General features: G+C 36.6%; 76 protein-coding genes, 2 tRNA genes and 1 other RNA gene (2 of these 79 only partly in view). 59 read left to right on the forward strand and 20 right to left on the reverse strand.

The features are described from left to right. The 4 genes from DLD54_RS03450 to DLD54_RS03465 all read right to left on the reverse strand — a co-directional run. Window positions 1-453 carry the start of an FtsX-like permease family protein gene (locus DLD54_RS03450; protein ID WP_109918234.1) on the reverse strand. It extends 2,340 nt beyond the left edge of the window, so the window shows 453 of its 2,793 coding nt (coding positions 1-453); the start codon lies at window positions 451-453; the stop codon falls past the left edge of the window. A 12-nt stretch (window positions 454-465) separates the two neighbouring features. Further along, window positions 466-1,167 (reverse strand): ABC transporter ATP-binding protein, encoded by a 702-nt coding sequence (locus tag DLD54_RS03455; protein WP_038522059.1) that lies wholly within the window; start codon window positions 1,165-1,167, stop codon window positions 466-468. A gap of 43 nt (window positions 1,168-1,210) precedes the next feature. After that, on the reverse strand, window positions 1,211-2,023 hold the full coding sequence (locus DLD54_RS03460; RefSeq protein WP_038522062.1) for a Cof-type HAD-IIB family hydrolase: 813 nt from the start codon (window positions 2,021-2,023) through the stop codon (window positions 1,211-1,213). A gap of 158 nt (window positions 2,024-2,181) precedes the next feature. Continuing rightward, window positions 2,182-3,789: an APC family permease gene (locus tag DLD54_RS03465; RefSeq protein ID WP_370448311.1), complete on the reverse strand. Its 1,608-nt coding sequence runs from the start codon at window positions 3,787-3,789 to the stop codon at window positions 2,182-2,184. Between the two features lie 263 nt (window positions 3,790-4,052). Here DLD54_RS03465 and DLD54_RS03470 point away from each other — a divergent pair, with 263 nt between their 5' ends. Further along, the gene (locus DLD54_RS03470; protein WP_109918236.1) at window positions 4,053-4,781 is read left to right on the forward strand and encodes a YebC/PmpR family DNA-binding transcriptional regulator; all 729 of its coding nucleotides are present in this window, start codon (window positions 4,053-4,055) and stop codon (window positions 4,779-4,781) included. A gap of 61 nt (window positions 4,782-4,842) precedes the next feature. Here DLD54_RS03470 and DLD54_RS03475 read toward each other — a convergent pair whose 3' ends face one another. After that, on the reverse strand, window positions 4,843-5,184 hold the full coding sequence (locus DLD54_RS03475) for a helix-turn-helix domain-containing protein (RefSeq protein WP_109918237.1): 342 nt from the start codon (window positions 5,182-5,184) through the stop codon (window positions 4,843-4,845). A gap of 1,282 nt (window positions 5,185-6,466) precedes the next feature. Between DLD54_RS03475 and comGA the strand changes: the two genes are divergently transcribed. The 10 genes from comGA (at window position 6,467) to DLD54_RS03525 (ending at window position 14,573) form a co-directional block, all read left to right on the forward strand. Next, the gene (comGA, locus tag DLD54_RS03480; protein ID WP_109918238.1) at window positions 6,467-7,441 is read left to right on the forward strand and encodes a competence type IV pilus ATPase ComGA; all 975 of its coding nucleotides are present in this window, start codon (window positions 6,467-6,469) and stop codon (window positions 7,439-7,441) included. Then, window positions 7,407-8,411 carry a type II secretion system F family protein gene (locus DLD54_RS03485; RefSeq protein WP_109918239.1) on the forward strand — a complete coding sequence of 335 codons (1,005 nt, stop codon included), beginning with the start codon at window positions 7,407-7,409 and terminating at the stop codon, window positions 8,409-8,411. The genes comGA and DLD54_RS03485 overlap by 35 nt, the downstream gene beginning before the upstream one ends. Window positions 8,412-8,433: 22 nt before the next feature. After that, a complete protein-coding gene (gene comGC / locus DLD54_RS03490; RefSeq protein WP_109918240.1) occupies window positions 8,434-8,781 on the forward strand; it encodes a competence type IV pilus major pilin ComGC in 348 nt (115 codons plus the stop codon). Then, window positions 8,774-9,190 (forward strand): pilus assembly FimT family protein, encoded by a 417-nt coding sequence (locus DLD54_RS03495; RefSeq protein WP_158593314.1) that lies wholly within the window; start codon window positions 8,774-8,776, stop codon window positions 9,188-9,190. Before comGC ends, DLD54_RS03495 begins: the two co-directional genes overlap by 8 nt. Beyond that, the gene (locus DLD54_RS03500) at window positions 9,180-9,458 is read left to right on the forward strand and encodes a hypothetical protein (RefSeq protein WP_109918242.1); all 279 of its coding nucleotides are present in this window, start codon (window positions 9,180-9,182) and stop codon (window positions 9,456-9,458) included. Before DLD54_RS03495 ends, DLD54_RS03500 begins: the two co-directional genes overlap by 11 nt. Beyond that, window positions 9,430-9,939 carry a ComGF family competence protein gene (locus DLD54_RS03505; RefSeq protein ID WP_158593315.1) on the forward strand — a complete coding sequence of 170 codons (510 nt, stop codon included), beginning with the start codon at window positions 9,430-9,432 and terminating at the stop codon, window positions 9,937-9,939. The genes DLD54_RS03500 and DLD54_RS03505 overlap by 29 nt, the downstream gene beginning before the upstream one ends. A gap of 183 nt (window positions 9,940-10,122) precedes the next feature. Then, window positions 10,123-11,124 carry a class I SAM-dependent methyltransferase gene (locus tag DLD54_RS03510; RefSeq protein WP_109918244.1) on the forward strand — a complete coding sequence of 334 codons (1,002 nt, stop codon included), beginning with the start codon at window positions 10,123-10,125 and terminating at the stop codon, window positions 11,122-11,124. 45 nt (window positions 11,125-11,169) lie between these two features. After that, on the forward strand, window positions 11,170-12,354 hold the full coding sequence (locus DLD54_RS03515; protein ID WP_109918245.1) for an acetate/propionate family kinase: 1,185 nt from the start codon (window positions 11,170-11,172) through the stop codon (window positions 12,352-12,354). A gap of 273 nt (window positions 12,355-12,627) precedes the next feature. Then, window positions 12,628-12,993, forward strand: a transfer-messenger RNA (tmRNA) gene (gene ssrA, locus DLD54_RS03520). Between the two features lie 386 nt (window positions 12,994-13,379). Beyond that, a complete protein-coding gene (locus DLD54_RS03525; protein ID WP_109918246.1) occupies window positions 13,380-14,573 on the forward strand; it encodes an MFS transporter in 1,194 nt (397 codons plus the stop codon). Between the two features lie 62 nt (window positions 14,574-14,635). Here the strand turns inward: DLD54_RS03525 and DLD54_RS03530 are convergent, their stop codons facing one another. After that, window positions 14,636-15,511 (reverse strand): LysR family transcriptional regulator, encoded by an 876-nt coding sequence (locus DLD54_RS03530; protein ID WP_109918247.1) that lies wholly within the window; start codon window positions 15,509-15,511, stop codon window positions 14,636-14,638. 139 nt (window positions 15,512-15,650) lie between these two features. On the opposite strand from DLD54_RS03530, the gene glpK reads away from it, so the two are divergent. The 6 genes from glpK (at window position 15,651) to DLD54_RS03560 (ending at window position 22,736) form a co-directional block, all read left to right on the forward strand. After that, window positions 15,651-17,162, forward strand: a complete 1,512-nt coding sequence (gene glpK / locus DLD54_RS03535; RefSeq protein WP_046326981.1) for a glycerol kinase GlpK — start codon at window positions 15,651-15,653, stop codon at window positions 17,160-17,162. Between the two features lie 31 nt (window positions 17,163-17,193). Continuing rightward, window positions 17,194-18,939 carry an FAD-dependent oxidoreductase gene (locus tag DLD54_RS03540; RefSeq protein ID WP_109918248.1) on the forward strand — a complete coding sequence of 582 codons (1,746 nt, stop codon included), beginning with the start codon at window positions 17,194-17,196 and terminating at the stop codon, window positions 18,937-18,939. Between the two features lie 232 nt (window positions 18,940-19,171). After that, on the forward strand, window positions 19,172-20,140 hold the full coding sequence (gene manA / locus DLD54_RS03545; RefSeq protein ID WP_109918249.1) for a mannose-6-phosphate isomerase, class I: 969 nt from the start codon (window positions 19,172-19,174) through the stop codon (window positions 20,138-20,140). 23 nt (window positions 20,141-20,163) lie between these two features. Beyond that, window positions 20,164-20,559 (forward strand): SdpI family protein, encoded by a 396-nt coding sequence (locus tag DLD54_RS03550; RefSeq protein WP_109918250.1) that lies wholly within the window; start codon window positions 20,164-20,166, stop codon window positions 20,557-20,559. Beyond that, window positions 20,556-21,275, forward strand: a complete 720-nt coding sequence (locus DLD54_RS03555; RefSeq protein ID WP_109918251.1) for a response regulator transcription factor — start codon at window positions 20,556-20,558, stop codon at window positions 21,273-21,275. Before DLD54_RS03550 ends, DLD54_RS03555 begins: the two co-directional genes overlap by 4 nt. 9 nt (window positions 21,276-21,284) lie before the next feature. Further along, window positions 21,285-22,736, forward strand: a complete 1,452-nt coding sequence (locus DLD54_RS03560; protein WP_109918252.1) for a sensor histidine kinase — start codon at window positions 21,285-21,287, stop codon at window positions 22,734-22,736. A gap of 88 nt (window positions 22,737-22,824) precedes the next feature. Here DLD54_RS03560 and DLD54_RS03565 read toward each other — a convergent pair whose 3' ends face one another. Together DLD54_RS03565 and DLD54_RS03570 are read right to left on the reverse strand one after the other, a co-directional pair. Further along, window positions 22,825-23,700, reverse strand: coding sequence for an SPFH domain-containing protein (locus DLD54_RS03565; RefSeq protein WP_109918253.1), 876 nt, complete (start codon window positions 23,698-23,700; stop codon window positions 22,825-22,827). 39 nt (window positions 23,701-23,739) lie between these two features. Then, entirely contained in the window at window positions 23,740-25,932 is a 2,193-nt protein-coding gene (locus tag DLD54_RS03570) for an LTA synthase family protein (RefSeq protein ID WP_109918254.1), read from the reverse strand. 144 nt (window positions 25,933-26,076) lie between these two features. On the opposite strand from DLD54_RS03570, the gene DLD54_RS03575 reads away from it, so the two are divergent. The 6 genes from DLD54_RS03575 to DLD54_RS08840 all read left to right on the forward strand — a co-directional run bounded on the left by DLD54_RS03575 (window position 26,077) and on the right by DLD54_RS08840 (window position 33,257). After that, a complete protein-coding gene (locus tag DLD54_RS03575) occupies window positions 26,077-26,700 on the forward strand; it encodes a VanZ family protein (protein WP_109918255.1) in 624 nt (207 codons plus the stop codon). An 80-nt stretch (window positions 26,701-26,780) separates the two neighbouring features. After that, window positions 26,781-28,130, forward strand: coding sequence for a glucose-6-phosphate isomerase (locus DLD54_RS03580; protein ID WP_109918256.1), 1,350 nt, complete (start codon window positions 26,781-26,783; stop codon window positions 28,128-28,130). Window positions 28,131-28,298: 168 nt separating this feature from the next. Beyond that, window positions 28,299-29,693 (forward strand): MFS transporter, encoded by a 1,395-nt coding sequence (locus tag DLD54_RS03585; RefSeq protein ID WP_109918257.1) that lies wholly within the window; start codon window positions 28,299-28,301, stop codon window positions 29,691-29,693. Window positions 29,694-29,935: 242 nt separating this feature from the next. Beyond that, window positions 29,936-31,024 carry a PTS sugar transporter subunit IIC gene (locus tag DLD54_RS03590; protein WP_109918258.1) on the forward strand — a complete coding sequence of 363 codons (1,089 nt, stop codon included), beginning with the start codon at window positions 29,936-29,938 and terminating at the stop codon, window positions 31,022-31,024. Window positions 31,025-31,565: 541 nt separating this feature from the next. Then, the gene (locus tag DLD54_RS03595) at window positions 31,566-32,576 is read left to right on the forward strand and encodes an AraC family transcriptional regulator (protein WP_109918259.1); all 1,011 of its coding nucleotides are present in this window, start codon (window positions 31,566-31,568) and stop codon (window positions 32,574-32,576) included. A gap of 504 nt (window positions 32,577-33,080) precedes the next feature. Next, window positions 33,081-33,257: a hypothetical protein gene (locus tag DLD54_RS08840; RefSeq protein ID WP_167390941.1), complete on the forward strand. Its 177-nt coding sequence runs from the start codon at window positions 33,081-33,083 to the stop codon at window positions 33,255-33,257. Between the two features lie 138 nt (window positions 33,258-33,395). On the opposite strand, the gene DLD54_RS03600 is transcribed toward DLD54_RS08840, so the two are convergent. The 4 genes from DLD54_RS03600 to DLD54_RS03615 form a co-directional block, all read right to left on the reverse strand. Continuing rightward, a complete protein-coding gene (locus tag DLD54_RS03600; RefSeq protein WP_109918260.1) occupies window positions 33,396-34,364 on the reverse strand; it encodes an SLAP domain-containing protein in 969 nt (322 codons plus the stop codon). 153 nt (window positions 34,365-34,517) lie between these two features. Continuing rightward, window positions 34,518-35,528 carry a serine hydrolase domain-containing protein gene (locus DLD54_RS03605; protein ID WP_109918261.1) on the reverse strand — a complete coding sequence of 337 codons (1,011 nt, stop codon included), beginning with the start codon at window positions 35,526-35,528 and terminating at the stop codon, window positions 34,518-34,520. A 133-nt stretch (window positions 35,529-35,661) separates the two neighbouring features. Beyond that, complete coding sequence (locus DLD54_RS03610) at window positions 35,662-36,114, reverse strand: DUF3021 domain-containing protein (RefSeq protein ID WP_109918262.1); 453 nt, start codon at window positions 36,112-36,114, stop codon at window positions 35,662-35,664. Then, window positions 36,111-36,554 (reverse strand): LytTR family DNA-binding domain-containing protein, encoded by a 444-nt coding sequence (locus tag DLD54_RS03615; RefSeq protein WP_109918263.1) that lies wholly within the window; start codon window positions 36,552-36,554, stop codon window positions 36,111-36,113. The genes DLD54_RS03610 and DLD54_RS03615 overlap by 4 nt, the downstream gene beginning before the upstream one ends. A gap of 237 nt (window positions 36,555-36,791) precedes the next feature. On the opposite strand from DLD54_RS03615, the gene DLD54_RS03620 reads away from it, so the two are divergent. After that, window positions 36,792-36,863: transfer RNA gene (locus tag DLD54_RS03620), tRNA-Glu, on the forward strand. Window positions 36,864-36,871: 8 nt separating this feature from the next. Continuing rightward, a tRNA-Gln gene (locus DLD54_RS03625) sits at window positions 36,872-36,943 on the forward strand. 294 nt (window positions 36,944-37,237) lie between these two features. Here DLD54_RS03625 and DLD54_RS03630 read toward each other — a convergent pair. Both DLD54_RS03630 and DLD54_RS03635 read right to left on the reverse strand, forming a co-directional pair. Beyond that, window positions 37,238-38,146, reverse strand: a complete 909-nt coding sequence (locus DLD54_RS03630) for a hypothetical protein (RefSeq protein ID WP_109918264.1) — start codon at window positions 38,144-38,146, stop codon at window positions 37,238-37,240. 255 nt (window positions 38,147-38,401) lie between these two features. After that, window positions 38,402-39,025, reverse strand: coding sequence for a DUF3862 domain-containing protein (locus tag DLD54_RS03635; protein ID WP_158593317.1), 624 nt, complete (start codon window positions 39,023-39,025; stop codon window positions 38,402-38,404). A 691-nt stretch (window positions 39,026-39,716) separates the two neighbouring features. Between DLD54_RS03635 and DLD54_RS03640 the strand changes: the two genes are divergently transcribed. From DLD54_RS03640 to DLD54_RS03680, 9 genes are all read left to right on the forward strand, one after another. After that, complete coding sequence (locus tag DLD54_RS03640; protein WP_147442454.1) at window positions 39,717-41,741, forward strand: BglG family transcription antiterminator; 2,025 nt, start codon at window positions 39,717-39,719, stop codon at window positions 41,739-41,741. Between the two features lie 18 nt (window positions 41,742-41,759). After that, window positions 41,760-42,248, forward strand: a complete 489-nt coding sequence (locus DLD54_RS03645; protein WP_038522178.1) for a PTS sugar transporter subunit IIA — start codon at window positions 41,760-41,762, stop codon at window positions 42,246-42,248. Next, window positions 42,241-42,549: a PTS sugar transporter subunit IIB gene (locus DLD54_RS03650; RefSeq protein WP_046327001.1), complete on the forward strand. Its 309-nt coding sequence runs from the start codon at window positions 42,241-42,243 to the stop codon at window positions 42,547-42,549. Before DLD54_RS03645 ends, DLD54_RS03650 begins: the two co-directional genes overlap by 8 nt. Window positions 42,550-42,553: 4 nt before the next feature. Continuing rightward, a complete protein-coding gene (locus DLD54_RS03655; protein WP_109918267.1) occupies window positions 42,554-43,804 on the forward strand; it encodes a PTS transporter subunit IIC in 1,251 nt (416 codons plus the stop codon). A gap of 25 nt (window positions 43,805-43,829) precedes the next feature. Continuing rightward, window positions 43,830-44,477 (forward strand): ribulose-phosphate 3-epimerase, encoded by a 648-nt coding sequence (gene rpe, locus DLD54_RS03660; RefSeq protein WP_109918268.1) that lies wholly within the window; start codon window positions 43,830-43,832, stop codon window positions 44,475-44,477. A 20-nt stretch (window positions 44,478-44,497) separates the two neighbouring features. Further along, entirely contained in the window at window positions 44,498-45,049 is a 552-nt protein-coding gene (hxlB, locus tag DLD54_RS03665; RefSeq protein ID WP_109918269.1) for a 6-phospho-3-hexuloisomerase, read from the forward strand. Window positions 45,050-45,066: 17 nt separating this feature from the next. After that, window positions 45,067-45,816, forward strand: a complete 750-nt coding sequence (locus DLD54_RS03670; RefSeq protein WP_109918270.1) for an SDR family NAD(P)-dependent oxidoreductase — start codon at window positions 45,067-45,069, stop codon at window positions 45,814-45,816. Window positions 45,817-46,085: 269 nt separating this feature from the next. Continuing rightward, window positions 46,086-46,466: a YbgA family protein gene (locus tag DLD54_RS03675; RefSeq protein WP_109918271.1), complete on the forward strand. Its 381-nt coding sequence runs from the start codon at window positions 46,086-46,088 to the stop codon at window positions 46,464-46,466. Further along, entirely contained in the window at window positions 46,463-46,843 is a 381-nt protein-coding gene (locus DLD54_RS03680) for a TIGR02328 family protein (RefSeq protein WP_109918272.1), read from the forward strand. Before DLD54_RS03675 ends, DLD54_RS03680 begins: the two co-directional genes overlap by 4 nt. 93 nt (window positions 46,844-46,936) lie before the next feature. On the opposite strand, the gene DLD54_RS03685 is transcribed toward DLD54_RS03680, so the two are convergent. After that, the gene (locus DLD54_RS03685) at window positions 46,937-48,289 is read right to left on the reverse strand and encodes a Mur ligase family protein (RefSeq protein WP_109918273.1); all 1,353 of its coding nucleotides are present in this window, start codon (window positions 48,287-48,289) and stop codon (window positions 46,937-46,939) included. A gap of 146 nt (window positions 48,290-48,435) precedes the next feature. Here DLD54_RS03685 and DLD54_RS03690 point away from each other — a divergent pair, with 146 nt between their 5' ends. The 18 genes from DLD54_RS03690 to DLD54_RS03775 all read left to right on the forward strand — a co-directional run bounded on the left by DLD54_RS03690 (window position 48,436) and on the right by DLD54_RS03775 (window position 62,419). After that, a complete protein-coding gene (locus DLD54_RS03690; protein WP_038522204.1) occupies window positions 48,436-49,035 on the forward strand; it encodes a thymidine kinase in 600 nt (199 codons plus the stop codon). A gap of 17 nt (window positions 49,036-49,052) precedes the next feature. Beyond that, window positions 49,053-50,141, forward strand: a complete 1,089-nt coding sequence (prfA, locus tag DLD54_RS03695) for a peptide chain release factor 1 (RefSeq protein WP_109918274.1) — start codon at window positions 49,053-49,055, stop codon at window positions 50,139-50,141. Next, window positions 50,134-50,982 (forward strand): peptide chain release factor N(5)-glutamine methyltransferase, encoded by an 849-nt coding sequence (gene prmC, locus DLD54_RS03700; protein ID WP_109918275.1) that lies wholly within the window; start codon window positions 50,134-50,136, stop codon window positions 50,980-50,982. Before prfA ends, prmC begins: the two co-directional genes overlap by 8 nt. Beyond that, window positions 50,982-51,986, forward strand: a complete 1,005-nt coding sequence (locus DLD54_RS03705; protein ID WP_109918276.1) for an L-threonylcarbamoyladenylate synthase — start codon at window positions 50,982-50,984, stop codon at window positions 51,984-51,986. The genes prmC and DLD54_RS03705 overlap by 1 nt, the downstream gene beginning before the upstream one ends. An 84-nt stretch (window positions 51,987-52,070) precedes the next feature. Next, the gene (gene upp, locus DLD54_RS03710; RefSeq protein WP_109918277.1) at window positions 52,071-52,700 is read left to right on the forward strand and encodes a uracil phosphoribosyltransferase; all 630 of its coding nucleotides are present in this window, start codon (window positions 52,071-52,073) and stop codon (window positions 52,698-52,700) included. A gap of 117 nt (window positions 52,701-52,817) precedes the next feature. Then, window positions 52,818-53,531 (forward strand): F0F1 ATP synthase subunit A, encoded by a 714-nt coding sequence (gene atpB, locus DLD54_RS03715; protein WP_109918278.1) that lies wholly within the window; start codon window positions 52,818-52,820, stop codon window positions 53,529-53,531. An 18-nt stretch (window positions 53,532-53,549) separates the two neighbouring features. After that, the gene (gene atpE / locus DLD54_RS03720) at window positions 53,550-53,774 is read left to right on the forward strand and encodes a F0F1 ATP synthase subunit C (RefSeq protein ID WP_034981200.1); all 225 of its coding nucleotides are present in this window, start codon (window positions 53,550-53,552) and stop codon (window positions 53,772-53,774) included. Between the two features lie 42 nt (window positions 53,775-53,816). Continuing rightward, the gene (gene atpF, locus DLD54_RS03725; RefSeq protein WP_038522228.1) at window positions 53,817-54,329 is read left to right on the forward strand and encodes a F0F1 ATP synthase subunit B; all 513 of its coding nucleotides are present in this window, start codon (window positions 53,817-53,819) and stop codon (window positions 54,327-54,329) included. Further along, complete coding sequence (gene atpH / locus DLD54_RS03730; RefSeq protein WP_109918279.1) at window positions 54,329-54,877, forward strand: ATP synthase F1 subunit delta; 549 nt, start codon at window positions 54,329-54,331, stop codon at window positions 54,875-54,877. The genes atpF and atpH overlap by 1 nt, the downstream gene beginning before the upstream one ends. Window positions 54,878-54,891: 14 nt before the next feature. Beyond that, the gene (atpA, locus tag DLD54_RS03735) at window positions 54,892-56,403 is read left to right on the forward strand and encodes a F0F1 ATP synthase subunit alpha (protein ID WP_109918280.1); all 1,512 of its coding nucleotides are present in this window, start codon (window positions 54,892-54,894) and stop codon (window positions 56,401-56,403) included. Between the two features lie 11 nt (window positions 56,404-56,414). Continuing rightward, window positions 56,415-57,377 carry a F0F1 ATP synthase subunit gamma gene (locus tag DLD54_RS03740; protein WP_109918281.1) on the forward strand — a complete coding sequence of 321 codons (963 nt, stop codon included), beginning with the start codon at window positions 56,415-56,417 and terminating at the stop codon, window positions 57,375-57,377. A gap of 22 nt (window positions 57,378-57,399) precedes the next feature. Next, window positions 57,400-58,839, forward strand: coding sequence for a F0F1 ATP synthase subunit beta (gene atpD, locus DLD54_RS03745; RefSeq protein ID WP_038522239.1), 1,440 nt, complete (start codon window positions 57,400-57,402; stop codon window positions 58,837-58,839). Between the two features lie 11 nt (window positions 58,840-58,850). Next, window positions 58,851-59,288 (forward strand): F0F1 ATP synthase subunit epsilon, encoded by a 438-nt coding sequence (locus tag DLD54_RS03750; protein ID WP_038522241.1) that lies wholly within the window; start codon window positions 58,851-58,853, stop codon window positions 59,286-59,288. 73 nt (window positions 59,289-59,361) lie between these two features. Further along, window positions 59,362-59,592 (forward strand): DUF1146 family protein, encoded by a 231-nt coding sequence (locus tag DLD54_RS03755; RefSeq protein WP_046327016.1) that lies wholly within the window; start codon window positions 59,362-59,364, stop codon window positions 59,590-59,592. 81 nt (window positions 59,593-59,673) lie between these two features. Further along, window positions 59,674-60,663 carry a rod shape-determining protein gene (mreB, locus tag DLD54_RS03760; RefSeq protein ID WP_038522248.1) on the forward strand — a complete coding sequence of 330 codons (990 nt, stop codon included), beginning with the start codon at window positions 59,674-59,676 and terminating at the stop codon, window positions 60,661-60,663. 16 nt (window positions 60,664-60,679) lie between these two features. Then, on the forward strand, window positions 60,680-60,973 hold the full coding sequence (gene yidD / locus DLD54_RS03765) for a membrane protein insertion efficiency factor YidD (protein ID WP_046327017.1): 294 nt from the start codon (window positions 60,680-60,682) through the stop codon (window positions 60,971-60,973). Between the two features lie 8 nt (window positions 60,974-60,981). Continuing rightward, complete coding sequence (locus DLD54_RS03770; RefSeq protein WP_046327018.1) at window positions 60,982-61,209, forward strand: DUF2969 domain-containing protein; 228 nt, start codon at window positions 60,982-60,984, stop codon at window positions 61,207-61,209. A gap of 16 nt (window positions 61,210-61,225) precedes the next feature. Beyond that, window positions 61,226-62,419, forward strand: coding sequence for an FtsW/RodA/SpoVE family cell cycle protein (locus DLD54_RS03775; protein WP_109918282.1), 1,194 nt, complete (start codon window positions 61,226-61,228; stop codon window positions 62,417-62,419). A 50-nt stretch (window positions 62,420-62,469) separates the two neighbouring features. On the opposite strand, the gene DLD54_RS03780 is transcribed toward DLD54_RS03775, so the two are convergent. Continuing rightward, window positions 62,470-62,925: a universal stress protein gene (locus DLD54_RS03780; protein ID WP_109918283.1), complete on the reverse strand. Its 456-nt coding sequence runs from the start codon at window positions 62,923-62,925 to the stop codon at window positions 62,470-62,472. A 44-nt stretch (window positions 62,926-62,969) separates the two neighbouring features. Continuing rightward, window positions 62,970-63,251, reverse strand: coding sequence for a hypothetical protein (locus DLD54_RS03785; protein WP_109919001.1), 282 nt, complete (start codon window positions 63,249-63,251; stop codon window positions 62,970-62,972). A 967-nt stretch (window positions 63,252-64,218) separates the two neighbouring features. Between DLD54_RS03785 and DLD54_RS03790 the strand changes: the two genes are divergently transcribed. The 5 genes from DLD54_RS03790 to DLD54_RS03810 all read left to right on the forward strand — a co-directional run bounded on the left by DLD54_RS03790 (window position 64,219) and on the right by DLD54_RS03810 (window position 110,267). After that, complete coding sequence (locus DLD54_RS03790) at window positions 64,219-67,608, forward strand: YSIRK-type signal peptide-containing protein (protein WP_158593318.1); 3,390 nt, start codon at window positions 64,219-64,221, stop codon at window positions 67,606-67,608. A 29-nt stretch (window positions 67,609-67,637) separates the two neighbouring features. Further along, window positions 67,638-73,994, forward strand: coding sequence for an SLAP domain-containing protein (locus tag DLD54_RS03795; protein WP_109918285.1), 6,357 nt, complete (start codon window positions 67,638-67,640; stop codon window positions 73,992-73,994). A 500-nt stretch (window positions 73,995-74,494) separates the two neighbouring features. Next, a complete protein-coding gene (locus DLD54_RS03800) occupies window positions 74,495-84,649 on the forward strand; it encodes an SLAP domain-containing protein (RefSeq protein ID WP_109918286.1) in 10,155 nt (3,384 codons plus the stop codon). 551 nt (window positions 84,650-85,200) lie between these two features. Continuing rightward, entirely contained in the window at window positions 85,201-95,358 is a 10,158-nt protein-coding gene (locus DLD54_RS03805) for an SLAP domain-containing protein (protein WP_109918287.1), read from the forward strand. A gap of 935 nt (window positions 95,359-96,293) precedes the next feature. Beyond that, window positions 96,294-110,267 (forward strand): SLAP domain-containing protein, encoded by a 13,974-nt coding sequence (locus tag DLD54_RS03810; RefSeq protein WP_109918288.1) that lies wholly within the window; start codon window positions 96,294-96,296, stop codon window positions 110,265-110,267. A gap of 70 nt (window positions 110,268-110,337) precedes the next feature. On the opposite strand, the gene DLD54_RS03815 is transcribed toward DLD54_RS03810, so the two are convergent. From DLD54_RS03815 to rpsD, 3 genes are all read right to left on the reverse strand, one after another. Beyond that, the gene (locus DLD54_RS03815; protein WP_109918289.1) at window positions 110,338-111,645 is read right to left on the reverse strand and encodes a replication-associated recombination protein A; all 1,308 of its coding nucleotides are present in this window, start codon (window positions 111,643-111,645) and stop codon (window positions 110,338-110,340) included. Continuing rightward, a complete protein-coding gene (locus tag DLD54_RS03820; protein ID WP_109918290.1) occupies window positions 111,646-112,113 on the reverse strand; it encodes a YueI family protein in 468 nt (155 codons plus the stop codon). A 69-nt stretch (window positions 112,114-112,182) separates the two neighbouring features. Then, on the reverse strand, window positions 112,183-112,794 hold the full coding sequence (rpsD, locus tag DLD54_RS03825) for a 30S ribosomal protein S4 (RefSeq protein WP_046327029.1): 612 nt from the start codon (window positions 112,792-112,794) through the stop codon (window positions 112,183-112,185). A 417-nt stretch (window positions 112,795-113,211) separates the two neighbouring features. Between rpsD and ezrA the strand changes: the two genes are divergently transcribed. After that, complete coding sequence (gene ezrA, locus DLD54_RS03830) at window positions 113,212-114,927, forward strand: septation ring formation regulator EzrA (protein ID WP_109918291.1); 1,716 nt, start codon at window positions 113,212-113,214, stop codon at window positions 114,925-114,927. A gap of 161 nt (window positions 114,928-115,088) precedes the next feature. Further along, window positions 115,089-115,343: the beginning of a cysteine desulfurase family protein gene (locus DLD54_RS03835; RefSeq protein ID WP_109918292.1), read on the forward strand. The gene runs 903 nt beyond the window's last position; 255 of the gene's 1,158 nt are visible here — the first part of the coding sequence; the start codon lies at window positions 115,089-115,091; its stop codon lies off the right edge, out of view.

Genomic DNA, 115,343 nt, shown 5'->3' on the forward strand with positions numbered 1-115,343 from the left:
ATTTTTCTTTTCAGTGAAACTAATTTTTTGCCCAATTTTGTAGCGGGAAGAATAGTGATCGGCCAAAGCAATTTCATTTTGCTTGGCAGGTAAATGACCTTGACGCACTTCATATTTACCTACTAATTTTGGCTTTGAAAAAATGCGAAAACTTTCATGGCTATGTTTGATAACCGTATCTGTCATATAGCCAAATTCAACGTCTTGCAGACCCTTAGTTTGCTTAATTTTTTGAGTATCCTTGTGATCCAGACCATAGTTGCAAATAACAGTTAAGTCAGCGGTATTTAATTTTTGCGCATAGTGATTCCCAGTGTCACGCATGTCGGGACCAGTGACCATCAAGCCCACTAGGGCAAATGCACCAATCATCATTAAGCCCATAATTGATATGAATTGTCCCTTAGTATGTTTAATTGACCGCCAAAAATCTTTTAAAATTACGTTATTCATGATCAACCTTTTCTACCATTTTATATTAGCGACATCTTCTGGATGCTGGTTTGTGTCAATCTGGGTAACTTGACCGTCATGAAAATGGATCACACGATTAGCTAGGGGAGCCAAAGCACTGTTGTGCGTAACTATTACGACTGTTGTTTTATTGTTGTGGCTCATGTTAATGATGGTCTGTAAAACGCTCTTACCAGTCTGATAATCAAGGGCTCCGGTTGGTTCATCACAAAGCAAAATTTTAGGATTCTTCGCAATTGCACGAGCAATCGCTACTCTTTGCTGCTCGCCACCGGAAAGTTCAGCTGGGAAATTATTAATCCGGTTTTTAAGACCAACATCAATCAGTGTTTTTACAGGATCAAGTGCGTCAGGAACTATTTCTGATGCTAGTTCAACATTTTCTCTTGCCGTCAAATTTTGAATAAGATTATAAAATTGAAACACAAAACCAATATCGCTGCGCCGATAACCAGTTAGTTCACGTTTATTATATTTAGCAATATTTTTACCATCAATTATTACATCACCAGAGGTATTGGTATCCATTCCGCCTAGGATATTTAAAATAGTAGATTTTCCCGCACCGGAGGCACCTAAAATGATGGCTAATTCACCTTTTTCAACAGTAAAACTTACATCGTTGTTGGCTAATATTTCAGTATCACCAGTTTGATAACGTTTATAGTTGTGTCGTACATCAATATAACTCATGAAAACAGGTCCTTATTAAATCTTTTTCTTCTATATAGTTATTTTAGTCTAGGTAGCTTTCTAATACTTGCAAAACGCCCATATCATTATTAGAAGGTGCTTCGTATTTAGCAATTTTTTTAAGTTCCTCATGACCATTTTTCATAGCATAACTAAATCCTGCCAGTTCAATCATTTCACGATCATTAAGCCCATCCCCAAAAGCAATTAATTCAGAAGGCTTAACATTGAAATATCGCAAAAAATATTTAATGCCTTGCCCTTTATTAACTCTGCTGGGCATTACATCAATATTATTAAAACCACTGGTTGTACAGTGAATTCTTTCAGCATTTGTTTGGTTAAACTTTCTTTCCAGCTCGCGAGCAAGTTCCGCCGAACATTCAAGAGTTAGTTTGGTCAAGCTATCGCTGGTAGGAATATCTACCAAGTTGCCAATTTCATCCACATCGGGATAAAAATAATGCATAGAATTTTTAAAATAACGTGGAGCTTTCTTACTGATATATGATTTGTTCAGACCACTTGCAGCAATCCGAATTTGCGGATAATTATTTTGTATAAAACTAATAAGCTTTATGCCAGTTTTATAAGTAAAAACATGCCGTACAATAATTTTATTATCTTTGGTCAAAATTGAACCGTTATCAGCCACTATGTCAATCCGATCCAAAAAATCATAAAAATCCTGCCGTAAACGCGATAGGGGTCTGCCACTTGAAACAATAAAATGAACGTGGTTTTGTCGTAATTTAGTTAGGACTTTTTCGAATCTTTGATGATCAAAATTTTTTTCATCATTTTCAAAGGTACCATCCATATCAACAGCTACTGCTTTAAAAGGAATATTATTCATTGAACTCTCCTTAACTTATTTTTCTATTACTATTATATAGTAGAAACTTTAATATTTTAACTGGTCCACTTGAATTAACGACCAGTATTTTTATTTTTAGAAGCTGAAGAAAAACCTGCGAAATCGAAATGATTTCGCAGGCTGATAAACTACAATATTTATTTATTAATTTGTACAGGCTTTTTTCTACCGACAAGCCAGCATAAGAGAATTGCCAAAACTGTTTCTAAGACAATCAAAGCAATATTCATTCCGATTTTAACTTGTCCTAAGCTGATCGCTGCATTATTGAATAAAGAATTCTTTTCGCCCAAGTAGAGATCAAATATGATTGAACCAATTATGAGGACAAACATTACGCTCCATTGTCTACGACTAAACGCAATGCCATATTCTTCTTCACGGCGTCTGATACTTGGCAAAATTACTCCCAGACCAATTAAGACAATAATAGCAATGATATTGATGATTAATTCATACCACCAATAACCACTGAATTTTTTAATATCTTGTGGTGCAATACCTAAAATAGTGGCTGCGGCAGTAACTATTAATAAGAACAGACCAGCTAAATATGCCAATTTGTCATTCTTGATAAAGACATAATCAGAAGTAAATTTGGCGGAGTTCTTTCTAATTTGCATGAAAGAGAAGAAGATCCAGCAAGTAACTCCCGGTGAAATAATACCATTCAGGTTTAACAGCCAATTGAAGATATCATTCATATCTGGTAAAAAGATTCCTAAAAGCATAATGAAAGCTGAAAGAGAAACGGTTAAAACGTAGCCGTTAATCGGCAGACCGTTTTTGTCTTTTTTCTGTAAGAATTTAGGCATGTACTTGTCGCCAGTATCTGAAATTAACATTCTGGTCATTGCGTCAAGTAATACGGCTAACAATGCGGCGTTATAAAAGACAGAAGTCCACGCCCAAACATAAAGTAAAGTTTTGCCCATACCATATTGGTGTCCTACCATGTCAAAAACGTAATAGGCGCCATTCATCTTTAAGTCGTTTGGAATGTGATAACTATTAAAATAAATTCCCAGTGCAAATGAACCAAAAACTGTCAGAAAAATAGTCATGATTGCTAAGGCAACCATTGCTTTAGGAAAATCAGATTTTGGTTTTTTCATTTTCGTAACGTAAGGAGCTACCAGCTCACAACCATTTAAAGCATAAATAAGCATTGCAATGGTAGTCCAGTAATGCATATCAAACTTGGGAATCAGTGTGCGCCAAGTGAATGGCTGCGTTGCCATATGTCCACCAGACTTTGCTAAACCGACGAAAGCCAAGAAAACAAACATTAAGGTCATGATCAACATTAAGCCACCGCCAATAGTTGACAATACTTCCATTGAATGTGAAAAGTAATGCTCGATGATGATAAAAATGATGAACATGGCAAATGTCATTAAAGCAAATTTAGTGTTAGAAATTTGACTCTGAAACTTTTCAGAACCCGTTAAAGCCCAGCCAATATCAACTATAATTTCGTTAGCTGAATCAACAGCATAAGGAATAGAGGCAGCCCAGTAAGTCCAGGCTGTAAAGTAGCCCAAAAATTCCCCGTTGGTTCCACGAACCCAAGATGAAAGACCTCCGCCTTCGCTGTTAAAAACTGAACCAAGTTGGCCTACCATTAATGAATAGGGAATGACATAGAATAAACACATGATAACCCATGAGGTAACAACCGGCATTCCTTGGTTTTGAAAGTTGTACATGATATCGTCTAAGCCAATCACAGTACAAAAGGCCATGAGTGTTAATATTGGCCAAGAAATATATTTTTTATTTGAATTTATTTCCTCCACTAAAGTTCTCTCCTTTGAAAATTAACTAATGTTTTTATTTTACTAATTAAATAAAAAGTTGACTAGTAGCAAAGTAAACTATTTTAAAGAAAACGAATTCAGAAAAATTTTAAAAATTTGTTGGGGATGATTGCTAGTATTGAAATTTATAGCTTCATGCGGTAAGATAATATCGTTAATACGCTATCAAAAGAAAGAAGGATTCTTAAATGTCAGGACATTCAAAATGGCATAATATTCAAGGCCGCAAGAATGCGCAAGACGCAAAGAGGGGTAAAATTTTCCAAAAATTATCTCGTGAAATTTATATGGCTGCAAAGAATGGTGGTCCTGACCCTTCCGGAAATCCTAATTTGCGTATGGTAATGGATAAGGCCCATGCAAATAACATGCCTAAATCTAATATTGATCGTGCCATTAAAAAGGCTGAAGGAAATTCAGACGAGCATTATGATGAAATTACTTATGAAGGCTATGCTCCAGGCGGTGTAGCAATATTTGTTGAAGCATTAACCGATAACAAAAATCGAACTGCTTCCGCAGTCAGAGTTGCATTTACTCGTAATGGTGGCTCATTAGGCGCAACTGGTTCTGTTGCCTATATGTTTAATCGTCGTGGTTATATCGTGATAGATCGTTCTACCACTGATGCTGATGAAGACCAGATGTTGCTTGATGTAATGGATGCAGGTGGCGATGACTTGCAAACAAGCGATGATGCATACGAAATTTACACCGATCCCAAACAATTTGCAAAAGTACGTGATGCGCTTGAAAAGGACGGATATAAGCTGGCTAATGCAGAGTTAACTATGATTCCTGCAAATACAACACCTGTGCCAGATGATAAAAAAGAACAATTTGATCATTTGGTAGATGCTCTCGAAGATGATGAAGATGTTCAAAATGTATATACAGCGGCAGCTGAGGAAGATTAAGTAAAATCTTATTTGATTAGTTCTCTAGAATTGATTATTCAATTCTGGAGAATTTTTTTACTTAATTTTTGGAAGTTTTTGTTTTTTCCGCACGATCTTCTTCCATAATAAAGCGGAGCATGTTGACATATTTTTCAGGAACATGTTGACCTTCATATAATAACTGGGCATTTTTATCAGCTATATCTAGGCAATCTTTTTTATTACTGCTTTCTTCTTGACCTAATAAATAATCAGTAGAAACATGCAATTGTCGAGCTACTTTGGTCAAAGATTGCGTGGAGGGTTTGATAGTTTTCCACCTATAAATACTATTTTCACCAATTTGGGCTTTTCTAGCAAGTTCTTTAATAGACATGCCATGTTTTTTAGCGGTATCAAAAATACGCGAATATACATTCATTCAAATTCTTCCTTAAAAAAAGTATCACAAATGATTGCTTTCATTCTTGACCGCTATCAAATATGGTAATATAATAAAACCATCCACATAGTGGTCGGCACGATTTTTATCATCGTGTTAACTAATTTAGCAGTCTGCGTTCAACATCGACTACTTTTTTATATACCTATATAGTATCACTTGTGGTAGTAGAAAAAGCAATATTAAATATTGCAATAAAAAAGAACGGGAGGTCAGTAGTAGCCTAAATAAGATATGTTAAATTAAAATGTTCATATTTAATAATATCTGGGCCAAATAAAAAATTTTTAATAGTTTTTACTTCTTTGTTAATGATATATACAAAGAGACAAAATAGCAATAAAAAATGTTTTATTGCAATGTATTGATTAGCAATCACAACTAATGAATTTTTACATATTCTTTTTACCTAGCATATAATTTTTGAATTGTAACAATTCTACTAGTTGGCTTAGGCTGTAATCAAGTTTATTTGATTACAACTTAGATTGCTAATCAATATTTTATCAAAAAATATTATATATGTATTTATTATAGCTAAAATTAATCAGTCTCTTTTTATAATACTTATAACAGTAGATAATAAGGTGAAAATTTGAGAATAAAAAGACATTAAGATGTTATTTTTAGTTAAAACTAATAATAAAAAATAGACTTTTAAAGATTAATAAAAAATTTGCTATGAGGATGAATTAAAAATTGGGAATAACTTTATTTCACTCTTGATAATGCTTAAATAATGCTTTTAATAAAAAATTATATGCGAAATGTAGTACCTAATATTATTATGCGAAATTGATAATTGAGACTGCAAAAATAGACTTGAACCTGACAGAGTTTCTTTCCTTAACTAAGTAAAAGCTAATAGTAATTTTAATTTGAGAATAAAAATTTATTACTTTTTGGCTTAATTATGCTTACCTCTAAAATTATTAAATAGAAAAGGGAGTGATGCCAATAAGTTCCAACCTTAAATATCAACTCATTATCTGTGAAGATCTAATTTTATTATTCTTAGTGTTTATTCATATAATAAAAAATTTTTCTATCTAAATAAGTATGTTTTTAAAATCGCAGTAAGAATCGGTATTTAATGGATAAAAGCAACACGAAAGTGTTGCTTTTTGTATGAAATAAAAAATAGAAATTGAGCTGCTGAATATATAATTATTTGTGTTAGCCCCAAAAACATTTTAATTTTAGAAAAATCTTTTGTTTTTTTTGCGTAATTATCAGTGTCAGCAAAAAGAAGGGGGCATTTATGAGGATTAAAGACGCTGTCAATAATTTAATTGAGGAAGCAATAACTAAGCATGCAAGTGATATTTTCTTTTTATTGCGCGAAAATAATTTACTAGTCAATTTACGCACAATAAAAGGCATAACAAAGCAGACCCAATATGCAGTAAATGAAGGAAAGGAATTAATCAATTTTTTAAAGTTCGCGGCGCAAATGGATATTGCTGAACATCGTAGACCACAAGTAGGTGCTTTTGAGTATGAATTTCAAGCTAAGACTTACTTTCTTCGCTTATCAAGTATTGGGGACTTTAACGACTGCGAGTCCTTAGTTATTAGAATTATCTATCAAATTGATAAGGGTAAGTACTTTTTTAACAGCCAGATTGACCAGTTGAAAGCTTTAACTGAAAAAAGGGGACTGCTAATTACCAGTGGTCCGACAGGATCAGGTAAAACTACAACAATGTATAACTTGGCCAAAATAGCTGGTCAAAATAAAGTAGTAATGACAATTGAAGATCCGGTGGAAATTCATGAAGCAAGCTTTATCCAAACTCAAGTGAACTTAACTGCGGATATTACTTACTCTGGACTACTCGAAGCAGCATTAAGGCATAGACCTGATATTTTGATTATAGGGGAAATTAGGAATGCTATCACGGCAAGATTAGCTGTTGATGCTGCATTAAGCGGTCATCTTGTTTTAGCTACGGTTCATGCTAAGAGTACTTTGCAAACCATTTCAAGACTTGAAAGTTTAAATATCAGCACTGCAGATCTGTTTAACTGTCTGACGGCCGTTAGTTATCAACGGCTTTTACCGACCACCGATGGCTTTTCCTGCTTAATGGATATTGCTAGTGGTCCAGAACTTCAAGCAGACATCAATATGGCTAAGCGGGGCAATTACGTCAATTGGCACCAGAATTTAACCCAACTGCAAAAGAGAGGAAAAATTAGTGCGCAAGTATGTAACCAATATCAGGAAGGATAAGTTAAATAATAAAGAACGGTTAGAATTTCTGGAATATCTTCAAAACAGTTTGGCAAACGGTTTTTCACTAAATGCCAGCCTGGAAATGATGCCGATAATATGGCCAAAACGCAAAAATTTATTTGAGCAGTTGAATAAGCAGATTCAAGCAGGTAAAAAGTTAAGTACCGAAATGTTAAATTTGGGCTTTTCCAAAACAATTGCGACACAGATTGAATTATCTCTAGAACAGGGAAATTTGATTGATTGCTTGACACAAATTGCAACGTTAAATCGTTTGAAAAATGAGCAAGTTAAGAAATTAAAATCTGAAATGACTTATCCATTTGTTTTAGTAATGATGATGATTTTTCTGTTGCTATTTATGCAAACTTTTGTATCTAATCAATTTGCCGAAACAGACGAGCATACAGGGGACATCATGCTTTTATTATTACTAGTATTATGCATGATTATACTTTATTTTATGAGTAAAATAATGCTTTTATTAAAAAGACAGGATTATAGTGCTTTAGTTAAGCTTTCGCACTTTCTTCTTGTTGGTCCTCTAATCAAAATATACGTGAAATATATTTTGATTTATGACGTAGGACTACTATTGGCTAGTGGCTTTTCTCTGCAAAAAATCTGTGATTATGCTGTTTCACAACTTGAGGGTTCTTTGCAACATCATGTTGGATTAAAAGTAAGTAAACAGCTGGCTAAAGGGATGAGTCCAAATGAGATCATTAAAAAAGAGCCATTTTTACCTAATGAACTAATTTTGTTAATAGAAGCAGGTTCAACGAAAGAGGATTTAAGCAAAAGATTTTTGTTGTTAGGTAAGGCGCTTTTTAATGATTTAGCACAAAAAATTGAGAAGTTGATTGTTAACGTGCAACCAGTTTGTTTCATTTTGATTGGCTTATGTATTATTGGCATGTATTTAAAACTATTACTACCAATTTATGCCATGATGCAATCAATTTAAGATATTGAATTAGGAGTAAATAATGAAAAAGAAAAAAAGACGTAATTTTTTATGTTTAAATTCCCAAAATAGGCAAGTACCGGGTTTTACCCTGATCGAAATGGTAGTAGTTGTTGCGATAATAGTTATGTTGCTAATTATCATAGCACCTAATTTGACCAAGCAAAAAGATAGCGCCAACGCGAAAACAAATGATGCTTTTAAAACGACTTTGCAAACACAAACTACCTTATATGAAGATGATAAGGATCGTGAGGGTAAGGAAATTACTTTCCAAAATATGTTTGAAGATGGATATTTAACTAAAAAGCAATTTGCAAAATCAAAAAATTATACCGTAACAAATGGTGTGGTTGAAAAGAATGAATAAATACAAAGTTAAAGGGTTTACCTTAGTTGAAATGGTAATCACTTTAACTATTGTGGTCAGCCTAGTAATGCTGGGAACTATTGAAATCAAGCGGTATCGAGAAAAAATGATTTTAACTAATACCGCTCAAGAAGTTAAGAGTTCGGTTGAACAAGCAGCTCGGATAGCCACTATACGCCATGAAGCTGCCTATATTCGTTATTATCCAGTTTCAAAAAACATCAGAATAACTAGTAAGGGTTATTTACGCAAAATAAAAATCAATCCTCACATTGAAATATATAATCTATCAGGGTTGGCAATATCAGCTACCGGTTCTATGCCACCACATACAATTACGATTAGTGACCACAAAAATAGCAAAAGAATAAAATTACAAATGACATGGGGTAGAGCAGTTGCGGATTAATAAAAAAGTGAAGGGCTTTTTTATAGCGGAAAGCATGGTAGCCCTTGTGATTGCCTTAATGGGTGTTACTACCTTAGCTTTAATTGTAGGCGAAAGCCGTCAAATTGAACAAAATATTGAGCATAAAACTGATTTTACTTATGCCTGGCATGTGATGCGCAAAAATAACTTAAAAAAGATAGTTGTACACGATCATGTTTATTATCTTACTGGAAAAATGAGCGTTTATGATGAAACTAATGAGAAGACATATCAAATTAGAAAATAAAGGTTTTTTGCTTGCCGAGGCTTTATTTTCCGTTTTTGCCACTTTATTAGTAGTATTAATATTGCAGAATTTACTGAAAAGTACTACTTTAGCAAATAAAATAAATCATAAAACTGATGACGTGGTATTTTCGTATGTGCAATTTAATCGCTTTATAAAAAAGCAAAAGTTCAAGTATTGTTTCACCAAGCCCGCTGAATCTACGTTCAAAAAAGCGGATTTTGAGGTAATAAGCCAAAATAATGAACCCAAAATATATTCTATCAATTTTTACAAAAATATGATTAGGGTTACTACCCCTGAAGGTGGACATATGCCTTTGTTAATTAATGTTTCCCGTGCCTCATTTTTTACTAAAGATGAGCAGATTAAAATTAAAGTGACTGAAAGAGATGGCAGGCAATCCGAAATTTATTTAAAGTTTGATCCCAAACCGAAGAAAGAAAAGCGCAATGAAAAAAAGAAAAATGTTGAAAGCTAGTGCTTTATTAAGCAGTGTGCTGGTGTTAACTACTTGTTTAATATTTTTACAATTTTATCAAGAAATTTATCGAAATAGTATGGAAAATGATTTTTTATTAATTGAATACCTACTTAATAATTGATTTCCTTGCTCTTAGGACCGTATTTCTATTAAAATATTTGAGAGATAAGGGGAATAAAAATGGATAAAATTGAAAATATTTTTAATAGTTTCTTGGACTGCGTTCAATGTTTACAGAAAGCGCTGAATGTATCTTTTGGGGATGCTCTGACAGAAACTTTTGATAATCTTGAAAATGGGCAGATTAAAGTTGAACTAGGGGCACCTGATAAAGAAACAGTCAAACAACTTAGTCAAAAATATGCCAAATTGAATTATGACAAACTGTCAAATAATACCAAATTACAAATATTCACTTATTTGACATTAAAAGCAGTTACTGAAGATGATCTTGATGCCAATCAAATGCCAACTCCACCAGCTATTTCTACTATAATTGCTATGTTTGTGCAAAAGCTGGTGCCTAAAGAGAAATTGGTAATTGCTGATCCTGCTATTGGCACAGGTAATTTATTGTTTTCTGTAATTCAGCAGCTAAAAAGCGCTAACCATTCAAAAACTAATTTTGAATTATATGGTATTGATAATGACGAAGAAATGCTGAGTTTAGCTGATATTGCAGCACATTTGAATAACATTGATATTGAAATGTTTTGTCAAGATGCACTAACTCCTTGGCTGTTTAAGAATCCTAATGTTGTTATTAGTGATTTACCTGTTGGCTATTATCCTATTGATAAAAATGCTGCTAATTTTGCTACCAAATCGGAAAATGGTCACTCGTTTGCTCATCTTTTATTTATTGAACAGATTATTAAAAATCTCCAAGAAGGAGGCTTTGCTTTTCTTGTTGTACCAAAAGCAATTTTATCTGGAAAAGGTGGCAGTGACTTTATGCCATGGCTAACAGAGAAGGTTTTTCTGCGCGCAATAGTTGAACTTCCTGACAGTGCTTTTCAAAATAAATTTAATCAAAAAGCAATTTTAATTTTACAAAATCATGGCAAAAATATCGGAAATAGTGAAGTATTTCTCACAAAGTTGGACTCGTTTAAAAACGAAGATGACCTAATAAAGCTTAATGTTAAACTAAATGAGTGGTATACTAAAAACATTAATTGATTTGTGAAAAAAATTTAAAGTGATATTTATGGAGGAATTACATATATGAAAAAAGTTTTAGCAATCAACTCAGGCAGTTCTTCATTTAAATATAAGTTGTTTGCTTTACCTGAAGAAAAAGTTTTAGCAGAAGGTATTGCTGACAGAGTAGGTATTAACGGCTCTTCTTTTGAAATTGAACTAGCTAATGGTGAAAAACACAGTGAAGATGTGGCAATTCCAGATCAAGAAACTGCAGTTAACTTGTTACTGAAAGCTTTAAAACAGTATCATGTGGTTGAAGATATTAATGAGATTGTAGGTGTAGGTCATAGAATAGTCGCTGGTGGTGAAGATTTTACTGACTCTGCGTTAATTGACAAAGAAAAACTACAAAAAATTTATGATTTAAAGGAGTATGCCCCACTTCATAATCCTGCTGAAGGAAAAGGAATTGAGGCTTTTATGAAGCTTTTACCTGGTGTACCCGAAGTGGGCGTTTTTGACACTTCATTTCACCAAACTTTAGACCCAGTTCACTATATGTATTCAATTCCTTATCATTATTATGAAAAATATGGTGTGCGTAAATATGGTGCCCATGGGACATCGGTTCGCTACATTGTGGGTCGAGCAGCAGAAATGCTCGGTAAAGATGCCAAAGATTTAAAATTAATTGTTTGTCATTTGGGTTCTGGTGCTTCAATTACCGCTGTAAAAGGAGGCAAGTCCTACGATACTTCAATGGGCTTTACACCACTTGCCGGTATCACCATGGGAACCCGTTCAGGTGATGTTGATCCATCAGTTTTGCAATATATCATGAATAAAGATCATATTGATATTAATGAAATGATTGAGATTCTCAATGATAAATCCGGCTTATTAGGTATTTCTGAGATTTCTTCAGATATGCGTGACCTAGAAAACAATTCTGATAAAAAAGCTGACCTTGCGCGTGCTATTTTTGTTAACCGTGTAAGACAATATATTGGTGCCTACATGGTTGAAATGAAGGGTGCAGATGCTATTATTTTCACAGCTGGAGTCGGAGAACACGATTCAGGTATTCGTGAAAATGTGATGAAATCATTTGAATTTATTGGGTTAAAGCCAGATTTAGAAGCTAACAAGACTAATGGAGAGAAATTTATTACCAAACCAGATTCTAAAATTAAAGCTTTAGTTATTCCAACTGATGAAGAATTAATGATAGAACGTGATGTAGTTCGTTTGGCTCATTTGAATTAGTTTAAAACATAATTATTTTAAGCCGTTAAGAAAACTTCTTAACGGCTTTTTTATCTATAATAGTTTAACTGGCGATTAATAGTTGTGACAGAATGAACCGAAAGTAGAACGCAAAACGGCTTTTTTCTTTTGTCCTGAATTTAAGCATTTATTTGTTTTTAAGCTGAGCCAATATATTTTGACGACAATTGCACTTTAAAGCGGTTTTGGGTGAAAATTCTTTAATATTAGTCAATATACCTATATTATGCTATAATTATTTTTACCCAAAGCGGGGGTGTTTTGGGATTCGACAGGCGTAGATTCGCATTGACTGCGGTTCGTAGGTCACGGCTACGTAAAAACGTCACAGTTTTATAACTGCAAATAAAGAAAATTCTTACGCATTAGCTGCCTAATTTAGGCGCATGTGTTGCTTGTTTTCGGATTACTCACGTCTGAATTCAAGTATCAACTTAGTGAGTTACGTTTAACTACCTCATCTGAATAGTTAGAAAGAGTCATTCCAGGTTAGCTAGTCCATACTAGCCCTGTTATATGGCGTTTTGGACTAGTGAAGTTCAAATAATATAACTATGATCGTAGATGTCAGTGACGGAATGCGTTTGGACAGGGGTTCAATTCCCCTCACCTCCATAAAATTAGTGTGGAAATATTCATTTGATAATATTTTAATAAAAGCACGGACTAAAAAGGGACTAAATAATTCTTAAAGCGAGAACTGTTTGGCCCTTTTTTATTTTCTTAGCATTTTATCTTTATAAATTTAATTTTATATTTATATAAAATTAAATTATGAGTGGTCGCTGAAATGTTCGCCAACTTTATATTTAGCTATTTATGTTAGTTTTAGAAATGCTGCTATTAAGGGAATAATAAATAAATATTTTTGTTAAATATAAGATCTATGATTAATAGAATAAAAGTTATATAAGACTAACTGGTAGTATTAAGATAATAACGTTTTATTGGCGTTAAATATTATTGTTGGAAACAAAAATTGGTCGAATAACAAAGAAATTACAATGAAAAATTTATCACAGAAAAACAAATTACTTTTAGGCTATGCTATTTCGGGAATAGGAGATCAATTCTACACCTTTGCAATTCCGCTTTTAATGCTTTCTAGAACTCATTCATCAGTTATCATGGGACTTTTAACGGCAGTTGAATATTTGCCAACGGCGCTCTTTGGATTGACGATTGGACCGCTTTTTGACATCTATTCCCGCAAGAAAATTATGTTGTTGTCATTAGTCATGCAAATGATTCTGATTATTATTGCCCCGTTTTTAGTAATAAAAAACTTTTCTATATATTGGCTTTTATTAGTAGTATTTCTCCTAGGCACATTTGATTTAATTACTTGGACTGGATATCAAATATTCATAGCTGAATCAGTTAAAAAAGAAGAACTATCATCTGTTTCTGGTCAAGTTGGTTTGATTTCTTCTTTACAAAAAACTTTTGGTCCTGGCATTGCTGCCATAGTCATTAATTTAATTAATTATATCGGTGGTTTTTTACTCGATGCTCTAAGCTTTGGCTATTTGACTTATGTTGTTAAGGGCTATGAGCCATTGCATAGGGAAAATAAGTTGTTGAAAAAGAGCAATTCGTTTATTAAAAGTGCTAAGAAGGGAATTTCTTTTTTATTTGCTCATCACAACATTAAATGGTTAATTGCCAGTTTCTTTGTGGCTAATGTTGGTTTTCAGGCGGTTGTGCCTATGTTAACTTTTTTATTAAAACAAAAAATGCAGATTTCCGTTAATCTCGTTAGTATCTTTTTCACAGTCGCCGCTGTCGCCAGTATTATTGGCAACTCTGTCTATTTAAAAATAAATAAAAATCTGAAATTAGGTACGCAAATGCTGATGATCGCTTCACTGATAATGATCGGTTTTATGATCATGCTTAATGTTCAGTCATACCTCCTAGTTACTTTTGGTTATGCTTTAGTTTCGTTTGGTAGTGTCTGGTCACAAGCTAACTTTTTTACTGTAATTCAAGCAGAGACTCCAGACCGGTATAAAGGCACAATCACATCAATTTCAACTTCGTTAACTAGAATTATTGGACCGATTATGTCGTTAATTAGCGGTTTTCTCATTAAGGCGGAGGTACATGCAATATTTATTGTTGCGGCTATCTGTATGTTCGGTTCCATATTGATTACTGTATTCAGCGGTTTAAGCAAATTAGGCAAGTTGGAATAGTAAATATTTAATCATTGCCCAAAACGCGGTAGCAGAAATTAATTTATCATCATTAGAACTTGCTAATCAGTTGCACGTTCCAAAATATTGGCGAGAGCCGGATTTTTATAAATAGCCACCACGTCATATTTCAGTTCAGGCAGTTGAGGTAAAAAGCAGAGACAATCATCATATTTTTTTGGTATTGATAATTCTCGCGGATAAATTGCCAGACCATGATTTAAAATAACATTCGATATTGCTGCGTCGAAACTGTCTAGATAAATGATTTGAGAGTAGTCAATGTGCATTTGACGCAGAATTATTTTAATTTTTGATTGCACATCATTACTATCTGTAGCAGTCCATTTTTGTAAAAAAAGGGGCTGCCTTTTAAAAGTCTTCTTGCTTATATTGCCATTTTTAGTTAAAGAACTCTGATTAAGTAAAATGCTAAAATTGGCTGTTCCAATTTTTTTAACGTGAATATCTTTAATTTTGCTTACCGCCGTTGAAAAACCAATCAGGACGTCATAATTTCCTGCATCCAACTTTGTAAAGCTTGTCGCAAAATTCTCTGTATCTAATTGTAATTGTAATTTGGGGTTAGATGTTAACAAAGATTGTGCTAATTTGACTGTCCAGAAACCAAACCCATGCAGATAATGAATTTTTAGGATACTAAAAGAATTATTTAACTGGGTTATTTTTTCACCAAATTCATAATAGGTATTTAAAAGAGGGATGGCGCAGTGATAGAGATTGCTACCTGCTAAAGTTACTTTAAAATGAGAAGTCGAACGGTCAATTAGCTGCACTCCAAGTTGCTTTTCCAAATTTTTAATTGCGTTGCTAATCGCGGTTTGAGAAACAAAATTTCTTTTGGCAGCCGGGGTAAATCCTTGAGTTTCAACTACATCAACAAAATATTTGTATGCTAACAAGCTGTATTTCATCATGTATCATCCTTTTCTTTATAACTTTAACTAATAAGTTATCACCATTATATGTTAGCGCTTACTAAAAAGCGAGGGTAAAATTGAGTTGTAACAACAGTTACCTATACTATTAGTTTTATGGCTAAAAGGAGAAAGTATAATGGCTGAAAAATATATTTTAGCGATTGATGAAGGTACTACTAGTACACGTGCAATTATTTTGGATCATGCAGGTAAAAAAGTAATTGACTCACGTAAAGAGTTTAATCAGTATTTTCCTAAACCAGGCTGGGTAGAACACGATGCCAATGAAATTTGGAATTCAGTGTTATCTACAATTGCCAACTCGTTTATTAATTCTGGGGTTAAACCCAATCAAATTGCGGCTATTGGTATCACCAATCAACGTGAAACCACTGTAATTTGGGATAAGAAAACAGGCTTGCCAATTTATCATGCGATTGTATGGCAATCGCGTCAGACGTCTGATATTGCCGATAAAATCATTGCTGACGGCTATTCTGATATGATTCATGAAAAGACCGGTTTGATTCCAGATGCTTATTTCTCTGCAACCAAAATTCGTTGGATTCTTGACCATGTTCCAGGGGCTCAAGAAAGAGCAGAAAATGGTGAATTGCTATTTGGCACTATTGACTCTTGGTTGGTTTGGAAATTAACCGGTGGCAAAGTTCATGTCACTGATTACACTAATGCCAGCCGAACAATGTTATTTAACATTACCAAACTGGATTGGGATGATGAAATTCTCAAGTTATTGAACATTCCAAGAAAAATTTTGCCGGAAATTCGTTCTAACTCCGAAATATACGGTACTACAGCAGAATATCATTTTTATGGTAGTCAGGTTCCAATTGCCGGTATGGCTGGTGACCAGCAATCAGCTTTATTTGGTCAATTGGCTTTTGAACCAGGAATGGTCAAAAACACTTATGGTACCGGTGCGTTTACTGTGATGAATACCGGAGAAAAGCCGAAATTCTCAGCTAATAACTTGTTGACTACTGTGGCTTATGGCATCAATGGCAAAGTAAATTATGCTTTGGAAGGTAGTATTTATGTTGCTGGCTCAGCTATTCAATGGTTGCGTGATCAATTAGGTATTATTGATGATGCGCCGCAATCAGAAGAAGCAGCAAAGCGCTCAAAGGATAATAACGAAGTCTTCGTAGTTCCTGCCTTCACTGGTTTAGGTGCTCCATACTGGGATTCAAACGTCCGTGGTTCTGTCTTTGGCTTAACTAGAGGTACGACAAGGGATGACTTTACTAAGGCAACTTTGCAATCCTTAGCTTACGAAAGTCGTGACGTCATTGACACTATGCACGAAGATACCAAAATTAAAATTCCTAAGTTGAAAGTTGACGGTGGTGCTGCTAATAACGATTATCTGATGCAATTCCAAGCTGATATCTTGGGCATCAAGATTGAACGTGCTGCTAACCTTGAAACAACGGCGATGGGTGCTGCCTTCCTTGCAGGATTAGCTATTGGTTTCTGGAAAGATGTCGATGAGATTAAGAAGATCCAAAAGGTAGGTAAGACTTTTGAACCGCAAATGAGCAGTGCAGAAAGAGATCACTTATATGAAGGCTGGAAAGCTGCTGTTAAGGCTGCTCAAAGCTTTTCTTACAAACCATTTCAAAAGTAATTAATTTTATTAGAGAGAAAGAGGCTGAATCATGGCGTTCTCAATTAAAACGAGACAAGAAGAAATTGAACGTTTAAAGAATGAAAAATTAGATTTACTGGTTATTGGTGGCGGCATTACCGGTGCTGGCGTTGCTTTGCAAGCTAGTGCAGCTAAAATGAAAACCGGCTTGATTGACATGCAGGATTTTGGTGGAGGTACTTCTTCTCGTTCTACCAGATTAGTACATGGTGGTATTCGCTATCTTAAAACTTTTGATGTTCAAGTGGTTTCCGACACTGTTAAAGAACGTGCAGTTATCCAGCACATTGCGCCACATATGACACAACCAGACCCGATGATTTTGCCAATTTATGATGAACCCGGCACCACATTTACTATGTTTTCAGTCAAAGTGGCTATGGATTTATATGATCATCTAGCTGGCATTGAAGGAGATTCGCCTTTAATCAAATATGCTAACTACATGATGGATAAAGAAGAAACTTTAAAGCGTGAACCACAATTAAATAGTGAAAATCTGCAAGGTGCGGGTGTTTATTTAGACTATCAAAACAATGACTCAAGGCTGGTTGTTGAAAACGTTAAAAAGGCACATGATTTAGGTTGTTTGGCTGTTAGTCGCTTGAAGTGCATCAGAATTTTGCATAACGATCAAATGCAAGCAAATGGTGTGCGAGTTCACGACAATTTAACCGGTGAAGAATTTGAAATACACGCAGATGTAATTATTAATACTTCTGGTCCTTGGTCTGATTTGGTACGTCAAGAAGATAAAGAGGTTTACAAGAAACCACGTTTGCGTCCAACTAAAGGTGTGCACCTTGTAGTAGACCAATCACGCCTGACGGTGCCACAACCAACTTATTTTGGTTCAGGCACGGCAGACGGTCGTATGATTTTCACAATTCCAAGAGAAGGTAAAACTTACTTTGGTACTACAGATACCGACTTTACCGGTGATTACTCTCATCCAACTGTTGAACAAAGCGATGTAGATTACTTGTTAAACATTATTAATAAAAAGTATCCTGCAGCCCATTTGACAATTGACGATATTGAAGCCAGTTGGGCAGGAGTTCGTCCGTTAATTGAAGTAGAGGTTGAAGGAAACGAAGCAGCTGATGCTGCTACTGGAGCCAGTGTTTCTGACAGTACCTCTGCTCCGTCTGCTGTATCACGTGGTAGTTCACTAACTGAAGCTGAAGACGGTTTAATCACATTAGCTGGTGGTAAGTTGACAGACTACCGCATTATGGCTAATGGAGCAATGAAGAAAATACAGCAGAAATTGCATGATAAGTTTTCTAAGAACTTCACTTTGCAAGATTCTGCTGAAATTAAAGTTGCTGGTGGTGACTTTGATTCTGATCATGCAGAAGAAGAACTGGCACGGATTGCTAAAGATGGTGTTGCTGCTGGTTTACCTTCTGAAGACGCAACTGAAATCGCTAATCTTTTTGGTTCTCAAGCAGAGCAAATATACGACTACGCACAAAAGATTAAGCCAGCAGATGGTTTAAGTTTAGGCGAAACGGCTGCACTGGACTATTCATTAAACGAAGAAATGACTTTGACTCCAGTCGATTATCTTTTACGCCGCACTTACCATATCTTGTTCAAGAGTGACACCTTGAGCCAAGTTAAAGATGGTGTAGTAAAGCATATGTCTGATTACTATGGCTGGGATAAGGCATTAAAAGAGCAATATGTTAATGACTTAGACCATGAAATTGCAGAGTCACGACTGGAGGGATTAAAGAGTAAAAATAAATAGAAATAAAATTGTCGAGTAGTAAATTGTTTCCCCAAAAAGCTCAGCAGAATTCTTTCTGCTGGGCTTTTTTTCTTGTGTTTTTATTATCTCATATTAAAATAAAGCAAATTAAATAATCTCTTTATTTTGTATTGGAAATTACTTTTAAAATAATAACTTTTGTTTTCATATTTGAAAAAATAGTTTTAAATTTGCACTTTAAAAGATTACACTAATAGTGAGGTGAATTATGATGGAACCAATATTTTTAACGCCATACTTTAGACCTAAAATTTGGGGTGGGCGCAAATTAAAAACTATTTTTAATTATGATATTCCAGATGGTCAAGTCGGTGAAGCTTGGGTTATTTCTGGATACAAGGATGACGCTTCAACTGTTTCTAGCGGTCAATTCAAAGGACAAAGCTTACGGCAAGTTTATCAAGAAAATCCAGAGCTTTTTGGCAATCCTAAAAGTAAAGAATTTCCTTTACTGGTTAAATTCTTGGATGCTAATGACAACTTATCTGTGCAAGTTCATCCTGATGACGATTATGCCCGCAGAGTAGAAAATGACAGTGGCAAGACCGAAAGCTGGTATGTCCTGCAGGCTGACCCTGGTTCGTATCTGATTTATGGTCATACCGCTAAAACTCGTGCTGAATTGGCAGAAATGATCAAAAAAGGGGAATGGGATAAGCTATTGCGTAAAGTCCCAGTGAAAGCTGGAGATTTCTTTTACGTTCCGTCAGGTACAATTCATGCACTTACAAAAGGAATATTAGTAATTGAAACTCAGCAATCAAGTGATGTAACCTATAGACTATATGATTATGACCGAGTTGACCAAAAAACAGGCCAGAAAAGAGAATTGCATACACAAAAGTCAATTGATGTTACTCAGGTTCCTCATGTTGATCCACAACTTAAGATCAAGACTAAACATGAGCAGGATGCTATTATCAAAACTTTAGTTGAGCCACCAATTTCACCTCATTTTTATTTGTGGCAAATAGACCTTAATGGTCAATGGCAAACTGGCTTAAATAGTCACCCGTACTTATTAGTCACAATCATTAATGGTTCGGGTAAACTCGAATTTGCAAATAAGACTTACGATTTAGCATTAGGAACAAATTTGATTATTCCTAATGAAATGAAGAATTTTAAGTTTGAAGGTAATATGAAAATAGTTATTTCAACACCAGGAAACGAGAATTAAATCTATCAGAGAAAGGAAAAAGTATGATTTATATCGCATGTGGTGCAATTATGTTAGTAATTGGACTGCTATGGCTAATCTCGCCTGCAAAAAGACCAATTCCATTTTACGGGTATCATTCATACTTGGCCCAAGTCAATAAAAATAGTTTCAAGTTTGCTCAAAAAAGAGCAAGTATAAATTTTATTGCTTTTGGTTTAATTCAATTATTGTTGGGTATTGGAATACATTTATTTAAATGGGATCGATATTTTTTACTTTGGCTGCTGACATTTTATCTTTTCATTATCTTTCCAATCATGGCTACGGAAAAAGCCTTAAAAAGCTTTTTACAAAACCGTCATGAATTGCCGGCAGATTATATAGATCCTGACAAAGTAAAAAGGGAGAGAACAAAAGGATTTAGGGACCGAAAATGAAACTGAAAATTTTAATGGTCGAGGATGATCAGTCAGTTGCAGAAATGATGGGAATGTTCTTTGAAAAAGAAGGCTGGACCATGGATGTAGCTACTGATGGGGAACAAGCCGTTAAAATGTTTGCCAAAAATCCTGACCAGTATGATTTGATCACGTTAGACCTCAATCTACCTAAAAAAGATGGCATACAAGTTGCTAAAGACGTATGTGCGATTTCACCACAAATTCCAATTATTATGTTAACTGCTCGCAGTAGTGAGGAGGAACAGATTCAGGGATTTAATGCTGGTGCAGATGATTATGTATCAAAGCCTTTTAGTCCTTTAGCTTTAATTGCTCGTATCAAGGCGCTGCAACGCAGAATTAGAATTGATGATCATAAAGAACAATCAAAAGAAACTAAAGAAGCCGAAAAATTCGATGTCGAAACAGCTCATACCAAAATTTCTAAGAGCAGACGTGAAGTACTATATGACGGAAAATACGTTCAAAACATTACACCAAAAGAATTCGATTTACTATATACTATGGCTCAAAAACCTAAACAGGTATTTTCCCGTGAACAATTGTTAGAAGCTGTCTGGGGCTATGATTATTATGGTGAAGACCGGACAGTTGATGCTCATATCAAAAAGTTGCGTCAAAAATTGGAAACTGTGGGTGCAGATGTTATCCAAACCGTTTGGGGCGTTGGCTATAAATTTGATGATTCGTAGGTTTTTATTATGAAGTTGATTTATCAGCACATGCTTAGTTTTTTACTAATCATTCTTACTACGGTATCAATAATTGGCTTTTCAGAAATTAATAACGTCACTAAGCAATCTTATGCCCATAACTATCAGAGAATGGAAGATTTTGCTTCTGCTCTGGGAACTTTGGCTGCTAGTGAAGAAAAGAATGGCTCAGCAATGCTTAACCCCAAGTTTTTGCATAGACTGCAGTTTGTCCTTCACAGCGATAAAGTGTATTTTAGCGTTTTTAATACGCGGGGCAAACAGATTTATCCCAAAAGAAATAACAAGATTAAACTTTCTGACAAGCGCTTTGCACAAGTAAAGCGTGGGAAAAAGCTGCATATCAAAAACAACAATGAAATAATTTCGCAATTAGGTCATACTAAAGACACCTGTACTGGAGTGCTTTTGCCTTGGCGTGATCAGGGTAAATTTATTGGTGCAATTTGGCTGGGAGTTCGGGTGTCAACCGTTGAACGACCAATAAGAAGTGCCAAACAAAATTTGTTCAGTGCGTTGGTGACTGCATTAATAGTTGGCTTAATTTTAAGTTTTATCTTGTCGTTTTATGCAACTAATAGGATTAAAAATTTGTCTCAAGCTACTCAAAAAGTTGCTGCAGGAAATTTTGACGTACAGGCTAATTACAGTGGTAATGATGAAATAACTCAGCTTGCTGATAACTTTAACCAAATGGTGCGCGCATTAAAGAAATCAAATCAAGAAGTTAAGGCACAAGAAAAACGACGGGATCAGTTTATGGCTGATGCTGCACATGAAATGCGGACACCGTTAACTACAATCAATGGTATTTTGGAAGGGCTGCAATATGATGCAATTCCGGATAAAGCCAAGCCGAAGTCTATTGCTTTAATGAGCAGGGAAACAAAAAGGCTTATTCGTCTTGTTAACGAAAACCTCGATTATGAAAAAATACGCAATAATCAAATAGATTTAATTAAAACCAAGTTTAATGCTAGAAAAGTATTAGACGATGTTACAATGCAGCTTAAACATAATGCTACTAAGGCAAATGATAAAATTATTATTTCAGCACCTATAGATTTGCCAATTTATGCCGATAGAGACCGCTTTACCCAAATTATGGTCAATTTAATTCAAAACGCTATTCAGTTTACTACTGACGGCAGAATTGAGGTTACTGGCTATCGGGCTGCCCATGCCACCATCATCAGTGTTAAAGATAATGGTATTGGCATGAGTCATGAGCAACTTAAGTATATTTTTGAAAGATATTTTAAGGCGGATCCATCGCGCACGCGCTCGGGTAAAGGCGAATATGGTTTAGGCTTATCAATTGTTTCTTCTTTAATTAAGCAGCATGGCGGCAAAATTCGCGTTCAGTCTAAGTCGAATCAAGGTGCTGTATTTACCATAATTTTATTTGATAAAGGCTATGAACAATATCTTGATAGCTAAAGCAGTTCGAATAAAATTCTGCTTGCAATTAAAAAGGCTAATAAATCATCTCAAACTGATGATTTATTAGCCTTTTGTGTATGTATATTTATTTTTCTAATTCATTGTCAGTGGTGGTTTCATGCCAGACTTTAGCAGCAGCTGGAATTGAACCTAGATTAGTTACGTTATCCTTGTCGACTACTATTAGGTTATTGGGTCCTTTTGCCAAATTATTGAAACTGTCCAAGCTTTGATTTTTAAAGTAGCCGTCGCTTGCTTTTGCGAGGCTTGACTGCAATTGGTTGATCCTGTAGGCTTCCGCATCGGCTTCTGTTTTGACCGCCTCAGCTTTGGCTTTAGCTGTAGCGATCAATGCTTCGTTTTTAGCCTTAGTCGTTAACTCAATATTTTTAGCTTCACCCTCGGCTTTTTCAATAGCAGCAATTTTTTCTCTATCAGCTGTTAACTGCTTGTCCATTGCTTTTTGTATTTCAGTGCTGGGCAATAGTTCGTCAATATTGACACGGACGACCCGAATGCCGTAAATATCAGTGAGATCACCTATTGCTTCTGATAGTTGCGAGTTAATGCTGCTGGTGGAACCTAACGCATCATTTAAGTCCATCCGACCAATAATATCCCGTAAATGCCCTCTGATTAATTCAACCATTGATTTAACGGAGTCGGTATTGTTGTAAAAATATTTGTATGAATCAGTCACCAAGTAGTTTAGGGTCAAGCTGGTAGTAATTTCTGCATTATCTTTGGTAATAATAGAATATTTGGAAATTTCTGCCGGAAACATGGCTAGAGAAACTTTACGTAACCTTTGAATTACCGGGATAATAAGAACTAATCCAGCTTTAACAGTTCTTGAGTATTTGCCCAAAGTTTCAATTAATCCTTCATTGTTTTGCGGGACTACTCTACAGCATGCCAGCACTAAAAATAGGATTATAATAATTAAAAATAAGTATTTCATGAAAGTCCTCCAAAAAAATAATATTTTATTCTATATTTATTAATTATAGGACTTTTTATGATTTTTACTAGACTTGTTTTGTTTTTCCATGAGGTGATTACCAGAAACAGATTCTGGAATCGTTGTAATCTCATATTCTCGTCCTTTTAACTCAGCTGCATCTGTTTTGTAAAGACTAGTAGTTGATCTGCGGTGTTTGGTTATTAAAGCAGTAGACCTATTTTTTAAACGGTATCTGAGATTTTCCATTTGAATATAATTGGTTAAATAGTCAAATTCACTAGGATCAACCGGCTTGAATCCCTTTGGAGTATAGAAGCGGAGCAGATTATGGTTATTCAATAAATCGGAATATTTCAGCGACTGTTTTCCTTCTTTTGCTAATTTGGTGATTTCGTATTTTTCCTTCGCGGTAAAATTAATAATCTCTTTACCGCTTTTACGGTCATAAACAACGCCTTTAAGCCCCTTGCCACCAATAATGACGTATTTTTGACTAACAATAGTCCCATTTCTAAAAACCAACCACGGGCGGTATTTTGGCGCTAAAAGATCGCTGCCAAATTGAATATAATTCTTGTTAGATATTCCTAAAAGATGCAGCAGAGTAGGTAAGACATCAATTTCTCCTGCAACTTCATGCTTAATTTTTCCTTTCAAATTGGGCGAATAGATCATGAAAGGTACGCGCTGCATTTGTACGTTATTATAGCTGTTCCAGGTGTCAGAACTTTCTCCAACAATTGGCGCTAGAGTTTCATTTTCAGAATTAGTCAGGCCATAGTGGTCGCCATAAATTACTACTATGGTATTTTTAATTAATCCCGATTTTTTTAAATAAGTGAAAAATTCACGAATTGCCTGATCAAGATAATGGGCAGTTTCAAAATAATTATTAATGGACTTATCCGCTGTATCGCTGGTTTTAAAATTTGGATCCAGATCTTCTTCATCCATATCAAAAGGGGTATGGTTAGTGACGGTGATAAATTTTGTATAAAAGGGCTGCTGCATTCTTTCTAAGTACTTAATACTCTCTGCAAACATGACCTTGTCTTTGATACCATAACCAATATGGTCATTTTTATCATGGCTGAAATAGTTCTGGTCAAAGAAATAATTATAACCCATGTTTTTGTAAACATCATCACGGTTCCAAAAAGAACCGACATTGCCGTGAAAGACAGCAGAAGTATATTTACCATGTTGCCGTAAAATTTGCGGTGCAGCCTGAAAAGTATTGGAACTGCCCATTGCAGTGAACAAGGAACCATCCGAAATGCCGTAAGTTCCTGTTTCCAGCATATTTTCGGCATCACTGGTGCGGCCAATACCGACTTGATGGTAGAAATTAGCAAAGCCTAAAGTATGTTTATCATGGTAGATAGAATTAAGAAAAGGCGTAACTTCTTTACCGTTAATCTTGAGATCAATTAAAAATTGTTGGAAACTTTCCAGATGGATCACGATTACGTTTTTACCCTTGGCCTTACCAAAATATTGCGGATTTACTGGTAATTTATTTTTTTTAGTGTAAGTCAGGATTTTATTCAAATCGGCAGTATTCGCATTCTTGTTTACTTGTTCTGTTTGTTCATTTTTTATGCCGTCATAAACGGTATAAGTATCAATTCCCAGATACTTTACGATATATGACCGGTCAAAAGTAGTACCTAAAAGTCGTGGTCTGGATGACTCAGCCATAAAAATATTAAGAACTAAAACAAAGGCCCCAACAGAAGTTACGGCAAATGGTGTCAGCAAGCCATAGGATTTTTGGTCAATTTTTATTTTGTGCGCTAATAGTAAGCCCGTTATTACAATTAAATCCAGCCATAATAAAATATCTGACGGCTGGAGCAGAGCGACAGCACTCTTTCCCAATCCCGGCGCTACTTTACCAGCATTATTAATTGTTTTTACAGTAATAAAATCTGAGAATTGCCGGTAATACAAAATATTGGCAAATAACAGACCTGAATTTGCGACGTCAAGTAAGAGCATAGCGCAGTATGAAACTATTGGTTTAGAAAAATAAAGTCCAATACTAATTAACAAAATTGCGCTGCCAATGGGGCTAATCCACATGATGATGTGTTGATATGGATCTGAAATACCCAGGTTAAAATCATGATACGCAGCAAAAATGTATTTTAGAGTAAATAAAAAAACTAAAAGGCAAAAAAAGCCAGTACGAGTCTGAATGAAATTAGTCAGATTTTTTTTATTCAAAATAAAAACTCTCCCTTATCTGACTATTTTAAAAGTTTCTGGGGTTTTAGACAATCTTTTTCGTTTTGTTAGTCCTTTTTTAAGAATTAATTGACCAAGATTGAGTATAATTTAAATGAACGCTATTTTAGGAATTGAATGAGAATGATATTTTTAGGACCACTATATAACCTGCTTTCGCAACTTTATGCTACTAAAATTAATCATTTTGCTTTGATTAAGCTGATAATGTTGGCACTTGATAAAACGATGTTTTATTTTTTGTTTTTCATGGTAATCCGTTTGATCTGGCTAATGACTATTAGAAGTAGGCGGACAATCAAGTCAGAAGCAGCAGTATGGTTATTTGCTTTTTACTTAATCTTAGTATTAATGTTGACCACATTTCGCAATACTTATTTCCCGTGGAATTTGACTTTTAACTTGCACAGACCACTTAGTGAAATCAATTTTGTATTTTTAAAAGAAACTTGGAAGATGTATCATGCGCAAAGTCGGTTAGATTTTGTCTACAATTCCTTTGGTAATGTCCTGTGTTTTGTTCCGTTTGGCTTTTTATCACCCTTTGTTTTTTCGAAAAAACAAACTTTTGGTCGGGTACTGCTTGCGGGGCTGATATTTTCGTTATTTATAGAAACAATGCAATTTTTGCTTGAAACTGGTGTTAGCGATATTGATGATGTCTTTTTCAATAGTTGCGGGGCAGCAATTGGCTACTTCTTGTATTGGGTTGTCATGCTAATTAGAAGAAAGTCGAAAACTATTTAAAAGCACTGGTAATTGCAAATTAAGATTGCTAAAATATTCTTGTGAAATAAATATTTAATTCAGTAAGGAGAGCGTATTTTATGAGTTTAATAAAATTTGATAGCACTAAATTAACGCCGTTTGTCCACGAAAATGAACTAAGTGAAATGCAGGCTATGGTTAATGCTGCTGATAGTGAACTAAAAAACGGTACTGGTGCAGGTAGCGATTTCCTAGGATGGGTTAACTTACCAGTTGATTATGATAAAGATGAGTTTGCGAGAATAAAAAAGGCAGCAAAGAAGATTCAAAGTGATTCTGAAGTTTTAGTTTGTATCGGTATCGGCGGCTCTTATTTAGGCGCTCAAGCCGCCATTGAATTTTTAAATGGTGCTTTTTATGGCAGAGGCAAAGATAAGCATACTACTGTTGTATTTTGTGGTAATTCTTTGTCAGGTTCGTACCTACATGACTTGATTGAATGGCTTGGAGACAAGGATTTCAGTGTTAATGTTATTTCTAAATCCGGTACGACTACAGAGCCAGCCGTTGCTTTCCGTATTTTTAAAGATAAATTAGTTAAAAAATATGGTGCTGCAGAAGCCAAAACCAGAATTTTCGCTACCACTGATCGCGCCAAAGGTGCATTGAAGACTGAAGCAGACGCCGAGGGCTACGAAGAATTTGTTGTGCCGGATGATATTGGTGGCCGCTACAGCGTTTTATCAGCTGTTGGTCTTTTGCCAATCGCAGTTTCTGGTGCAGATATTGACCAATTAATGAAGGGTGCTGCGGATGCCAGAGCAGATTATAACTCTACAGACTTAAGTGAAGCTACTCCTTATCAATATGCTGCTTTACGTAACATACTTTACCGTAAGGGTTACACTACAGAAATTGTGGAGAACTACGAACCAACATTGAGAATGTTCAGTGAATGGTGCAAGCAATTAATGGGCGAGTCCGAAGGTAAAGACGGTAAGGGTATTTGGCCTGCAAGTGCCAACTTTACTACTGACCTTCACTCATTGGGTCAATACATTCAAGAAGGTTTGCGTAATCTGTTTGAAACTGTCATTAGGGTTGAAAATCCTGCAAATGATGTGGAAATACCAGCTGATGATCGTAATTTAGACCAATTGAATTTCTTGTCAGGCAAGACCTTGAACTACGTTAATGAACATGCGTATGAAGGCGTGGTTTTAGCTCATACTGATGGTGGCGTTCCGGTTATGACAGTCAATATTCCTGATCAGACTGAACACACTTTGGGTTACTTAATTTACTTCTTTGAATTAGCTATCGCAATTTCTGGTTATCTTAATGGTATCAACCCATTTAGCCAACCAGGTGTTGAGGCATATAAGCGTAACATGTTTGGTTTATTGAACAAGCCCGGCTATGAAGAATTACATGATGATCTTGTAGCTCGCTTTAAAGAAGAAAAATAATTAGATAATTGCTAATTTCATGAATTAATACTATTATTATATGGAACCTATTATTGATAAAATTAGTTAGTATTATTCATCCTGTACATTTTAAATTATTGATGTCATACCAATTATGGAAAGGGTAAAAGTTTAGGCTTTTAACCCTTTTTTATTAAGGAGAGAAATATGGAAGCAAAAAGAGAAACGCCAAAGCGGGTACTGGCTATAATCAGTTGTGCTTTAATGGCATTTGTGTCGATTTTGACTGAGACCAGTTTAAACGTCACTTTTCCTACACTAATGAAGCAGTTCCATATTAGTTTAGGTCTGGTGCAATGGACTACAACCGGTTACTTATTAACAATTTCTGTAATAATGGTGTCAAGTTCATATTTAAATGACCGCTTTTCAGCTAGACAGCTGTTTTTGACCGCCGCCGTGGCTTTTATCGCGGGCTCAATAGTTGCGGGGCTTGCTCATAATTTTTGGGTATTACTCGCTGGACGCATAATATCATCTGTGGGAGCCGGTCTGTCAATTCCGTTAATGTTTAACATGGTCGTAGAACTAATGCCGCAGGAAAAATGGGGTTTTTATATGGGGCTTACTGGTTTAGTAATTATTTTAGCTCCATCTTTAGGACCTACATTTGGTGGCACTGTGGTTTACTACTTCGGCTGGCCTTTAATATTTGAAATTGTGGCTGTCATTGCTGTAATTATCATGGTTCTGGGTTTGTTTGTCGTTGAACAATATCATGAAAAAAAGCATCCCAGTTTTGATTGGTTAAGCTATATTGTGATTGCCAGTGCTATGATTATTTTTAATTTAGGTTTCAATCGTATTAGCAATGGCTTAACAGATTGGGGCTTCTGGTTAAGCATGGTCGTGGTTGCGCTTTTGATATACGTATTTATCAAATTGTCACGATCAAGTAAAAAGAAATTGATTAACTTAGACATATTTAAAAATAAGCCTTTTATTTTTGCCATGATTTCTTATCTGCTTTTGCAGTTCATTAATATTGGTACCAGCTTTGCAATTCCTAATTACGTCCAAATTGTTAATCACGCCACTTCTTTAATTGGAGGACTGGTTTTGCTTCCCGGCTGCATTATCAGTGGTCTATTGAACCCATGGTTTGGGCATGTTTACGATAAAAAGGGACCACGGTTGCCACTTCTAACCGGAACAGTCTTTTGTCTAACAGCTTGTCTGCTTTTTGCCATTTTTAGCTTGAAAATCAGTACGCTAATGGTCGGCGTTTTTTATGGTATCATGATTATTGGCAGGCAAATGGCGTTTAATAATACCATGGCAGAAGCGTCCAAATTGCAGCCAGAAGAATTGCATACAGATGCCACAGCGGTTTTTCAAACTGGACAGCAATATGCTGGCTCAATGGGGACAACCGTCATGGCTGCCATCATTTCTTCTTGGCAAAAGAGACCAGGCAATTATGCTGCACTGACAGCACAAGGTAGTCAAGAAGCGTTCTTGTTTTTAACTTTTGTTAGTGTAATCATCTTGCTCAGCTACTTAAATTTATTTAGACTTGAGAAAAAAATGAACATCAATTAAAGTAAAAAATTGCAGCAACCTAGTTATCTAGGTTGCTTTTTTTTATCTGAAATTAAATATAATTAGAAAATATTAAGTTTTTTGTGTACTTTTTTAAATAAAATGATAAAATACTTAATAATTAAATTTAAGGAGGAAACAATAATGCGACGAATTTCACTTCACCATATTTTGATTTTGTCCCCAATTATCTTGCGGACAAAGCGTACCTAGAAAAATCTGAATTTTAAGGAGTATGAAATATGGCTGATTCAACCAATTCTAATAAACTAACAGTAAAAACTTTTCTTAATAAAATACTAGCTGGGACGGCAACAGGAATTATAGTGGGCTTAATTCCCAATGCCGTACTCAGTGCAATTTTGAAATTATTTGGGCAAAACCCAGTAGCAACATCTTTAAACCAAGCTTTGCTAATTTTCCAGTGTGCAACACCATTGCTCATTGGTGCCTTGATTGCTATTCAATTTAAAATGGTGCCTTTGGACGTGGCTATTGTAGGAGCCGCAGCTTATGTTGGCTCCGGCGTGACCAAGTTTGTGCCGCAGATCGTAAATCCAGCTACAAAAGCTCAGGGTGTATTTGTTTCTGCAGGAACCGGTGATTTGATTAATACGATGATTACTGCCGGTCTGGCTGTGGGGCTTTTGCTACTAGTGGGTCAGCATTTCGGTTCGATTAAAATCGTTGCCGCACCAATTTTAATTGGTGGTGGAGCCGGTTGGATTGGGATGCTAATTTTGCCTTATGTTAGCAAGATTACGACTTGGTTAGGTACAGTTATCAACTCTTTCACAAATTTACAGCCTATCTTTATGTGCATCTTAATTTCCTGCATGTTTGCAGTGTTGATTATTTCCCCTATTTCAACAGTTGCAATTGGTATGGCTATTCAATTAAATGGCATTTCAGCTGGTGCGGCGGCAATGGGAGTAGCTGCCACCACATTGGTTCTGGTAGTGCATTCATGGCGAACTAATAAGTCGGGTGTGACCATTGCTATTGCATTAGGTGCAATGAAGATGATGATGCCCAATCTTTTCAGACATCCAATTATTCTCCTGCCGACATTAGTTACTGCTGTCGTTTCAGCTATTCCGGTGGCCCTATTCCATGTTAGCGGTACGCCAGCTTCAGCGGGTTTTGGTCTTGTAGGTTTAGTCGGGCCGCTAGCTTCTTTAGACGCTGGAAAAGCCAGCATTAATTTTGTATTGGCGCTAGTGGTCTGGATTGTAATTCCTGTAGTAGTTGCACTGATCTGCCGTTTTCTTTTTGAAAAAATATTCCATGTTTACGATGAAAAAGTAGCCTTTGCATATTTAGGCGAATAGTTCTTATTAAATATCTGTCATTACACTTACATCAATTTATTTAAAACAAAAACCCGTGAAAAAACCTTTCAGGGCTATGGAGTGCTCCATAATAGTTGGCCATTAATCTGACTATTAGGAGCACTTTTTTATTGACTAAGTATTTGATTATTTTGAAAGTTGCAGTTGCTTGTAGGTATCTAGCAGGCCAAAACTTTTTGAAGGCGAACAAAAACCGTAACTTTACGTCACTTAATTGGTACTTCTGATTTAATTTAGCTAAGTTTTTTGAATTTTATCTTTGCTAATGACAAAAAACAGCTGTCAGATGTTTACGGCAGGTGATATGCTTGCCACCTTATTTTTAACGAAACCAATTTGCGCGCCCGTTAAGTTGTGAGCCTTAAGACCTAGTTCTGCGATATTTTTCTTTCAAAAAATCTTTAAACTGTCTTGCTTTGTTCTTCATTTTAACTTAATGTAAAAAGTAAATTATTGTTAAATTACATGAAAAAACTGTCTATTTCACAGAAGTTATAACACGAATAAAAAGGTAGCCCAAATGCACGAAAAAATTATCCAAATGTTGCGTCAGAATAATGGTTTTCGAGATTGGAATATGGTCTTGCAGAATTTTAGATCTGGTGATTTCAAATTAAAAACTGCTGGTCATATCAATAGCGAGCCAATTTATAAATTTTTCAATACTTATTCCGATAATTTTGTACTAAACAACAGCTCAATCACAATTTCTGTTCAACCTGTAAAGTCATACATTCCGTTTCATATTCATAATTATGTTGAAATAAAAGTTCCTTTAGTAGGTAATTGTGTAGTGGTAACAGAACACGAGCGGATTAAGGTGAAACAAGATAACATGATTTTTATCGGTATCAAAACTCCTCACAAGGTGGAACCGATTGATGAGAAAGGAGTAGTTTTAAACATCGCACTCCGTACTTCCACTTTTTCCTTAAATGTGCTTGATTTTATGCAGTCTAAGAGCAACGGCATATCTATTTCTAGTTTGCTTTTTTCCTTACTATCCGATGAAGATCACGGTGAAGGCCGTTACAGTTTGTTTGAGATTGATCATGACCCTAAAATTACTGCAATAATCTACGATATTATTGATGAATATTATGCTGATAAAATTCAAGCGGACCAGATCATTAAATTAGAAATGTTGACAATGTTTTCTTTATTAATAAGAAAAGCATATTACCGTCAACCGCCAGTGACTGGTTCGAAAAATAAAAACAATAATTTATTGTCGTTACTTCTTTACATTGAAAAAAATTATTCCGAGATCAAGTTAGAAGAAATGGCACAACATTTTGGCTTTAATCCTAACTACCTGTCGGATCATTTAAAAAATGAAACCGGTTTGTCATTTATCAAGTTAGTGCAACTGCAAAGAGTGAATGTTGCTGCTAAATATCTAAAGTACACCAAGGTTTCAATTGAAAAAATTGCTACCAGAGTAGGATATGAAAATGCGTCTTATTTTTATAAAATTTTTAAGCATTATTTTGGTATTTCTCCGGCAAAATACCGTTCTAACGCGAGATGAGAGGGTGCAATAAATTATAGTAAAATAATTGCTTGGTATGAAGAAATGCCTCAATAATAGTTTTTATTTTTACCAGAAAGTAATTGCTGGGAATGGAAAAGTCGTGACTTAGAAAAAGATTGATGAGTAAGCTTAAATGTAAAAGGTTATTTTGTAAAAACTTTTCTGAATAATATTTAAATCGCGTCAAAGAGTACTTGCGGTAATCCAATTAATTTTTAAATAATAAAAGAACTTTAAACTACTGTGCTTAAAGTTCTTTTTTATTGTTGCAAAAGCAATTAAATTACATAACAAATAAAAAACTGTAAAATGCTTACATCAAAAAATTGTTTTTCAAAAAGTTTATTCACGCTTACGAATGTAAACATTTTTATATAATAACATTTGTTGTAAATAATTTTAGCAAATCGACTTCTAAGTGATTAAATAACTAAAAAAAGCCCCAATTTTTGTCTAAAAAAAGGTATAATTTGAAATGAATTGAAGGGAGTTTTTTTACAAATGATGTGTGATAATTTGTTTTTTAAAATTTTGTGGGTAGTCGTTTACGCTATTACCGCTTATTATACCTTTACCGGCAACATGATGATGGGGATGTACTGGATGGCAGGCGGTATGCTGGCTCAAGCAGTAGTTGACCTTGTCTATCATTTTTGGCCAAAACGTAAAAAGTGCTAAATAAGTTTTAAATTTTAATAGCGTAAGATTATTAAGGATTAATTTTTAACTCAGTGGGTAAAGAATTGTCCTTTTTTGTTTTTTTGATAATAAAAACCCCGAAACTTATCCAGTTTCGAGGTTTTGCTTTTGGCTGATTTATTTCTTAGCAACATTTACTTTGCGGATGTAACGATTTTTGCCAATGCGGTAGAAAGTCTTCTTCTTAATACGGTAAGTTTTGCCGTTGATTTTGACAATTGTGCCTTTCTTGAGTTTCTTCTTCGAAACACGCTTGCCCTTATGGGTATATTGGTACGATGCTTTACGCAACTTTACAAAACGTGACCTAGATTTGCGCTTTGCCGGAGTGACTGTGGTAGAACCACTATTGCTATTAGATGAATTGCTAGAGTTACCAGAGTTTGAATTACCGCTTACGAGGTGACCAGTCTTCTTGTAGTTAGCAACAGCATCATTAATCTCTTTAGTTAGAGCATCAACAGTTTCTTGAGTAGCTCCCATAGACTTAGCTGCAAAATAGCGATTACGTAAATCGGCTACATATTGCCCATCTTTTTTAGATAGTTTAGAAAAATCAATAGCTGAATCATAATCAGCATAAGTTTCATCTAATTTATCAGTATTTGCTACAGGTACATCAGGGTTGCTACTGTCTACAGGATGAAAATCGCTAGATTTTAAATCAGTATAATCTTCGGTATTTTGTACTAAAACAACATTATCAGACGGATAGTCAATTTCCTGCCAGTCCTCATAATTAACATAAGTTTCGGCAATTCTACCACCGCCAACATCTTGTAAACGTTGGTTATTTGGAAGACCACCAATCATCCATGTTAAATTAAATGGTCTGCCCGGAAATGAAATATTTGGCTTAGTATCGGCAGCTCCCATTTCACGTACTACTTTAGTACCAGCAGGATAAACTCTACCTGATGGACCTTTTAAAGCGTACTTTAAAGTACCATATTGTAGCCAAACTTTGGTTCCTTGATGGTTGGCTGAAACGGTTTGAACATTATCAAAGTTGAAGACTGCTGTCATTGGTGCAGCCAGACTTAAAGCGGCAATTGTCGCAAAGATTATGCGTTTATTCTTCTTCATTTTTTCACTCCTTATAACAAAAAACTATTGCTTTACTGGCAGAACTGATATCAACGAACTGGGAGTAAAATACTGTCTTCTTCTACCAGTATACTACAAGGTATTTTTGAAAAGGAGTGCCAACTTCTGCTGTAATGCGATTAAACTATTTTTTTACTGATCGTTTTCTTTTAAAAAACTCTGGATAATTCTTTCTCTAATAGTTAGAAAGACCTGATTATGACCAGTAGGGTGAATACGATTGGTTAAAAGAATTAAGCCAGACTTTTTTACGCGGTCAAGAAGCATAAGAACACCAGTGAAGCCAGTATGCAGAATTAGGGGATAATGCAACTGAGGGTCAAAGCGCAAGTCCCAGCCCCATGAGCGTGGCTTGACGCCTGCCGGATTTTTATTATCGAATAACATTGCGACAAGTTCTTGACTGAAGGGCAGAATTTGTTTATCCAAGCCCAAGTAACCTTTACTTAATTTAACCAGGTCATTCATTGTGGAGAAAAGTCCTGCTGAACCGCAATCACTGCCAAGCTGGCGTGCTTTAGGATCGTGCGGCTCACCCTGCAAAACTTTCCCTTGGTAAACAGCAGTTGGCACACATAAGTCCTTAGGGGGATTGAATGTCGTGTTTTTTAGACCTGAGGGCTCAATTATTAATTTTTGACCAACTTCTTGAACTGGTTGCCCAAATATTTTTTTAACAACCAACCCCAACAAGATAAAATTCGTATCGGCATAGCGCATTTGATGTTCAAACTCGTCTGTGACAGGTAAATGAATGATGGCATTGATTAATTCGTCATGAGATAATTGATCACGCTTTTCAATCCAGCCACGGATTCCGCTGGTGTGAGTAAGCAGATGAAAAAGGCGGACACGTTCATCTTTAAATTCAGGAATAAAGTCGTGTAGTGGTTCAGTAAAATTGAGCTGTCCGTCTTGATATAATTTAAGCAAAATATTTTCAGTAATAATTACTTTGGTCAGACTGGCTAAATCATAAATAGCAAACGGGCTAAGTTGCGTAACTTTCGGATAGGTACTGGCAAAGCCGACGGTTGAAGTGAAAACTTGGTCATTTTTAAAAAAAGCATAGTTTACGCCCGGTACAATGCGTTCCGTAACCATTGATTCAATTAAATTTTGGGTGTTTGAGTAGTCAATCATAAAATCTGTCTTTCAGTTAATATTTCTAATTATATTATATCTAACTAAATGACATTTATTATCTTTTCACGCAGTTTGATACAAAAAACTTGAAAGCCAGTCAGCATTCAAGTTTTAAATATCACTACTATTTTTATTTAGGGATTTTTTCGTTTAATTGCTCAACCATTCTACGAGAAAAGAACATGGTGGCAAGCCAGATTATGAAGTAGACTACGCAGTAGTTGAGGGTGTAACCCAAAAAAATTGTGAGATTAAAAGGCATTCCCGCAAGGATAGACAGGGGCGTCACCAAGATATAGGTAATGAGAAAATGACTAAATGTTTGGCGGGTAATGCTCCATCTTTCTTGTTCAAAAATTACGGTGCTGCCACCGTAAATCGCACCCATTAGCGCCCAAATAATCATGGATATAAAAGTTGCCTGCACCGGATTAACAAATAAACTAACAAAATTTTCAGTAGATGGTGTAAATTGTGGCAAGTTGTTTACTTGACAAAATATAAGTGCAAAAATTAGCCCAATAGTCACTCCGATCGGTGCAGAGATAAGAGAACGGCTAATTATAGATTTGAGATTTTTCATGATAAATACTCCTTTTTGATTTTTTGCATATAACGGCGGGAAGTGTAAGTCATTTTGCCGTTTTTGAGAATAACTTGATAAATTCCGTTTTGTGCCAGTGCAAATTCTTGAATGTAGCTGAAATTAACAATTTCTGAACTGGATATTTGCACAAAAAGTTGTCTTGGCAGCAAAAGCTTAACTTCATAAAGACGTTGCTTTATTCGGTACACATATTGCTCAGTTTCACAGACGACTTCCTTGTTTTGTGTATGAACTGAAATAATTTTGTGAAAAGCAATAATCTTTTTCCGTCCAGATTTAAAACCGATGAGAATTTGCTCATTTAAAAAGCGATCCAGATTATCACGCAGATTAGTGCTGTTCTCATCAATTTGGGGTGTATTGACTGTCACGAACAATTCTCGCAAGTGAGAAATTGCTTTTTGATTTACTAACATGGCTTAATTTCCTTTCCTTAGCATTTAAGATAGCAAGGGAGCATCATTTTGTGAACAAAATTTGTGTAACTGGTCGTTTTTCTATGACAACTGGAAGATGGGGGATAAAGCTAAATACAGCAGGCTTTAGTGTCTTTATTCAATCAGAATTGCTAAAAGGTTAGCAAAATCTTTCTTTTAGAGTAAAAAGCACTTGACATCGGACCCCGCTTCAAGCATAATAATTACTGTTGATTTTGCCCGCTGGTCAAATGGTTAAGACGCCACCCTCTCAAGGTGGAGTTACGAGTTCAATTCTCGTGCGGGTGATTTAACACTGGGATATAGCCAAATGGTAAGGCACAGGTTTCTGGTTCCTGCATGTTTCGGTTCGAGCCCGGATATCCCAATAAAAGCAGCTCAACGGCAATCGTGGTGGTAGCTAACGCCCATCATTTGTCCATCAGAGCGTTAAGAAAAGCTAGATGAATATGATTCATCTAGCTTTTTTTCTTTGGTTTTATTAATTAGCTTAAATGGGCTAAAACTTTAATTTTTTAAATTGATCGGTAAGTGAATTAGTCTATTAGTGCTTAGCTAAAATAAAATTCTCAAATTTGTTTCAAATTTAAAAGCTATCTCAAAGTGTAAAATTAATATCTATTTACCGATACATGCTTTTTATTAATATGCGAAATATCTTTCTAAAAGAAAAATAGCGCAAATCCAAAAATAAATAAACATAGTAGGATGATTAGAGCAGTAAGTTTGTACTTATTAATGTTTTTATTTTTCGCATTTGTAATTTTGGAAATCCAATTAAACAGTAACTCAATAATCCCCCACAAACATAAGTTAAAAACAGCAACAAGAATTAGAGCTTGACCTAATGAAGCATGTGTACTTTTTATATTTTGGAATAAGTTGCTAAGTAAGTTCATTCCACCAAAAATGGCAAAAGTAATAGCAGTAAAGATACCGAGAATTGTTATGAATTGTGGGTAAATGGTTTCATTTATCTTCTTAAATATATCTTTTTTAGCTTTTTCAAAATAATCTTTTTCCTCTTGTATTTGTTTATATATTTCTTTAGTTTTCTTTTGTATATCTCCTTTGAAATTATTGAATTCTTTTTCATCCGAACACAAATTTTTTTCATTTTTATTGAGTCGTTTGTTAATATCATCAAATTTTTGCTTTATAATCTTATTCTCATAAATAACTTTAAATATAAAAACTATTTTGTAAAAAAAATTGATGTCGATATTTTTTAACATACTAAAATAGCGTGGTAAGTCATCATGGATAATAAACTTATTATTTAGTGATCTGTAGCATTTTTCCAGCGTTTTCTTTAGATTTTCATTATCTTTTTTTTCCGTACTATTAATTAATTCTTTGATGTCATTATAGATGTACACTGAAGCAATATCATTATTTTTAAGTTTTTTCGTAAGTTTCACTAGATTATCGTACTGTTGGTATGTATAATATTTACCTGTAAATACAAGTTCAACCAAATCGAACGCATCTTGCTCAACATTTGGATCTGTTTTGTTTTCTGATCCTGGCTCTTTACCCTGTTTAGCATTTTCTTCTGAATTTTTACTCATTTTCCTCACCTCAAAAATAATTATACATTAATAAATATCATTTTTTTATGAATATTTAGAATAATTGTATACATATAGTAAAGTAATTAATAAAATTAGTTTTGTCAATTAAATTTTTAATTAATGTCCAATTGAGCAGAAAATTATGAACCGTATTTTCTCACTCTCAATCAAGGTTTGCGAGAACAAACAATTAAATTTGCATAGATTACCCAATAAAAAACTAGATGTGCTTTGCTCATCTAGTTTTTTTGTTTATTTTAAATTAGTTTGCGTTTTAGATACCAGCTTATCGTCAGTAAACGAAAAACTGGCACTTGCACCAGCATTCTTAGCTTTAATTCCAGTGAAGTAAACTGCGGTGACATTTTTCTTACCCAAAACCACATTTTCACTCAGTCCGTCAGGTTCACCATAGGTGTTTACGACAGTACTGTAAGAACTGCCGTCTTTCAAACTATTAAATGCTTTAAGCGATAGCTTATTGCTGCTCCTGTTCCATTTAAAACCCGAAACTGTCTTAGTGATAGCCTTTTTATGACTGAATTGCACCAAAATAGTAGTGTCATATTTGGTCCAAGAATATGATTTCACCTTAAAACCTTTAACTGAAGTGGATGAAACCGACTCAGGCTGACCCAAAATGCCTTTAACATCTTTAATGGTGCTGCCACCGTTACCTTGTTGCATGACATCACCAACTTTAATCTTGTCGTATGATTTTCTAAAAGAAGTTTTTTGAGTATTAGTTTTCTTTACTTTCTGGCTACTTTTGGGCTTACTGCCGCCAGATTTACTACTATTATCAGAACAGCCAACTAATGATAAGGCAATCATACCAGTTGCTGCCACTGTCAAAATCTTCTTGAACTTTTTCATTACTTCCTCCTGAAGTGCTATTGCCGTAGGTTTAATGTCACTGACGTGGTGGACAAAACAGAAATTAATCTTTGCTCCTAGCATTAATGAAATATTTTTGAATTCAAAGCCACATTTCATCATCAATTTCTAATCCGGTATAGTTTAATTTTATCCTAGAACCTTATTAAGGTAAATAAGTCAAAAGATCATTTTGGTAAAATTTGGGACGATTAAATTCTCGGCTAGAATAGGTCTAACAGCAGTAATGAAGGGGAGTTTAGCTATTAGTGCCTTTTAAATAATTTAAGATAAAATCTAATGAAAAGATAAACAAAAGTTATAATCTGTAAAAATTCGAACTGATTTTAATTAAAAAGCAGAATATTTTTATTGCTGCAGTATTTCTCTAATTAAAGATAGTAGTTTTGCTTTCTGATGAGATAGGCAGGCCAGATCGTATCTAAAAGCTGCTCTGGAAGAAGAATTTGGAAAAAAGTTTGGCTTAACCAAGCTGAAGAAATAACTAATAAGTGTCAGGCTATTTAAGCAGTCTGGCACTTTTTATTTTAAAAAATGATAAACAAGAATATTTAGAGTTCACCGCAAAACACAAATTCACTAATGAGCATGACATAAATTGGACTGAATTAGTGATTTAGCAGTATGTGTAAGCGCTTATAATCAAGTTGAGCGGAAGGAGGTGAATGAATTGAGCAGCCAGAATAAAGAAATTTTAGTAAGAATAGCGAAAGAGGGCACAGTTACTAAAAAAGAGCTTAAGGAACAGTTCAAGTTGACGGATAGGCAGGTTAATTATGCTATTGCCAACATCAACAGCTGTCTTAAACTGCAGAAGTTACCATTAATTGTCTTAAAAAACAAAACTTATTTTGCCAAGAGAGAACTGATTAATTATTTTGCCAATCACAAGGAAAAAAATAATTTACGTACTTTTTTACCTGACGAAAGAGCGTGGCTTCTACTAACACTGATCTTGAGCAGAACCAGTCCAGTCTCACTAAACGATTTTGTTTTTGAATTTCACGTTAGCAAGAACACCGTTTTAGCCGATCTTAAGAGAACCCGTTCCCAAATTGCAGACTTAGGATTAAAGATTACTTTTTCCCGTAAAAACGGCTATTGCCTAATAGGACACGAATGGGATAAACGCATGCTGCTGTATAAATGTATTTTAAAGATTTATACGGCGCTGGGTTTTGATACCTGCCTTCAGCTGTTACCAGACATCAATGACAACTATCCTGCAATTGAAAGCAGCTTGTTGAAAATAGAAGAACAGCTCGGGAAAAAATATACTGATGATGACTTCTTTCTTCTGATTTTGTTTTTAACAGCAATCACTAATCGGATCAAGCAAAATAAAAATTTGATTGCTAATGAACTGGCTAACGATGAAGAAATTAAGCAAACAGCAGAATACCAAGCCCTCAAACAAACTTTTTTTGATAAATTTTCACTTCAGGAAAAAAGTTTTGTTGCTCTTTTTATTTTAGGGGCAAATGTTAAGCAACAGCAAAAAATATCAGCTTCCGTGCAAACAAGATTGATTAACGCATTGTGGGAATTTTTGAATGAATTTGAATTAAAGTCATTTATTGTGCTGCCGAATAAAAAGGATCTGTTAAAAAAACTGATTGATCATTTTAGACCAGCTTATTACCGCATTAAATACAAACTGCCAGATAACAATCCCATGTTTAAGGAAATTGTTTCTAAATATCACAGCCTATATGAGATTGTGGCGCAGTCAATGACACCTTTAAATAATTTTTTTGGTACTAAAATTTCGCCTGACGAAACTGCTTTTGTGACTATTTTTATTGGCGGTCACCTGCTAGAAAATAAGGTTAATGACCGCAAAAGAAAAATAGGTCGGGCAATACCGGTTTGTCCTAACGGAGTTTCAACCTCAAAAATACTGGAAAATAATCTGCGGGTGGCTTTTCCTGAGTTATCGTTTTATCCAGCTTGCTCAGTGCGTGAATATAAAAATTTTGTTTTGCCTTATGATGTGGTTTTTTCCACGGTGCCGCTTAAATCGGAAAAAACAGTTTTTGTTATCAATGAAATTCTAAATGAGCACAGTATTACCAAACTAAGAAATGATGTTTTTAAAAAATTGTTGAACTTAAACTTCTCTAATATTGATATTCCTCAAATCATGAATGTAGTTGCTGACTTTGCTGAAATAAAGGATAAAAAAGGTCTTGAAGACGGTTTGACTAAGCTGCTAATACCAGAAAGCAATTTATTTGACGAGATGTCACAAGAACAGTCAAAGAGCAAACCTTATATTAAGGTCATTTTTACCCACCAGCAATATTCTTGGACAAGGTTAATAGCAAAAATTTCGGAGCCAATGATTAAAAGCAAAATTGTGAATGACGCTTTCTTCCTAGCTTTGAAAAAAGAGTACCGTGATCAACCCGACTATATTTTGTTAAATAGGCAGATACCACTGTTACATTTGGATCCAGACGTTTATCCCCAACAATTAGGACTGACACTATTAGTTTCCGCAAATCCCGTCAAATATGGGTCAGCCCAAGTCAATGTTGTCGTTCTGTTGACCACACCGAATAAGACAGATCATTTACCTTTACTTTATCAAGTTAAGAATATGGCGGAAGATACGACCTTTATTCACAAGCTGTCTCAATCTGCGAATACCAAGGAAGCAGAAAAATTAGTCCAAAAGTTTCTTACCGCTTAAGAAAGGAGCAAATAAGTTTTGCAATTAACCGATTATGTTAAAAAAGATACGATTTTTTTGAATTGCCAAGCTCAAAGTAGGGCAGAACTCTTTTCAAAAGTGTCAGACAAGCTTTTGAATGAGGGTTATGTCAAAAAAGGCTTTTTAGATTTTATTAATCACAGAGAGGATAACTATCCGACGGGGCTGCAGCTGCAAAACCATACTGTAGCAATTCCGCATGGCGATCCCCAGTTCATCAATAAGCCTTTTGTAGCTGTTATTACATTGACTAAACCAATTACTATGAGACGCATGGATGATGCGACAATCAAATTACCCGTAGACACACTATTTACGCTTGGTCTCACTAATGGTAGTGATCACCTTGATTTACTTAAAGAAATTATGAAATTACTGCAGACCGATTCATTTGTGCAGCAAATCAAAAATTGCACAAATAAAGACGAAGTGGAAACAGTAATTCGCGTTGCAGAAAAAAAGAGAAAGGAAAATTCTGATGACTGAAAAATTAAATATTTTAGTTGCTTGTGGCAGTGGGGTAGCGACTTCAACTATTGCTGCAGACGATATTGAAGATGTTTGCCGAGAATATGGGATTACTAATTATGCTATTTCCAAATGCAGCATGACAGAAATGCCCAGTATGAGTCAAAACTATGACATTGTTTTTACCACCAATAATTACCGCGGCAAAATTGATACACCCTTAATGAGCGTCACCGGCTTTATTACTGGGATTAATACTGCAGAACTAAGGCAAAAAGTAGGCGAAAAATTGCTTTCTTTAACAAAGGATAGGGAGTGAAATTATGGAAATACTAGGACAAATTTTTAAGACCATTATTAATATTGGCGCTACAGCTCTGCTGCCAATTATCATTTTCATCTTGGGCTTGATTTTTAGAATGAAAATCGGGAATGCAATTAAGTCCGGTTTAACTGTCGGCATCGGATTTATGGGACTTACTTTAGTTGTTAATCTGTTAACTGCTTCGTTAAAGCCTGCTGTGGACTATTATTCTAAGTTAGGTACCGGCTACACGATTACTGATATTGGTTGGCCAGCGGTCGGTGCAGCTTCGTGGGTAGCACCTTTTGCCGGCTTGGCAATCCTGTTAGGAATAATTATCAATATTGTTTTGGTGCGAACCGGTTTAACAAAAACAATGAACGTCGATATTTGGAATTACATGCACTTCTTAATACCAGGTTCATTAGCTTATGTTTTATTCAATAATTTTTGGATTGGTTTGCTGGTGACGGTGGGCATGTCAGTTATTGCGCTTTTCATTGGTGATAAATTAGCACCAAAATGGCAAAATTACTTCGGTTTAGATGGCACAACCTGCACTACGATTATCTATACTGCTTGGGTTATGCCTTTTGCTTGGCTAATCAATAAATTAATTGATTTTATTCCTGGGCTAAATAAGGTTGATCTGAGTTTAGAAAAAGTAAACAAAAAATTAGGAGTTTTTGGCGAATCTTCCGTTATCGGCACCATAGTCGGTATTTTACTCGCACTTTTAACCCGCCAAAATTTGGCTCATACAGTTACTATGGCGATTGGAATAGCCAGCGTTATGGTTTTGATGCCAAAAATGGTGGGAGTGTTAATGGAAGGTATTTCTCCAGTTGGCAAAGCGGCACGTTCAACAATGACGAAACAAATGGGTAAAAAGGCTAATTTGAACATTGGGATGGATATCGCTTTAGGCTTAGGCGATCCAGCCACTGAAACTGCCACTGTCATCACCATTCCGCTGGTGATTCTCTGTGCTTTGTTTTTGCCAAATATTAGATTGTTCCCAGTGGGCCTCTTAATGTCAATTATTTATATTTCGGTTGCGGGCACTTTAATGACTAAGGGCAATTTGTTTAGAACTATTTTGATTGGTGTGATTTTCTGTAGCGTAACCCTGTATTTGGAAGCTTATGTTGCCCCCGGCGCAACCAAAATGATTCAAACGGGCGGCGTCCATGTCAGTGGATTGTCATCTGACCTGACACTGTCGGAACCGTGGAATGCACTAATTTACTGGTTAAGTACTATTTTTTAAAAAGATATATGGGGTTATCCAAAATATGAGTGAAATATTACCGTCAATTTTTGGCGCAGATATTCTTAATCTGCAAAAGGAAATTGACATTTTAGAAAGTGAAAACGTTAAGACTTTGCATGTAGACATGATGGATGGCAATTTTGTTTCCAACATTGCTTTTGGTCCTAATCAGGTTCAAGCGCTGAAAGAATACAGCAACATGAAATTTGATATACATATGATGCTTGCTCATCCATTGGCACATTTAGATGATGCAATTGCTACAGGTGCGGAAATGATTTGCGTTCATTATGAATCGACACCGCACATCCATTTTGTTTTACAGCAAATTAAAAAAGCTGGTTGCAAAGCTGGTGTCGCTTTAAGTCCCGGAACGCCGGAGGCAGTCTTGAAATACCTCTTAGATGAAATTGATTATGTATTGGTCATGTCGATTAATCCTGGTCAGCCTGGGCAAAGATTTATTCCGCAAACCGTTGACAAGATTAAAAATGTACGGGAAATGATCAAGGGACGCGACATCAAAATTGAAGTGGATGGTGGAATAAATGATAAATATGCCGCACAGTGTGCTGCTGCAGGAGCAGATATGTTGGTAGTAGGTGGTTATTTATTTAATGGTAACCAAGTGAAACAGCAACTGCTTAAGCTTAGAAATGCAGTCAAATAGTGATGAAGGAAGAATAGAAATTGCAAAATTACACATTAAAAATTTTAAACCAGTTGACACATTATGCGGAACAAGAAGATACAGCTGATATTGCTTTAGTTGTGACTGAAATATTGCATGCTAATCATATATTTTTAGCAGGTGCTGGCCGTTCTGGCTTGGCTGTGCGCGGCTTTGGCAATAGGTTATTGCATTTAGGATTTGCAGTTAGCATCGTCGGAGAAATCAGTTCACCCCATTCACAGCCGGGAGATTTATTAATTATCTGTTCCGGTTCTGGAGAAACTACTAGTTTAAAAGCCTTAGCGCAAAAAGCTGCAGCCGCCAAAGTAAAAATCATCTTGTTTTCTACTACTAAAGAATCTACTATTGCGAAAATTGCAAATCATACAATGATTATTCCGGGAAAAACCAAGACAGCGCAAGATAAAACTACTGGCTTTACGCAACCAATGGGCTCGGTATTTGAACAACTATCATTTTTAACTTTTGACGGCATAGTAATGAATTTAATGGATCAGACCGGTGAAACTTCAGCTTCAATGTTTCAAAGACACGCGGATTTTGAGTGAGAGAAAGGATAGATAATATGAAAAAGTTTGACGGACAGGTTGTACTGGTAACAGGCGGCGCTAACGGTATTGGTAAAGGAATAGCAGAAAAGTTTGCCGCAAACGGTGCGAATACGGTCATTGTTGATTATGACAGTGAAAAGGGAAAGCAAACTGCGGCAGAGATAACCAATAAATATCAAAAATCTCTTTTTATTAAAACGGACGTTTCTAACTATCAGGATTTACAAAACGTTCATGACCAAGTAATGGCTGAATTTGGTAGAATTGACGTCCTTGTACTTGATGCAGGCATTGCCTACGCTGATAAAGTATCCGAAATCACACCGGCAGAATGGCAAAAAGTGCTTAATATCAACTTAAGTGGTTATTTTTACACTGTTAAAGCCTTTTATCAAGAATTTCTGGAGAACAAGGGCAGTATTGTATTTATCAGCTCTGGTTCGGCTCTTAGTGGAACTGGCGGCGGAGTAGCTTATCCTGCTTCAAAAGCCGGCGGAGAAGGACTGATGCGCGGTCTTGCTAAGGAACTGGGACCAAAAGGGGTAACCGTTAATGCTATTGCACCACGGGTAATTGACTCCGGCTTGTTAAGCGTGCATTATCCTACTAAGGAGAGTTTGGCGCCTTTGCTAAAACAAATTGCGGTTAGAAGAATTGGTACCGTTTCTGATGTTGCCAATCTGGCATACTTCTTAGCTAGTCCTGAAAATTCGTATATTCAGGGTCAAACAATTTTGCTAGATGGCAACAGAACGGTTAGATAATTTAGTTTTATAATACCCCCGAATTAAAAAGTGATTTGGGGGTATTATTGTGCCTAAATTTTCATACGCCCACTAAAAAGGGGTGGAATATTAAAGGCATTTAGTTATAGCAAAAATCTTAGTTAAATTTGCAAATCAACCTGTTAGACTTAATCATTTGTACCAAGTTCATATTTGGCCTAAAATGCAGTCAGTTAGAATTTTCACTATTAAAGTGATAACTATATATGCACTTTTTATAATAAGATTACAAAAATGGAGTTAGGTAAATGATTAAATGGCAGGAAGACTGGGCTTATAACAAATACTGGGTAATGGCTCACTCTCAAGCATGTTATGAGCAGATTCGATTGTTAGCTAAAGATAATATGTGGTCAGAACAAAAAGAAGCTGAATTTGAGCAATTGTTAGCACAAGCAGCTAGTCAAGCGCCCACTACTAAAACATTAACCAATGCCTATCAGCATGTCTGGGGTTATTTTAAGAAAATTTGTACACCCCAAGAAAAACAAACTTATTTACTTTTGTTGCAAAAATTGACGCCACAAGACGATGAATTAGGTCCGTTTTTAAGCGGTCTAACCAATAAATATCAAGTTACCTACTTATTAAATTCGCGGTTAATGCAGGAGGCTCAAGCACAATCATGAGATTATGGCACCAAGAATTAATCTGGCAATTGCCCCGGCAACAATTATTAGGGCAACACCGCGAAATTGCTGCTTTACGCGGGCGTGGCTGGGGTAAACCTCATGCCACTGTTAACTATGTTTTTCAATATTCGCCCTATAAACTCTATCAATTTCATTTATTGGTATTAGCTGAAATGGCGAGGCGCCACTATCATCCGGATATTAAATGGTTTGATCCATATTATCGCGGACAGTATTGTGCTAGATACGAAAATTTAGCTGCTATTCCTTGGACATACCCCATCTACCCAGAGCATGATGCTGACTATTTAAAAGCTTGTTTAGCTAATTTGCACCAAAAAGGCATTGACTTAAATATAGGTAGGGACAAATAGTTTTAACCATTCAAGTGTTCTAATTAAGTTAAAAAATAAAAAATATCCGCAAAACATACAACCAGTGTTTTGCGGATATTTTTACTTAAATAATTACATGCCTGCCTTAACGATTTTCTTTTCAGCCATAGTTTTACGTAAAGAAAGCATAGCAGTATAAGTAGATAAAATGTAAACTTTTCTAGTTGGCAGATTGGCAATATTGGCGATTACTTCCTCATTATCTGTGCAGGTAACCATTTTACCGGGGTCAAAGCCGGCGACTTCAAGACGGAAGCCAATGTCATGCCAGCGCTCTCCGCCAACCAGAATTTTTTTAATTTGATCGTGATTCAAGTCTTCAAATTGACCGTCCCATATCCAAGAAGTGTCGATGCCGTCAGCGTGATTAGCATTGAGCAAGGCAACTAGGGAATAGTCATCTTTTTCAGTGTTAAGCATGTGGAGTACTTCGTCTAATCCCACCGGATTTTTAACCAAGATCAGATCAATTTCTTTTCCTTCATATTTAATTAACTCTTGTCTACCAAAAATACGTTTATTTCTGGCAAAAGCTTGTGCAATTTCATCTTCGCTTAACCCAAAGTGACGTGCCACAGAATAAGCTGCCAAAGCATTATAGATGTTATAAGTACCACCAATGTTTATAATGTAGTTTTTGCTACCCATCTGAAACTCAAGTTTATTCGGCGTTTGTTCAATAATCCTGTTAACAGAATATGTTAGCTCCGGTCTGTGGTATTGACAGTTGGGGCAGAAAAAATCACCCAAGTTAGCGTAAATGCGTTCGTGATAGTGCAAAATATGATCGCATTGGGGACACAAGATACCGTCAGTATTAACGGGAGCCTTCATATCATTTTGCGGATTATCATCTGGCAGTTTAAAGCCGTAATAGATTTTTGGATTAGGCAAGTCAACGGAAGAAAAGATACTGGCATCACCATTGGCAATGATGGTTGCTTCAGGTGCTAATTTAATTCCAGCAACAATTTTTTCGTAAGTGGTATAGATTTCACCGTAACGATCCATTTGATCGCGAAAAATATTGGTTAAAACAAAAACGCTGGGATGAACCAGTTCCGTTACCATTTTGACGTTAGCTTCATCAACTTCCAGTACTGCTATTGGCCTCTTGGCCCTTTTCTTCTTGTGTGCCAAAAAGGCGGTAATGATTCCCTGTTGCATATTGGAGCCGGACGGATTGGTCAAAACGTCGCCGTATTTTTCCCGCAGTGCTGCTACGATTAATGCCGTTGTCATTGTTTTACCATTTGTTCCGGTAACAATAACCGTTTCGTAGCCTTCAGCTAATGTTTTCAAAATTGCAGGATCAATATCCATAGCTAACTTGCCGGGGAAACTGGTTCCCCCTTTAAGTACATTATGTAAAAACCAATAACTCGATTTGCCGGCAACTTTAGCAATTCCAGATTTAAAACTCATATTCTTCCCTCGCTTTAAAATCATTAACAACTATAGCATAGCCACGAACTGAAAACGAGTTTTTAGCGACTATTTAACTGCACTTATTTTATTTTTACATTATACTAGATGAGTTAGGTGAATTTAAATGAAACAAAGGAGCAAGAATGGCACAACTATTTTTTGAGTATGGCACTATGAGCAGTGGCAAAACTTTGGAAATACTGAAAGACGCTCATAATTATGAGGCTCAAGGTCGGAAAATTGTTTTATTAACAAGCGGTATTGATAATCGCAGTGGAGTTGGTACCGTGGCGTCAAGGATTGGGTTGCACAGAAACGCAGTTCCTATAGATCACGACTTTGATATTTTTGCTTATATTAAGGAAGTAAACGAGCAGGAAAAAGCGCGCGGAGATGGTGAAATTGCCTGCGTGTTTGTTGATGAAGCGCAATTTTTAGAACGGCATCACGTAGTTGAATGTGCCAAAATAGTTGATGATTTAGGTATTCCGGTAATGACTTTTGGCTTAAAAAATGACTTCCAAAACAATTTATTTGAAGGAACGAAAAACCTGTTGATTTTTGCTGATAAAATTAAAGAAATAAAAACAATTTGCCACTACTGTGGTAGAAAGGCTACAATGAATCAACGGATACATAATGGCAAGCCGGTTTATGAAGGAGAACAGGTACAAATAGGTGGGGATGAAAGCTATTACCCAGTTTGTCGTTTTCATTATTTTCACCCAAGTCAATCAAGATAGAGAGGGATTAATAGAACATGGATAAAATTATGGCGCAGCTTGAAGGTCTTGTTGCTCATTATGATGAACTGCAAGAGATGATGGCCGATCCAGAGGTTATCAATGATACCAAGAGGTATATGGAGGTATCAAAAGAAGAAGCTGATCTGAGAGACGTGGTCCAAAAATACCGCAAGTTTAAGGCTGATAAAAAAGAAATTGTGGATAATAAAGATATTATTGCAAGCGAAAGCGATTCCGATTTGGTAAAAATGGCCAAAGAAGAAAATAATGATTTGGAAGATGAAATCGCCCAACTTGAAGATGAAATTAAGATCTTAATGCTGCCTAAAGACCCTAATGATGATAAAGACATTATTATGGAAATTAGAGGAGCAGCAGGTGGGGATGAAGCTTCCTTATTTGCCGGTGATTTGCTCAGAATGTATGAAAAATACGCGGAAAGACAAAACTGGCAGGTTTCTGTAGTTGATAGCGAACCGACAGAAGTTGGTGGCTATAAGCGGATCGCAATCATGATAACGGGCGATAAGGTTTATTCTAAGCTTAAATATGAAAACGGCGCTCACCGTGTGCAAAGAGTTCCTGTGACCGAATCACAAGGTCGTGTACATACTTCAACAGCAACTGTAGCGGTTATGCCTGAATACGAACAGGTAGACCTTGATTTAGATCCAAAAGATATTCGGGTTGACGTCTACCGCTCAAGTGGTGCCGGTGGGCAGCACATTAACAAAACTTCCAGTGCGGTTCGCATGACGCATCTGCCAACTGGTATCGTTGTCGCAATGCAAGACCAACGTAGTCAACAACAAAACCGTGAAAAAGCAATGCAAATTTTGAAATCACGTGTTTATGATTATTATGAAAGTCAAAACCGGGATCAATATGATGCTAAACGTAAAAATGCTGTCGGAACTGGTGACCGTTCAGAACGGATTAGAACTTATAACTATCCGCAAAACCGCGTTACCGATCACCGTATCGGTTTGACTCTGAATAAGCTTGACCGCATAATGAACGGCGAGCTTGACGAAATTATTGATGCTTTAATTTTATATAATCAAACTAAGCAATTGGAGGAGCTGGCCGAACAAAATGTCTAAAATTGACACTTTAAAAAGTCTGCGAATATGGGCAGCTGAAACTGCACCAGAAGCAAGACCTGAGGACATTGACTTTTTACTGGCTGAAAGGCTGGAGTTAAATCCGAGCGAGTTCCAATTGAAACAAGATCTGCAGCTTACTCCAGATCAGGTTAAGCAAGCGCAACAAGACGTCAAAAAGCTGGCTAAAGGAATTTCACCCCAATATATTTTGGGCTACTCGTGGTTTTTAGGCTATAAAATTTTGGTTCAGCGGGGAGTTTTAATTCCGCGCTTTGAAACTGAAGAATTAGTAGAATGGGCCTTAGCAGATTTAACTACTGGTGATAAGGTGCTTGATTTGGGTACTGGCTCAGGCTGCATTACTGTAGCTCTAGCTAAAGAAGCAGCCAAAAAGAATATTACAAAGCTTGATTTATATGCTTCTGACGTTACTGATGCTGCTTTAAGAACAAGTGAGGAAAATTTCTTAATTCATAATGTTGATGTGACAGTACGCAAAGCAAATATTTTAATTGGTCTGGAAAAATTCGATAAAATCATTTCCAATCCTCCTTATATTAAGGAATCGGAAAAAGATATTATGGATCAAAATGTTTTGCAAAACGAACCGCAAGAGGCACTTTTTGGCGGTCAGAATGGGATCGAATTTTACCAGAAATTTGTCAAACAGGTGCGCGATCACCTCAATATTGGCGGAGAATTTTTCTTGGAATTTGGTTTCAGTGAAAAAGACCAGCTGGCAGAACTATTTGCTCAAGAATTATCTGATTTTACTATTGAGTTTAAAAACGATTTGTCTGATAAACCGCGGATGGTAAAAGGGAAGTGGAATAAATAATGGAAACTAAAATTTTTTCACAGAATCAAATTGATGATGCAGTAAAATTACTCGCTCAAGGAGATTTAGTCGCCTTTCCCACTGAAACAGTTTATGGCTTGGGTGCAATTGCTACTAACGAGCAAGCTGTTAAGAATGTTTATGCAGCAAAAGGTCGTCCCAGTGATAATCCGTTAATCGTCACTGTTTCTGATGCCAATATGATGGCTCAGTATACTAAAGAAGTTCCCGAACGTGCGCAAAAATTAATCAAAAAATTTTGGCCTGGCCCATTGACTTTATTACTTTACGTTAAGCCTCATAGCTTGCCTAAAGCTGTGACCGGTGGACTTGATACGGTAGCTTTTCGGTGTCCTAAGGATAAATTAACGCATGAACTAATCAGTAAATTAGGCTACCCAATAGTCGGTCCTTCAGCAAACACTTCGACTAAACCAAGTCCAACTACTGCCGAACACGTATATCACGACTTGAAAGGTAAAATTGCTGGTATTATTGACGGCGGGCCAACAGAGGTAGGATTAGAATCAACCATTATTGACTTGTCAGTAGCAACTCCTATTGTTTTACGTCCCGGTGCTATTACGCCTGAAGAATTAAGTGCAGCTTTAGGAGAAAAAGTTTTGATTAATACGGGCAAAGTTGCCGATAAAGATGTACCTAAGGCTCCCGGTATGAAGTACCGTCACTATGCTCCTAGTGCCCCGGTTGTCGTTGTTGATGATCCCAAGGATTTTGCTCATCTTAATTTGACTAATGAAACAGGGGTAATGGCATTAAGTAAAATTCTCAATGAGATTGAGTTGCCAGCTGCTAATAAATTTAATTTGGGTGAAAATTTGGCAGATGCTGATCATAATCTTTTTGGAGGATTACGTTACTTTGATGATAAACCTAATATTAAACAAATATTTGTGCAGGGTTTTTCTGGCAGTGAAGATACTTTAGCTTACATGAATAGGCTGAATAAAGCCGCTGCTGGTCATCACTATATGCCAAAATAAAAATTTGATAGCAAAGGACTTTAAACCCTTTGCTTTTTTTATTAAAATACTCGTAAACGTAATTATGTTTATAGGAGGAAAAAGATGGGCAAATTTACGGTTTTGAATCATCCGTTAATTCAACACAAGTTAACAATTATTAGGCGTAAGGAAACAAGTTCCAACGAGTTTAGACGCATTGTTGGTGAAATCGGTGGGCTAATGACTTACGAGATTACCAGAGATTTGCCACTAAAAGATGTTGAAATTGAAACACCAATTGGTAAGACTACTCAAAAAGAGATTGCCGGTAAAAAGCTGACTATTGTGCCAATTCTGCGTGCAGGTATTGGTATGCTTAACGGTGTAATGGAAATGATTCCATCAGCTAAAGTAGGAGTAATTGGCATGTATCGGGATGAGGAAACTCTTAAGCCGCACGAATATTTCTGCAAGATGCCTAAGGATGTTGCAGAACGTGAATGCTTGGTGGTTGACCCAATGCTTGCAACCGGTGGCTCTGCAAATATGGCAATTGGTGCTTTGAAAAAGCGTGGAGTAAAAGATATCAAGCTTGCAGTTTTGGTTGCTGCACCTGAGGGAGTTAAGGCTATACAAAAAGAAAATCCTGACGTTGATATTTATACAGCAGCAGAAGATGACAAATTATTACCAAATGGCTACATTACTCCCGGTTTAGGTGATGCAGGCGACCGGTTATTTGGCACTAAATAAATTTTTTTGCGTAAAATAATCGTATAATTCGCTTTCATTTTTCACAAAATTATTGAATGGTGTTAATATTGTATGAGTGTTCGATAATTTGGGCACGAGAAGGGAGGTCACGAAGTCTTGGAGAGATCATTTGTGTTTAAATTCCTGGGTCTTAAATTTGATTTAACAGGAATTATAGGCTCAACATTGATGGCAGCTGTGGTTTTGTTCGTTTGCATTTGGCTTTCGCGCAAAGTTGAAATGAAGCCAAATAAAAAGCAAAATGTGTTAGAATATCTGATTGATTTTACTGATGGTATTGTTAAAGACAATGTCAGTGATCCTGATGCTAGAAGGCACCTTTCACTTTATGCTTTTGTTCTGTTTATCTATATTTGGTTTATGAACCAACTGGGACTTTTCTTGGAAGTTAAAGTAGGCGACACTATGATTGTTAAATCACCTACGGCAGACCCAGTGACAACAATGTCATTTGCAATGATGACCTTGCTTCTTTCATTCACTTTCGGAATGCAAAAATTCGGTACTGGTGGCTATTGGCGCAATTATGCCGAACCTGTTAGTTTCCTGTTTCCAATCAATATAATTGAGGAGATCACTAACTTCTTGACATTGTCTTTGCGTTTATATGGTAATATTTACGCTGGTGAAGTGTTATTAACTTTAATAGGAAATAGCTTTGCTCCCAGCTTTGGTGTTACCACTTTGGTTTTAGCAGCACCGTTAGCTATGATCTGGCAAGGATTCTCTGTCTTCATTGGCTCTATCCAGGCATATGTTTTCGTAACTTTATCCATGGTCTATGTCGGAAAAAAGGTTACAAAAGAATAATTTTTTGGAGGTTTAAACATGTCACAAGCTTTTAAATATATCTCAGCAGCTATCGTAGCTGGTATTGCTGCTTTAGCAGCTTCTTGGGGTAACGGTAAAGTTATTACTAAGACAGTTGAGAGCATGGCTCGTCAACCAGAAAGCGCCGGTAACTTAAGATCAACAATGTTCATTGGTGTTGGTCTGATTGAAGCCGTTCCTATTTTGGCGATTGTTGTTGCTTTCCTGATTCTCTTCGTTTAATTTTATTTAAAATAATTTAGGTAAAAGAGAGAAGGGCAGTAAATGACATTTCATAACTTATTTGCAGCCTCAGCAGGTCATATTTATCTAGGTAATACTTTGTGGTACCTGATTGTTTTTGCAATTTTGCTTCTTTTGGTTAAACATTATGCTTGGGGACCAGTTTCCGACATGATGGAAAAAAGACGCCAAAAGGTAATTAATGATCTTGATTCAGCTGCAGACAATCGCAAAAAGGCCGAAGTTTTGGCTAATGAGCGTGAAGCTGCCTTGAAGAATTCAAGACAAGAAGCAACGCAAATACTTACTGACGCAAAAGCAAATGCGGAAAAAACAAGTACGCAGATTGTGGCAGAGGCTAATAATAATGCTGCTTCAATTCATGAAAAGGCAAAAGCCGATGCTGCACAAGCAAAAGCTGATGCGTTAGATGAAGCTCGTGCACAAGTTGCAGATATTTCTGTGACGATTGCGGAAAAAGTAATTGCGAAGAATTTATCTGCTGATGACCAAAAAGATTTAGTCGATCAATTCATTAAGGGGCTGAATAAATAATGGCCTTAAGTAAAGCAGAAATTGCTGCACGTTATGGTACTGCACTATTTGATTATGCACAGGATATGGATGCTTTAACAGCTGTTCATGCAGATTTGCAGGAACTGGCAGAAGCCATTTCAAACTATCCTCAGATCCTGAAAGTTTTTAGTGATCCAATTTTTAATAGCGCAGAAAAAGCTCACTCACTTTCTGTGATTGCACAAGGTCTGACTAAGGAAGTTCAAAATTTTTTGAATTTACTGTTAGATTATGACCATTTTTTGGAACTGCCTGCAATCATTGATTGTTTTAATAGTCTATACAATCAAAAAGAAAAAATTGCAATTGGCGTGGCTATTTCAGCCGTTGCGCTAGATGAGCAGCAATTACAAAAATTGGGTGCTGGCTACGCCCAAAAATATGGCCTTAAAAAAGTCATTCTTAAAAATGAGGTTGATCAAGGTCTGATCGGCGGCGTAGTTTTAAAAGTTGGTGATTGCGTAATTGATGGTTCAGTCAAAAATAAACTGAATAAGATTCGTGCGCAGTTAATTAATAAAAATTAAAAGAGGTGAAACCATTGAGCATAAAAGCAGAAGAGATTAGCTCTTTAATCAAGCAGCAGCTTGAACACTATGATGATAAACTCGACATCAATGAAGTCGGAGTTGTAACATACATAGGTGATGGTATCGCCCGGGCTCACGGATTGAACAATGTTTTGGCCAACGAACTATTGGAATTTGATAATGGTTCTTATGGTATAGCACAAAACCTTGAATCAAATGATGTTGGTATCATTATTCTAGGCAATTTTGATGATATTCGTGAAGGTGACCAAGTCAAAAGAACCGGTCAAATTATGCGTGTACCGGTTGGTGATGCACTAATTGGTCGCGTTGTTAACCCATTAGGACAGCCGGTTGATGGACTTGGCGAAATAAAAACGTCTAAGACTCGTCCAATCGAGGCTTCGGCACCGGGTGTTATGGAACGCCAGTCAGTTAATCAACCGCTGCAAACGGGTATCAAGGCTATCGATGCTTTGGTCCCAATCGGTCGCGGTCAACGTGAATTAATTATTGGTGACCGTAAAACTGGTAAGACTAGTTTGGCAATTGATACTATTTTGAACCAAAAGGGCCAAGGTGTAATCTGCATCTATGTCTTTATCGGTCAAAAGGAATCAACTGTCAGATCCCAAGTAGAAACTTTAAAACGCTTTGGCGCAATGGATTATACGATCGTTGTTGAAGCCGGACCAAGTGAACCAGCACCAATGCTTTATATAGCACCGTATGCTGGTACGGCAATGGGTGAAGAATTTATGTACAACGGTAAGGATGTTTTAGTGGTCTTTGATGACCTGTCCAAACAAGCCGTTGCTTACCGTGAACTTTCTTTGCTTCTCCGTCGTCCGCCTGGTCGTGAAGCTTATCCTGGTGATGTTTTCTATTTGCACTCACGTTTACTTGAACGTAGTGCCAAGCTGAGCGATAAATTGGGTGGCGGTTCTATGACTGCCTTACCATTTATTCAGACCGAAGCGGGAGATATCTCAGCTTATATTCCAACCAACGTGATTTCAATTACCGACGGACAAATTTTCTTGCAAAGCGACTTATTCTTTGCGGGAACTCGTCCAGCCATTGATGCGGGTAACTCAGTTTCCCGTGTTGGTGGTAGTGCTCAGATTAAAGCGATGAAGAAGGTAGCTGGTACCTTGCGTACTGACCTTGCCGCTTTCCATGAGTTAGAGAGCTTTGCCCAATTCGGTAGCGACTTGGATCAGGCAACACAAGCAAAATTGAACCGTGGACGCAGAGTTGTGGAAGTATTAAAGCAGCCACTCCACGCACCTATTCCAGTTGAAAAGCAAGTTGTTATACTTTACGCTTTAACTCATGGATATCTAGATTCAGTTCCTGTTGATGACATTGCCAAGTTTGAAAAAGAATTATATGACAATTTCGACAGCAACCATGCTGATCTGCTAAAACATATCCGTGAAACTGGTGAATTGCCGGATGAAAAAGAATTGCAAACAGCAATTGAGAAGTTTGCGGATAGTTTTTCACCAAGTAATAAATAGGAGGTAGCTTTATGCCTGCATCTTTACTTGCGTTGAAGAGAAAAATTGCTTCAGTTAAGCAAACTGGTAAAATCACTGAAGCCATGAGAATGGTTTCCGCGTCAAAGTTGAACCAAACGGAAAAGCGGGATAAAGGCTACACGATTTATAATAATCATGTGCGGCAAACTTTATCGCGTTTAATGAGTGCCGAGGTTGTAAACCACTTGCATAAAGCAAATGTAGCGATTGACAATGAGAGCATTAGCAAAATCGATTACGAAAATGTTTTTGGCTTAGGTATTGTTTCCGATATGGTTCAAGCACGGAAAAAGGTTAATTCCACAGGTTATTTGGTCATCACTGGTGACCGTGGTTTAGTTGGTTCCTATAATAGTGCTGTCATCAAAAACATGATGGGATTATTTGAAGACTCTCGCGCTGAACATAAAGATATCAAAGTTCTGGCTGTAGGGTCTGTTGGGGCTGACTTTTTCAAGAAAAATAATCTGAATGTTGTCTATGAAAATGACAATATTAGTGACGTGCCGACCTTTGATGAAGTTTTACCAATTGTTTCAACTGCGATCAAAATGTATTTGAATGGAGTATATGATGAGTTATATGTTTGTTATACTCACCATATTAACTCTTTGTCATCTGCATTTCGGGTTGAAAAAATGTTGCCAATTGTCGATATTGATATTGGTGTCAAAGAAGCTGAAGCACATAAAGATTTAGAATACGATATCGAGCCAAACGTTAATGCTGTCTTAACTACATTAATTCCTCAATATGCCCGTTCAACTATTTACGGCGCAATTCTGGATGCCAAGACTGCTGAACACGCCAGTTCAATGACTGCGATGCAGAGTGCTACGGATAATGTTGACGATTTGGTTTCGAGTTTAACTACTAAATTAAACCGTGCAAGACAAGCAGAAATCACTACTGAAATTACTGAAATTGTCAGTGGTGCTAATGCTTTGAAATAATTAAGAAAAGGAGGTAGATGTTTTGAGTGAAGGTGAAGTTGTTCAAGTAATCGGCCCTGTTGTCGATGTTAAATTTCCGCTTGACAAAAATCTGCCTGATATCGACAATGCTTTGCGTGTTATCAAATCGGATGATGAATCTATTGTCCTTGAAGTTACGCTGGAGCTTGGCGACGGCGTTTTAAGAACAATAGCCATGGAATCTACCAATGGTCTTAAGCGCGGCATGAAGGTTGAAGATACCGGTGGTCCAATTTCTGTACCTGTTGGTAATGATACTTTGGGGCGCGTCTTTAATGTTTTAGGTGAACCAATTGATAACGGTCCTAAATTTGAAAAAGATCATGCGCGTGAAAGTATTCATAAAAATGCCCCGAAGTACGATGAACTGACTACTAGTCAGGAAATTTTGGAAACAGGTATTAAGGTTATTGACCTGCTTGAACCGTATGTTCGTGGTGGTAAAGTTGGATTATTCGGTGGTGCCGGTGTTGGTAAAACTACGATTATTCAAGAATTAATTCATAATATTGCCCAAGAACATGGTGGTATTTCAGTCTTTACCGGTGTTGGTGAAAGAACACGTGAAGGTAATGATCTTTACTTTGAAATGAAAGCATCTGGTGTTTTAAGTAAAACCGCCATGGTTTTCGGTCAAATGAATGAACCGCCTGGTGCCAGAATGCGTGTAGCTTTAACTGGCTTAACATTAGCTGAATACTTCAGAGATGTTGAAGGTCAAGACGTTTTACTCTTTATTGACAACATTTTCCGGTTTACTCAAGCTGGTTCCGAGGTGTCAGCCTTACTGGGACGTATGCCTAGTGCCGTTGGTTATCAGCCAACTTTAGCCACTGAAATGGGTCAATTACAAGAGCGTATCACTTCTACCAAGAAGGGCTCCATTACTTCAATTCAGGCGGTTTATGTGCCAGCCGATGACTATACTGACCCAGCTCCAGCTACTACTTTTGCTCACTTGGATGCTACGACCAACTTGGAACGTAGCCTAGTTGAACAAGGTATTTATCCAGCTGTTGACCCATTACAATCCACTTCTAGTGCCTTGGACCCTGAAATTGTTGGTCAAGAACACTATGAAGTTGCTACTCGGGTACAACATATTTTGCAACGTTACCATGAATTGCAAGATATCATTTCCGTTTTGGGAATGGATGAGTTGTCTGATGAGGAAAAGGTTATTGTTAGCCGTGCTCGTAAAATTCAATTCTTCTTATCACAAAACTTCTTTGTGGCGGAACAGTTTACTGGGGTTCCCGGTTCTTATGTTCCCATCAAAGAAACCATCAAAGGTTTTAAGATGATTTTGGAGGGACACTTAGATGATCTTCCAGAAGATGCTTTCCGTAGTGTCGGCCCAATTGAAGATGTCTTGAAGAAGGCTAAGCAAATGGGTGTAACTCCTAGCGATCCAGAAGCTAAAGCATTATTAGAAAAGTAAGGTGATGTCAAATGGCAGATCCAGAAAAACTTTTTATGGTAAATATTGTAACTCCTGATGGTCTGATTTTTTCCCATCATTCCAGCATTGTCGAAATGCGAGCAATAGATGGTCAACGCTCGGTCATGTATAATCACTTGCCGATTTTGACTCCACTTGCAATTGGTGAGATTAAAGTTAAGAGAAGCCGTGAAATGAACAATGTGGTTAACCACATTGCAGTCAGTGGCGGTTACTTTGAATTTTCCAATAATGTAGCTACAATTATTGCTGATAGCGCAGAACGTGCCGGTAATATTGATGTGTCTCGAGCCAAGGCTGCTAGGGAACGTGCTCAAAATGCCTTGAAGAAGGCTCAAGCAGAGCATGACCAGAAGTCTCTTGAAAGGGCACAAGTTGCATTAAGAAGGGCAGTAAACAGAATAAGTGTTTACAACTCAGACAAATAGAATTAAAGTTTTAAGCGGATGCACTACTTTGTGTGTCCGCTTTTATTGTGACTTAAGAAAAGTGAGAAAAAATATGTTTCAACTTGGCGTTCATGCCTTAATTAGTATAATAATTTATTTAATTACGATTGGCTTGTCGTTTCAAATCATGAAAAGCGTACGTATTGAAAACATAATTCGTAAGAATAAAGTATTTGAAGCCCAGCTGTTTCTAATTTTTGCGGCTATTGCCTTAGGCTTTCTGGTAGGTAATTTCTTCATTACCTTAATTGACACTTCTATGCAACTGAGCAATTTCTTTTAAGACTTGGTAAAGCGGGTAAAGTCGCCCACAAACTTAAAATCTTTATGGTAAAATATACATTGAATATGATGGAGGATTATCGTGGCACGAGATATAGGAATAGATTTAGGAACAGCTAATGTGCTTATTAACGTTTCCGGTAAGGGAATTGTTTTAAATGAGCCTTCAGTTGTTGCTGTTAATACAAGTACAAATAAAGTGGTAGCCGTAGGAACAGAAGCTTATAAGATGGTAGGGCGGACTCCTGGTAACATCAGAGTAATTCGTCCTTTAAAAAATGGCGTGATAGCAGATTTTGATATCACTGAGGCAATGCTGTCCTACTTTATTGAAAAATTAAACGTTAAAGGCTTTATGTCCAAGCCAAATATTTTAATTTGTGCTCCTACAGGAGTAACATCAATTGAACAGAAAGCAATTATTCAGGCTGCTGAAAAGTCTGGTGGAGGCAAAGTCTACCTTGATTTTGAGCCTAAAGTTGCTGCTGTTGGTGCGGGCCTTGATATTTTCAAACCTCAAGGTAACATCGTAATCGATATTGGTGGTGGTACTACCGATATTGCTGTTTTATCAATGGGTGAGATAGTTACGAGTCAATCACTGCGCTATGCCGGTGATCATATGAACCAGGCAGTTGTTTCTTACATTAAGAACAAACATAATTTACTGATAGGTTCTCGCACAGCTGAACAAATTAAAATTGAAATTGGTAGTGCTTTTGAACCAGATAAAAACGAAACTATTACAGTACGTGGTCGTGATGTAGTTGATGGTTTGCCTAAACAAGCAACGGTGTCTGCTCCTGAAATTCAAGAGGCACTACACGATGGCTTAATGACTATTATTGCAGCTACCAAAGAAGTTTTAGAAAAAACTCCGCCTGAGCTCTCCGCTGATATCATCGACAGAGGAATTATGCTGACTGGTGGTGGAGCATTGCTTAAGAATATTGATAAGCTAATTTCTTATTACCTCAAGGTGCCTGTGTTAACGGCTGATCATCCACTTGAAGCTGTAGCGCTGGGAACTGGAATTTTGCTCAAGAATATCGAAAAACATCAGCGCCACTAGTTTTTGGAGGCCCGGTTTGCGAAAAATTTTAATTTATTTAGTTAAAATCTACCAGAAATTTATTTCTCCGGCTTTGCCAAAATCGTGCCGTTATTATCCGACTTGCTCAACTTATATGGTTGACGCTTTAACTAAGTTTGGTCCTATTTTAGGACTAATTATGGGTATTGCTCGGATTTTACGGTGCAATCCTTTTGTGCGCGGCGGTGTTGATCCGGTACCAGATAAATTTACTATATTTCGTAATCCTCATCCAGAAAGATATGAAGATGAAATTATTGCAAAGAAATTTCATCCAAATATGAAGTAGGAGAATTTATGTCAAAAAAACCTGAAAATATTAATGTTGAAATTAACGAAGTCAAAGGCAAGGAAAACCCAACATGGGAAGTAGTTATTCCCCAGAAAAAATCTATTGGTGTAATTGAAAAGTTAAGCGGACGATACCGTGCGACGACTGGGAAAACCAATAGTATCTTGTATGCTAAAAGTTTAGAAAGCATTATTAATGACTTGCTCTCATACTTTGCTTTGCATGAAAAATAATAGGTTGTGATAGTTAATGGTCAAAGTACAAAATAAAACCAATCTTTTTGATCGCATCGCATGGAATATTGTGGTCCCCGTGCTGCTTTTAGCGGCAGTGGGCCTGTATTCCATTTATTTTGCGGCAATTGATGATCCCAGTCACATGGGCAGCCCAGTAAGAGCTGTGGCAATGCAGGCTCTCTGGTATATTATTTCATTTGCCATAGTGATTTTTGTTATTCAATTTGATGCTGAACAGCTATACCGGATTGCACCTTATGTATACGGATTAGGAATAGTACTTTTGATTGCGGTTTTGTTCTTTTACAATCGCAGTATAGCTGCAGATGCCGGCGCCAAAAGCTGGTTTAAGCTAGGACCAATTTCTTTTCAGCCGTCAGAGGTCATGAAACCGGCGTTTATCTTGATGCTTGCGCGGGTTGTCCGTGAACATAATGACAAGTTTACTCATACCATTAAAAACGATTGGATTTTAATTGGGAAAATGCTTGCTTGGTTGCTACCAATTGCCGTACTTTTAAAATTGCAAAATGATTTCGGCACGATGCTTGTCTTTTTCGCTATAGTTGGTGGGGTAATTATTGTTTCAGGAATATCTTGGAAGATAATAACACCAATGTTTATAGTAGTTGCAATTATGGGTGCAATAGTGATTTTTATGGTCACTACACCAGGCGGTCAAGTTATTCTAAGTCATTCTTTTCAACCGTACCAATTTGCTCGTATCATGTCATGGCTGAATCCATCTACGGACACGTCTAAAGCAGCATATCAATTGTGGCAGAGTATGCAAGCGATTGGATCAGGACAGATTTTTGGTAATGGCTTTGGAAATCTAAGTGTTTACGTACCAGTTCGTGGCTCAGATATGGTTTATTCAGTAATTGGTGAATCATTTGGTTTTGTTGGTAGTGTAGCAGTTATTTTGCTTTATCTATACTTGATAGTCCAAATGGTCCGGATAACATTTGATACTAAGAACGCATTTTATTCTTATGTGTCGACCGGCGTAATTATGATGATCCTTTTCCATGTTTTTGAAAATATCGGTATGAGTATTGACCTTTTGCCATTGACCGGTATTCCATTACCATTTATTTCCCAGGGTGGATCAGCCTTAATTGGTAATATGATTGGTATTGGGATGATTTTGTCCATGAAGTTTCATAATAAAGACTACATGTTCAGCCGGGCAGGAGACTTTTAAAAATTTTAATAACACACAAAAAGAGCATTTCAGAGATGAAATGCTCTTTTTTACTTAGTTAGATTTTTATTTGAACGGCAAACCAAAACGTCACAATCTGCTGTTCTGGTTACATACTCAGTTACACTGCCGATCAATATTCGTTCAACGGCATTAAGTCCCGTTGCTCCTAACACAATTAAATCAATTTGGTGCTTTTGCGGAAACTGATGGGCAATAATTGCTTTGGGAGAGCCAAATTCAATTGAGTAATGAACTTCCTTAACCCCAGCTTCTGTAGCTTTATTGTAGTAGTTCTGCAGTTTTTCTTTAGCATCATTAGACACTTGTTCTACCATCTCGGAATCAAAACTAGACACGTTTTGAAAAGATCTAGTATCAATGACATGTAAAATTTCCAAAGCAGCTTCGTTTCGCTTAGCAGCAGCGATAGCTTTTTTGAAAGCTAAATCGGCTTCTTTTGAGCCATCAACTGCAACTTGAATACGGTGATATTGTTTCATCATTAAAAACACCTCTCTTACCACTATTTTACCAAATTTTAGTCCAATTAATCATCCTTTTGATTAAGTAAAAGGCTAAAAATTAAAATAGTAATTGTACTAAGTGCCAAGGTAATGAGGTTAAGATATTCGTTAGACTGGAAAGCCAGAAATATTCCTATCAGACTTTCGATAACCAGTAGGATAGCAGTTCCAGTCATAATTGAACTGAAATTAGCAATATTCTTGCTGTTATATATTAGAAAGTGAGTCTTGCGATTATGCCAGAGATAATAGGCAGTTAAAAGCAACACAGCTAAATAAATTATGATAGCAACTTTGATAATCATAAAAACTCCAATAAAAAAAACGGTCAACAGACCGTTTCCTAAAATTCTCAAGAAATCCGAGTCGTCGAAACATAGCAAAACAATGCTTGTTGAACCCGCAGTGTTCAAAAAATGAGAAGTAGCGCAACGAATATGGATCCTATCGCAAAAGATAGTATTCCGATTCGAAAGTTATTTACTATCTCGCATGTCTTATGTTTGACCGGTCAACCTTATACAATTAAGCTAGTCGATCAACTCAGATCAATTATTATACTACTAAGCATGACTTCATTTGTCAAGATAGAGCTTTCAAATATCCAAACTCCTTATGATAAAAAATAATTTTTTCTCATACAATTATGGTACTAATTTATTATTTTATAGTTTGTATTTATTTTTTAATAGCAAAATAGATTTTAAAAAAATCGGTATGAAGCGCGTTTTTTATTATTAGTTTTCTTAAAGATAAAAATAAAACAAGTTATTAAATTTTTATGAATATGTTTGAGTATGAAAGTATAGATTTATTTTAAATTTTTTGGTTTGTTATGAAATCTACTTAATTTTTATTCTTTCGAAACCCCTACTAATATCACTAAAAAGTTTTAAAAATAAAGCATAATTTAATGTTTTTAGTAATTATAATACAAATAGTTTTAAAAATTATTATATTATATTTATCAGAAAATTATTCCAGATAAATATTTAAAAGTCAATTTTAATGCTCTTTATTATGTTATTTTTAGCAGAAAAATTAAGAGCTTAATAAAATATTTAGCAAATATATCTTTTTTTCTTTTTTAAAATTTATCAACTTAAATTGTGTAGTTATTTATAAATACAACATTAGTTATAGATATTATATTGACATTAATATTTGACTATTCTAGAATAGTATTCGAACATACTAAACATACATACTTTTTTAGGAAGGATAAATATGCTAGGAAAAAATAATTATAATGAGAGACTAAGGAAGATGGAGATGCAGGACAAGCAGGACCACTTCTCAATTCGTAAATTGAGTATTGGTGCTGCTTCTGTTTTGCTGGGTTTTACTTTCTTTGGTTTGAATAGCCAAAGCGTAAAAGCTGATACTATAGATCCATCACAAAATGTCACAGAGGAGTCGAACAGGGATAACTCTAATACTGAAACTAAGGAAACAGGTACTAAGGATAAAACCAAGGCAGACGCTGCTGCGTCTAAAAAGAAGAATGAAACGGACTTGTCAACTTTTTCAGGTTTGAGTTCATTCTTAAAAAGCTCAAAGACTGATGAAGTAAAAGATACCAGTTCTAAGGACAAGACTGATACTACTGCTAAAGATAAAACTGATAAGGATAAGCAGGAAACTCCAGATTCAACTGGCAATAGTACAACTACTCCAGCAACAGGTTCAGATGAAGTTAATCAAGATACCACTACTGATAAAACTCCAACTGCCATAACTGATTCAGATGATCAAAATTCTGATAGCAGTAAATTGCCGGCTGATGTGACTGGTGGTACTAATTCAGATAAGGATACTACTGTTTCTGATGAAGATACCACAACTGCTGATAAAACAGGATTAGATGGAAAAGCAGTTCAGACAAAAGTTGATGATAATACACCTGAAATTATCGGTACTGTCGCCAAAGTTAGGACTTGGAATCAATTCGTCAATGCGTTAGAATTGAACACCCCATACATTCCAAAAGGCACTGTTATTGATGAAATTGATATTATGAATGATATTGAAGCGCCAGATGGTGCTTCACGAAACGGTTTGCAATTTGAAGGCAGGAAATTGACAATTAAATCCGATCCTAATAGCAATCACAGGTACAAACTTGATTTCATAGGAAATCACCCAAGGCTTGATGGAGCTAGTAAAGAAGAACTCGATTTACATTATGAAAACCTCGAACTGTGGAGTGCAGATTATTGGGGTGTAATTATGACCGATCGATACCATCCAGATGATCAACATTTTGCTACTGTGACATTTAAAGATTGTGATTTTCATGGTACGCAAATGGTTCACTGCCATTTTAATACTAAAATCATTTTTGAGGGGGTTAACACCGCTGAAACGGTTTATTTACCTTATGGTGGTCATAACACCTATAAGGACGAAGATCAGCAATTACTTGAATTTACCAGAGATAACAATACTATTGACTTTAGAGGCAAGTTCACTGGGACTACATTTGGTGGCAATGTGATTGAAATGTATGGCAATAATAATAAAGTTATTGTTGAGAAGGGTGCCAATGTTACTTTCAATCCTGCTGGCAATTATGATAAGACCCTTTACACTGACCGAAATGGTGCTGAACACACCGGTACAATTTTTGGAATTATGATGAGAGGTAATTCCGAAGATGTGGAAATTGAAGGTAATTTAAACATTAATGTTGGAAAAGATTTTTCGGGTAATTCAGCTTATACTGGAGATTATGATTGCAAACAAGCATCGGGTATATTTATTAAAGATGATGCAACGAATCAATTTAATATCCTAAGCGGTGGATATGTAGGAGTTACGACAAATGGTAACATTGCTACATATAGTGACTATTCAGGAAGAATCTTGATTTATGACGGTGGCTCGTTCACTATTAATCCTAATGGTAAACTAGATGTTACAGGAAATGACATGGGTGATTATGAAGGAACCCTTGTTTATATCAAAGGTAAAGCTGATGTTGAAAACGGAGCATTCAATATTAGATTGACTGACGATAAAACTGGAACTGGGGCAGGAAATGGAAAAATTACTTTGGTTGATGCAAAAGGTGATTTGATTGTTAATAACCCTACTTCATTAGTCTTGGATTGTCATTTAAATCACAAAGCGGGTACAAGTATCGTTGGTCAAAATAAGATTACTATTACTAACGTTCGTCAGGTTTTAACTCCTGATGAATCACATCCTGATGTGAAACTTACGTTACCTCCTTTCCATGTTTTGCAAGTTGTAAATACGGGTAATAATTCAGTTGAAATGAATGTTCCTTATCTAGAACTTCTGAATGGAACGAGAAAATTCACTAATAAAGAGAAAGCTTTATTAGACAAAAATAAACAGGTCCAAGCAATATTACAAAAATACGATAAAGTTGCAGGTATGCTAGATGCATGGGCTAAAGCTAATGAGGGAGCTGGCACATCGTATGATGATATTTTCAAACAAGTTATTAAATTTGCTTTCTCTGATCCAACTAATCCTGGATACAACAATATCGCTTTTAAACCAGCCAACCCAAGTGGTTTCTTGGATATAGATCCTAATACGGTTCATGTAACATATAATTCTGATGGTACCAGTACAATTAGTGGTCATGTACTAAATTACAAAGAAGAAAAGGATGGAGAAACTAGTGATGGCATATTTAATCTGCTTCTTCCTGGTGGTACTAAGGCTCACGTTCAGGCAATCATTACAGATCCAAAAGGAAATGAAACTGTTTGGAAACCGGAAACTTGGGATTCTAAAAAAGATGACCCATATGCAGATACAAATGATACTTTTAAAGACCCTAAGAATAAGTCTTTAAAGCCTTTGGAGCATGAATTTTCTGCAAAAGTTAAATCGGATGGTACTTTTGAACTAACCATTCCAAAGGATGAAACAGATCATCTAACGAAGGGTTATAAGATTGCATTATATCCTGACGCTAACTTCGTTCAATATAACCCGTTGGCTAAAGATCGTCCGATAATTAAAGATGTGTTAGTAGCTGCTCAAGATACTGCTGCACAAGAAATTCAAGATGAGTTAGATAAAATTACTGATGAATATCTTAACTTAACAGATGATCAAGAAAGAGATTTGAATGATGCTATAGCAGCTGCTAAGGCAGCAATCGATAATCCTGGACAAAAAGGAAAGTCTATTTATGCAGAAGATGTTAAGACTATCCCGATAGTTAACGAACGTAAAAATAATGCTTTAAAAGCACTTAATGAAGCTTATGAAACAGCAAAAGCTCTTTCAGATGCTGCTAATGCTATTAAGGATACTCAAACAATAGCAAAAACTAACATTAGTAAAGCTGCTCAAGATGCAATTATTCGTGTGAAACTCTCAGGCTTATCTGAAGATAAACAAAATGAATACATTAAAAATATTGATGATGCTGAAAATGCCGCTTTAGAAAATCCTGCAACTAGCGACAGTTCAATTTATTATCCTGGTAAAACGAAAGCCCAAATTGAAGACCTTCAACAAAAAGCTACTGACAAGATTAATAAGGCAGCTGCAAAAGCCGAAGTTGCTGGCTATACTGAAAAGGGTGAAAATACTTTAGGCATCCCTTCACCTGATTCTGATATTGATTCAGCTTTAATAAAGAACTTGATAATATTGATCATGCCACTGACATAGATGTTGCTGAAAATACTGCTAAGGAAAAAATGTTAGGCGAGCTAAAGAAAGCAGCTAAGAAGCAACTTGATCAAGCTGAAAAAGATGTTGAAAGTAAACTTGAAAAAGTTAAGGGCTTGACTGCTGATGACATTGAAAAAGCTAAGCAAGCAGCTAAGGATTTACTAGCTAATAGCAACAAGACCGGCTACGAGGACCAGATTGATAGTCCTGAGACTAACACTATTGAAGATGTCAATACTGCCACTAAAGATGGTATCGACGCTTTAAACAAATTATTGACAGACAAGTCCTCTCTTGGTAAGAAGAACGATGCTATCAATGCCATTAATCAAGCAAGAGACAATGCTATTAATGAAATTAATGATAAAGCCAAATATCCTAACTTAACTGATGAGGATAGAAATTCATTAATTAACACTATTAAAGCCGATGCTACTGAGGGTGTTGACAATGTCAATAAAGATACTGACCCTGCTAAGATCACAGCTGATAAACAGGCAGCAATTGACAAGATTAATAGTGTTAAGGTTGTTGCTTCAAGCAAAGATTTAGCAGGTCTTAATAAGGAGAAGAGTTCTCAACTTAAAGCATTGCAAGATGCAGCTACAAATGCTAAGGATGCTATTGACAAGCTTCCTGACAGTAATCTCAGCCCAAGTGACAAGCAGTATTACAAAGATTTGATTGATAAACATGCTGCTTCAGCAACTAATGCTATTAATTCAGCAAGTAGTAAAGATGATATCGATACTGCTGAAAAAGACGGTGAAAGCAACATCAACGGTGATCTTATTTCAGGCCAAGTTACAGCTGCTAAAGCACAAGCAATTGAGGAACTGAATAAGGAAAAGAGTGTTGACAAGAAAGTTATCAATGATGCTCATAAGGATGGTACACTTGGTGACGATGACTGGGAGAAGGCTCTTGATGCTATTGACAATGCCTATACCACTGCAATAACTGCTGTATCTAATGACCATACTCCAGCAGATGTTGTTACTGACAAGAACATTGGTATCAATGCTATGAAGACTGTTGCTGACACCATCTCTCAAGATAAAGACAAAGCTAAATTAGCTGCAGATAAGAATAACGCGATCGCAGATTTGGAAGATCAAGCTCAAGCACTGCATGACCATATTCAAGCAGATCCTAACTTGTCTAACACTGAAAAGAATAACTACTTTGACCAGATTTCTTCTACTTTAAATAATGCTAAGCAAGCTGTTAGCGCTGCTGATAAGAATACCGTTAACTCAGCTCACAATGCAGGTATTGAAGACTTAAACGACATTAGAAATAATGCTGACTTGCAATCTGCTAGAGACAAAGCTCTAACTGATTTACAACATGAATTCAATACAGATAATGCAGCTATTGACGGTTTAGGCAATATCAGTACCGCTGGTAAAGCTGGTATTAAGACTGACCTGCAAAATGCGTATAACGATGCTGTCAAGAAGGTTAAAGACCCGACTTCTAATACTGTTGCTAAGATTAATTCTCAAAGTGATGCCGGGATTACCAATATGGAGAATATTCTTGGTAAGGCCAAGGGCTTAGACAAGACAATATCAGATGATAAGCAAAAGTTAAATGACTATGCTCAAAAAGCAATTGACCGGATTAACAGCTCAATTATGTCAGATGCCGACAAGGGTGCAGCCACTACCAATATTCAAAAAGCTCGCGATGATGCTGAAGTAGTAGTTGGCAAGCAACTTACAGTTGAAGATGCTAATAAAGCTGAAAAAGATGGTGAAACCAGCATCTTACAAGCTGAGGCCAAGGCAAATAAGGATGATATGGACAAGGCCAAGGATGCAGCAAAGGCCAAAATTGATGGTGCCAGAGACAAAGCTTTACAGAACTTAAAGGATGTATATGATACTCTAACTGACGATGAAAAGAAGCAAGCTAAGGATGCATACGATAAGGCTGTCAAAGATATTCCGGCACTTGCTGAACAAGCTGAGGCCGCAATTGATAAAGCCTTCGATAAGGATACTATTAGTGGCTTAACTAATGATGCCATCAATTCTATCAATACTGCAGGTGATACAGCTAACGTAGCAATGACTAAGGTTGTCGCTGTTCAAGCTGTTAAGGATGCTGCACAAGCCGCTAAGGATAAGTTGACTAACAAGAGAGACAAAGACGGTGTCGATGAAGTTGCTAAACTGGGAATTGCAGATATTAATGCTGCTACTACCAGTTCGACAGTACTTCAAATTAAAGATAATGCTCTTAACAGTATTAAAAACATTAAAGATTCTGGTACTGGTGATGCAAGTGCTGATGACGCTCTTTGGGCTAAAAAGGATAAGGCTAATGCTGAACTTGCCCAAGAACTTGCTGATATTGACTCTGCTATTGACAAGCTGACTGATCTAACTTCTGATCAAAACAAGCAATTTAAAGATCAAGCTCAAGCTGCTCACGATAGAGCCCATATCGTAATTGAAGGCGCTGCTGAATCAGACATTGAGACTGATAAAGGCATTGGCAAGACTAATATTGATAAAGCTCTCTCAGATGCTAAACTACAAGTTGCAAAGAATGTTGCAAAAGCAGACGTTGACAAGACTGCCGATGATGCCATTGATCAAGTTAATAAAGACAATACTATTAGTAAAGATGATAAAGATAAAATCATCATTAATATCAACAAAGATCGTGACAATACTAAGGACAAGATTGATAATGCCAAAACGCCTGAGGAGATCAAGAATGATCAACAAAAAGGCAAGGATCATATCAAAGGAGAAATCGATAATCACGGTGATAATGGTACCGATACTGATCAGACAGCTAAAGACAAGAAGGCAGCTAAAGAAAACATTCAAACTGCTGCCGATAAGATCAACGACCGTATAGATAAAGATGAAAAAGACGGTAAGTTAGATCACGATCAAGCCAAAGCTCTTAAGGATAAGGTATCAGGTGCTGTTGATGCTGCTAACGATGCTATTTCCCAAGCAGGAGATTCAGATGCCGTTGGCACAGCCGAAAATGATGGCAATAATGCCTTAAGCGGAATTAATACCGATATAGATAAAGTCGAAGCAGTTAATACCGCTTTAGGCAAATTATCTGATGCGGTTAACAAAGCTAATGATGCAGCTGATGCGGTTGCTAAAGAAGTAGGCAAGACTGAGAAAGAGCAGAAAAAACTTGCCAAACAAATGAAGGATGCTATCGAAAAACAGCGTGCTAAAGCAGCTAAGAACATTAAAGATGCTCAAAATGCAGCAGATGATCCATTAAATGCCATTAAGACTGCTGGCCAAAAAGGTGTTGATTCCATTACAGGTCTGACTAATGATTACACCGATAAGGTTGACCAGATTAAGACTCTGAAACAAAAAGCCGATGCAGCTAAGGACGATCTTAACAATCTTAAGACAGATGAAAATCAAAACCCTGTACTTACTGCAAGTGATGTTGCACAAGGTGAAGCTGATATTGACGACGCTGTGCAAACTGGAATCAGCGATATTTACCAAGCATCTTCTGTAGATGATGCAAAAACAGCGGAACAAAAAGCTGAAGACGCGGTTGAGTTAGCAAAATTACCAACTGAACTTCTCGCAGAAAAGAACAAACAGATTGCTGCTATCAACCAGTATGCTGCTGCTGCTGACAAGACAATTGATGGTTTTGCTCAAACCGATCAGAATAAGGATGGTCTACCAGCTGATACTATCGCAGAACTTAAGGCGCAAGTTGAAGCTGCCAAGAAAAAGGCTATTTCTAAGATCAATGCTGTTACTTTAGCAAAAGGTGCAAGCCAAGATGATTTTGACAAAGCCAAAACTAATGTTCAAAATGCCGAAAAAGGTGTTGCTGAAAATAACGAAACAGTTGACTTTGGTGAAGCTGGAATTGACAAGGTTAAGAAACTTGCTCAACAAAAAGCCGATATAGTTAAGGCTAAGAATGACGCGATTGCCAAACTTGAGCAGAAACAAGAAGAAGCAAATAATACTATCGAAAACTCAGGTATGTCTGCTGCTGATCAAAAGCCATTGAAGGATCAAGTTCAAGAACTCGTTGATAAAGCTAAGGATCAGATTATTAATATCTCTGACACAGATGATAAGGGTAATATTAAGACTCCTAAACAGGTAAAAGATGAAGCTGATACAATTATTAACAATACTGTTAATGGCTTTGAAGATCAAGACAATAATGGTAATAAAGTACCAGGAATTAACAATATTGTCGATAATGCTAAACTTAAGGGTGCTCAGACAACAGCTGAAACCATACTTAATGATAAACGTGCTCAAGCGCATGACGTTATTAACGGTTCACAATTAACTGCTGATCAAAAGCAAAAAGCCAATAAAGCAATCGACGATGCCTTTAATACCGAAAAGTCTGCTATTGATGCTAAGACTAACATTAAGGAAGTTCCAACTAATAAGGACGAGATTGGTAAAGCAATCGATGCTATCTGGAACAAACCTACTTCTTCTGATGAAAAGAATGAATGGTTCAATGACGAAGAAAATAATGCTTTGTCAGGTACAGATGGTGTAGCTGGTTTACAGGATGGTTTTGATAAATTAAAAGACAAGCCTAACCCTGATGACTCTGATTACCTTGATTACAAAGGTTACCTCGACGATATTAATAATGCTATTGCAGCAATTAAAGATGCTAAGAACATTAAAGACGCCAGTTCAGCTTACGACAAGGGTATGACTTCACTTAACAAGTTGAAGGCTCTTGAACAAGTTAAGGCAGATGCTAATAAGGCTGAGAGTGATATTGATGATAGTGATTTAAATGATCCAGCTAAAGACCGTCTAAAAGGTGACGTTGATAAAATTGTTGAAGACACTAAGGACAAGCTTAACCAGATCGATTCTTCTGTGGGTAACGCGTCAACTAACAAGGACAAGATTGATCAGATTACCCACGATGCTCAAAGCGATATTACCACCATTGAAAACGACTTCGGTGTTGGGGACCAAGACCAATCTCAAGATGTTGTTGATGCCAACAATCAAATCTCCCAGAATCATAGTGATGCGATTGATACCATTCACAATGAGTTTGGTGATGACAGCAAGACGCCTAAGACAGATGATGCTTATGAAAAGAACAAACAAGTTCATAGTACAACTGATGAAGGTATCAACTCTGATAAGACCAATGCTGATAAGGAAATTTCTAAAGGCGCAATTGACGATGCAGCTGATATTGCTAAAGATAAAGTCAACCATCTGAAACATGAAGACGGTACCGATTACACTGATGCAGATAAGAATAAGATTAATGAGCAGATTGATAAAGATGCTAAAGATGCCAAGGATAAGATCGATAAAGCTGACAAAGTAACTGATATTGATAATATTCGTGATAATGGTATCCACCAAATCCATCAAGATTGCTCTGACCCAGCTACAATTGATAATATTTTGCATGGTAATAACAGCAATGACAATAACGGTGGTGGCGGAGTTGTTGCTCCTATTCAACCAGCAAATCCTGCTAAGAAGCCGACTACTACTAACACTTCTGACAAGGATAAACCTAACGGAACCAATGTTGATTTGAGCAATGCTACAGATGTAACTTTGATGCACAACGCATATCTTTATGATGAAACTGGTAAACGTGCTAATAAAGTAACGCTTGGAGTTGGCTCAGTCTTGACTACTTACGGCACTAAGACCATCAACGGCAAGGATTACTACCTTCTTGTAGATAAGGGTGCTAACAACAAGAAATATTATGTTGCTGCTGGTAATGTTGTAGCGGCTACTCGGAAACTGAAGCATAACGCATATATTTACAATCAATTTGGCAAACGGGTAAAGAATACTGGCGTATTCAAGAAGGGCAAGTTGATTAAGACCTTCGGTAATGCTGTCAAGATTCGTGGCAAGAAGTACTTCATCATTGACAAGAACCGCTTCGTTAAAGCTGCCAACTTTGCTAAAGGAGTTGTTACTGTAAGCACAGCCAAAGTTGAAGTAGTTCCAACCAGTGCGGTTGCTGAAAAACCAAAAACTATTGTTGAAAAGACTTTAATGCATAATGCTTACCTGTATGATCAAAATGGTACTCGTGCTAATAAGTTGATCTTCCAGACAGGTTCCAAAGTTGAAACTGTTGGTAAGAAGACAGTTAACGGCAAGGTTTGTTACGAACTTCCAGATGGTATGTTTATTGCAGCCGGCAATATTGATGCTAAGAAGTTGAAGTTAAAGCACAATGCCTATGTATACAACCAATACGGTCATCGTGCAAACAAGAAAGTGCTGAAGAAACGTAAGTCAGTTAAGACTTATGGTAATTCAGTCAAGATAAACGGCAAGAGATATTTCATTATTTCAAAAGGACGTTTTGTTAAAAAAGCTAACTTTTAAATTGAAATAGTTTAAATAAAGTGCCACGAATTGTTAATTATAACAATTCGTGGCACTTTTTTTTTCATTTTTTTCATTTTTATAAATAAATACTATATAAATATAATTTTATATATTATTTATTAAAACGATAGATTTAATTTTAAAAAATTAAGCTATTAACGGGTTTGCATAAATAGTTGAATATAGTAAATAATATTTAAAATCACGTATAGTATATATAAATATATGAAGATATAAAGTAATGAAAATATTTCTTATATACATAAAAATATTACAAATTTCCGTTTTTTTATAAATTATTAATGTTATTTTATATCAGAATAAACCTTATATTTATATATAAATTAAGATTTTTTAAAGTTATTTAAAAAAACTAAATTTTTATTTTTTATCTATATGTTATTTAAGGATAGTTTATAATGAATACTATATTGACACAAAATACACCTAGCATTAAAATATTGCTATAAATAGTATTTTTGAGAAAGGATTATTTTATGCTAGGTAAAAATAATAATAGAGAAAGAATACGTAAAATGGAAATGCAGGCAAAGCAAGACCACTTCTCAATTCGTAAATTGACAATTGGTGCTGCTTCTGTCTTGCTCGGTTTTACTTTTTTTGGCTTGAATAGTCAGACCGCTAAGGCTGATACTGTTGATCCTGCAAAGGAAGAAATTAATACTAAAACTAATGAGTCTCAGACTGAGCTTGATCAAACAGCAGATAAAGCCCAAACTCCAAGTGAAAATAAGCAAAGTAACTCAACGAAAAAGGATGCAGACTTAACTACATTTTCTGGTCTGAGTTCTTTTTTAAAGAGTACCGATACTGAGAAACCAACTACTGCAGGAAAAGATTCTACAGACAAAACTGAGGATTCCAAGACTGATGATTCAAAAGATAAGGACAAGGATAAGGATAATACTGTTGACGACAGTTCCAAAACCCCTGATCAGGATCAAAGTAATGCTAAGGATCCAGCTAAAACTGATGATGACACAAATCAGGATACTTCAGAAACGAATGATCCTGAAAAAACTGATTCTCAGGATCCTGAATTAGTTGATAAAGATGCAAAAAAGGATGCTACTGCTAGCGAAGTTAAGCAGGTCACAGATTGGGACGAATTTAGTGCTGCTTTACTTAATGCAAATGTGAGCGAAATTCGTATCATGAATGATATTGCTGCCCCAGATGGTGGTGGACGTAAGTCCATTGGTAGAGTTCCCGGAAGAACGTTGCGCATCATATCCGATGGGGATACGCGACATTTAATTGATTTTAAACGAAACCACCCTGAAATTATTCAGCGTAATTCATTTGACGTAACTTTTGAAAATGTTGCAATGACAAGCACAGATTATTATGGCGTATTTGATACTGGTGGGCTAAATAATAATCAATATGCCAACATTACCTTTATAAATACAACATTTGAAGGTTCTCAGTTAATTTATTCTGGTCGGAACACTCACATCTTCTTTCGTGGTGATAACGTAATAAGAACGGTTAAAGGAAATTCTGACGGTGACAGCCAGCAGTTATTTCAGTTCACTGGTCAAAATTGTAGTGTTGAATTTGTAGACGGTACATTCACAGGCTCTACTTTTGGCGGCAGCGTGATTGAAATGGAAAACGATAATGACGTTGTTACGGTTGATCAAGGTGCCGTTGTTAATTTGACGCCGTTATTAGAGTATGACGGTTCTCATGGTTCAAGTGGTGAATGGGGTAGACCATTTACTGTTATTGCTATTACTGGTAAAGGCACCGTAAACGTTGCTGGTACACTAAATATTAATATGACTGATAACTCAAAGGCAAATCCATATAAGGGAACTCGCAATAACAATAAATGTAGAGCGATATATCTACGGAATTCTAACTCTAGTTTCAATATTGAAACCAATGGTACAGTAAATATTACTACTAACGGTAACATCAGTGACGCAAATGGTGGTGGCTACCTTATTTATGATGGTGGTAATTTTAACATTAAACCTAAGGGCACCTTAAATGTCAAAGGTCAGGACATGGGTGACTATGGTGGAACTTTAGTCTTGATTAAGGGCAAAGCTGATGTTGAAAACGGTGCTTTTAATATTGTTCTCGATGGTTCCACCGACATTGGTAACGGGACTGGTGCCGGAGACGGTAAAAAACCTATTACGTTAGTAGACGTTCAGGGTGGTACCTTAATTGTCAATAACCCCACCTCTCTAATTTTGAATGCGCAGGCTAACAAGAATTCAGATACCAGTATCGTTGGTGAAAATAATATTACTATAACAAACGTACGGCAACAATTCGATCTTACTAATTTAAACATTGGACTTGGCAAACTTACTTTACCGCCATTCCACGTTTTAAATGTTAGAAAACAAAGAAAAGGCACCATTCTTGTAGACAAACTTGAGCTATTGAATGGTAAAACGACGCTAACTAAAGATCTATTGGATCAATTAAAAGCCAAAATAACATCTGCTGGTATTAATTATGAAAAGTTACCAAATGATGTGAAAGAATCTTTAGAAGAAACTGCAGGCAGCAATAGCAATAATACTTTTGACGATCTTTTTATTGATATTATTCAAAGAGCATTCAACAATAGCGAAAACTTTGGCTATAATAATATTGCCTTTATTCCTGCCAACCCAAGTGGTTTTATGGACATTGACACCAGTAAAGTCACTGTCACAAGAAATGACGATGGTTCAAACACTATTACGGGTGCTGCAGGTAGTATAATAAATTATGACCCTAAAGTAGATGGTCTGGAAGACTCTCAAAATAAGTTCGGTTTGGTTATGCCGATAGCTACTAAAGCTTATATTGCCGCCAATATTATTGACGATAAGGGCAAAAAAATTCCGTGGCCAGATAAGGATGATAAGAATCATGGAGTTCCCAATCCTTATGCTGCAACTGATGATACGTATAGAGACTCTAAGAATAGCTCACTTAATCCTCTGCCAACCCAGTACGCTGCTGTGGTCAATGACGATGGTTCATTTACCATTAATATTCCGGCAGATAAAACCATTAAATTTAATAAAAATTATAGTATTGAGTTGTCTCCGAGTGCTAACTTCATTGGATATGATCCGACTGATACCAGTAAACCTGTCAGAATAGGTTTGGATATTCTGACATTGAGTGAAGCTCGCGATCAAGCTGCCCAGGCTATTAATGATGCAATTAACACTGCTAAAAATAATAAGCCTAATAATTTGACAGATGAGCAAAATAAAGCATTTAATGACGCGATGACTCAAGCTGCTGCAGCAGCTTCAAAGACCATCAATAGTGCTAACAAGGACACATCTGTTTACTCCTCTGATGCAAATACGATTTCGATTGTAAACAAGCGTCGGGATGCTGCTTTAAAGATTATTGATGATGCGATTAAAGCTGCTAATGGTTCAGCTCAAATTGAAACTAATAAAACTAATGCCATTAATGAGTTGAATAATGAGGCAAGTAAACAATCTGGATATTATCCTTCACAAACTCAGGCAATTAATCAAGCGCGAGATAAAGCCATTGATCAGGTTAAAGCTGCACAAAATAACGATGATGTTGCTAGTGCTAGAGACGAGGGAATAAAGGCAATCGATAAAGTTGCTCTTGTCTATAAGGATTCTATCAAATCTGATCTTAATAAGCAGATTGAACAGGTAAAAACTGATATAGCAGAAACTGCAAAAGATTCTAACTTAAGCGACACTGAAAAAGCAGAGATTAACGGTTTAACTGATAGACTTAAACGTCCAGAAGCAATTGCTGCTGACAAAGGTGACATTGATAAAGATTCTGATGAAACTTCAGTCAAAGGTCACCAAAAAGAAGCTCAGGATACGATTGATGCTCTTAAGAACACTATCAGTGCAATTAAAAAGTTGCAAGATGCCGCTAAAGATGAAATTTCTAAGCACAGCGACAAAACGACTGATATTCAAAATTCTTTAAATGATGCTGTACATAAAGTCATCAATGGCGATGATCCTGACGGCTCAGAAGGTCTTGAAGCGATCAAACAGGTATATGCAGATCAGGAAGCTGCCAATATTAATAAAGCAGCTGAAGCAGCCAAAAAGAGAGTGCAGAAATCAGGACTTGCAGCAGCAGATCAAGCAGAGTACTTAAATGCAATCGATAATGCTGCTAAAATTGCGACTGCTAAACCTGGCGCCCCAGGCTATGATGCAAGCAAATCTATTTACGGTACGTCAGATGGTGCGGCTATAAAGCAAAGAGAAGCTATAGCACAGACAGCTTTTGATAAAGCTGCAGCAAAGGCTGAAGTTGCAGGCTTTGCTGTAACTAATCAAAATGATTTATCAGTTAACTCAAATAGCGATATTGCAAAAGCAATTAGTGATGGGTTGGCAAATATTGATAAAGCAGCTGACTCTAGTGCAGTAGCAGCTGCAGAAGATACTGCCAAAAAGAATGTGCTTAAAGCAATTTCTAAACAGAAATTAGCTGATGTTGAAGCTGATGTCGAAAATCAAATCAGCAACATTTCCGGCTTGACCGCTCAAAATATTGACGATGCCAAGAAACAGGCTCAAAAGATTTTAAGCAATAATGCCGATCCACTGGGATATACTCAAAGGGTTGATCAAGCTGACTCGCTTACAACAATTGACGGAGCCAGAAATGACGGTATCACTGCTCTGAACAATCTGTTGACTAAGCAGCAAGAGTTAGGTAAGCGTAACAATCAGGTAAGTGACGCTGTTGCACAAATTAGGAAAAAGCAACAAGAAGCAAATGATGCTATTGACAATACGCCAAACCTAAGTGACGAAGATAAAAAGACATACCATGATCAAATTAAGAAGGTTGCTGACGACAGTATTAACGGTTTAAGTAATATTGACACTGCAAAGATAGATGATGCTGTGACAACAGCCAAAGGTAAAATTGACAGTATAGTTGCTGATGCGCAGAATAAGGGCGATAGTGTAATCAAAAAGGCTCGTCAAGAAGCTACTCAGGCAATTGACGATGCGGCAAAGGCTGCCAAGCAAAAGATTGAAAGCATACCTGAGAGTCAACTTAGTCAATCAAACAAGAAACACTATGAAGATTTGATTGATCAAGATGCGCAAGCTGCCAAAGATAAGATTGCTGCTGCTCAAGATGAAGACACTGTTAAATCAGCTACTCAAGATGGTGCAAACAATATTACCAGGGACTTAAACGATGCACAGGTTTCTGCGGCACGCGCTAAAGCAATTTCTGATTTGCAAACTGCCAAGAATAAAGCCAGAGAGACCATTTCTGCAGCACATGATAAGGGTTCACTTAAAGACAAGGACTGGGAAGACAAATTAAACCAGATTGACAATGCCTATGACCAAGCTGTTCAAGCAGTAACAGGTGACCTTAATGTTTCAGATATTAATGATGATGCTGATAAAGGCAAAAAGAATATTCAAAGCATTGTTGACAGTATCTCGGATGACGAAGCAACAAAAGATTTGGTAGCAAAGCGTGATGAAGCTATTAAGAAATTAAGACAGGCTCGCGATAATGCTAATACACAAATAACCACAGATCCTAATTTAAGTGTTACCGAAAAGAACGATTACTATAACCAAATCTCAAATGCCTTCAATAATGCTCAATCGGCTATTCAGTCAGCAGGTAAAGAGGACGATATCAATGATGCCCTTACAAATGGTACGAGGAAACTGACTGAGATTCAGGAAGCTGCAAACTTGCAGTCTGCCAAAGATCAAGCTCTAAATGACTTGCTTACTGAGAGAAGCAAAATTAGAGAGCAAATTGGCAATATGGATCAAGTTACGAGTGATAATAAGAATCAGTTACGTAATAAAGTTGAAGAACAATACAATCAAGCAGTCAAGAACATTAATTCTGCAAGTACATCTTCTATTCAACAAGTTACTCAAGCAGCTCAACAAGGCAAAGCAGCTATTGATGATGTCATCAGCGATGTAAACATTAATAAAGTTATTAACAAGCAAAAACTTGATGAGTATGCTCAAAAAGCAATAGATCGCATTAGCAATGCAACAGATATTGCTCAGACAGTGAAGGACTCCACTATTGCCGGAATCAAAGCTGCTCGTGATGAAGCAAAGGCTAATGTCGATAATGCAGAAAAGATCCCAGCTTCTAATCTTGCAGAACAAAATGGTGAACTGGCAATTGATGCGGCTGAAGCAAAAGGTAACGGTCTTGAAGGCTACAAGGAAAGTGCCATTGATCAAATTTCTACTGCCGCAGATGACGCTACTTCCCGTTTGACTGAAATTTATAATGGTCTTAGTGAAAGTGAACAAACAGCTGCTAAGGACGCATTTGATAACGCTATTAATACTATTCAGCAAAGTTCAAACGATGCAATTGATAGTATTAGGAAGGCAACTAATAAAGACCAGATAGAAAAAACTACTAAAGATGCAATAGCTGCTATTAACAAGGCAGAAACAAGTGCTGACTTGGCTGCTGCCAAAGCTACCGCAATAACTGCAATTAAAGAAACGGGTGCTAAAGCAAATACCCAACTCACAAACCAAAAAGATAAGGATGCAGTCAAAGCTGTTACCGATCTTGGTGAGAAAGATATAAACGCAGCAAGTGATATTGCAACAGTTAATAAGATTAAAGGCAATACTATCCAAAGCATCCAAAATATCCTTGATATTGCATCTGCTTCTAATGCAGATGAAATAAGAGATCAACGTAATCAAGCAATTGATGAACTTGACCAAGCGCTTAATGGCGGCGGAAATTATGTTGGAGTCACTAATCAAATTGATAGCCTAACTGATCTAAGTAAAGACGAAAAGGATAAGTTTAAGAACCAGGCTCAAGAAGCGCATGATCGCGCCGTAGCCAAGGTTGATGGTGCCACTGCTGACCAGATAGATACGGAAAAGAATACTGGATTAGTCGACATTAACAAGGCACTATCTGATGCTAAATTGCAAGCAGCTAAAAACAAGGCTAAGTCTGACTTGGACCAAGTAGCAATTGATGCTGGTAAAAATGATCCAACTGACCAAGATGCTATTAATAAAGAACGTGATAAGGCTAAAGACAAAATAGATCAATCAGATACTATTGACAAAGTTAATAAAGCTAAAGAAGAAGGCCAAAGTGCTATTACGGGTATAGAGCAGACAGGTAAGGATGCTCAACTTGCAAATGATAAAGCTGCAGCTAAAAATGATCTAAAAAGTGCTGCGGACAAGCTGCAACAACGGATTGATCAAGATTTAGCCGATAAGAAACTGGGTCAAGACCAATATGATAAGCTAAAAGAAAAAATTGATCAGGCTCGTTCAGATGGTGAAACTAGGATAAACTCGGCCACCGATAGAGATAGTTTGTCTAATGCCCAGAACCAGAACAAAAATGATCTAAGTCAAATCGGCGCTGAAATTGGTAAAGAAGAATCACTGACAAATGCGTTAACTCAGTTGCAAGATGCCGTCAATAAGGCTTCTGCTACAGCAGACGAGATCGCTAAGGATGATCCAAATCTGGCTGATCAAATGAGAGACCAGATCAAAGCTGAACGCGATAAAGCTGCGCAAAACATTCAAAGTGCTAAAAATGATGTAAACGATCCTAACAACGCTATGAATCAGGCCGCACAAGATGGGGTTTCAGCAATTACTGGCTTAACTGATCGCTTTGCAGCTAAGAATGAAGCTATTAACAAGTTGAAGCAGCATGCTCAAACTGCAAAGAACGGCTTGCAGAGTGATCATCTTGATGCTAATGAAATTAGCCAAGGCGAAAAAGATATCAATAACGCTCTGCAAGGCGCTATCAGCAACATATATGGCGCCAAAGACAGTGACAATTTAGCTGATATTGAGCAGGCTGGAGAAAATGCCATCGATCAGGCTAAGTTGCCAAGTGATTTGCTAGCTGAAAAGAACAAGCAGATTGCTGCTATTGATGATTATGTCAAAGGAAAAGGTGATATCAGTTCAGTTGCCTCTAGTTTAAGTGATGAGCAAAAGGCTGATTTGCAAAAGCAACTTGATGAAGTTGTGCAAAGTACCAAAGACAAAATTAGCAAAGTTACCTTACCTGAGAATGCAACTGCATCTGACTTGGAGGCAGCAAAGAATAAGCTGTCTAATATCGAAAAAGGTGTGCCAGAAAATAATGAGCCAATTAACTTTGGCCAAGCCGGTGTAGATAAGATCTACGATATAGCTAAGAATAAACAGGATATCTACGAAGCTAAGCAAGATGCTATCAAAGAGCTGCAAGATATTAAGGATGAAGCTGATAAAAAGATTGAAGATTCTGGTTTATCGGCAGCTGATCAAGATACGGAAAAGCAAAAAGTACAGGATATCTTTGACAAGAGTAAGACAGAAATAAATGATATTCCTGTCAAAGGAGAGGATGGTACTACCGATAGAACTGCTGATGAAGTCAAAAACGATGCTCAGGCTATAATTGATAAGGCCAAGAACGGCTACAAAGATCCTTCAACTGGAAAAGATGTTCCTGGTATTTCAAATATTATTGACCAAGCAGATCTTGCCGGAGCCAAAACCCAGGCAGAAGGCCATTTGAAAGACAAGCAGAATCAGGCTCATGATATTATTAATAAGTCGCAGTTAACTGATTCTGAAAAGAAGGAAGCTATTAAGGCTATTGATGATGCTTATGATGCTGAAAAAGCAAAAATTGAAGCTATCAAAGATGTTGACAATGTTCCAAAAGATAAAGATCACGTTGGAACTAGCATTGATCAGATTTGGCAAAATTCTTCTGAATGGGTTGTTAAAGATAAGCATGATGCTGTAAATGGCACTAATGGTTTGCAAAATGAATATGACAAATTAACTAGTGAGCAAAAAGCTAATCCAGATTATAAGGATCATATTAAAGATATAACTGATGCTCTAGCCAGCATCAATAAGGCTGACAATATTCCGGAAATCAGTTCTGCCTACGATAAAGGCATTACAGCTTTGAATAAACTTAAAGCTAAGGAAGAAATTAAAAATGCTGCTGACAAGGCAAAAACTGAGATTAAGAATAATAAAGATTTAGACGATACAAAGAAGCAAGAACTTATTAATAATGTTGATCAGCACGTTACAGATAGCAACACAGCAGTTGATCAAGTTAATGCACCTAGTGATGATCCTGCTGGTAAGAAGACTAATATTGATAAGGTAGTTGACACGGCTAAAGACGATATCCAAGTTGAGATTAATAAGGCAAATCAAATCAGCAAAAACAAGGCTGATCAGGAAATTGCTGATAAAGCAAAAGAGGCTATCGACAAGATTCATAAAGAATTTGGTGATGATGCTGATACTTCTTCAATCCAAAATGCTTTTGACAAAAACAAACACACTGAAGGCAATTCTTATGATGAGATTCAAAAGAATAAACTGGAAGCGGAAAAGGAAATTGCCAAAGGTGCGGTTGATGATGCTGCTAATAATGCTAAGAAGGATGTTGACAATAATAAGGGCAAGCACCAAGATGGTACTGATTTAACTGACGGTGAAAAACAAAAGGTTAAGGATGAGATCGACCGTCAAAAAGATAATGCCAAAGATAAAATTGATCAATCAAATAGTAGTGATGATATAGACAAGCACCGTGATGACGGGATAGATACTATTCATCAAGACAGTTCTGATCCGGCAACAATCGATAAGGTTATTCAAAGCGGAAATAATAACGGTGGTGGTTCAGGTACTGGCGGTGGTTCTGCAGTAACTCCTGTAACTGATCCAAATAAGAAGCCTGAAGATAATGCCAACAACAATAAAAATGACGGTAAGAATAATGGTTCGGATGTTGATTTAAACAATTCTTCTGCAGTCGAATTGCTGCATAATGCTTACCTGTACGATGAAACTGGCAAACGGGCTAACCGGATTACTCTAGGTGTTGGTTCAATCCTGACTATCTATGGCACTAAGACGATAAATGGTAAGGAATACTACGTCTTAGTTGATCAAGGTGCCAAGAATAAGATGTATTATGTTGCTGTAGGCAATGCACAGGCTACTAAGCAAAAATTGACTCACAATGCGTATGTTTATAACCAGCTGGGCAAGCGGGTTAAGAAGGCAGGCGTTTACAAGAAGGGTCAGACGCTGAATACTTACGGCGATGCCGTTAAGATCCGCGGTAAGAGATACTTTACTATTGGCAAGAACCGTTTTGTCAAAGCAGCAAATGTTAAGTTGCTAACTGTTGCAAAATCAGCAAATGAAGAAGTTGTACCAACAAATGTCAATACTGTTGAGAAACCTGTTCAAACAGTTGCTAAGAGCTTAAAGCATAATGCTTACCTTTATAATGAAAGCGGCAAACGTGCGAATAAGCTGATCTTTACTGCAGGTTCCGTAGTTGAGACTACTGGAAAAAAGAAGATCAATGGTCGGACATACTATGCTTTACCTGATGGATTATATATAGCCAGTGGCAATATTGATGCCAAGAAGTTAAAGTTGAAGCATAATGCTTACACATACAACAAGTATGGTCATCGCGTAGGTAAGACAGTGCTGAAAAAACGTAAGTCAGTTAAAACTTATGGTAATTCAGTCAAAATTGGTCATAAAAAGTACTACACGTTAAGTAAAGGGAGGTTCGTTAAGAAAGCAAACTTTTAAATAACTAGAGTTTTAAAACATAAAGCTTTAATATCATGAAAGAAGTGTCACATTTGTGGCACTTCTTTTGTATTTGCGAATCAAAAATAATAAAAATCTTAATAAGGACTACAATTAGTTATTTTTAAAAGAGACGTGGTTTCCTCTTTTTCTGTAAAATCTAGTTAAAAAGCGTATAAGTCAAACAGACAAAAATGATATAAACAAGTCAGAAAAAATTATGTTTACATAATTAATCGTGTTAAATAAATCACAATCATATTCATGTATACACAGTAAATGGTATTATGTATATTATATATGAATATTATTTCTTAACTAAATTGAGCTTATAAAACATATATAAAGTGTGTATAATCAAATGTAATTATTGTTATTTTAATCAAAAATATGTTTATAAAACTGCATTAAATCATAAAATATAGTTATTTAATAAACCAAAACTTTAAATTTAATTACCTATTTGAGTGCATAATAATGTTACTAAATTGACAGTAAAAATAATAGGACTTAAAATTAATATGTAATCATAATTTTGAGAAAGGATTATTATGCTAGGTAAAAATAATAATAAGGAAAGAATACGTAAAATGGAAATGCAGGCAAAGCAAGACCACTTCTCAATTCGTAAATTGACCATTGGTGCTGCTTCTGTCTTGCTTGGTTTTACTTTCTTTGGCTTAAGCAATCAAACAGTTAAAGCTGATACAGTTGATCCGGCAAATGAAGAAGTAAATTCTCAAAAAAATGAGAATGAAACAACTAAAACAGAACAAACAAAGGGTACCGCAAAAATTGTAACTACAGAAGAGCAGTCAAGTCAAAATGATGAAAAGCATGATTTAAGCACTTTTTCTGGCTTAAGTTCGTTTTTAAGAGATGGTGGCAGTGATTCAAAAGCTAGTCACAGTTTATCAACTGGTCAGAAAAAATCAGAAAAGACAACCTCTGAGCCAACAAATAGCTCGGAACAACAGTCTAGTCAGGATCAACAAACCAATGATGCTTCATCCCCTAAAGGAGATACAACAAAGCCTGTTGATTCAACTGATGTAGTAGCGGAAGATTCAAATGCTGCAGAAAACACAGAAATAAATACTAGGGACGCTAGTTTAGCACAGGTCCATACCTTTAATGAACTTATAGCTGCATTTCAGAATGAATCTATTTCAGAAATTGACGTCATGAACGATATTACTGACGGACCAGAGAATGGATCACAAGCATACTACTTCTATGGCAGGAAAATGCTGATTAAATCCGCCGGCAATGGTAATACCAGATTCAAGGTGGATTTGAAAGGTAATCATCTCCAATTAAATAGTGGAAGTACGCAGGATTTAGATATAACGTACGATAACCTTGATTTATGGAGTGCCGATATCTGGGGCGTCATCATGACTGATGATTACAACAAGGACGGGCATTTTTCAAAAGTAACGTTTAATAATGTTAATTTCCATGGTTCGCAAATGGTTCACTGTGGTAACAATACTAAAATTTACTTTACAGGAACTAACTATGGTGAAGTGACGCATACACCATATCCTGGCATTACAATATCAAGTGGTGATGTTCAACAACTATTTGAATTTACAGGTTCAAACAACTCAATTGATTTTAGCGGTACTTTTACCGGTAAAACCGTCGGTGGTAACGTATTAGAAATGGCTGGGAGCAACAATGTTGTTAATATTGCCAAGGATGCCAAGGTAACACTTGCTCCTCGAATCTATGTTCCTAATAATAACTTAGGCTCTAACGCTGCTGAACATACTGGGCTTCCTTTGGCCATCGCCATGTTAGGTAACAATGAAGCCGTCAACGTTGATGGTGAGCTGAATATTATTACTGGTAGCGATCACTATAGTGGCACAAATGACAACGATCAATCCAGTGCAATCCTGATCAATGATGGCAACTCTGTTTTTAATATTAATAGTGATGCGAAAGTCAATATTACTACTAACGGTGATATAGCTAATAACTGGGGCAATAGAAACCTGATTTATGATGGTGGTAATTTTAACATTTTACCACGGGGATCGTTAAACATTAATGGTTCAAATATGGGCGACTATTCTGGCACGTTAGTTCTTATTAAGGGTACGGCTAATATAGAAAACGGTGGTTTCAATATCGTTCTTGGAAAGCTAGGTCCAAATGGTAGATACGTAGATGGCGGTAATGGCCAAATACTTTTGGTAGATGTGCAAGGCGGGAAGTTATTTGTTAATAATCCTACCTCATTAATTTTGAATGTCCAGGGCAATACCAATCCTGCTACGAGTATTATCGGCACAATGCCGATTACCTTAACAAATGTGCGGCAGCAGTTTGATTTGAGCTCAACACAAACTGGGGTTGGTAAAGTAACATTGCCACCATTTCACGTTTTAACTGTTAGGAAAACTGACAATACAATTGCAGTTGATAATATTGAGTTGCTTAATGGTCAAGAAAAGCTAACTGCAGATAAATTAGCAGAAATTAAAGCACAGGCAGCCAAAGCTCATATTTCACTTGATAAATTGCCGGCTGATGTTCTAAATTCGTTGTCTGATGGTATTAAGAACGGCTTGACTTACGATCAAATCTTTTCGGATATTATTCAAAAAGCATTCAACAATAGCAATAATTTTGGCTATAACAACATTAGTTTTATTCCAGCCAATCCGAGTGGTTTTTTGGATATTGATCCTGGTAAGGTACAGATAACCAGAAATTCTGATGGTTCACAAACAATTTCCGGTGAACCAGGCAGCGTAATTAATTATAATTCTACTGTTGATGGTCCAGATTCAGATCCAGAAAATTTGAAAAACCCATTTAGTTTGATTCTCCCGGTTGCGACTAAAGCATATATTATGGCTAATTTAATCGATAGTATGGGAGTAAAAACTGCGTGGACACCAAAGGATCAAAATGGCAAGAATTTAATTGACAACCCATATTCGCAAACAAAAGACACCATAAGAGATTCAAGCAACAGTTCTTTGAGCCCTTTGCCAACACAATTTGCAGCAATTGTAAATGATGATGGTTCATTTAGTTTTACTATTCCAGCCGATCAAACGATTAAGTTTGATAAAGGCTACTCTGTAGAATTAACTCCAAATGCTAACTTTGTTAGCTACGATCCATCAAGTGTAGCTATGGGACGTCGCCCAATTGTTAAAAACTTAGATATTTTAACTTTGTCTGATGCACAAGATCAAGCTGCAAAGGCAATTACTGACGCAATTAGTGATGCGAAAATTCATAGACCTAATAATCTATCTGATGCTCAAGTTAAAGACTTTAATGAACAGTTAGATAAAGTTGCGTCTGCTGCATCCAAAACAATTAATTCCGATAATGAAAAAACTTCGGTTTATGCTTCAAGTGCAAACACTTTAACCGAGGTTAACAATCGTAAGAATGCTGCCCTTGATGCAATTAAGAATATCGTAAGTCAGGCGCAAAATTCTTCAACTATCGAGTCGTCTCGCGATAGTGCAATAACGAATTTAAATAATGAAGCCATATTGCAGTCAAAGAGATTTCCTACAATGATAGATGCAATTAATGCTGCACGTGATAAAGCAATTAATACTGTGAAAGGTATTCAAGCTGATAAAGATATTACTGAAGCAATGAAGAATGGCATCAATGCGATTGATCAAGCAGCTTATAGCTATAAAAAGAGTATTGAAATTGATCTTAAACAAAAAATTGATCAGGTCTATGTCGATACTTACAAGCTTGCAAACGATCCTAATTTGAGTAAAGAAGAGAAGGACGAAGTATTAAAGCTAACTAGTCGTTTGTCGCGCGCTCAGGCTATTGCTCAACCGGAAGGTGACATTGAAAAAGACCTTGATCAAGTATCAGTGGATGGACACCAAAAAGAAGCTCAAGGTATAATTGATCAAGTTAACAAAACAATTCAGGCCCTAAAAGACTTACAGGCTGTTGCTCAAGATGAAATTAAAAACCATGCCGATAAAACTGCAGAAATAAAAGATTCTTATAATCAAGCAGTTCATAACATTATTACCGGTGATGATCCTGATGGTTCCAAGGGTAAGGAGTCTATTAAGGAGATAAATGCTGATCAAGAAGCAAGTAAAATTAATGCTGCAGCTGCGGCTGCCAAAGAGCGAGTACAAAATTCAGGCATTAGTTTAAATCAACAGACTCCTTTACTAGATGCAATTGATCAAGCAACTGAAGTTGCAACTGCTAAACCAGGAAGTTCTAAGTATGATGAGCAAAAGTCAATTTACGGAACATCTGATAACACTGCGATCAAACAAAGAGAAGCAGCTGCACAAACTATTTTTGATCAAAATGCTGCAAAGGCTGAGATTTTGGGTTATGCGAGCGCCAATGAAAATTCGTTAGGGATTTCTTCAAACTCTGATATCGAGAAAACAGTAAATGATGGTTTGACCAATATTGATCAAGCCAGCGATTCTGCTGCTGTTTCAACAACCGAGGAGTCAACTAAGCGATCAATTTTAAGACAGCTTTCTAAGATTAAACTTGCTAAAGCTGAAAGCGATATCGAAACCCAACTGCGTAGTTTGCCTGGTTTGTCAGCAAATGATATTGATGATAGCGTTGCGGCTGCACAGAAGTTACTTAACAATTTAACAACTCCTCTTGGTTATAACCAGCGCATTGATCAGGCAGACAGTTTAACTGCAATTGATTCAGCGCGTAATGATGGTATTGCTGCCTTGAACAACTTACTGGCTTCAGCTAAAGCTAAGGGTGAGCGTAACAATTCCTTAGCTGATGCTATCAAGCAGATCAGACAAGCGCAAACAAAAGCTAATAATCAAATCGATCAGACAAGCAATCTGACTGATGAACAAAAGAAAGCATATCATGATCAAATCAGCAAGGTAGTTAACGACAATATCGATACTTTAAACAAGGTCGATAGTTCTAAAATCGCTGAGACAGTCACTAACGCTAAAAACAATATGGATAATATTGTAAGCGATGCACAAGGTACTGCCAATAAGGAGGTAGAAGAAGCTAGAACCAATGCAGCTCAAGACATTGATACAGCTGTTAATGATGCAAAAGCTAAAATTGAAAGCATTGATGATAGTCAACTCAGTCCTTCAAATAAGAAGTATTATGAAGACCAAATTGATCAAGATGCCCAGGCTGCAAAGGCTAAAATTGCTTCGTCTCAAAATGTTTCTGATATCACTTCGGCAAAGCAAGAAGGTCAAAACAATATTCTTAAAGATTTAGGTGCTGCTCAAATCACAGCCACTAAGGCTCAGGCAATAAGTAAATTGCAACAGGCCAAGGCTAATGCCAAAAATACTCTTGCAAATTCTCATCTTGATCCGGCAATAGTTCAAGCAAAACAGGACCAGATTGATGCGGGTTATGATCAAGCAATCCAGGCGATCACTAATGACCATACAGTAACTGATATTAACACTGATGCTCAAAAAGGAATTGATGCCATTAATTCTGTTATTAACTCTCTTTCTCCTGATCTCGAAGCTCAGGCCTTAGAACAACAGCGTCAAACTGCAATTGGAAAATTAAAAGATGCGCGTGATTCTGCAAGCAGTCAGATAACTAATGATCCTAATTTAGGAGTAACCGAAAAGAATGACTACTATAATCAGATTACCAATGCCTTCAATCAGGCTCAAACTGCCATTCAAGGTGCAAATAAAGATGATATAGATGCAGCATTAACTAAAGGTAAAAATGATTTAGCAAACATTCAAACTGCAGCAAACTTGCAGTCTGCAAAAGATCAGGCTTTAGCAGCTTTAATGGATGAGCGCAATAAAGTAAAAGAACAGATTGGCAATATGGATCAGATTACCAGTGCCAACAAAGCAGAATTACGTGCAAAAGTAGATGCTATATATAATATCGGTGTTAATGGAATTAATAATAAAACCACCACTACTAACGGGCAACTTAATGAAATCGTTCAAAGCGGTAAGTCATTAATTGATAATGTGATTAGTGATGTAAATGTTAACAAGATTCTCAATAAGCAAAAGCTTGATGATTATGCTCAAAAGGCGATTGACCGGATTAATAATTCGTCGGATATTACCAATGATGCCAAGAACACAACGATTAGTAACATTACATCCGCACGTGATAATGCAAAATCCGTAGTTGATTCTACAGCTGCAGTTTCCGATGCTAATACAGCTGAGAAAAAGGGCGAATCAGATATTGACGCTGCAGAAGCTATAGGTAATGGTTTTAATACATCTAAAACTGACATTAAGAATAGTATTGCCAATGCTGCTAGCAGTGCCAATAATCGCTTAAGTGACATTTTTAGCAAATTATCGACAGACCAAAGAAATGAAGTAAAAGATAAATTTAATGATGCAATTAATCAACTTGGTACAATCCCAACGGATGCAAATAGTAAAATTGACGCTGCCACAAATAAAGAGCAACTAACCGGTATTTATCAAGATGCATTAAATAAAATTAATAACATTGAATCTGCTGCCAAGTTAGCTAGTGATAAAGTTGTTGCCACCGATTTGATTAAAAATACAGCATACGCGGCTCGAGCTAAACTAAATGATTCACGAGACCAAAACGCAGTTTTTGCAGTGGCTGATTTAGGCATTAAAGATATTGGAGCGGCCAATGATAGCGCTACAGTTGAGAAAATCAAAAATAATACCTTACAGGGAATTAGTAACGTAGTTGCTAATGCAAGTAAGAGTGATGCAGAGGATATTCGTAAGCAAAGAGATCAAGCAATTAAAGAGCTTGATAAAGCTCTTGGAAAGGACTCAACTGCTACCGGTGTTCTACCAGAAATAAATGGTTTAAGTGATTTAACCTCTGATCAGCTGGCTAAGTTTAAACAGCAAGCACAAGATGCTTATGATCATGCGGTTGCAAACGTTAGTGGCGCTCTATTAGAGAACATTGACACAGAAAAGAATACGGGTTTAAGCAATATTTATCAGGCTTTAGCTGATGCTAAACTGCAGGCGGCCAAAAATAAAGCAAAATCTGCTTTAGATGATAAAGCCCAAACTTCAATTGATGGTGATGCTAAAGATAAATCTACAATTGAGAGCGAGTGGGATAAGGCCAAAGACAATATTGATAAAGCTAAAAATGAAGATGATGTGCAAAAGGCTCAAGATGAGGGTAATAAAGCAATTGAAGCAATTGTTGATACAGCTAATGATGAGAACATTACTAACGCTAAGACTTCTGCTAAAAATGATTTTGATAATGGAACTAATAAATTACAACAGCAAATTGATCAAGACTTAGCTGATAAGAAATTAGGTCAAGACCAATATAATGATTTGAAGAATAAAATTGATCAAATTCGCCAGTCTGGTGAAACCAGAATTAATTCTGCTACTACTCAGGATCAATTAGCTGATGTTAAAAGTCAGAATAATGCTGATTTGAATAAAGTTAATAATGAAATTGTCAAGGCAGAATCTGTTAATAATGCCTTAACTAAGTTGCAAGATGCAGTTAACAAGGCAAATGAAGCTGCAGATAAGATTGCTAAAGATAATCCTAGTTTGGCAGATCAGATGAGAGATCGCATTAAGTCAGAACGTGATAAAGCTGCTCAAAATATTCAAGTTGTTCAAAACAATGCGACTGATGCAAATAGTGCAATGAATCAAGCAGCACAAGCTGGTAGTGATGCAATTACTGGTTTAACCCAGAGATTCGAAGAAAAGAACAAACAAATTAATACTCTGAAAGATTATGCTGAAGCTGCTAAGGCAAAATTGCCAAGTTCAGGCCTTGATCCAACTGAGATAAGCCAAAATGAAGCTGCAATAAATGACGCGATGCAAAAAGGTGTTAGTGACTTATATGGTGCTGATGATAATGCAAAATTAGATCAAGTTGAAAAAGCTGGTGAAGATGCGATAGATCAAGCTGGTATTCCAGCTAATTTACTTAGCGAAAAGAACAAGCAAATTGCCGCTATTGATAAATATGTCAAAGATAAGGGCAGTATTAGCCAAGTTGCCAGCGATTTAACTGATCAGCAAAAGGCTGACTTGCAAGATCAGCTTAATCAGTTAGTTCAAAAGACCAAGGATGAAATTAGTAAACTTGCTTTACCAAGCAGTCCGACAACAACAGATCTCGAAAATGCTAAACAAAAATTGCAAAACATTGAAAAGGGGCTCGATAGCGAAGGACACCCAATCAATTTAGGTGAAACTGGAATTAACCAGCTTTACCAAACTGCCCAAGATAAAGAAAAAATATATCAAATTAAGCAAAATGCTATTAATAATCTTCTTGAGCAAAAAGCAGAAGCTGATAAAAAGCTTGAAGATTCTGGTTTAGTAAACTCTGATTTACAAAAGCAAAAGCAGAAGATTCAAGATATTTACGATCAAAGCAAGGCAAAGATTAACGCAGTTCCAACAACAGATAAGAATGGAAATGATCGTTCTACTGATGACATCAAAAAGGATGTTGATCAAATTGTCAACAATGCAACCCAAGGATATTCTGATAGCGATTCTGGCAGTCACGTTCCTGGATTTACTGATGTTGAAAAAGATACTGATCTTGCTGCTGCCAAAGCAAAGGCAGAGGATATTTTACAAAGAAAATATTCAACAACTCACAATATTATTGGCTCATCTCAACTAACTGCTGCTCAAAAGAAAACATTAAACAAGATAGTTGATGATTTATATGCAACTGAAAAAGCAAGCATAGAGCAGCAAACTGATATCAATAAAATTCCGACTGATGAAAATCAAATTGGTACTAAGCTAACTGATACTTATCAAAATACTTCTGAATGGTTTGATTATAATCAAGCTAATGCCTTAAAGGGTGCTGGAAATGAAGTAACAGGTCTAGAAGTTGGATACAATGGCTTAACTGAAGAACAAAAAGCCAATCCTGATTATCAAAGCAATATTCAAGCTATACGTGAAGCAATTGATGCAATTAAGCATTCAACAAATATTGGCTCTACAACCCAATCGTATAGCAAAGGAATCAATGCTTATAATGAGCTAATGGCCAAAGAACAAGTTAATGATATGTTTAATAAAGCAAAGGACACGCTTAACGATATAGATAGTCTACTTCCTGAGGATAGGGATCATTTCAAAAATAGACTTGATGGCATACACGGAAGTATCAATACTGTGCTTACTCAGGATGCTCAAGCTGATGCATCTTATGAAAATATTGCCAATCAGATGAACCATGATATTGACATGACAAGACAAGCAATTGATCAGTTAATGCAGCAAGCATTGTACACAGTTAAGAGTTCTGCCAATAGGGATATTGAGGCTGAGTACAAAGGTGCAGTTGCTCAGAATCAAAAATATTTTGGTGATTCTGCATGGATTTATGCAACTAACAGTGAGCATGACAAATATAAATATATATCTGGTAATTCTTACGATGAAGTTTCGAATAATAGACTAACTGGAATCCGGGAAATTGCCAAAGCTGCTGTTTCTGATGCTGCTACTAATGCTAAGAAGAAAATTGATAATAACAAAGTAAAGCATGAGAATGGTGATAATTATACTGACGATGAAAAAGCTGTGATTAAGACTGAAATCGACCGCATTTTAGCTGATGCTCAGGAAAAGATTAATCAAAATAATACTCTAACTGATATTGACGGCAAGCGTGACGATGGTATTGAGACGATTAATAAGGCTTCATCGGATTCAACTGTCATTGATAAAATTATTAAAGATAGTGCCAACAATAACAACAATGGCAATAATAACTCTAACAACGATGGAGACAATTCTACTTCTAACAGTAATGGTAATACGACTTCCAACCCTGTAAATCCACCTAAGCAGCCAACTACTGATAAAGAAAATGGAACAAATGGAACTCCAAATGATTTAGGTGAAAGCACTAATGTGACTATAATGCATAATGCCTATCTATATGATGATTCTGGAAAACGGGCTAACAAAGTTACACTTGGTGCCGGCTCAATTCTTTCAACTTACGGTACAGTTACTATTGCAGGTCGCGAATACTATGTACTAGTTGACACACATGATAATAATAAGAAGTATTATGTTGCTGCAACAAATGGTCAGGCTACTGCCCAAAAAGTTAAGCATAATTCTTATGTATATAATCAAGTGGGCAAGAGAGTTAAGAAGTCTGGAGTGTTCAAGAAAGGTAAAACAGTTAACACTTACGGCGCAGCAGTCAAAATTCGCGGTAAGAAATACTTTACTATTGGTAAAAACCGCTATATCAAAGCTGCTAACGTTGCACCAGTCACGGCAGCCCAAACTGCTAAGGAAGAAGTGACAGCAACAAGCAGCAATACTAGTACTCCAGCAACTACCACTGTAGTTAAAAAGTTAATGCACAATGCTTATCTCTATGATGAAAACGGCCAACGTGCCAACAAGTTAATCATTAATTCCGGTTCAGAAATAGAAACTATTGGCAAAAAGACGGTTAAGGGCAAAACATATTATGCCTTAGCAGATGGTCTACTGATAGATAGTGGTAATGTTGACGCTAAGAAATTAAAGCTGAAACATAATGCTTATATCTATAGCAAGTATGGTCATCGTTTAGGTAAAAAAGTTTTGAAGAAACATAAAGTTGTAAAAACTTATGGTAATCCAGTTAAAATCGGTCATAAGAAATTTTATGTTGTAGCTAGTGGTAAATATGTGAAGAAGGCAAACTTTTAAGCAATTAATCTTTAAGATTGACTAGTTGCTAAAACCACAAAATACCCCAAATTTAAGGTAAATTTGGGGTATTTTTGCGTCTGGACTTTTTATTAAAACACTATTCTTAATTACTGCTAAAAATAGGTTTGCTGCTTTAAGCTGCTAGTTGCTTTAACATAAATGATTGGATATTACAGCGCTTTGCTTTCTGGCCGTAATTCCAGACGAGTAATTTTAGTTTAATAGCAGGAAAAGTAAATGAATAGCCACTGAAATTTTAAAAGAAAGTCTTAGCTATTAAGTATGTGGCTGTTTATTTGCTATAGTTTTAATGCCGGCAAAATGATCATAACAAAAGAAGTTACATTTCTAGACTAAAATTAGCACTTCCAGGGTTAGAACCAAGCAAAAATTATTTTGATGACCAGTCAGAGTATAAATTAAAGGTCATCATTTCATGTCTGTTAACGAAGTGATCAAGTCGCAAAATCACCTATTTAAAGAAGTTATTTCAGTTTATTTAAATGATATTACTCCCAAATTTTGGCTAGATTTGGGAGTATTTTTGTGGGCAAAAATTTACTACTAATTTAAATAACATAGTTAAAAATAATAAATAAATAAGTTATAACCAAAAATAATTTGTATGTGTTATTTAATATACGAAAACATACTAGATAAATTTGTATCACAAATGTAATAAAAAACATTTTTAAACTAATTTGCAAAATAGTTTTTCCTTTAATCACTTTTAGTTATTTTTATTTAATTGGCTTAAATAGCAGTAAAATAGTAACTTATAAAAATAATAAAGTTATTTTTAATCAGAATTAACATTTTTTAAAAATAACGGTTATTTATAGCTTAACATCTATTGCTAAATACTATATTGACAATGAATAACGCTAGTTATAAAATTCAAAGTGTATTTTTAATTCAAGGAAGGACAACTTATGTTAGGGAAAAATAACTTTAAAGAACGACTAAGAAAAATGGAAATGCAACAAAAGCAAGACCGCTTTTCAATTCGCAAATTGACGATCGGTGCCGCTTCTGTTTTGTTAGGATTCACTTTTCTGGGTTTGGGTAGTCAAACGGTTAAAGCCGATACTGATCCATCAACCCAACAAGTCGATAGAAAAACTGAAACTAAGTCATCCGAGTCTGATTTGAGTGAAGCTGCAAAAGAAAATAATAAGGCTGCTTCTCAATCAACTCAGGATGATAGACAAACCAAAAAGACCGAAAAAGAGCCAAAATTATCTACTTTTTCAGGCTTATCTTCATTTTTGAAGAGTAGTGATGAAGACTCGAAATCTGTCAGCAAGACAAAAACCACAAAAGAACAGACAAAGAAAGATAGTAAAGAATCCGATCAATCTACTGCTGTTAAGCAGCCAGATACTGAGGCAAATGATGCAAATGCAGTCACACCGGGAAAAACTGATTCAACTGGTAAAGACACTAACACTGATATTACCTCAGGAGACAACACAGCCAGTGATGGCAAATTGCCAGAAGATTCACAGGCAAATGTGATTAAGCCGGGTGATGATACTAGCAATAATGATGAGCAAAATAACAGCACGGATAAAATTGCGCCTGCTAAAAATAAAAATCCATTAGTCAAGGATGCTGGCGATGGTATTTCTTATAAGGCTTATAACTGGAAAGATTTTCAAGATGCGCTTAACAATATAAATATCACTGAAATTATTTTAATGAATGATGTTAGCGCAGATCCTAATAATGGCAATAATAGATTTAATGTTCCTGGGCGTACTCTCTTAATTAGATCAAACGGAGATGCCAAATATAAACTTGATTTCACTGGCTATTCACCTAGACAAAGCCGTGGTACAAATGCAGATATTACTTATCAAAGTCTTAATATGCGCAGTGGGGACTATTACGGTGTTTGGGATACCGAATATGTAAGTGATAATTATCATGCCAACATTATGTTTAAGGATTGCTCGTTTGAAGGGTCGCAATTAATCTATGCTGGTAGCAATACTCACATCTTTTTTACCGGAAATAATGACGTTCATACTGCAAAATGGCCCAACCATACTGATCAACAAATGTTTGAGTTTACTAATGGAAATGAAAATGACAGCATAGAATTCTTGGATGGTGAATTTGTCGGTTCAACGTACGGTGGCACTATAATCGAAATGAAGAGTAAGACTAACACTGTTAAAATTAACAGAGGTGCAACCGTAACACTTAATCCCGTGCAAGACTTTGATGAAAACAGAAGCACTGGTGAGTGGGGCAAACCTTTTAGCGCCATTTACATGGAAAGCGGCGGAATTGTTCAAGTTGGTGGCGTCTTGAATATTAATATTGGTCTGAATAAGGTGAGACCTTATAAGGGCACAAGAGATGCCGGTAAAGCCAGGGCTGTTTATTTAAAAGATTCTGGTTCAACATTTAACATTTTACAGAATGGCCAAGTCAATATTAATACGAATGGTAATATTACTGACGCTGCTTCAGGAAATCTATTTTATGATAACGGTAATTTGAACATTAGTCCTAATGGCGAATTAAATATTCTGGGTAGTAACATGGGTGATTACTCAGGCACACTAGTTTATGTTACTGGCTCTGCTGATGTTGAAAATGGTGCCTTTAATATCAGATTAGGCGATGATCCAGGCACAGGAGCAATTAAACTACTTGATGTTCAAGGTGGAACTTTAAAAATTAACAACCCGACATCATTTATTTTGGATTCTCATAATAATAAAAACACTGCAACCAGCATTATTGGCAATAACAAGATCACAATTACTAATGTTCGCCAGCAGCTGCAAACTAACTCTGGCAGCAGATTCACATTGCCGCCTTTGCATGTTTTACAACTGCAGAAATCAGCGAAGGGTATTTCTGTAAATACTATCGAAATGCTTGATGGCAATAAGACTTTGACTCAAGAGCAGTTAGATGAAATTAAGAACGATCCTGCCATTAAAGATATTATTAACGACAGAAAGTTTGGTTCTTTCTTAACTGCTGCTGAAGCTGCTGTTAAGAATCCAGAATCTAATAGATTAGATGATATTATCAAAAATGCTTTAGAAAATGCTCTCAGCAGTTCAGATTCTGACAGCTATAATAACGTGACCTTTGTTCCTGCTAACCCAAGTGGATTCTTGGATATTGATGATGATAATTTACAAGTTATCAAGAATAACGATGGTTCTAGGACTATCAAAGGCAAAGTTAAGAACTACACCGAAGCAGAAGATGGTCCAAGTAATGATAATGCCTTTTATAAGTACTTCCCTAAGGGTACTAAGGGTTATGTAATTATTAGATACATTAGCAGCAATGCTAAATATAACCAGGTTATTCAGGAAGATAAAGATCTGAAGCCTTATGCCAATACTAATGATACATACCGTGGCAATATTATTGACCGGGTTCCGGAACTGCCTAAGGTCTTTACTTCCGCAATTAACCCAGACGGTACTTTTGCAGTAACAATACCTGCTGATATTACCCTAAATATGAATAAGGGTGATAAAGTTGAAATAACACCTAACGCCAATTTCGTTGAATACAGTCCAGAAGTTGTCGCAGTAGGTTCTCGTCCGATAGTTAAGAGTATAGATATCCTTACTTTATCAGAAGCTCAAGACGACGCTGCTACTACGATTAGAAACGCGGTAAAAGATGCCGAAAGCAAGAAACCAACTAATTTAAAAGAAAGTCAATCAAAGACTTTTGAAGATGAGCTGGCTAAAGCACTGGCAATGGCAGATTCAGTCACTGAATCTAATAAAGACACAACAGTTTATGGTGCAGATACAATTGCTGAAGTCAACAGACGTAGAGGAGCGGCTCTTGATCTTGTGAATAAAGCTTTGCAAATTGCTAATGAAGAGTCTGCAGAGCAAGATAAATTAGCTTCAGCCAAAGAAGCTGCTAAACAAGCACTTGAAAATGAACTTAATGGTAACGGTACTTCCGGGATGCCGGGTGTAGTTAACCAAATTGCTGATTTAGCAAACAGTGGTTTAACTCAGGACAACGTTAAGATATATCAAGATCAGGCTCAAAAAGCATACGATGCCGCAAAGAAAGCTATTGATGACTGTGACAGTTTTGATGAAATCACTAAAGCGCAAGCTAAGGGTGTAGCAGACATTGATCAAGCTTTGACAGATGCTAAAACACAACAACTTATTGATAAAGCTGCAAGTGACTTAAAGACTGCTAAAGAAGACGCTTTGAAAGAATTAGCAGCTGAAAAGGCAACTGTTGAAGATAACATCGCTAATTTAAAGAATATCAGTACTGAAGCTAAAACTGCATTTAATAAGGAAGTTGAAGCTTACTATCAAGACGCTGTTGACAAAGTTAATAACCCGTCACCAGCAAGCGTTGAACAAGTAGACATTGAGAAGAACACTGGGATTATAAACATTGACAGTGTTTGGAACAAAGCTGCAGCACTGGATAAGGAAATTGTTTTTGACCAGAAAAAACTTGATGATTACGCCCAAGCTGCAGCAGACCGCATCAATAAGACGGACATGTCTGAGGAAGACAAGCAAAAAGCAGTAACCGATATTAACAAGGCGCGTGATGAGGCCAAGATAAATGTAGGCAAACAATTAACGGCTGAAGATGCAGATAAGGTTGCAGATGATGGCGAAAAGGCGATAAAAGCAGTTGAAGACAACGCAAATGCAGCCAACATTGAAGCTATTAAAACTTCTAACATTGCTAACGTTAATGCTGCTGCTGATAGCGCAATTGACCGTGTGAATAAAGCTTATAATAGTTTGACAGAAGCTGGTCAGCAGGAAAAAGCTGCTGCCGATAAAGCGGCTGCAATTTCAGCTATTAATCAGGCTAAAGCCGCAGCCACCGAAACGATTAACGCTGCTACAACCAAAGATGCAATCATCAATGCCTTTAATGCTGCTAAAGACAAGTTTGACAATGCGGCAACTACAGCTGAAGTTGCTTTTGCCAAAATAGCAGCTGTTGATGCCGTCAAAAAAGAAGCAGACAGTGTCAAGCCGAATTTAAGTGCAGCTGATCAACAGACAGTTGATGGTATCGTAGCAAAAGCTAATAGCGATTTCCAAAAAGCGACAACAGTCGACAAGGTCAACAGCATCAAAGATCAGGCAATTAAAGATATTGCTAATGTTAAAACTACTGCTGATGTAGTTAAGGAAGCTGAGATCAAGGCTAACAAGGATACGCAGACTGCTAATATCGATACGGCAGCCACAGCAGCCAAGAAACGGATAACTGATGCTTACAATAAGTTGTCACAGGCTAACCAAACTAGTTACCAAGAATCGTTACAGAAAGCTTTAGATGATATTGACCAAGCTGCAAAAACTGCTAAAAATAATATTCAGAGTGCCCAAAATGTGGCAGACATTATAACTGCAGCAGAAAAAGGTACACAAGCAATTGCTGTTATTGAGACTAAGACAGAAGTAACATTTGCCCAAGCCGATGCTAAAGAAGCAATTGCAAATGAAGCTGCTAAGGTTAAGCCGAATTTAAGTGCAGCTGATCAACAAACAGTTGATGGCATTGTGACTATAGCTAATGGCAAAATTGATGCGGCTACCGATATTCCAACAATTAATAATATTAAAAATCAGGCGATCAAAGATATTGATCAGGTCAAAACCACAGCTGATTCAAATTCAAAGGAAAAAGTTGAAAAGGCAAAAGAGCTGAATAGGACTAGTATTGATGATGCAGCTAAAGCAGCGGTTGCTCGCGTTGAGGCGGCTTATAAGAACTTAACACCTGCTGAACAGTCGGCTAATAAAGCTGCTTTTGACCAAGCTGTTACCGCCATTAAGAATGCTCAAACTACAGCTGAAGCCAAGATTGCAGCTGCGACTACTGAAACTGAAGTTGCTGCCGCAGCTAGTGAAGGTACAACAAACATTAATAAGCTGGCAGATGCAGCTGAATTAAACTTTGTCAAGATTACTGCTAACGACGCAGTACAAGCTGAAGCTGGAAAGGTAAAACCTAACCTCAAAGAAACAGCTGATCAAAATAAAGTAGATGAAATTGTTGACCAAGCAAAAGCCGACATTGGCGCTGCCGAGACCGTTGATAACGTAAACAGAATAAAAGAGAATGCAATCAAGGCAATTGACAACGTCAAAAGTAATGCAGAACAAACAATTCAAAAAGCACAAGAATTAAGCAAGGCAAGTGTTGATGCCCAAGCAGATGCCGCTAAGAAGCGGATCAAAGATGCTTATGATAAGCTCACAGCTGATGAGCAAAAGACGACCGCAGTTCAAACTGCTTATAACGCAGCTAATAATGCCATTGATAAAGCTAAGACTGTAGCAGAGACTGCAATAGCTGCCGCACAAACTAATTCAGAAATCACAACAGCTGTTGATAATGCTAATAAAGCCTTTACACAAGCAGCTTCTGACGCCGAATTGGCCTTTGCCAAGGTGGCTGCGATAGATGCAGTTCAGAGTGAAGCGGACAAAGTCAAGCAAGGCTTAAAGCAAACAGTTGATCTTAATAAAGTAGATAGTATAGTAACCCAGGCTCAAACTGATTTGAACAATGCTGATAGTGTTACCAAAGTTGACTTCATTAAAGACCAGGCAATTAAAGATATTGATAATGTTAAAGCTACAGCTGATGCAGCTGTTGACAACTCCCAAACAGTCAATAAAGCTAATATTGATAAAGCGGCAGCTGAAGCAATTCAACGGGTTCAGAATGCATATAACGAGTTATCTGCGGCTGAACAAGAGCAGGCTAAGTCAGAATACAATAAAGCTGTCAGTGATATTAATGAGGCAAAGAATTCTGCGGATGCGGCAATCCAAGCAGCAAAGACAGTAGATGATGCGACAAATGCTGCTACAGCAGGAATTTCTGCAGTTAATGATATTGCCAACAAGGCAGAACTATCATTTGCAAAATTGGGAGCTAAAGCTGAGGTTAAAGCAGCCGCAGATGAAGTCACTAAACGTCTTGATAATGAAAACCAGCAAAAGGTACAAGAGATAGTAACTACAGCAAATACTAACATTGACAAGGCTACTACTATAACTGACGTGGTTAAATTTAGGGACCAGGCTATCAATGATATTAAAGGTGTCAAAGCTGTAGCAGACGCCGTTCAAGAAGCACAGTTAAATGAAAACAAGAAAAACAACACCGCTAATGTTAATGAAGCTGCTGATGCTGCTAGAAAACGTGTCAATGATGCATATAGCAAGTTGAATGAATCTCAAAAGAATGCTAATCACCAGACTTACCAAAATGCCCTTGATGCGATTGATAATGCTGCAAATAGTGCAAATAACCAAATTACACTGGCACAGTCAAGTGATCAAATATCAGAAATAGTTAAAACTGCTAAGACTCAGTTTGATAATGCAGCAACAAAAGCGGAAGTAGCTTTTGCTAAAGTAACAGCTGTTGCAGATATTTTGAATGAAGCTAATAAGGTTAAACAAGACCTAAAGGCTGATGCTGATAAGAATCGGGTTGACAATATTGTTAACACTGCTACTACCAGTATTAATAGCACTAATACTGATACTGTAGCTAAAGTAACCAGTATTAGGGATCAGGCTATTAAAGATATCGACGCTGTTAGAGCGGAAGCTAATGGTGGTGAACAAGCCAGTCTGGAAGAAACTAAGAATAATCGGACTGGTGATGTTAACAAAGCAGCAGCAAACGCTAAGGCTCGGGTTGATACGGCTTACGGTCAGCTGACACCAGCTGAAAAAGATGCAACAAAGCAGACTTATACTGATGCTCTTGCTGCTATTGAAAATACGCGCCTTAAAGCAAATAATGATATTGCCAGTGCTGAAAATAAGGATGCGGTAAGCGATATAGCAGCAGCTGCTGAGCAGGAACTTGATCAAGAAGCAACAAAAGCAGAGGTGGCATTTGCGAAAACAGCTGCTAAAGATGCAATTCAGGCTGAAGAGCAGAGTGCTATTGCCGACCTTAAAGGTCAAGACGATAAGACTTCTGTGCAGAACATCGCTAACAATGCTATTAAAGAAATTGACCAAAATTCGACAGATACTGTTGCCAAAGTAAACAGCATTAAAGATAGCGCAATTAGTGCCATTAAGGCTGTTAAAAACACGGCAAATGCAGTAGATCAAGCAATTGTTGAAGAAGCTCGCAAAGACAGCTCTGCAAATATTAACGAAGCAGCTGAAGCAGCTAAGAAGAGAGTTGAAGCAGCATATAGTAAGCTGACGGGAACTGAACAAGCAGTGGCCAAACAGGCTCATGATGACGCTCTTAGCGCAATTGCAAGTGCGCAAAAAGCTGCTAACGATGCAATTTCTTCATTAAATTCAAAAGCAGAAATTACTCAGGCAGCAAATGAGGGTATTAATAAGATTGATGCAGCAGCAAACGAAGCAGAAGTAGCTTTCGCCAAGGTAGCAGCTAAGGATGCAGTTCATGAAAAAGCCAAATCTGTCATAGATCAGTTAAATAAATCTGATGATAAGAAAAAAGTGCAGGAAATTTCTGATCAAGCAGATAAAGATATCGACGCAACTGGAGCAGATACTGTAGATAAGGTAAACAGCATTAGAGATAAAGCAATCAACGATATAAGTAATGTAAAAGCAACTGCTGATGACAATGAACAGAAAGAACTGGAGCAAACTAAGGAAAATAATAAGACTAGTGTTGATGATTTAGTTAAAGCTGCTAAAAAACGTGTTCAAGATGCTTATGACAAACTCGGAAAAGACGAAAAAGTTTTAGCTGCAAGTGATTACAATAAAGCCATGGCTGACATCACTCAAGCCCAAGCAACAGCAAATGATGCGATTAGTGCGGCTGCAAATGCGGATGCAATTGTTAAGGCGGTAAGTACTGCGTCTACTGCCTTTGATGCGGCAGCTACAACAGCTGAGGTGGCATTTGCTAGAGTGACAGCTAAGACTGCAATCCAAGCTGAAGCTGATAAAGTCAAAAAAGGTTTGAAACAGGAAGTTGACCAAGCTAAAGTCGATAATATAGTGTTACGGGCAGAAAATGATCTTGCTGCAGCTGTAAGCGTAGATAATGTAAATACTATTGCGGCTCAAGCTATTAAAGACATCGATGCCGTTAAAGATACTGCTGAGGAAAATGAGCAGAAGGATTTAGCTAAAGTTAAGGATGATTCTAAGCAGAGTATTGATCAAGCTGCCACAGCTGCAAAGCAAAGAATTAAGGATGCATATAATACTCTTAGTGCAGATGAACAGGCAGCAACTAAGACAGATTATGACAAGGCAATCCAAACCATTACCGATGCTCAAACTGCAGCTCAAGCTGCTATAGAAAAAGCAACGGACAAGGATGCCGTAAGTAAAGCTGTCGGAAACGCCGATCAGGCTTTCACCCAAGCAGAAACGGAAGCTAAATTAGCATTTGCCAAAGTAGCAGCTAAAGATGCTGTTGATAAAGTGGCAAGTACTGTTAAGGGTAATTTGAGTAAGGATGCTGATAAGAAACAAGTAAATGTAATTTCAACTCAAGCTGATACTGCTATTGATAAAGCTACCGATATCACAACGGTCAATCAATTAAGAGATAAGGCAATTAGCGACATCAATGCTGTTAAAGCAACCGCCGAGGCAGTCGACAAAGCTACCTTGGAGCAAGCTAAGGATAATGGTAAGACCAATGTTAATGGTGCTGCTGCTGATGCTAAAAAACGGGTAGAAAATGCTTATAATAATCTTAATTCTGACCAAAAGAATGATAATTATCAAGCATACCAAAATGCTCTTACTGCAATTGACAATGCCGCCGATGCAGCAAATATCAAAATTGGTCAAGCCCAAACTGCTGACGAAATTAAAGGGGCAGTTGATGATGCTAAGACTAAGTTTAATGATATTGCAACCAAAGCTGAAGTAGCCTTTGCTAAAGTTATAGCTAAAGCTGCTGTTCAAAAGGAAGCAACAAAGGTTAAGAATGACCTGAAGTCTCAAGCTGATAAAAACAAGGTTGATGGTATTGTTAACCAAGCTAATATCCAGTTTAACGACAGTGCTACAGACACAGTGCAAGAGGTAAACAGTATTAGGGATAAAGCAATCGATGATATCGATGCTGTTAAAGACGCAGCTAACGGCAATGAACAAGCAAGCTTAGAAGAAACTAAGAATAATCAAAAGGGTAATATTAACAGTGCAGCAGACGCAGCTAAGGCCCGAGTAGAAAAAGCTTATAATGATCTGGAAAAAGATCAACAACAAAAAACTAAGCAGGTTCATGATAATGCAATTACTGCAATTGAAAATGCACTTCAAAAAGCAATTGCCGATATTCAAAATGCTGAAACTAAAGATGCTGTGGTAGCCATAGCAGCAACAGCAGAGCAAAAATTTGATCAGGAAGCAACAAAAGCAGAGGTAGACTTCGCAAAAGTGGCAGCTAAAGATGTAGTTCACAAAGAAGCTGCTAACGCTCAAAGTCAGTTAAAGAACACTGCTGATAAACAAAAGGTTCAAAATATTTCTGATCAAGCAGATACCGATTTTGATGATGTTGCAACAGATACGGTAGACAAAGTAAACAGCATCAAAGAAAATGCTATTAGTGCAATTAATGCTGTTAAAAATACTGCATCAGCAGTAGATGAGGCTTTGCTAGAGCAGGCTCGTAAAGACAGCACTCAGAACATCACTAATGCCGCAGACGCAGCTAAGAAACAAGTTGAAGATGCTTATGAAAAACTAAGTTCAAGTCAAAAGGCAGCAACAAAACTTGACCATGATAATGCGCTTACCGCAATTGAAAATGCCCAAACTGCAGCCATTGATGCAGTCAATGCAGCAACAAGCAAAGATGCTATCACTTCAGCAGTTAATGATGGAGTTAACAAGATTAACGCAGCAGCAACTACCGCAGAGGTAGCTTTTGCAAAAACAGCCGCTAAAGATGCGGTTCAAGCTGAAGCTGCAAATGTGATTAAGAAGCTAAAAGACAAAAAAGATCAGGAAACAGTTCAGAAAATCGCTGACGATGCAGTAACAAATATTGACAATGCTTCAACTGATACAGTGCAAAAGGTCCATGACATCAGAGATAAAGCCATCAATGATATTGATAAGGTGAAGAATACTGTTGAGACCGCTGAACAAGCTAAGTTAGAAGAAGCTAAAGACAATAGTCAGGCAAGTGTTGATGAAGCTGCTGCAGCTGCTACAAAACGGGTTGAAGATGCATATAATAAGCTTAGTTCGCAGCAACAAACCAAGACTGAAGCAGATCATGATGTAGCTATTACTGCAATTAAAAATGCACAAAAAGCAGCAAATGAAGCTATTGCGCAAGCAAAAGATAAGAGTGCAGTGGCTGGAGCTGTTTCAACTGCAAATACAGCCTTTGATCAGGCGGCCACTCAGGCTGAAGTAGCTTTTGCAAGGGTAGTTGCTAAAGAAGATATTAGAAATGAAGCAGATAAGATCGAAAATGGCTTGAGCCTTGAAAGTGATAGGACTAAAGTTGAAGGCATTGTCAACGAAGCTAATACACAGTTAAATACAGCTGATACAGTGCAAAAGATTAATGATATTAGAGATCAAGCCATCAGTGATATTGATACTGTCAAGACAACCGCAGATCAAACTGCTGCTACTAAGCTTGATAATGATAAGAAAGATGCAATTACTGCTTTAACTAACAAACAAACTGAAGTTAAAAATGGCATCGATTCCCTGAAAAATGTCAGTGCTGAAAACAAGACCGCTCTAAAAGATAAAGTAGATCGCTTCTACCAAGATGCAGTTAACAAGATTAAAGATGTAGGTACAACTACTTCTGACCAAGTTAACAGTGCTAAACAAGAAGGCATCGATAACATGAGCAAAGTTCTTGAGGATGCAAAAGCTTTAGATACAGCTATTGCAAATGACCAAAAGAAATTAGATGATCATGCTTCTGCAGCAATTGACAAGATTAATAAGTCTGATTTATCTGACGCTGATAAAGAAAAGGCTATTGAATCAATCAATAAAGCTCGTGATGACGCTAAGGATACAGTTGGTTCACAGCCAACTGTCGAAAAGGCAGACGCAGCTGAAAAAGCTGGAGAAAGTGCAATTGATACAGCTGAAAAAACTGCTACAGATACAGATTTAGGAAATACTAAACTAACCGAAAAGACCAAAGTCGAGGCTGCAGCAGACAATGCTAAGAAACAACTTGACGATGACTATAATAAGCTGACTCTTGACCAGCAAAAGGAAGTTAAAGATAAGTATGACAAAGCTAAAGCAGATATTGATCAGGCTAAAGCTGATGCTGAAAAAGCAATAGATTCAGCTACTTCCAAACAAGATGTCAATAATGCTTCTGATAAAGCTAAGACTGACATTGACAAAGCTAAAAATGACGCTGAATTAGCCTTTAGTCAAGCTGCAGCTAAAGACGCAGTTAAAGCAGTTGCTGAAGATATCAAGAGTGGCTTAAATAAACAAGAGGATAAGAACAAGGTCGACGATCTTGTTACTCAAGCTAATAAAGATATTGACGCTGCAACTACAATTGATTCTGTAAATAGCATTCGTGACAAAGCGATTACTGCAATTAAGGGTATTAAGAATTCTGCAGATCAATCAGATAAAGATGACTTAGCTGCTATCAAGTCAACTAATAAAACAAATGTTGACCAGGCAGCAACTAAAGCTAAAAACCGTGTTGATGAAGCTTATAACAAGCTTAATGACACTCAAAAAGCAACTACTAAAGCTGATTATGACAATGCTTTAGCCGCTATTGAGGATGCTAAGAAAGCAGCCGAAACTAAGATAGACAGTGCTACTAATGCAGACGCGGTTGCAGCAGCAGTTGACAATGCTTCTAGACAATTTGATTCTGCAGCAGCAACAGCTGAACTAGCCTTCAGTAAAGTAGCTGCCAAAGATGAAGTCAATAAAGCAGCTTCTACAGCTAAGCCAAGCTTGAGTAAAGATAATCAGGATCGGGTAGATGAAATAGCAAAACAGGCAAGTGTTGATATTGATTCAGCTGAAACTGTTGCCAATGTTGCTAGAATTAAGCAAACCGCTATTGATAAAATTAATGCCTTAAAAGGTAATGATGAAAAAGACTTAGCCGAAGCTATCTCAAATGCCAAAGCAGAATTGAGCAAAAAGCATGATGATGCGGTAGCAAGACTGAAGGATAAGTTTGGTAATGATGCAGATACCACTGAAGTAGATAAAGCATTCAACTCGAATAAGGACATCACTGGAGCATCGGTTGATGAAGTTAAAGAGCACGAATTAGCAGCCGAAAGGGAATTGGCTAAAGGCGAAGTTCAAGATACTGGCACAAATGCTAAGAAGAAAGTTGATGAATTAAAGCACAAGGATGGTACTGACTATACCCAAGCTGAAAAAGATGCTATCAAGAACCAAATTGACCAAGACGTTCATCACGCTATTGATAAGAATGGTACTATTGATCAAGCAAGCGATTCAGCTGGTGTGGATAAAGCTCGTAAGGATGCAATTGACAAGATAATTGGTGAAACAATTCCTGACAGTCAGGAAGTTATCAACATCATAAATCAAGATAAAGAAGTTCTTAGTCAAAGACTTGCTAAGATTCGTGAAGCTGCTACTGCATATTTGAGACAGAAGTTTGGTCCTGACACTGATGATAGTGCCATTCAGCAAAGTTATGAAGCTGCACTAGCAAAACTTAAAGCAAATCCTACAGACTTAACAACCGAACTTGAAGGTGAAAAGCTGATTGCCAAGGGCGCTTTAGCAGATGCCCAAAAGGCTGCTAATAAGCGGGTTGATAGCGACAATAATTATGATTCTTCTGCTAAAGCTCAGATTAAGCAAACTATTCAAAAAGATTACAACGATCTTCTAAATGGTATCGAAGCTAGTTCGGCAGTTAGTGAAATAATTACGGCAAAACGTAATCTCGGAATTGATCAACTATATCGTGATGCTACTGAAGCTAATGTTCATGTCACTAACATTGTAGAAAATGGCGGTGGTGCTCAAACTCCTGGAATATTGCCAAATCAACCAAATAAGACTGATGATAAAGATAAGGATACTGATAAGAAGAATGAAGACTCTGAAAGAGTTGTCTTGATGCACAATGCTTACCTCTATGATGGCAATGGCAAACGTGCAAACGGTATTACTTTGGGAGCTGGTTCAATCCTTGATACATACGGTATTGAAACAATTAACGGTGACCAATATTATGTCTTAATTGATAAAGGTGATAATGATAAGAAGTATTATGTAGCAGTGGGCAACATTAAGAGCACAGTCCAAAAGCTGAAGCACAATGCTTACATTTATAACCAATATGGCAAGCGGGTTAAGAAATCTGGTAAACTGAAGACCGGTAAAGCTATTGCCACTTATGGCAGCAGCGTCAAAATTCGCGGCAAGAAGTACTTCACTATTGCTAAGAATCGTTATATCAAGGCTGCTAATATTGCTAGTCAAGATGTATTGCTTAAGAGTGCAACAGCAAAACAAGGAGCTGCAGTTGCCAGCGGAGATCAATCACACATCCTGATTAATAAGAAAGTTATGCATAACGCATACCTTTACGATCAAAAAGGTATTCGTGCCAATGGCTTAATCATTAATGCAGGTTCAACAGTTGATGTGGTAACTCAAAAAGTTGTTAATAAGAAGATCTATTATGTTCTTGAAGATGGTTTGTATATTGCCGCAGGCAATATCGACTCTAAGAAACTTAAACTAAAACGCAACGCCTACATTTACAATCAGTATGGCAGTCGTGTTGGTAAAAAAGTGCTGAAGAAACATAAGTCCGTAAAGACCTATGGTAATCCAGTTAAGATTAAGGGTAAGAAATATTACACCGTAGCAAAGAACAAATTTGTTAAGAAAGCTAATATCAAAGGATAATCAATTTCTTAACTAAAATAAAAGTGTCACAATTGTTAGAAATAACAGTTGTGGCACTTTTTGAATTCGTTTATTTTTTCTTTAAACCATTTTTTTGTAATTCATGCAAGGTTTCGTACTGCTTTTTTAAGCCCTTTTCAATTTTAGAATTGCCCTTAGGCTGGAAATATTGTTTACCCACTAATTTATCTGGTAAATATTGTTGGGCTACCCAATCATTTGCAAAAGAGTGAGGGTAAATATAGCCCTTGCCATGACCTAATTTTTTGGCTCCGGAATAATGGGCATCTTTTAAGTCTGCTGGTATGCTGCCATAATCCTTATGTCTGACATCCTGCAAGGCAGCATCAATCGCACTAATTGCACTATTACTCTTAGGAGATATTGCTAACTCAATGACTGCGTTAGCTAGAGGTATTCTGGCCTCAGGAAATCCGAGATTCTTGGCAGCTTGAATAGCAACTTGAGTATGCTGAACAGCGGCTGGATTAGCCAGCCCAATATCTTCATAAGCTATCACGCTTAGGCGCCGGCAAATTGCTACTAGATCACCTGATTCAATTAATCTCGCTAAATAATGTAAGGCTGCATCAGTATCAGAACCGCGAATTGACTTTTGAAAAGCAGATACTAAATCATAGTGGCCGTCACCTTTGGCATCAAAGTTTTGGCTACGCATCTGAATCGAATTTGCCATTTCGTCTTGGTTAATAGTCAGGCTTTCGGTTTCAGTTTTACCAGCTGCAATCAGCTCTTGCTTTGTTGAACGCACAGCTAATTCAAGTCCGTTTAGAGTTGCACGCAAATCACCATTGCCTTTTTGCACTAAAAGATTTCTAGCATCATGTGTTAAATTGACCTGGTATTTTCCCAATCCGTTTTTATCATCAGTTAAAGCACGATCAATTGCTTTACTGATGTCTTCTGCAGCAAGAGGCTTAAGCTCGAAAATTTGGCACCGGGAACGAATAGCAGGAGAGATAGCTATATACGGATTTTCAGTTGTTGCACCAATCAAAATAATTTGTCCAGATTCTAACAATGGCAAGAGAAAATCCTGTTTAGTTTTGTCTAAACGGTGAATTTCATCTAATAATAATATAACTGTGCCACTGAGTTTTCCTTCTGCCGCCACTTGTTCTAACTGCTTTTTACTATCTGTTGCCGCATTAAGCTGGCGAAAAGCATACTTGGTTGAACCGGCAATTGCACTGGCAATACTGGTTTTGCCGATGCCAGGGGGACCATAGAGTATCATAGATGACAGCATCCTGGCTTCAACCATTCGGCGAATAATTTTACCTGGACCGATTAAATGTTGTTGACCAACAACTTCATCTAAATTTTGTGGTCTCATTCTGTAAGCTAATGGCTTCATTTAATTGTCTCCGTGAAAAAGCCGGTGCCAAAAGCCAGCCTTTTTTTGATTAGTATTGCTAAGCTGGGTTTTAGGCATTTCCGGCGGATATACCTGATCAATTTCAATCCGCATCTTGTTAATTGCGGTCGGTGCTACTACTAAAATGGCTGAATCATCCGGACCAGTTTTAGCAGTCTCGTTGTTAACAATAGTAAAAGCAATCTCATATTTACTACAATAAGTTTCTACTTGATCCACAAAATTATCATGCAAATTGCCATTTATTAGTATGTTGTACCCTGTATAATCTTTAAAGTGTAATAAGAATAGTTTAGTTAATTTGGGATCTTGTACTTCTGTATTAGTCATTCTAACTAAAACCCGTTCGCGAAGGGAACCTAAAAATCTTCTTCGTTCATCAGGTCTTGTTTGCGGGGTAATCCCTTGAGCAGCGTTCGATACTCTGGTATTTAAATCTTCAGTCATCAGTAGCTCTCCTTTCGGGTAGCAAAAACCCCTCTCCAAGCAGGAAAGGGGTTTTGTAAAATGTGGAAATTAAAGTAACTTGTTGTAGTATTCAACAACTAAAGCTTCGTTAATTTCTGGTTCCATTTCATCACGTTCTGGGAGACGAACAAGTGAACCTTCCATTTTGTTATCATCAAATGAAACAAAAGATGGGCGGGATACAACTGCTTCAAGCGCATCCTTAACTTGTTGCAAGTTCTTTGACTTTTCTTTGAGGCCAATGACTTGACCAGCCTTAACTTCGTAAGATGGAATATCAACACGCTTGCCGTCAACAGTAATGTGACCGTGGTTAACTAGTTGTCTAGCTTGTTCTCTAGTAGTAGCAAAACCTAAACGATAAACAAGACTGTCTAAGCGGCACTCAAGTAAAGCCATGAAGTTAGTACCGTGTTCACCTTCACGGATCTTGCCGGCACGTGTAAACAAAGTTCTAAATTGACGTTCGTTTAAACCGTACATCCAACGTAGCTTTTGCTTTTCGTGCAATTGCTCGCCGTATTCTGATAAACGACCACGTGAATTAGGACCATGTTGACCAGGAGCATAGTTACGACGACTAATTTCCTTGCCTGTACCTGAAAGTGAAATTCCTAATCTTCTAGAACGTTTCCAACTTGGACCTGTATATCTTGACATAAAATCCTCCAATAAAATCTGATAACAGTTTTTGGAGTAAAATAGTTACGTATAAGTTTAACATTCGTGCATCTTAATTTTCATTTTCGCCTATTGCAGCGTCGGTTACTCGTTCACTAAAACGTATTAAGATGTTGACGTTCTTGCCACTTATAGCTGCAAATATTTTACACGCTCTATATTATAGTTGTCTCAGTGTATTAAAGCAAGGAAAACATTGTTTACTTTATTTAATAGGAAGAAAAACCAGTTTTAGTTAGCTCTCATACTAAACAATTTCCCTTTAAAACTAGAGTGTATTTATGAATAGTAACTAAATTTTCTCGGCAGAATTGGATTATTTTTGCCGGTAAAGAAAACTCATACCCACAATAATACAGAAATTTGTTATAATTGGGTTAGTTTTGGAGGAAAATTATGTCACCAGCTCAATCCATAGTTGTAATCATAGCAAGTTTAATCATTATTATAATTGTAGTACTTATGATAGTAGTCAATCGTCGTCAATTGCGGGAAATTTTGGAATTGGACGACCAGATCTCAGAAATAGAAAAAATGCATTTGGAAACAGATATAATTAATCTGGATAAAATGGATTTAGCAGGTGAGAGTCTGACTACTTTGACTACATGGCGCAAGAATTATACGCAGGCAGCAACTGAAAAAATACCTGCAGCGCAGACTTTTCTCGAACAAGCAGCCGACCAAAATGCGCATTATCATTTATTTAAAGCGCACAAAAACATCAAACAAGCTCAGGAAATTATGACGCAAACTTATGATGATGCGAAAAATACTAAGGAAGTTTTCACTGAACTGCTCGAATCAAATAGAGAAAACCAAAAGCAATATGATGACTTATTTAATCAGTATAAAGACCTGCGCAAAAATGTACTTGCTGATTCTTTTGAATATGGTTCTGCCCTTGATCAAATTGAAAATGAACTGACAACAATGGAAAATGACTTTTCCGAAGCTAAGAGTTTAACTGCTCAAGGCGATCAGGTAGAAGCAAAACGTATTCTTTCAAAAATTAAAGCTGCTTTGGCAAATGTAGGCTGTCTTTTACCCCAAGTCAGAGAGGCAAGGCATCAACTTGATCAGGTATTTCAAGATCAATTAGATGAATTATCTGATACATATAAAAAGATGATGTCTTCCAAGTTTTATATTACCCAGCTTGATGTTTTAGCCGAAATTAAGAAAGTCCGTGGTCAAGTTACCGATGCTGGCAAATTATTAACCGAATTAAAGATTTCTGCTTTGAATAAAGAAATTGCAAAAATCAAACAAGAAATATCGGCCTTGTACGACGTTTTGATTAAAGAATACAAGGCACGTCCATTTGTAGAGGAAAACCAGGAGAAAATCCAACGATTATTGGCTCATGAACAAGTAGAGTCTAAGAATTTGGTCGCTAAATTACGCCATATTGATGAAAGTTATGAATTAACGCATAATGAATTAGCTACCAGTAGGCAATTAGAACAAGAAGTTAATGATATGGAGCGGCAATATACGGTTGATACACAGAATGTGGCTGATGGTAAAGGAGTATATTCTGCAATTAAATCGTCGTGGTTAAGTATGCTGGACCGGTTACGCGAAATTAGTGCGCAACAGAAAAAAATGGCGCAAGATGTTGACGGGTTATATGATTCTGAAAATGTGGCTAATGATTCAATCAACCGTTTCAAGCAGGAAGTTTCTCTGGTTTATCGGCGTTTGGAACGTAAAAAGCTGCCGGGGAACCCCGATGCCTTTGTCCAGATGTATACGCTAGTCGTCAATGAAATTGGGCATGTGGCTAAAGAGTTAAGTCAAGTGCGATTAAATATGGAAAAGATTTCACAGGAATTAATTCAAATTTCTGATGACGTTGAAAGGTTAAAACGAGAGTCAGACGATATTATCAATTCTGCGGACTTAGTTCAGCTCACCTTGCAATATTCAAATAAATATTCAAATAATGGATCAATTAAAGCTGCTCAGAAAAAGGCAATGCAACTTTATGAAGAAGAATTCAATTATAAAGATGCTCTTGATACGATTGCGACTGCTATTGAAAAAGTCGAACCAGGTTCATATCAGCGTCTAGAAAACTTGTATTATTCAGATAAGAAAAACAATTGATTATACTTTAGTTACCAATTATAATTATCAAGCTTTAAGATTAACAAATGATTTTAAAGCTTTTTTAGTGCAGCTGCATTAATAATTGAAGCTTTAGTTAATTTAAGTTACAATTTATAAGTTAATAGCTAATCATGTAGTGCTTTGGGGGAGAGAAACTTTTGATATACTTCGATAATAGTGCCACGACCAAGATTGACCCTTCTGTTTTAGCAACCTATGATCAAGTTGCGCAAACTATTTGGGGCAATCCCTCCAGTTTACATAAATTGGGTGACCGTGCTTTTCAACTTTTAGAAAGTTCACGTAAGCAAATTGCTGCACTTTTAAAGGTTAAACAGGATGAAATATTTTTTACATCAGGTGGTACCGAAGCGAACAATTGGGCAATAAAAGGGACTGCTTTTCAAAAACGT

The organism is Lactobacillus helsingborgensis (genome assembly GCF_003173695.1).
GTDB lineage: Bacteria > Bacillota > Bacilli > Lactobacillales > Lactobacillaceae > Lactobacillus > Lactobacillus helsingborgensis.

Excerpts from the sequence above, each read along its gene's own strand:
- DLD54_RS03455 (WP_038522059.1), bottom strand. The coding sequence starts at position 1,167 with ATGAGTTATATTGATGTACGACACAACTATAAACGTTATCAAACTGGT.
- DLD54_RS03460 (WP_038522062.1), bottom strand. The coding sequence starts at position 2,023 with ATGAATAATATTCCTTTTAAAGCAGTAGCTGTTGATATGGATGGTACC.
- DLD54_RS03465 (WP_370448311.1), bottom strand. The coding sequence starts at position 3,789 with ATGGCCTTTTGTACTGTGATTGGCTTAGACGATATCATGTACAACTTT.
- DLD54_RS03470 (WP_109918236.1), top strand. The coding sequence starts at position 4,053 with ATGTCAGGACATTCAAAATGGCATAATATTCAAGGCCGCAAGAATGCG.
- DLD54_RS03475 (WP_109918237.1), bottom strand. The coding sequence starts at position 5,184 with ATGAATGTATATTCGCGTATTTTTGATACCGCTAAAAAACATGGCATG.
- comGA (WP_109918238.1), top strand. The coding sequence starts at position 6,467 with ATGAGGATTAAAGACGCTGTCAATAATTTAATTGAGGAAGCAATAACT.
- comGC (WP_109918240.1), top strand. The coding sequence starts at position 8,434 with ATGAAAAAGAAAAAAAGACGTAATTTTTTATGTTTAAATTCCCAAAAT.
- DLD54_RS03495 (WP_158593314.1), top strand. The coding sequence starts at position 8,774 with ATGAATAAATACAAAGTTAAAGGGTTTACCTTAGTTGAAATGGTAATC.
- DLD54_RS03505 (WP_158593315.1), top strand. The coding sequence starts at position 9,430 with ATGAGAAGACATATCAAATTAGAAAATAAAGGTTTTTTGCTTGCCGAG.
- DLD54_RS03510 (WP_109918244.1), top strand. The coding sequence starts at position 10,123 with ATGGATAAAATTGAAAATATTTTTAATAGTTTCTTGGACTGCGTTCAA.
- DLD54_RS03515 (WP_109918245.1), top strand. The coding sequence starts at position 11,170 with ATGAAAAAAGTTTTAGCAATCAACTCAGGCAGTTCTTCATTTAAATAT.
- DLD54_RS03525 (WP_109918246.1), top strand. The coding sequence starts at position 13,380 with ATGAAAAATTTATCACAGAAAAACAAATTACTTTTAGGCTATGCTATT.
- DLD54_RS03530 (WP_109918247.1), bottom strand. The coding sequence starts at position 15,511 with ATGATGAAATACAGCTTGTTAGCATACAAATATTTTGTTGATGTAGTT.
- glpK (WP_046326981.1), top strand. The coding sequence starts at position 15,651 with ATGGCTGAAAAATATATTTTAGCGATTGATGAAGGTACTACTAGTACA.
- DLD54_RS03540 (WP_109918248.1), top strand. The coding sequence starts at position 17,194 with ATGGCGTTCTCAATTAAAACGAGACAAGAAGAAATTGAACGTTTAAAG.
- manA (WP_109918249.1), top strand. The coding sequence starts at position 19,172 with ATGGAACCAATATTTTTAACGCCATACTTTAGACCTAAAATTTGGGGT.
- DLD54_RS03550 (WP_109918250.1), top strand. The coding sequence starts at position 20,164 with ATGATTTATATCGCATGTGGTGCAATTATGTTAGTAATTGGACTGCTA.
- DLD54_RS03555 (WP_109918251.1), top strand. The coding sequence starts at position 20,556 with ATGAAACTGAAAATTTTAATGGTCGAGGATGATCAGTCAGTTGCAGAA.
- DLD54_RS03560 (WP_109918252.1), top strand. The coding sequence starts at position 21,285 with ATGAAGTTGATTTATCAGCACATGCTTAGTTTTTTACTAATCATTCTT.
- DLD54_RS03565 (WP_109918253.1), bottom strand. The coding sequence starts at position 23,700 with ATGAAATACTTATTTTTAATTATTATAATCCTATTTTTAGTGCTGGCA.
- DLD54_RS03575 (WP_109918255.1), top strand. The coding sequence starts at position 26,077 with ATGATATTTTTAGGACCACTATATAACCTGCTTTCGCAACTTTATGCT.
- DLD54_RS03580 (WP_109918256.1), top strand. The coding sequence starts at position 26,781 with ATGAGTTTAATAAAATTTGATAGCACTAAATTAACGCCGTTTGTCCAC.
- DLD54_RS03585 (WP_109918257.1), top strand. The coding sequence starts at position 28,299 with ATGGAAGCAAAAAGAGAAACGCCAAAGCGGGTACTGGCTATAATCAGT.
- DLD54_RS03590 (WP_109918258.1), top strand. The coding sequence starts at position 29,936 with ATGGCTGATTCAACCAATTCTAATAAACTAACAGTAAAAACTTTTCTT.
- DLD54_RS03595 (WP_109918259.1), top strand. The coding sequence starts at position 31,566 with ATGCACGAAAAAATTATCCAAATGTTGCGTCAGAATAATGGTTTTCGA.
- DLD54_RS08840 (WP_167390941.1), top strand. The coding sequence starts at position 33,081 with ATGATGTGTGATAATTTGTTTTTTAAAATTTTGTGGGTAGTCGTTTAC.
- DLD54_RS03600 (WP_109918260.1), bottom strand. The coding sequence starts at position 34,364 with ATGAAGAAGAATAAACGCATAATCTTTGCGACAATTGCCGCTTTAAGT.
- DLD54_RS03605 (WP_109918261.1), bottom strand. The coding sequence starts at position 35,528 with ATGATTGACTACTCAAACACCCAAAATTTAATTGAATCAATGGTTACG.
- DLD54_RS03610 (WP_109918262.1), bottom strand. The coding sequence starts at position 36,114 with ATGAAAAATCTCAAATCTATAATTAGCCGTTCTCTTATCTCTGCACCG.
- DLD54_RS03615 (WP_109918263.1), bottom strand. The coding sequence starts at position 36,554 with ATGTTAGTAAATCAAAAAGCAATTTCTCACTTGCGAGAATTGTTCGTG.
- DLD54_RS03630 (WP_109918264.1), bottom strand. The coding sequence starts at position 38,146 with ATGAGTAAAAATTCAGAAGAAAATGCTAAACAGGGTAAAGAGCCAGGA.
- DLD54_RS03635 (WP_158593317.1), bottom strand. The coding sequence starts at position 39,025 with ATGAAAAAGTTCAAGAAGATTTTGACAGTGGCAGCAACTGGTATGATT.
- DLD54_RS03650 (WP_046327001.1), top strand. The coding sequence starts at position 42,241 with ATGACTGAAAAATTAAATATTTTAGTTGCTTGTGGCAGTGGGGTAGCG.
- DLD54_RS03655 (WP_109918267.1), top strand. The coding sequence starts at position 42,554 with ATGGAAATACTAGGACAAATTTTTAAGACCATTATTAATATTGGCGCT.
- rpe (WP_109918268.1), top strand. The coding sequence starts at position 43,830 with ATGAGTGAAATATTACCGTCAATTTTTGGCGCAGATATTCTTAATCTG.
- DLD54_RS03670 (WP_109918270.1), top strand. The coding sequence starts at position 45,067 with ATGAAAAAGTTTGACGGACAGGTTGTACTGGTAACAGGCGGCGCTAAC.
- DLD54_RS03675 (WP_109918271.1), top strand. The coding sequence starts at position 46,086 with ATGATTAAATGGCAGGAAGACTGGGCTTATAACAAATACTGGGTAATG.
- DLD54_RS03680 (WP_109918272.1), top strand. The coding sequence starts at position 46,463 with ATGAGATTATGGCACCAAGAATTAATCTGGCAATTGCCCCGGCAACAA.
- DLD54_RS03685 (WP_109918273.1), bottom strand. The coding sequence starts at position 48,289 with ATGAGTTTTAAATCTGGAATTGCTAAAGTTGCCGGCAAATCGAGTTAT.
- DLD54_RS03690 (WP_038522204.1), top strand. The coding sequence starts at position 48,436 with ATGGCACAACTATTTTTTGAGTATGGCACTATGAGCAGTGGCAAAACT.
- prfA (WP_109918274.1), top strand. The coding sequence starts at position 49,053 with ATGGATAAAATTATGGCGCAGCTTGAAGGTCTTGTTGCTCATTATGAT.
- prmC (WP_109918275.1), top strand. The coding sequence starts at position 50,134 with ATGTCTAAAATTGACACTTTAAAAAGTCTGCGAATATGGGCAGCTGAA.
- DLD54_RS03705 (WP_109918276.1), top strand. The coding sequence starts at position 50,982 with ATGGAAACTAAAATTTTTTCACAGAATCAAATTGATGATGCAGTAAAA.
- upp (WP_109918277.1), top strand. The coding sequence starts at position 52,071 with ATGGGCAAATTTACGGTTTTGAATCATCCGTTAATTCAACACAAGTTA.
- atpE (WP_034981200.1), top strand. The coding sequence starts at position 53,550 with ATGTCACAAGCTTTTAAATATATCTCAGCAGCTATCGTAGCTGGTATT.
- atpF (WP_038522228.1), top strand. The coding sequence starts at position 53,817 with ATGACATTTCATAACTTATTTGCAGCCTCAGCAGGTCATATTTATCTA.
- atpH (WP_109918279.1), top strand. The coding sequence starts at position 54,329 with ATGGCCTTAAGTAAAGCAGAAATTGCTGCACGTTATGGTACTGCACTA.
- DLD54_RS03740 (WP_109918281.1), top strand. The coding sequence starts at position 56,415 with ATGCCTGCATCTTTACTTGCGTTGAAGAGAAAAATTGCTTCAGTTAAG.
- DLD54_RS03750 (WP_038522241.1), top strand. The coding sequence starts at position 58,851 with ATGGCAGATCCAGAAAAACTTTTTATGGTAAATATTGTAACTCCTGAT.
- DLD54_RS03755 (WP_046327016.1), top strand. The coding sequence starts at position 59,362 with ATGTTTCAACTTGGCGTTCATGCCTTAATTAGTATAATAATTTATTTA.
- DLD54_RS03770 (WP_046327018.1), top strand. The coding sequence starts at position 60,982 with ATGTCAAAAAAACCTGAAAATATTAATGTTGAAATTAACGAAGTCAAA.
- DLD54_RS03775 (WP_109918282.1), top strand. The coding sequence starts at position 61,226 with ATGGTCAAAGTACAAAATAAAACCAATCTTTTTGATCGCATCGCATGG.
- DLD54_RS03780 (WP_109918283.1), bottom strand. The coding sequence starts at position 62,925 with ATGATGAAACAATATCACCGTATTCAAGTTGCAGTTGATGGCTCAAAA.
- DLD54_RS03785 (WP_109919001.1), bottom strand. The coding sequence starts at position 63,251 with ATGATTATCAAAGTTGCTATCATAATTTATTTAGCTGTGTTGCTTTTA.
- DLD54_RS03790 (WP_158593318.1), top strand. The coding sequence starts at position 64,219 with ATGCAGGACAAGCAGGACCACTTCTCAATTCGTAAATTGAGTATTGGT.
- DLD54_RS03795 (WP_109918285.1), top strand. The coding sequence starts at position 67,638 with ATGTTAGGCGAGCTAAAGAAAGCAGCTAAGAAGCAACTTGATCAAGCT.
- DLD54_RS03800 (WP_109918286.1), top strand. The coding sequence starts at position 74,495 with ATGCTAGGTAAAAATAATAATAGAGAAAGAATACGTAAAATGGAAATG.
- DLD54_RS03805 (WP_109918287.1), top strand. The coding sequence starts at position 85,201 with ATGCTAGGTAAAAATAATAATAAGGAAAGAATACGTAAAATGGAAATG.
- DLD54_RS03810 (WP_109918288.1), top strand. The coding sequence starts at position 96,294 with ATGTTAGGGAAAAATAACTTTAAAGAACGACTAAGAAAAATGGAAATG.
- DLD54_RS03815 (WP_109918289.1), bottom strand. The coding sequence starts at position 111,645 with ATGAAGCCATTAGCTTACAGAATGAGACCACAAAATTTAGATGAAGTT.
- DLD54_RS03820 (WP_109918290.1), bottom strand. The coding sequence starts at position 112,113 with ATGACTGAAGATTTAAATACCAGAGTATCGAACGCTGCTCAAGGGATT.
- rpsD (WP_046327029.1), bottom strand. The coding sequence starts at position 112,794 with ATGTCAAGATATACAGGTCCAAGTTGGAAACGTTCTAGAAGATTAGGA.
- ezrA (WP_109918291.1), top strand. The coding sequence starts at position 113,212 with ATGTCACCAGCTCAATCCATAGTTGTAATCATAGCAAGTTTAATCATT.